Here is a 111778-nt window from a genome sequence, read left to right on the forward strand (position 1 = left end):
GGACACACGCTGTCGCCGCTGGAGATCGTCGTCGTCAACACCAGTGCCGGCGCAAAATTCGGCCGAGCCGACTACGTCAATTCCGGCTGCGGCATGGGCTATGAAGCCACCATGTACCTGCTCGAGCGCGGCGTCCGCCTGACCGGCACCGACGGCTGGAGCTGGGACGCGCCGTTCGTCCATACCGCGAAGAAATATGCCGAAACGAAGGATGCCGCTCTGATCTGGGAAGGTCACAAGGCGGGGCGGCATATCGGCTATTGCCATCTCGAGAAGCTGCACAATCTCGATCGCTTGCCGTCGACCGGATTCACGGTCTCGTGCTTTCCGGTGAAGATCGAACGCGCCTCCGCGGGCTGGACCCGCGCGGTCGCCATCATCGACGATTAGGTCCGAGCTCTCACTCGCCGCCGAGGCCGCTCTCGGCGAGCTCGCGCAGCGCATCGGTATCCAGCACGACGATGGCGCCGTGTTCGAGACGAACCCAGTTGCGACCAGCCCAGGCGCGCAATTGCTTGTTGATGCTCTCGCGCGTCATCCCCACCATCTCGCTGATCTCCTGCTGCGTGATGGCGAGCGTGCCGCTGCCGGAGTCGAGCTTGCGCTCCTCGGTGAGACCGAGCAGCGCGCTGGCGAGCCGGCCCGGCAGGTTCTGGAGGATCACCTGCTCGACCTGCTGGCTGGTCCAGCGCAGGCGCGCACAGAGCAGCTCGATGAACTTCATCGCCAGCGCCGGCTGGCTCTTCACGAACGGCAGGAAGTCCCGGCGGTCGATGATGTAGAGTTCGCAATTGGTGTTGGCCGTGGCGTCGGCCGATCTGGGCGCGCCGTCGAGCACCGCGATCTCGCCAAAGATTTCTCCCGGCCCGATGAGATTGAGAATGGCATTCCGTCCGTCCGGCGACGAGGAGGAAATCTTTACCGTCCCTGTGATCACCGCGAACAGATTATTGCCGGGGTCGCCCTTGGCGGCGATGGTCGCACCGCGCTTCACGGTGGTGAGCTTGGCATAGCGGCAGAGCTGATCGAGCGCGTCCGGCTCCAGATCCGCGAAGATCGGGTGCTTGCGCAGGACCGATAGTTTGTTGCCCGCCGACTGTCGGGGGTCGCCGGTCTTGTCCTGAGGCACGCCGCGGCTCCTGAGACTGCGAGGCACTGGGGTTCCTGCGTAGTCAACGTTATCAGGCTTTTCAACCGGAAAGCAGGGCCTCGATTTTGGCCAATTGTCGCGAAAAACGCCGTGGTTGGCCGCAAGGCAGCATCTGAGCGAGGCGCCGATGCGTTTGGGTCGATGCAGAGTTGCAGGTAACGCAAGTCCCGATTGCGTTGAGGCGCTGGCGACCGCGCAGACCGACCGGGCCCCGGTGGGTGGGCGGCGTCACCACCGGGCGCGCGCTCCCGACGGAAGATCAGGCCGCGGCCAGGGCCTCGACGCGCGCGGGGTCGCGCAGGCTGACCGCGCCATGAAGGATTTCGATGGCGCCCTGGCGCTCCAGCTTGGTGAAGGTGCGGCTGACGGTTTCGATGGTCAGGCCGAGGTAATCGGCAATGTCCTGCCGGCTCATCGGAAGCGGCACCGTGTCCCGCGATCCCCCAAGTACCGACAGGCGCTGGCGCCAACCGAGCAGAAAGGTCGCGACCTTTTCGTCCGCAGAACGGCGGCCGAGCAGGACCATGTGGTCGCGCGCCTGGCTCAACTCGCGAATCGCGAGCTCGTTGATCCGCCGCAGCAGCTGCGGCCGGTCCGCGATGAAACGGCCGAAAGCTGTCTTGCCGAACTGGCACACCGTCGCCGCGCCGATCGCATCGGCCGAAAAATTGTGGCGGCCGGACAAGCTCATCCCCAGGAAATCGCCGGGCAAGGCGAAGCCGACGATCTGCCGGCGGCCGTCGGGCAACAGCTTGTACAGCCGCATGACGCCGTCGAGGACGTTGTAGAACGAGGTCGTGATGTCCTCCTCGGAGAACACGGTCTCACCCGCATCAAAATGGACACGGCGCCCCAGGTGCTCGAATTCCCCGAGCTCGGCGGCATCCAGCGACGCGCACACCGCCGCTCCACGGACGGCACAATCGCTACAGACATGTCCGTTTGGCTCAATCGGGACCACGGAAGGCTTCATCCATCGCTCCAAGCGTCCGGCTCTAGCTCGGCCCCCGGGCCGGGTTGCCACGCACCCTGCATTTTACTGCGCCAGGGCAACGCCGCTTGACTCAGGTCAATTTTGTCGGACTTCCCCGCTCTCTTCTGGACCCGGAATTCGACGGGACCGCCTTCGAGCTCAACCCGGACCAGATCCACGACTTCCTGTCCTACCTGAAGACGCTGGAATAGCGGGCGTCACACGGCCTGCACGGTCCAGCCGATCAGCTCCTCCGCGATCCGGGCAAAAGCCGCGTCAAACGCTCCCACCGCCGCAGCCGGCTCGAGCTTGTCGAGCTTCTCGCTGGTCTCGACGAGGCGCGAGGCGATCACCTTGCCATTCCTGTCGACGATTCGTGCCGACAGTGCGATCTCGACCCGTGTCCCGCCCTCCGTGGCGATCCGGAAGCGCCTGATGTCGATCAGGAGCTGGTAGTCCGCCTGCCCGAGATCGGTCGTGCGCAGCGGCGCGTGGGCAATGTCGTAGTTCTCGAAACTGTCGATCAGGCGCGCCTGCACCAGCTTTGGAATGCTGTCCGCCCAAAGGAAATCGGCAAAGCCTGGATTGTCTCCAACCGGCGCAAACAGCATGCGCTGGGTCTGGAGCATCGCGACCGCGGTCGGCTCGGGAATGGCGAGCGATGCCGACAGCGTCTTGCCGCCCGGCGCCAGGTTCTGCGGTGTGCGCAGGTCATAGGTGATCTTTTGCGCCGGCGCTCCGCCGCCGGTCATCTTCTCGAGGCCCGCCAGAATGCCGTCGATCTTGCCGGTGTTGCGCGCGAGCCCGTCGGAGAACGTTTTCAGATTGGCGATGGTGTCCTTCAGCGGGCCGGAATTGTCCTCCAGCACGGTATCGACCCGCCGTAGCGCATCGCGCGCGGCCTGCGTCATGCTCTGGCCTGCGCCGGCCTCGGCAATCAAGGTCAGCGGCTCGCCGGATTTGGGGGCGATGACGCCGCCCTCCAGCGTCACCACGGGTACGCCGGTCAAGCCCTGGAAATCGAGCCCGACCTTGGTGTCGGCGCGCACGGGCGTCGCCGCAGCAACCGAGATCGTCGCATTGACGACGCGCGAATTACCCGGCGCAAGCCCGAGTTGGGTCACCTCACCGACGCGGATGCCGTTGAACAGGACGCCGGCACCGACGAGCAGGCCCGGCACCGGTCCCTGGAATTGCACCTGGTAGTTCGTCCGCGGCCCGATACCGCCGGTGTTGTTCAGCCAATAGACGAAGCCGAACACCGCCAGGATCGCGGCCATCACGAAGGTGCCGACCAGCACGTAAGGAGCGCGGGTTTCCATGTGTCATCTCATTTCGTGTTGCAGCATCTGCGAGCGCTTGCCGTGGAAATAGGCGCGCACCCAGGGATGCTCGGATTGCAGCAATTCGCGCATCGGGCCGATCGCCACGATCTTGCCGTCGGCGAGCGCGGCGACGCGGTCGCAGACCGTGGTCAGGCTCGCCAGATCATGGGTGACCATGAACACGGTCAGCCCCAGGGTCCTTTGCAGCGTCTTGATCAGCGCGTCGAAATCGCCGGCGGCGATCGGGTCGAGGCCGGAGGTCGGCTCGTCCAGAAACAGGATCGGCGGGTCGAGCGCGAGCGCGCGCGCCAATGCGACGCGCTTGGTCATGCCGCCCGACAGCTCCGCCGGATATTTGTCCGCATCCTGCGCCCGCAGCCCGACCATCTCGAGCTTGGCGATCGCAATCTCGTCCATCAGCTCCTGCGACAGGACGAGATTTTCGCGCAGGGGAAACTGGACGTTCTGCCTCACCGTCAGCGATGAGAACAGCGCGCCCTGCTGGAACAGGATGCCCCATGTCGTGGCGGCACCTTGGGCGCGGCCGCTGATCGGCCGTCCCATGACCTCGATGGTCCCGCTTCGGCGCGGGATGAGGCCAATGATGGTGCGCATCAGCACCGACTTGCCGCCGCCCGACGCCCCGACCAGCCCAAGGATCTCTCCGCGGCGGACGTCGAGCGACAATCGGTCGAGCACGGTCTGGCGGCCGAAGCCGACCACGAGATCGCGGACGCGGATCGCGAACTCCTGCTGTGGTTCAGCCATCGTCACATTCCGATCGAGGCGAAGAAGATCGCGAACAGGCCGTCGAGCACGATCACCAGGAAGATCGACTTCACCACCGACGTCGTGGTCTGCCGTCCCAGCGACTCCGCACTCCCCTTCACGCGCAGGCCTTCGCTGCAGGCGACGATCCCGATCACGAGCGCCATGAACGGCGCCTTGAGGATGCCCACCTCGAAATGGGTGACGGAAATGGCTTCGTGCAGCCGTGCGACGTAGATCGCCGGTGCCATGTCGCCATAGAACTGCGCAACCAGCCCGCCGCCATAGAGCGCGGCGATGGAGCCGATGAAGGCGAGGATCGGCAGCGCGATGACGAGGGCGGCAACGCGCGGCAGGATCAGGACGTCGACTGGATCGAGCCCCATGGTCGAGAGCGCGTCGATCTCCTCGCGCATCTTCATCGACCCGAGCTCGGCCGTGTAGGCGCTGCCCGAACGGCCCGCGACCATGATGGCAACGATCAGCACGCCGAGCTCGCGCAGCACCAGGATGCCGACCATGTCGACGGTGTAGGATTCCGCGCCGAACCTGCGGAAATGGAAAAATCCCTGCTGGGCGATGATGGCGCCGATCAGGAAGGTGATCAGCACGACGATGGGAATCGCCTGCCATCCGATCCGGTAGAGCTGATAGACCAGAGAGGTTAGCCGCAGCGATTTCGGCCGGCGCAGCACGCCGATCACGGCCATGAACAATGCACCGAGCATTTGAAGAAAGATCGTGATGTCTTCGCGCGCACCGACCGTGGACTTGCCGAGTTCGCCGAGCCTGAGCAGGACCGGATTCAACGGGGCAGCCGGCGCCGGCGTGTCGCGATTGACCTGGCGCACCTCGTCCATCAGGCCGCTGAAATGATCGGCGACGCCGACCAATTCAGCCGATCTGCCGGACGATGCAGCCCTGCGCGACAGCTTCTCCAGGACCCAGGCGCCGAGCGTGTCGAGCGCGCTGACGCCGGACAGGTCGAGGGTCACGGCCCTGGATCGATCGACATCGGCCCCGACCGACCGGGACAATGTTTCGAGCGTCACCACATTCGCTGCGGTCCACGGCCCTTCCGGGCGCAGTTTCAGCACATCGCCGGAGGGCGTCGCCAGCAACAGCGGTTCGGAGTTCACGCTTCCACCTCATCGAGACAACTGGTCCCCATTGAGCCGCGAGTTCTAGGCCAGCATGTGGCGGCCGGATTGACCTGTCTCAAGACCACGGTTGCGCCGCACTCCCTTGACGCAAATCAAGCATGGCTGCTGCCGCGGGTCCTAGGTTCGCCGGCATTCAACGAGGGCATCAAATCCATGTTCGACAGCGACAGGATGAGCGACGAGCTGCGGGCGCTGAAGGTTGACGTCACGCGCCTTTTGAACACCGCCGGCGAGGAAATCTACGACGGCGCGAAAGATCGCGCCGAAGCACTAGCCGACCAGATCAGGGCCGCCCTCGCCGAGCTCGGCGAGACCGTCGAGGAAGAGCAGGAGCAACTTCAGGGCCTCGTCGCGGATCGGCCGATCACGTCTCTCGCCTCCGCCTTCGCGCTCGGCGTGGTGGTCGGCTTCATGCTGAGGAGGCATTAGGTGAATACCGAGAACGTCGTCAAACATCTGCGCGTGCTGTGGCGGACCGACAGGATCATTGCGGACATCAGGCTGCGCCATCTGTTGATGGGGCTTGGCCTTCGCGCCTTCGCAGCTTTGATCGCCGTGTTTGGACTCCTGATGCTGGAGCTGTCGGCCTACTTCGCACTGGTGCAGATCTGGAACGCGATCGCTGCAGCCGCGATCCTCGGCGGCATCAACTTCGCGATCGCCGCGGCGCTGTTCCTGATCGCCGGCCGCGCTCCGTCAGGGCGTGACATCGAGCTCGCCAATGAAATCCATGACGCCTCCATCGAGGCGCTCCAGATCGAGGCGCGCGCGCTCCAGGCCCAGGTGTCGGGTGCCGTGCATCATCCGCTCAGCACGATCGTGCCGGTGCTGGTGCCGCTGATCGCGATCATCGTCAAGACTCTGCGGAAGACAGCCAGGGAATCCGCCTCCTCGCCGTCTGAGGCGGGATCCTAACCCCGTTCAAAGCTTGAGTCTGACGTCGCAGATGTCAGGCTCGGTGGGGTCCGGCTTCACCTCAAAGCCGAGTTGCCGGCACATGTCGAGCATGACGATGTTCTCCTGGAGCACGTCGCCCGATATGGTCTTCAGCCCCTCCGACTTCGCGTAGTCGATGATCAGCTGCATCAAGGCCCATCCGAGGCCCCTGCCCTTGAGATCCGATCGCAACAGGATGGCGTATTCGCCGCTTTCGTAGATCGAGTCCGAATGCAGCCGGACGACGCCGACCATCTCGCCGGTCTCCTCGTCGAAGGCAATGAAGGCCATCGCGCGCGCATAATCGAGCTGGGTCAGGCGCGCGATGAATTCGTGGGTGAACTCCTTCATCGGAGCGAAGAATCGCAGGCGAAGATCGTGCGCGGTCACGTGACGCAGGAATTCGTGGATGGTCGGCTCGTCCTCAGGGCGCAAGGGACGCACGAAGATGCGCCAGTCATCCTTGAGCTTGAGGTGGCGCTCCCACTGCGACGGATAGGCCCGAACGGCGAAGTTGGCCGGGCCGGAGCCGGCGAATTTCCGCTGCGGCGGCCCGACGGCGACGCGAGCATCGACCGCCGTCACCCCGGTTTCGTCGGCGAGCAGCGGGTTGATGTCGAATTCGCGGATCTCGGGAATGTCAGCGGCCATCTGCGCCAGCTTGACCAGCACCATGGCGACGGCGTCGGGCTTCACCGCCGGCACGTCCCGGTAGGCGCGTAGCAGCCGTGACACGCGCGTGCGGTCAATCAGGTCGCGGGCGAGCTGCAGGTCGAGCGGCGGCAGCGCAAGCGCCTTGTCGTTGATGATCTCGACGGCCGTCCCGCCTCGGCCGAAGACCACGACGGTTCCGAAGGTCGGATCGTCGGCAAGGCCGAGGATCAGCTCGCGCGCCTTAGCTTTGACCACCATCGCCTGCACGATGACGCCGCCGATGCGGGCTTCGGGCCGCAGCCTCCTCGCTCGATCGAGAATGTCGGTGGCGGCCGCGCGCACGGCATCCGGCGTAGTCAGATTGAGGACAACGCCGCCGACATCGGATTTGTGGACGATGTCGCGCGACATGATCTTCAGCACGACGGTCCCGCCTTGCGCAAATATCTCGTTCGCACAGGTCACTGCCTGCTGGACGTCGGCTGCGGAATGGGTCGGTACCATCGCGATGTCGTAGGCTTCGAGTAGATGCTTGATCTCGACTGGCTCGAGCCATTGGCGGCCGTCCGCGATTGCGGCCGTGACGATCTGGCGGGCGGCTTGCGCATCGGGCACGAATGTGTCGGGCATCGCAGGGGGAACCTGGCTCAGCTCCTCCACCACTTCGCGGTGACGGACCAGATGCATGAAGCCGCGCACGGCGTCATCCTCGGTCGGATAGTTCGGCATGCCGGCGCCGGAGAGCGCCTGAATGATGTTCTGATCGGCCCCGACCCAGGCGGCCAGCACAGGCTTCGCCCATCGGCGGTGCTTCTCGCGGTATTTTCCGACGAGCTCCGTCACGGTCGCCGCGATCTCGGCAGCCGAGGCGATCGCCGTTTGCACATTGAGGACGAGGACCGCGTCGTTGTCGGGATCTGCGAGCAGCACCTCCAGCGCAGCGGCGTAGCGCGAGGCATCGGCATCGCCCACGATGTCGACGGGATTTGCACCGGACCAGGTCGGCGGCAGCGCGGCATCGAGCTTCTTGCGGGCGTCCGCCGAGATAGAAGCCGGAATGCCCCCGAGCTCGACCAACCGATCGATGGCGAGCACGCCGATGCCGCCGCCATTGGTCAGGATGGCGAGGCGCTTTCCCGTCGGCGATTCGACGCGGCCGAGCGTTTCGGCGCAATCGAACAGCTCACGCAAGTCGGAGACCCGCAGGACGCCCGCGCGGCGGAACGCGGCGTCATAGACCGCGTCGGCGCCGGCGAGCGCGCCCGTATGCGTGGCCGCGGCCTTGGCGCCCTGCGCCATGCGGCCGGACTTCACCACGACGACCGGCTTCACACGCGCGGCGGCGCGCGCCGCCGACATGAACTTGCGCGCGTCCTTGATGGCCTCGATGTAGAGCAGGATCGCGCGTGTCTTGTGATCCATCGCGAAATGGTCGAGCAGATCGGCAAGGTCGACGTCGATCTGGTCGCCGATCGAGACGATGCCGGAGAAGCCCACGCCGCGCTGCGCCGCCCAATCGACCATGCCGGCCGCGATCGCGCCCGATTGCGAGATCAGCGCGAGATTGCCCTCGCCCGGCATGTGCGCGGCGAAGCTGGCATTCAGGCTCACCCCCGGCATCATGATGCCGAGGCAGTTCGGACCGATCAGCCGCATGCCGTATTTGCGCGCCGCTGCGATTGCAGCCTCGTACAGGGATCCCGGCGCATGGCCGAGGCCGGCCGAGACGATCAACGCGCCCGCCGAGCCGCGACGTCCCGCCTGGTCGATGATGCCGGGAACCTCGCGCGCGGGCGCGGTGATGACCACGAGCTCGGGGACGAAAGGCAATTTGTCCAGGCTCTTCACCGCGGCGATGCCGCCGATCTCGGCGTGGCGCGGATTCACCAGACCAAATTGTCCCTCGAACCCGGCTTTGCCGATGTTCTCCAGAACGGCGCGTCCCACGGAGCCCGGACGGGCGCTAGCGCCGACGAGGGCAACCGAACGTGGCGACAGCAGATTCTTCAGGCGATAGGTTGACATGAAGGCAAATGCACCCGTTTGGCGCCGGTTCCGATGTTTGGCGATAAGTCTGGAAACAGCCTAGTGCGAAATCATAACCCAGCACGGTGGTTGGCCAATGACGGTCTTTGTCACACCGCCCCAGATCGTCTCGTTCAGACGCGAATGATGATAAGCGCCCATCACGATTGCATCGATGGCATGGGAATTCGCCCAACTTCCCAACACCTTGCCGGTCGAGCTGCCGCCGCATTTCGCAGTTTCGAAGGAGGCGTGAACACCGTGTTCCCTCAAATGGTCGACGAGAGCCGCTGCGGACTGCACGATCGCCTCGATCTTCTCGTCCGTCACGGTCACCACGCGGACCGATGCGGCCGCCTGAAGGACCGGTAGCGCATCGCCCACCGCACGCGCTGCACGCGCGGAGTGATCCCAAGCGATCATCACGTTCTCGAATTCCGGCCGCAGCGCGTCCACACACTGTTCCGGGCAGAGCAGCAGCGGCCGTCCGGACTCGAACAGGAACGCCTCGATGATGTGTTCCGTTCGGCTGTCGTGCGGCTTCACCGGGAGCAAGGTGAGATCGCTGAAGCGCGCGTGTTCGGCCAGGATCGACGCGATCTGGTCTGCCGGCACCTTGGCCGAGCGGCCATGGGCGCGAATGGCGGCGCGGGACGACGCGTCGGTGAACACATTCAGGAGCCGCTGCGTGTCGTTCACCTGGCACGAGCCGCTGGCCTCCGCGAAATCGGGGTCGGAGGGCTGCAGCACTTTTGGCCGCACGACAACATCTTCCTCGAGCGCAAGCGCGGTGATCCTGGCGCCGAGATCGGCGGCGACAGCCACGCATTTCTCGATCGCAGCGAGCGCCGGCCCGTGCGGCTGGCCGACAAGCGGCAGAAAGACGTCCTTGATGGCCATCGGGATTCTCCTTGGCCGCCAGAATAGGCCGGCTCTCGTCTGGACGCTTGATCCTCGTCAAGGCCGGGGATTCCGGCAGGAAGCCGGAGCGCGGTGGTTGACCGAAGTCAAGGACTGGCCGCGATCCCGTTCTAGGGATTAACCTGCTTGCAGCCCGGACCGCCCGTCCGACGCATCTGGATGTGCCAGCAGGAATGAGAGACGAGTCTGCGACCCAGGACTGGATTTTTGCGGCTCTCACCGATCCCGCCGTGCATCCCGGCGTGAGGCGAATCGATACGCATGCCGCCTCGGTGTTTCTCGACGGCGAGCGCGCACTGAAGATCAAGCGGGCCGTGCGGTTTCCGTTTCTCGACTACTCGACGCTCGCAAAGCGCAAGGCGGCCTGCGAGGAGGAGATCAGGATCAACCGGCCGCTGGCGCCGCAGATCTATCACCGCGTGGTGGCGATCGCCGAGGAGCCGGACGGGTCGGTGCAGATCGACGGCCCCGGCCGGCCGATCGAATATGCGGTCGCCATGTCGCGCTTCGACGAAAGCCAGACGCTGGATCATCTGGCCAAGGCCGGCCCGCTGGACGAGGCTCTCGCCTCGGCCGCCGCCGACGCGATCGTGGCTTCACATGCGGCAGCGACCCGCTCCGACGGCAAGGCGTGGGTTGCCTCGATCCCCGGCCTGATCGACGGGAACGACAGCGGCCTGCGGACCGGCAACCATCTCGAAGCTGATGCGATCGGGCAGCTCGGCAGGGCCTCGCACGCGATGTTCTTGCGCCTTCGGCCTTTGCTCGAGGAGCGCGGCCGCCGCGGCTTCGTGCGGCGCTGCCACGGCGATTTGCATCTTGCGAATATCGTGTCGATCGACCAACGGCCTGTGCTGTTCGACGCCATCGAGTTCGATGCGGGAATCGCAACTGTCGACGTGCTTTACGATCTCGCATTCACATTGATGGACCTGTTGCGCCACGATCAGGCACGCGCGGCCAACATCGTCCTGAACCGATATCTCGCTGCGACGCCGACGGGCAATCTCGACGCGCTCTCCGTCTTGCCGCTGTTCATGTCGATCCGGGCGGCGATCCGCGCTCAGGTGGCGCTGGCACGGCTGAAGCCGCCGCATTCCGGCGATGGCGGCATCGTCGACGACGCACGGCGCTATTTCGACCTTGCTCAGGCGCTGATCCATCCTCCCGCTCCCCGGCTGATCGCCGTCGGAGGATTGTCCGGCACCGGAAAGACGGTGTTGGCGCGCGCGCTCGCACCAAGCGTCGCGCCACAGCCGGGGGCAATCGTGCTGCGCAGCGACGTCGTCCGCAAGCAGATGTTCGGGGTCGATGACACGCAGCGGCTGCCACCATCCGCCTACACGCCGGAGTTCGCAGCCCGCGTTTACGACACGTTGGCCCGAAACGCCGGGCGGGTGCTGACGCAAGGCCATTCGGCGATCATCGACGGCGTCTTCGCCCGAGAAGAGGAACGAGATGCAATTGCGGCGCTGGCGCGCGAGTGCAACGTGCCGTTGAACGGCCTATTCCTGGCTGCGGATCTCGCGACGCGGCAGGCGCGAATCGGAGGCCGCCGGGACGACGCATCCGACGCCACGCAAGAGGTTGCCGCGCAGCAGGAGCACTATAATATCGGCCATGTCGGTTGGGCGACCATCGATGCATCCGGGACACAAGAGCAGACGCTCAAGAGCTGTCAGGACGCAATCGCCGAGGGCAACAAGGCATCTGATTGACGCGGGCAAGGATGGCGCGACCCAGCACGACCTCGACGTCCGCTCGCGCCATGCCGTCGGCACGGCGTAGCGCCCTGCCCGGGCGCCTCAGTCCCGGCATGGCCTGCGACACGGCGTTCCGGATCATCGCCCGCCGCCACCTCGATGCCGTGCTCGCCCAGCACGACGGCACCTGCCGCGGCGATCCAGACGCCCTGCACCAGATCCGGATCGCGCTGACGCATCTGCGCACTGCCATTCGCTTCTTCTCGCCGATGGTCGACGACACGCTGCGGCCGCATGTCTGGGCCGAGCTGAAATGGCTCAACAGCCAGCTTGGCATGGTGCGGGACCTCGACGTGGCGATCGAGCGGGTCGTCGCCGAGAGCGCCGACGAGCTTACCGTAATCGCCGAGCTCCAGCATTGGGACGAGAAGCGCGCCGAGAGCCACCGCTTGCTGGCGCGCGCGCTGCAATCCGCGCGCTATCGCCGCCTGGTCGAGCAGACCTCGGCCTGGATCGAGAGCGGCCCCTGGTCGACCCGGCGCAGCAAGGAAGCCATCAGATGGCGTCGCACCTCGCTCGCCGACCATGCAACGGCGCGACTGACGGCGTGGGAAAAGACGCTGCTCAAGAAGGCCCGGAAGCTGAGCAAGCTCGACGTCGAGAAACGACACAAGTTGAGGCTTCTCAACAAGCGGATGACCTATTCGGTGGAGTCGCTCGCGGATCTGTTCGCAGACGGGGCGGCGGCAAAGCAGAAGTCCATCCTCAAGCAATTGCGCAAGGCACAAAAGTCGCTCGGCCAGTTGAACGACGATGCGCGCGGGCGAGCCCTGGCGGCCTCGTTGAATGAAATCGTCCCCGAGGCAGGGATTCGCTTCCTCGACCGCAAGCGGGAAAAGAAGCTGCTTCGAGTCGCCTCGAAAGCCTACCGAAAGCTGGACAAGGCGCGGCCGTTCCGCTCCTCAGACCTCGCGCCGAACCTGGAGTCCGAGGACTAGGTGTTATCCCTGTTGACTTGGGTCAAACTCCTCCGCAGCCCCTGATCTATGCTTCGCATATCAATATTTGCGTGAACTTGCGGAGCTTTCCCATGCGCGCCCACCAGATCATGACCCGGTCGGTCATCTCGGTTACCCCCGACACCAGCATCGTCGAGGCGGCGAACATCATGCTGAAGCGACATGTCAGCGGCCTCACGGTGGTCGACGAAACCGGCAGGCTGGTCGGCGTCGTCTCGGAGGGGGATTTCATCCGCCGCAGCGAAATCGGCACCGGACGCAAGCGGGGACGCTGGCTGAGATTCATCCTCGGTCCCGGCAAATCGGCCGGCGACTTCGTCCACGAGCACGGCCGCAGGGTCGCGGAAGTGATGACGGCGGCTGTCGTGACCATCACCGAGGATACGGCGCTTGCAGAGATCGTGGATCTCATGGAACGGAACAACGTCAAGCGGCTGCCGGTGGTGCGTGGCGACAAGGTCGTCGGGATCGTCTCCCGCGCCAATCTGCTCCAGGCCGTGGCGGGGCTCGCCCGCGAAGTTCCGGACCCGACGGCGAATGACGATCACATCCGCAGCCGCATCATCGACACCATGGAGAAGAACGATTGGTGCCCGTTCGGGCTGAACGTCATCGTCCGCGACGGCATCGTTCACCTCAGCGGCGTCATCACCGAGGAACGGACGCGGCAGGCGGCCATCGTCGCGGCTGAGAATGTCGTGGGCGTGAAGAAAGTGCACGACCATCTTTGCTGGGTCGACACAATATCGGGAGTCTATCTGAACTCACCCGAGGACGACCAGCTCGCCAAGGCGGGCTAACCAAAGCAAGCGATCGCAGCGGAGCTCAGCGAGGAATGACGGCGGTGGCCTCGATTTCGATGCGCGCCGCCTTCTCGACGAGCCGGACGACCTGGACCAGCGCCATAGCGGGATAGTGCGCGCCGAAGACGTCGCGGTAGACCTTGCCCAGCTCCTTCAGATTGGCCAGGTACTCGTCCATGTCGACGACGTACCAGGTCAGGCGCACGAGGTGTTCGGGCCGGGCACCGGCTTCAGCCAGGATCGCGGCGATGTTGGCCAGGGTCTGGCGCACCTGCGCGACGAAGCCGTCCGCGAGACGCTCTTCGGCATCCCAGCCGATCACCCCGCCCGTGACGACGATGCGCCCCTCGGCAGCCATGCCGTTGGCGTAGCCCTTCGGCACCGGCCAGCCGGACGGCTGGAGGACCTGCGCCTTGGGGCGGGTTTCGTGCTCGGCTGCCGTCGGCAGCACCGTAAGCTGCGGGCCTTTTGGCGTCGTCACGGACAATTCTCTATCCTTCTCTCATTCGGCCGCGACGCCCGAGGACGTCGCCTGCGCCAGCTGCCGCAGGGCAAAGCGTTTCAGCTTGCCGGTCTCGGTCTTCGGCAATTGCGCCACGAATTCGATCGCGCGCGGATATTTGTACGGCGCGATCTCGCGTTTGACATGCTCCTGCAGCTCGGTCACGAGCTGGGCGTCCGGCGTCACACCGGGCGCGGCAATGACATACGCCTTCACGATCATGCCGCGCGCCTCGTCCGGCGCTCCAACCACACCGCACTCGACGACCGAGGGATGCGTGAGCAGCGCCGCCTCGACGTCGGTGCCCGCGATGTTGTAGCCGGCCGACACGATCATGTCATCGGAGCGCGACTGGTACCAGAAGTAACCGTCGGCATCCATCAGGTAGGTGTCGCCGGTGACGTTCCAGCCGTTCTGGACGTATTTCCGTTGCCGCTCGTCGGCAAGATAACGGCAGCCGGTCGGACCGCGCACCGCGAGGCGGCCCATCGTGCCCGGCGGCACATCTCGGCCCTCGTCGTCGACGATCTTGGCCTCATAGCCCGGCACCGGCTTGCCGGTCGCGCCGGGACGAATCTCGTCCTCGGTGGCGCTGATGAAGATGTGCAGCAATTCCGTCGAACCAATGCCGTCCATCAGCTTGATGCCGGTGGCCTTGAACCAAGCTTCGAATGTGGGCTTCGGCAGCGTCTCACCGGCGGAGACGCATTTGCGAAGCGAGGAGATGTCGCGGCCTGCGAGCTTGCCGATCATGGCCCGGTATGCGGTCGGCGCCGTGAAGCAGACCGTGGTCCTGTACTGCTCGATCGCATTGAGAATGTCGTCCGGCGTCGTCTTTTCCAGCACCACGAAGGAGGCGCCGATATGCATCGGAAACAGCACACCACCGAAACCGAAGGTGAAGGCGAGCGGCGCCGAGCCGACGAAGCGGTCCTTCTGCTCGGCGCGCAGGATGTTGCGCGCGTAGCCGTCGCAGACCGCCAGCATGTCCCGGTGGAAATGCATGGTGCCCTTGGGATCGCCCGTCGTACCCGACGTGAAGGCGATCAGGCAGACGTCGTCGGAGGCGGTATCGACGGCCCTGAATTCCGGGCTCGCATCCGCGATCAGCGCTTCGAGCGAATCCGGCGCTCCGTTGCCCCAATAGACCACGTGCTTGATACCCGGCGCTGCGGATTTCGCCTTCTCCATCTCTTCGGAGAGCTTTCCGTCGCACAGCGCGAGCGTGATTTCGGCCTTCTGGATCGGATATGACAGCTCCTTGGCGCGCAGGAGCGGCATGGTGGCAACGACGATGCCGCCAGCCTTGATGACGGCGAGATAGGTCGCGACCATCATCGGATTGTTGGCCGAGCGCAGCAGCACGCGCCCGCCCGTCACCAGGCCCAGTTTGCCGACGAGCACGTTGGCGATGCGGTTCACGAGCGCCTGCAGCTCGCGATAGGTGTAGCTGACCACAGGACTGACGACGCAAGGCGCATCGCCGTGGCTCTGCTCGACCCAGCGATCGAGGAAGTAGCTGACGCAGTTCAATCGCGCTGGATAGATCAGCTCCGGCCGCGTGAAGATGAAATCGGGCCAGAGCTCGCGCGGCGGCAGATGTTGCCGCGCGAACGTATCGACATGGGCCGTCACGGCATTGCCGTCACACGAACCCGACACTTGAACCTTGGCGGCGTTGGCCATCGCACGCTCCTTTCAGCATGGATTGCACCCGGCAGCACGATCTGGAAAACATTTTAGGCTTAAAACAATTTGGCGCAATAGCGGATTTTGGGCATGGCGTGCTTTTTCCTGCGGCAAAAGGGATTGGCGGCCTGTCCCGCCTGCGCAGTTACGGCCGGCGGCGCGCGGCCGATTTCTGCGCCGACGCCTTGGTCTTGGCCAGGAGCCGCATCAATTCGCGGACATCCTTCGGCGTCAGGTCCGCGAAGAGATCGGCGATCCAGGTTTCGTGTTCCGCAGCCATCCTGCGAAACTCGGCGCGACCGAGTTTCGTGAGGCGGATCACCTGGACGCGGCGGTCCGTTTCCGAGGTCCGCCGGTCGAGATGACCGGATTCCACGAGACGCTCGACGAGACCGGTGACATTGCCGTTCGACACCATCATGCGCTTGGAAACATCGGACAGCGTCATGCCATCGGGCGCCTTGTCGAGCTGCGCCATCAGATCGAACCGGGGCAATGTGACGTCGAACCGCTGCCGCAGCCGGCCGCGAACCTCGCCCTCGATCAGGGTGGTACAGGTGAGGAGCCGCAGCCACAGCCGAAGCTCTTCGGCGTGGTCCTCCGGCGTTTCGACCGCCTTGGTCTCGGAATCGAGCATGTTGATGCAGTCACTCACGGCGGGCATTGGCGCCAGCACGGATTCCCCAACGTTTTGAGCTTCAAATAAATCGGAGCCGGCTGCAAGTGGAAAGCTGCAACAATCGACCGCATGTCGATTTCTTTAGGCTTCAAACAATTGGCGCGCTGCTTGCATGCGCTGCTGTCCCGCAGGATGTAACGCGTCGCGCTCGGCTTGCCGCGGCGGCCATCATCGGCATAAGCTTGGATTGGAGTACGTGGCTTGCAATGCGAGCCAATCGTCACGAGGGACAGATCATGAAGACGCAAATGACCTTGGCCGCAGCCGCCATGCTGCTCGGCACCGCGATGAGCCCTGCCCTCGCCCAGGAGAAAATCAAGCTGGGTGTGGTCGTGACCCTGTCGGGACCTGCCGCTGCGCTGGGCCAGCAGGTCCGCGACGGCTTCGCCCTCGCGGTGAAGGATCTCGGCGGCAAGATGGGCGGCCGCGACGTCGAGGTCGTGGTGGTCGATGACGAGCTCAAGCCGGACGCGGCGGTGACCAAGGTCAAGGGCTTGCTCGAGCGCGACAAGGTCGACTTCGTGGTCGGCCCGATCTTCTCCAACATCCTCCAGGCGATCCACAGGCCGATCACGGAATCGAAGACCTTCCTGATCAGCCCCAATGCCGGTCCGTCGACCTTTGCCGGCAAGGACTGCAACCCGTTCTTCTATGTGACGTCCTATCAGAACGACCAGGTGCACGAGATCCTCGGCAAGGTCGCGCAGGATCGCGGCTACAAGCGCATGTACCTGATGGTCCCGAACTATCAGGCCGGCAAGGATTCGGTGGCGGGCTTCAAGCTCGACTACAAGGGCGAGATCGTCGAGGAATCCTACATGCCGCTGAACACGCTCGACTTCCAGCCGGAGCTGTCCAAGATTTCCTCGCAGAAGCCCGATGCGCTCTTCACGTTCATGCCGGGCGGCCTCGGCGTCAATCTCGTCAAGCAATACCGGCAGGCGGGCCTTGCCGACACCATTCCGGTGCTCTCCGCTTTCACGGTGGATGAATCGACCCTGCCCGCGCAGCAGGACGCGGCGGTTGGCATGTTCGGCGGCGCGAACTGGGCGCCCAATCTCGACAACCCGCAGAACAAGAAGTTCGTCACCGCCTATGAGGCCGCCTATAACGGCGTTCCCGGCACCTATGCTTTCCAGGCCTACGACGCCGCGATGCTGATCGACAGCGCGGTCAAAGCCGTGAAAGGCAATCTCTCCAACAAGGACGCGGTCGCCGCCGCCTTGAAGAAGGCGGACTTCACCTCGCTGCGCGGCGCCTTCAAGTTCAACACCAACGGTTATCCGATCCAAGACTTCTATCTGACCAAGGTTGCCAAGCGGCCGGACGGCAAGTTCCAGACCGAGATCGTGCAGAAGGTCTTTGAGAACTACGGCGACCGCTATGCCAAGGACTGCAAGGCGGCAAACTAAGCCGAGCGTCGCGTCAAGGGAGGACTTCAATGAGCAACGAAATCACCGGCATCACGCGGGCGAACGAGGGAATCCAGGGCATTTCGTGGAACATCCTCGGCCAGACCTATGTGCCGAAAAGCAAGACGGAACACAGCTTCTCCTGGCATGCGACACTGCCGCCGGGCACGTTCGTGCCGCCGCATATTCATCCCGACCAGGATGAGTATCTCTACATGCTGGAGGGCAAGCTCGACTTCATGCTCGGCAATTCGGAGGCGCAGGCCACCGCGGGCGACCTGATCCGCCTCGGCATGGGCGTGCCGCACGGCATCTTCAACAAGTCGGAGCAGACCGCAAAAGTGCTGTTCTGGGTGTCGCCGACCAAAAAGCTGTTCGACCTGTTCTGGGGCCTTCACAACATGAAGGAGCAGAAGCCCGAGGACGTGGTGGCGATGGCCGCCGAGTTCAACATCCACTTCCTGCCGCCGCCGCCCGGCGGCTAGCAGCGCGTCTTAAGCACGCACCGCCGCAAGTCCCGGCACTGCGGCGAAGCCTGCCTTGGTGGCATAGCCGCGCACGATGGCTTCGCGCTGGGAGTAGCTCAGCACGTTGTCGACATTGTCAAACCCATCGGGCGCGAGCTGCTCGACGGCGTCGATGACGCCTTCGGGGCCGCCGCGGCGGTTGGAGCGGACGATGTCAGCCGTCATCGGCAAGCGCTTCTTTTCGTATTCAAGCAGCGCCTGGCGCGGGTGGTCGGCGCGCACCAGCGCATCGGCAAGGCAGCGCGCGTCGAGGATCGCCTGCGAGGCGCCATTGGAGCCGACCGGATACATGGGATGCGCGGCGTCGCCGAGCAGCGTGACGCGCCCGGACGACCAATAGGGCAAGGGATCGCGATCGCAGGTCGGATATTCGTAGAATTCCGGCGTCGCCGAGATCAGGCTCTTCACGTCGATATGGGGAATCGAGAAGCGCGCGACATGCGGCATCAGTTCCTCGCGGCGGCCCGGCCGCGACCAGTCTTCTTTCCGCGGCGGCGGAGCGTTACCCTCGCCGACCTTCACCAGGACTGCCCAATTGGTCAGGCGGCTCGCCGGGCCCGATCCTTCTGCGATCGGATAGATCACCACCTTGGCATTGAGACCCCCGGCCACGATCATGGATTTGCCGGTCAGGAACAGCGGCCAGTCGCGCGCACCGCGCCACAGCATCAGGCCGTTCCAGCACGGTGGCCCCTCGTTCGGGAACAGCGTGTCGCGGACGCGCGAATGGATGCCGTCGGCGCCGATCAGGATATCCCCCCGCGCGGTGTGAACGTGTGCGCCGGCGCGATCAAAGAAATAGGCGGTGACGCCGCCCTCGTCCTGCGTGAAAGCGCCGAGCCGGCAGCCGGTGTGTATCGCTGCGTGTCCGAGCCGCTCCTCGACCGCGCGATGGATGACGCCCTGAAGGCGGCCACGATGGATCGAGAATTGCGGCACGTCGTGGCCGGCGTCGATGCCGCGGGCTTCGCGCCAGACCTCCTGGCCGTGGCGATTAAGATAATAGAGTTGATCGGTGCGGATCGCGACGTCGTCGAGCTTCTGCAACAGGCCGAGTCCTGCCAGCTCGCGCATGGCATGCGGCAACGTGTTGATTCCGACGCCGAGCTCGCGAATGGTGTCGGCCTGCTCGAAGATCTCGCAATCCAGGCCGCGCGAGCGCAACATCAATGCCGTGGTGAGACCACCGATACCGCCACCGACGATAATCGCCTTCATCGCCCAAACTCCACTCGAAACACAGGCAATGCGTTAACGTCGCACGGGCGGTCACTCCGCCGCAAGCGGCTTTGTCGCCTCCGCCTTGAGCTCGGCCCGGGTCTTGGGCTTAGCCTTAATTCTCAGCTCCTCCAGGTCCTGGCGGTCGCGGACGCTGTTGCGGAAAATTTGATCCTTTCCGGGCAGATATTGCGGCGGGCAGAACGCATCGTTTGCCCCGTACCAGGCCGCCGCCTTCATGGTGAAGAAGGGATCGACCAGATGCGGGCGGCCGAGCGCGACGAGATCGGCCCGGCCGGCGGCCAGAATGGTGTTGGCCTGGTCCGCCGTCGTGATGTTGCCGACGCACATGGTGGCCACGCGCGCCTCGTTGCGGACCTGGTCCGAAAAGGGCGTCTGGAACATGCGCCCGTAGATCGGCTGCGCGTCGCGAACAGTCTGGCCGGTCGAGACGTCGACGAGATCGACGCCGGCCTCGGCAAAGGCGCGCGCGATGGCGACGGCATCGTCGCCCGTGATGCCGCCGTCGGCCCAGTCGGTGGCGGAGATGCGCACCGACATCGGCTTGTGCAACGGCCACACCGCGCGCAGCGCCTCGAAGATCTCGCGCGGGAAACGCAGACGGTTTTCCAGCGAACCGCCATAGTCGTCGGTGCGGGTGTTGGTCAGCGGCGAGATGAAGCTCGCGAGCAGATAGCCATGGGCGCAGTGCAATTCGAGCATGTCAAAGCCGCAGCGCTCGCCGCGCTCGGCCGCCGCCACGAAAGCTTCCTTCACCGCGTTCATGCCGGCACGATCGAGCTCGCGCGGCACCTGACTGTCGGGGAAATAGGGCAGCGGCGATGCCGAAAAAACCTCCCAGCCGCCCTGCTCCAGGGGACGATCCATGCCGTCCCACATCAATTTGGTCGCGCCCTTGCGGCCCGCGTGCCCCAGTTGCAGGCAGATCTTCGCAGCCGAATTGCCGTGGACGAAATCCACGATCCGACGCCAGGACGCCTCCTGCTCGTCGTTCCACAGGCCGGCGCAACCGGGCGTGATCCGGGCATCGCGGCTGACACAGGTCATCTCGGTGAAGATCAATCCGGCGCCGCCGATCGCGCGCGAGCCGTAATGCACCAGATGGAAGTCGGTCGGCACGCCCTCCTTGGCCGAATACATGCACATCGGCGACACCACCGCGCGATTGGCGAGCTCCATCTCGCGCAAGCGGAGCGGCTGGAACAGCGGCACCATCGGCCGGTCGGTGTCGACATCGAAGCCGCTGCTATGCACCTGCCGGGCGAACGACTTCTCGACCTCAGCCACGAAATCCGGCGCGCGAAGCTTCAGATTGTCATAGGTGATCGCCTTCGAGCGCGTCATCACGCCGAATGCGAACTGCACGGGATCGAAGTCCCAGAAGCGATCGACGTGCTCGAACCACACCAGCGAGACGTCGGCGGCATGCTGCGTCTTCTCGACCTCCTCGCGGCGACCGTGCTCGTAGACCTCGAGCGCGGCCTTGACGCTGGAGGCCTTCTCCATTGCGTCGGCCAGCGCGATCGCATCCTCCATCGCGAGCTTGGTGCCCGACCCGATCGAGAAATGCGCGCTCGCCTTGGCATCGCCGAGCAGGACCATGTTGTCCTTGACCCAGCGCTTGCTGCGGATCATCGGGAAGTTGCGCCACATCGAGCGGTTGGTCAGCAGCTGGTGCCCGCCGAGGAACCAGCCGAAAATCTCCGCCATCCGCGCGGCGGACTGGGCTTCGTTCAGCCCTGTCAGCCCGGCCCGCTCGAACGTCTCGGGGTCCGTCTCGAAGATCCAGGTCGAATGCCCAGCCTCGTACTGATAGGCATGGGCAATGAACGGTCCCCACTCGGTTTCCTGGAAGATGAAGGTGAAGGCGTCGAGTGGCTTGGTCGAGCCCATCCAGGCGAACTTGTTAGAGCGGATGTCGACCTCGGGCTGGAAATGATCGAGATATTTCTCGCGGAAGCGGCTGTTGATGCCGTCCGCGAGCAGGATGAGGTCGGCGTCGGCGAAGCGGGATTCATCGTCGATATCCACTTCGAAATGCAGGGCAACGCCCAGCTCTCGCGCGCGCTCCTGGAGGATCAGCAGCAGCTTCTGCCGTGAGCAGCCGCAAAAGCCGTTGCCGCCGACCCGATGCACCGTGCCGCGGAAATGCACGGCAATGTCGTCCCAATAGGCGAATTCCTGGGTGATGCGGCGGTAGCTCGGAAGATCGTGCTTCTCGAAATTGTCCAGCGTGGCATCGGAGAACACCACGCCGAAGCCGAAGGTGTCGTCGGCCCGATTGCGCTCATACACGGTGACTTCGGCGCCCGGGCGCTGCTTCTTGAGCAGGATCGCAGCGTAGAGACCTGCAGGTCCACCACCGATGATCGCGACTTTCATGGGAGCCTCGCCAATTCACCCGGCCATGAAACTATTTTAAGCCTAAAATAATTTCGCGCAAGTCCCCCGTCGCGGCTTCCCCGTAAAGAGGACCGCCCTAGTCGCCCCTGAAGACCGGCTTGACCTTGTTGGCGAAAGCCTCGAAGGCGCGCTCGAAATCCGCGGTCGTCATGCACAGCGCCTGGGCAACGGCTTCCGCCTCGATCGCCTCCTCCACCGACATCGCCCACTCCATCGCCAGCATCCGCTTGGTCATGGTGTTGGCGAAGGTCGGCCCTTCCGCGATCTGCTTCGCCAGAACCTGCGCCTGCAGCAACAACTGCTCCGGCGTAACGAGGCGGCTGAAGAAGCCCCAGCGCTCGCCCTCCTCCGCGGTCATGAACCGGCCGGTGTAGAGCAATTCGGAGGCACGTGACTGCCCGATGATCCGCGGCAGGATCGCGCAGGCGCCCATGTCGCAGCCGGCAAGGCCGACCTTGTTGAACAGGAACGCGACCTTTGTGCCACTCGCCGCGAGGCGCATATCCGACGCCATGGCGATGATCGCGCCCGCCCCGGCACAGATGCCCTCGACCGCGGCCACGATCGGCTGCGGGCAGGCCCGCATCGCCTTAACGAGGTCGCCGGTCATGCGCGTGAAGGCGGTCAGCCCCTTGGTGTCCATTTTCACGAGCGGGCCGATGATCTCGAACACGTCGCCGCCCGACGAGAAATTGCCGCCGGCACCGGTGACGACGATGGATTTGACTGCGTCATCAAACGCGCAGGCGCGGAAGAAATCGGTCAGTTCCCGGTAGCTTTCGAAGGTTAGCGGATTTTTTCTCTCGGGACGATTGAGCGTGACCGTCGCGACACCCTCGACCACGGCAAGCAGGAAATGCTGCGGCGAATAATCAGCGAGCGGCACGGTGACGGGATTGGCTGGTCTGCTCATGCGATCTCCTTGGATTCCCTGTTCGGCGCTTGTCCTGCGCACACTAGATCTCACCGCCCGCTACTGCGATTGCCTGCCCGGTGATCGCGCCGGCGCCCTCGCCGCACAGCCAAAGCACCGCATCGGCCACTTCTTGTGGCGTGATCAGACGCCCTTGCGGATTATGTTTCGCGAGCTCGGCGATCGCCTGCTCGCGGGTTCGGCCGGTCTTCTTCATGATGTTGTCGATGCTGCCGGCGACCAGGTCGGTGTCGGTGAAGCCGGGGCACACCGCATTCACGGTCACATGGCTCCCGGCCATCTCAAGGGCAAGGGAACGCACGAGGCCGACCACGGCATGCTTGGCGGCAACGTACGCGCTGACATAGGCGTAACCCTTGAGCCCGGCGGTGGACGCGACCGCGACAATGCGGCCATAGGGACGGCCCTTCATGCCCGGCAGCACGGCCTGGACGGCATGCACGACGCCCATGAAATTGACATCCATCATCCGGCTGAAGAGCGCGCTGTCCGATTTCGCGAACGGAGCGGATTCAGCGCTGCCTGCATTGACAATCAGGATGTCGATCGGCTTGCGCGCACTCGCCTCGAGGATGGCGGCCTTCAACGACGCTTCGTCGGAAACGTCGGCAACAGCTGCAAAATGCGCTGCGCCAGCGCCGACGGCCTCGGCAAGGCTGGCCGCATTCCGGCCGAGCACCGTCACGGTTGCGCCCGCGCCGACGAGCGAAGCAGCTATCGCGCGGCCGATACCGCGACCTCCACCGGTCACCAGCGCGTGCGGCGAATGCGGCAATCCGGACATGCGCTGGCTCCCTGGGGTGCTGATCGTTCCCTCGATATATTTTAACCTTCAAACTTTTGCAACGAAAGCGCGGAGCGACGTCGCGAACGCCGCACGGCGACCGGCCCGAAAATTGCTTTAAGTATAAAATTATCGCTTCCCATCGTCTGCAAGCCTGTTAGCATCAAGGGGCCAAGCAAAAGGATGTCGCGTGTCGCAGCCTTCGCCAATGATAACAAAAGACGGACGCTTCGCCTACGAAGCAGCGGGTGATCCGGACGCAACACCTCTGATTTTCCTGCATGGGATTGGCGGCGCGGCGCGTGCCTGGCGGCGCCAGCTTGCCTTCTTCGGCAAGCGCTTCCACGCAATCGCGTGGGATATGCCGGGCTATGGCGGTTCGCCGCCGCTCGCGAGCGTCAGCATCGTTACCCTGGCGGACGCGCTCCAAAAATTCATTGAGCAACTCGGCGCAAGCAGGCCTGTTCTGGTCGGCCATTCGATCGGCGGCATGATCGTTCAGAAATGGCTGGTGCAGTCGCCGCAACTGGCGCGCGCAGTGGTTCTGGCACAGACCAGTCCAGCCTTCGGCAAGGCCGACGGCGACTGGCAGAAATCCTTCATCGCGGCGCGGCTCGGGCCGCTCGATCGCGGCGAAACGATGAAGTCACTGGCACCCTCCCTGGTCAAGGAGCTCGTCGGCGACGATCCAGATCCAAAGGGGATGGAGCTCGCGCGCGACTGCATGGGCAGCGTGCCCGAGGCGAGCTATCGCGCCATGATGCTGGCTCTGATGGGGTTCGATCAGCGCAGCACGCTCAAGGATATTTCCATCCCGACGCTGCTGCTGTCCGGCTCCAAGGACAACAACGCGCCTGCGCCAATGATGGCCAAGACGGCGACCTACATCCCCGGCGCTGAATATGTCGAGCTCGCCGGCGTCGGCCATCTCGCCAATCTCGAGCGCCCTGATGCCTTCGACGAAGCGATCGGCCGTTTCCTGAACTCCGTCACGGCGAAAGCGTAAGGTGATCGTACCATGACCATGCAAGTCAGCAAGACTATCGGCACAAGCGACAAGGTTGCGCTGGATGCGCCGATCTTCGATCCCGTGGCATTCCGCCTGAGCGACGAGCAGGCCGCAATCATCGCGCGCGCCCGCGAAATCGGCCAGACCGTGTTCGCGGGCCGCGCCGCGACGTACGATCGCGAAGCGATCTTTCCGACCGAGAACTATCGCGATCTGCATCGCGTCGGCCTGCTCGGTATTGCCGTTCCCAAGAGGCACGGCGGCCTCGGCGCCGACTACCAGACCTATGCCTTGGCGGCGGCCGAGATCGGCCGCTATTGCGGCGCGACCGCGCTGACCTGGAACATGCACGTCTGCTCGACCCTGTGGTCGGGTCCCCTCGCCGATGATCTCGACATGGACGCAGACACCCGCGCCGAGCACGAGCGGCGGCGTGCGGTTCACTACAAGCGCATCGTCGAGGACGGCGCGATCTATTCGCAACCCTTCTCCGAAGGTGGTGCGGCGGCCGCGGGCGGCGTCGCTTTCGGCACCGAAGCAAGGCCGGTCGCGGGTGGCTGGATCGTCAACGGCAAGAAGATCTTTGCATCGCTTTCCGGTCATGCCGACTATTACGGCGTGCTCTGCACCGAGATCGAGGAAGGCGAGAAGGCCTCGCGCCGCAACACGCTCTATCTCGCCATCCCGGCCAAGTCCGAAGGCGTCTCGGTCGTGGGCGACTGGGATCCCCTGGGCATGCGGGGAACGGTGTCGCGAACGCTCCTGTTCAAGGACGTGTTCGTGCCGGCGGATTCCGCGCTGATGCCGCGCGGCGTCTATTTCCAGGCCGCGATGCGCTGGCCCCACATGTTCCTGACGCTGTCCCCCACCTATATGGGCCTGGCGCAAGCGGCCTATGACTTCACCGTACGTTACCTCCGCGGCGAGATGCCGGGCATGCCGCCGGTGAAGCGCAGGATGTACCCGACCAAGCAGATCGCCGTCGCGCAGATGCAGATCAAGCTCGAGCAGGTCAAGGCAATCTGGTTCCAGGCTGTGACCGAAGCCCGCGCCAATCCGAGCAAGGAACAGGTATTGCGCGCCTATGCCGCGCAATATTCGGTGATGGAGGGCGCCAACGAGCTCGCCGCGCTCGCGATCCGCACCTGCGGTGGTCAGGCCATGCTGCGGTCGTTGCCGCTGGAGCGGATCTATCGCGACAGCCGCTGCGGCTCGCTGATGCTGCCCTGGACCGCCGAGCTGTGCCTCGACCGGATCGGGCGCGAGGCGCTCTACGAGGCCGGCGAGACGGACGATTGATTGTGGATCTCTGTAGTCTGATCGATCGCAACGCGGCGTTCGCGCCAGACAAGACGGCCATTGCCTTCGAAGGCGAACGGCTGAGCTATGCGGCATTCGCCGCACGCATCGAACGGACCGCCGCCGCCTTGAAGCGGGAACTCGGCGTCGGCCGCGGCGACCGTGTCGCGATCCTGAGCCTGAACCGGCCGGACTACCTGGTTCTGCTCTACGCATGTGCGCGACTCGGGGCGATGCTCGTGCCGCTGAACTGGCGCCTGGCCGTCGCCGAGCAGCTGTTCATTCTGAGTGACGCCGGCGCCAAGGTCCTGCTGCTCGAGCAGGCATTTGCGGAAGTCCTTGCCGAGCTTGGGCAGACTGCGCCGGAGGCGTCTGTCGTCGGCCTCGACTTCACCCCACCGCGCGGCACGACATTCGAAGATATGCTGGCTCGCAGCGAGGGCAGCGGCCGCAACCCGCACACCGACCTCTCCTGCCCGCTCCTCATCGTCTACACGTCGGGAACCACGGGACGGCCGAAGGGCGCCGTGCTGCGACAGGAGGCGCTGTTCTGGAACGGTGTCATGAGCCAGCACATGCACAACATGACATCCGACGATCACGTGCTGACCGTGTTGCCGTTCTTCCATGTCGGCGGCCTCAATATCCAGACCACGCCCGCGCTGCAGCTGGGCGCAACCGTCACGATCCACGCCCGCTTCGCACCGGACACCGCGCTCGCGACGATCGAACGCGAGCGGCCGACGCTGACGGTGATGGTGCCGGCAATCATCCAGGCCGTGAGCGAGCATCCCGCCTGGGTGGCGGCCGATCTCTCCTCACTGAAAGCCGTCGCGACAGGCTCGACCATCGTACCGCCGCACCTGATCGATCGGTTCACCACGCGGGGCGTTCCCGTGCTTCAGGTCTACGGCTCGACGGAAACCTGCCCGATCGCAATCTATACGCGCCTCGGCGGCGATCTCTCGCGGGGAGGATCGACCGGGCTTGCCGGCCTGTGCTGCGAGGCAAAGATCATCGATCAGGCTGGCAACGAGATGCCGGCGGGCGCACCGGGCGAGATCGCGGTGCGCGGCGCCAACGTGTTCTTCGAATATTGGGGCAATGCCGACGCCACGCGCGATGCGCTGCACGACGGCTGGTATCGCACCGGGGATATCGGCCTGTGCGATGCGGACGGCTATTTCTGGGTGCGCGACCGCAAGAAGAATCTGATCATTTCTGGCGGGGAGAATGTCTATCCGGCGGAGGTCGAGCGCGTCCTGCTCGAACATCCCGATGTCAGCGAATGCGCCGTGATCGGCCGGCCGGACCCCCGCTGGGACGAAGTCCCCATCGCCTATGTGATCCGGCGATCCGGCGCCCGGCTCGAGGCGGACGAGCTCAGAATGCACATCCAGACCCAGCTCGCCCGTTACAAAGTTCCACGCGATATCGTCTTCGTCACCGACTTGCCGCGCACCGCGCTAGGCAAGGTGCAGCATTTCCTGCTCAAGCAGCTCGATGCGCAATCGCGCGCGCAAGGAGAGACATCTTGAAGATCGCGGTTCTGGGTGGGGGAAACGGCTCTTTCGCGGCCGCGGGCGATTTTGCGCTGTCGGGACATGAGGTCCGGCTCTGGCGCCGCGACTCGGATCAGGTCACAGCGCATCGTGCAGCAGGCTCACGCATCCTGGTCAAGGACCATAACGGCCGCCACGACGTGAAGCTTGCACTGGTTACGACCGACATCGCCGACGCCATCCGCGACGTCGAACTAATCCTCTGCCCCGCGCCCGCCTTCGCGCAGCCGGACATTGCGCGTCTGCTCGCCCCGCATCTGCGGGACGGTCAGGTCGTGTTTCTGCCGCCGGCGACATTCGGCTCGATGATCTTCGCCCAGGCGGCCCGGGATGCCGGCAACCGCGCGAAGGCAAGCTTTGCCGAGACCGGCACGTTGCCCTGGTTGACCCGCAAGCACGGACCGTTCGAGGTCGCCATCACGATCCGCGCCAAACGCCTGCCGGTCGGCGTCTTCCCGCTCGATCAGGCGCCGCATGCACTCGAAGTCATCGGACGCGCTTTCCCGGGCGTGATCGAATCGTGCGGAGATGCGCTGTCCGGGGCGCTGATGAATGCAGGACCCATCATCCATCCGCCCTTGATCGTGATGAACGCCGGTCCGATCGAGCATTTCGAGCGCTGGGACATCCACAAGGAAGGCACGCAAGCCGCGATCCGCCGGGTCACCGATGCGCTCGACGCGGAACGTATCGCGGTGCGCGAGGCATTCGATTACGGTGCGCCGCACTTTCCGCTCGCTCATCACTACGCGAAGGAAGGCGAGATCTGGATGTATGGCCGCGGCTCGCACGACCGGCTGACCGATTCCGGCGACTGGCGCGAACGGATCGTGCTGACCGAGCACCGCTACATGCGGGAGGACCTGCGGCTCGGGCTGTCGCTGCTGGTGTCCGTCGCCGGCCTGGCGGGCGTCAACACACCGCTGGCCAAGGCGTTCCTATCGATCGGCGGCGCGATCTGCGGCGAGGATTTTGCGCGAGGCGGCCGAACGCTCGAGACTCTCGGGCTCGGCAATCTCGGCAAGGCCGAACTGCAGACGCTGCTTCGCAATGGATTCTGATCGATGACCAATCGCGTCAATATCGTGTGTCTCGGGGCTGGCCGCATGGGGCGCGGCATCGCCGTCGCGTTCGCTTACGCCGGGCACAGCGTCACGATGATCGACATCAAGACGCGTTCGGCCGAGGACTTCTGCAAGCTGGAAGCGGACGCGCTTGGCGAGGTCAGCAAGACCTTCGCCAGCCTGTCGAAGCTTGGTCTACTGACCGAAGCGGACGTTGCCCCGCTCATTGCGCGCGTCTCCGTGGTGGCGGCCGGTGATAGTGGTGCAGCGCTCTCAGACGCAGGCATGGTCTTCGAGGGCGTTCCTGAGGTCGTCGAACTCAAGCGCGAGGTGCTGGCGGCGGCGTCAAAGCAAGTCGGCCCGGATACGATCATCGCGTCGACGACGTCGACGATCCTCGTCGATGACCTCTCCGGCGCGATCGTAAATCCTCGCCGCTTCCTCAACGTGCATTGGCTCAACCCGGCCTATTTGATCCCGCTGGTCGAAGTCTCGCCCGGCAAGGCCACTGACCCCACCATTGTCGACGAGGTCAAGACGCTGCTTGAAGACATCGGCAAGGTGCCCGTGGTCTGTGCGGCGACGCCCGGCTTTATCGTCCCGCGCATCCAGGCGCTGGCGATGAACGAGGCCGCTCGCATGGTCGAGGAAGGCGTCGCCAGTGCCGAGGAGATCGACAAGGCGATCCGCTACGGCTTCGGCTTCCGCTACGCCGTGCTCGGCCTGCTCGAATTCATCGATTGGGGCGGCGGCGACATCCTGTACTATGCCAGCCGCTACCTCGAGGGTGCACTCGGCAGCGACCGCTATCGGGCGCCTGAGGTGATCTCGCGCAACATGAACGAGGGACGAATCGGCCTGCGGACGGGCGCAGGCTTCCTCGACTATTCCGGCCTCGATGTCGACGCCTATCGTGTCGAGCGGCTCAAGGCCATGGTCGACTTGCTCCGCCACTTTGGCCTGGCGCGGCCGCCCGTACGCAATTAGCCGAAGACGTCCTGAAGCACGCCGTCCCGTACCACCGCGACGCCGTCGAGCTCGATTGTCGTCCCCATCATTGGCAGGTCGAAATGACCCGCCGTGTAGCGGCCCGCGAACTCGTTCGCACCGGTCGAGAACAGGAAATTGCCGGATACAGCGCGAAGCTCCGTGCCATTGGTGTCGCGCTGGTCGTACATCGAGAGCGCCTCGTACCGCGCGCCGGGATTCATGCCGAAACCGACATGCGAGACGGCATAGGCTTCGCGATCTCCCCAGGCGGCGAGAAAGCTGCGCATCATCGCGGCATCGGTGCCTTCGCCGTCCAGCTCGACGACATAATCGTCCTTGAGCGTCATCTTCACCGGCGAGGTCAGGTAGCGCTTGAAGGTCAGGTTGATATCGCCAGGCGCCATCACCAGCGTGCCGTTGATGGTTCCGCTCTTGGGAAAGCTGACGACGATGCCACCCGGCCAGTGCGCCAGCGTGCCCGGCTTGTCGGTCCAGCCCCACACACCGACCGTTGAGGCCCCGACCATGTCGACGTCGAGCGCCGTGCCGGCCTTCGAGGTGACCCGCATCCGCTTCGTCCCGCGCAGCATCTTTGCCGCGGCACGAACACGCTTCTCGAGCGCGGGATCCGGCACCATCCGCTCCAGCGCCTCCGGATGCTCGTTGGAGATCACTAGGATCCGCGCACCGGCCTTCAGGATCTCAGGCGTCTCCACCGCGTGCATGAGGCCTTCGATGGTGCAATCCACCACGAAGCCGGCCTGCTGAAGTGCGGTGACGACCGGGCCGAGCCGTTGGATCGCCTCGCTTGCGCCGGTCGAGCGAACCGGAACGATATTGCGGTTGCGCGGTGTCGGCATCACCACGTGAAACGGCCGCGCGCCCATACGCAACAAGGCCAGCTCCGCAAGATGCACATTCAAAGCACGTGACTGGGTTTCCGAGAGGATCGCCGCGGTATCGCCGGCCTTGACAGCGCATCGCTCGAAGATCTCGCAGAATGCGTCAATCCATTTTGCCTCGATGCGATCAGCCAGCATGGTCCACTCCCGGTCTTCTGAATTCTTGTTTGTTACGCTTCCGGGAAGCCCCGGAGCAGGTACGATCGCACGACCCCCAAGAGGCCGTTCAGGATCAAGCCAAGCAGCGATATCGTGATCAGCGGGACGAACATGTCCACGGCCTGAAAGGTTCGGGCCGCCGTCACGAGCGCATGACCCAGTCCGTCCGTCGACGTGATCATCTCGGCCAGAAACACCACGATACAGGAAATGACAAGGCCGATGCGGCAACCGGTCAGGATCGACGGCATCGCTGCCGGCAGCACCACCTTGAAAAGGATTTCGCGGCGCGGCGTCCCTGCCGCCATGGCCGACCAGATCAGCTTCTGCTCGACGGTCGACGCACCGTAATAGGTGGACAACAGAATGGGGAACAGAGCATCGGCCGCCACCAAAGTGACCTTCGACCCGTGGCCGAACCCGAGCAGCAGCAGCAATGCCGGGTAGAGCGCGACCTTGGGCAAAGGCGCCAATACGCGCACGATCGGCCGAACCACCGCGTTGATCGCCGGACTGGCGGCGGCGGCGATACCGAGACTGACGCCCAGCACGACCGCAATCGCGAACCCTGCAAACAGCCGGATCAGGGTCGCCGCAAGCTCCTGCTGAAACGTCGAGGTCACGAGCTGCTGGAGCAGGCGGCCGAAGACGAAGCCCGGCGGCGGCAGCAGCACCGCCGGCGCGAAGCCGAAAGACACCAGGCCTTGCCACAGCGCGATCACCAGCAGGATCGGGGCGATGCCAAGAACGACGTTCGGGGAGACAAGGCGCGACATCATGAGAAGCTCAGCGGCATGTCAAACTGAGGCTCGGACCAGCGCACCAGTCTTGCGCGGACCCGCTCGAAGATCGCATCGAGGCAAATTCCCATGGCCCCCACGATGATGATCATCGCAAAGACGGTGTCGTATTGGCCCATGTCGAGCGCATTGAACAGGATGTTTCCGGCGCCGGACTGACGGGCAATCATCTCGCTGGTGATCATCGTGATCAGCGCCAGCACCAATCCCGTACGACACCCGGTGAGGATTTCCGGCAGGGCCGCCGGCAGCACGATGCGCACCAGGCGTTGCGCCGGCGAGAGCCCCATCGCTGCGCCTGACCACAGCATCTTCTCCTCGACCGCCTTGGCGCCCTCGAAACTGTGGTAGATCACCGGCAGGCTGACACCGAGGAAGATCACGAGCGTCTTGGTGATATCGCCTACGCCCAGCCACAGCATGATGATCGGCATCAGGGCCGCCTTCGGCACCGGATAGACCACCATCAGGAGTGGATTGAAGAAGGCGGCGACCGCGGCGCTACGTCCCATCAGGAGACCAAGGGGAATCGAAACGAGCACGGCCACGCCAAACCCGATTGCCATGCGGCGGAGCGAGGCCAGAATGTTGATCAGGGATTCCTTGTCGCCAAGGATATCCGGGATCACCCGGATGGCGTCGATCGCCGTCGGAAAGCTGTCATTCTTCAGGGCGAGAGACGCGACCTGCCACACCGCCAGCAATCCGATGCAGGCGAGCACCGGGGCAGCGCGCTTGACCATGGCAGTCGACGACATCATGCGGGTGCGCCGGCTTCGTCGCTCTCATCGAACATGCGCTCGATATCGACGACGTACTTCTGGTATCGTGGATCGAGCAACAGCTCGTTGCGGCGGCGCGGCCGGGGCAGATCGATGTCGATGACCTGCCGGATGCGGCCGGGAGATTTCGACATCATCACGACTTTGTCGGAGAGGAAGACGGCTTCGTCGACCGAGTGGGTGACGAAGAGCACCGTCTTGCGATCACGTTCCCAGATGTTCAACAGATCGTTCTGCAGGCGCGTCCGGGTGTGGGCATCGAGCGCACCGAATGGTTCGTCCATCAACAGGACTTCGGGATGATAGGCGAGCGTTCGCGCCAGCGCGACACGCTGCTTCATGCCGCCCGAGAGCTCCTTTGGATAGAAATTCTCGTAACCCTTGAGGCCGACCATCTCGATCAAGGCCCGGCTCTGTGCTTCGGCCTCGGCGGCGCGAACGCCTTGCTGGCGCGGTCCGTACATCACATTGCCGAGCACGGTCTTCCAAGGAAACAGCGCAAATTCCTGGAACACCGGTCCGCGATCCGGGCCAGGCCCTGCGATCGCTTTTCCCTTCATCTTCGCCGCGCCACTGGTTGGGCTGACGAAGCCGCCGACAATGTAAAGCAATGTCGACTTGCCACAGCCGGACGGACCAAGGATGGAGACAAAAGCCCCCTCCTCGATCGTCAGCGAGATGTCCGATAGCGCCACATGATCCCTGCGCGCCGAGGTCTGAAAAACCTGCGAGACGCGGTCGATCTCGATGATCGCAGAAGCCGGTTCTCGTGGCGTCACCGGTCTCACCCATTCGTTCGATCTCGAAGGCACTACCTTCATCGCGTCGCTCACCTCACTCGCGCACGGACATCGCGCGACATATCGGCTGAATGCCCGTCATCAGCGGCACGAGCTTAGCAAGAAACTTGCCAGACCGGCTGCCGCTTTCGCGCGAATGCGGCGCCTCATTCGAACCAGGGCCATTCTGCCGGGCCTTCATGCGTCACCGCTCCACCTGGCGCCTGCCCGACCAGTCGCGCATATTTTGCGAGCGCGCCGGCGCGATGCCGCGGCGGCCGTTGCTTCCAATCCGCTCTGCGTAGCGCGAGCTCCTGCTCGTCGACCAGCAGATCCATCCGCCGGTTTGCAGCATCAATCCGGATCCTGTCGCCGTCCCGGGCAAGCGCCAGTGGACCGCCGACAAACGCCTCGGGGGACACATACCCGATGCACATGCCGCGGGTCGCGCCCGAGAACCGTCCATCCGTGATCAGGGCCACCTTCTCGCCCATGCCCTGCCCGTAGATCAGCGCGGTGACGCCGAGCATCTCGCGCATGCCCGGGCCGCCGACCGGACCTTCATTCCGGATCACGAGGACCTCGCCTGCCTTGTAGCTGCGATCACGGACGGCTTTGACGCAAGCCTCCTCGTCCTCGAAGACGCGCGCGACGCCCTCGAAGAACTGGCTCTTCAAACCCGCAACCTTGATCACCGCGCCGTCGGGGCAAAGATTACCCTTCAGCACCGCTACGCCGCCATCGGGCATGATCGGCGCCCGGGAGGTGTAAACGATCTCGCCGTCGGGCGCGTTGGCCACACCATATTCTTCCGCGAGCGTGCGGCCTGTGATGGTGATGCAGCTGCCGTCGATATGACCGCTCTGGATCAGCTCCCGGATGATTACCGCAGCGCCTCCGATATCGTAGACATCCTTCGCCGTATATTTGCCACCGGGCCGCAAATTGCCGATCAGCGGCGTTCTCGCAAAAACCTCGCCGACGTCATCGATGCTGAAAGCGATGCCGGCCTCATTGGCGATCGCCGGCAGATGCAGTGCGGCATTGGTCGAGCCGCCGGTCGCGGCCACGATCGCGGCACCATTCTCCAGGGATTTCCGCGTCACGATGTCGCGCGGCAGCGGCCCGCCGCGTTCCAGCATCTCCATGATCAGCCGGCCGGCGCGCCGCGAGATCTGCGCCCGCTCCGCATAGACACCGGGCACCATCGAGACGTTGGGGATGGTGAGGCCCATTGCCTCCGACACCATCCCCATCGTGTTCGCGGTGAACTGACCGGCGCACGCGCCGATGGTCGGCAGACAGGCCCGCTCGATCCGCTCGAGCGTGGCACCGTCGATCTCGCCCGTCATGAAGCTGCCGACGGCCTCATAGGAGTCGAGTACCGTCAGCGTCCGCCCGTCCACGCGCCCCGGAAGCGAGCTGCCGCCATAAATGAAAATGGATGGCACGTTGCAGCGAACCATGCCCATCATCACGCCGGGAAGCGTCTTGTCGCATCCGCCATATCCGATCAGCGCGTCGTAGGCGAGACCGTGCACGACTGCCTCGATCGAATCCGCGATCAGCTCGCGCGAAAAGAGAGAGAACTTCATCCCCTCATGATTCATGCTGATGCCGTCGGAAACCGACACGGTCGAGAATTCCCGCGGTGTGCCTCCGGCTTCCTCGATTCCGGTCTTGGCCGCGGCGACCTGAAAGTCGTGGGTCATGTTGCAGGGCGTCTGCTCACCCTTCATGCTCACGACGCCGACCATCGGCCTGGCGATCGCGGCATCATCGAGACCCATTGCACGCATGAAGGCACGATGCGGGGCTCGGTCGAGACCGTCCGTGGTGACCCGTGATCGCAATTTCTTCATGCGTGCATCTTCTTCATGGTGCGCCCCGGATGACCCGCGACGCCACGACCTTGTTCGAATGAACGACTGGCCGGCTATTGCAGCGGAGCGACGATCGTCGGATGCTTGAACTGCGCGGCATCCAGCTTCGGCAGCATTCCCGTTTCCGCATAGATGTCCAGCATCTTCTGAATCGCGGGGAAGTTCGGCGCCGCCCCCGGATCGCGACCGAAATCATTGTCCTTGAGCAGATAGGTCTCGAGCACAGGAACGGGCGCCTTCAGCACCTCGGACACGACTTTCAAGGTTTCTTCGCGGTTCGCCAGCGCCTTCTTCATGCCCGACGTGATGTCGCGGACATAGGCCTTCACCACCTCCGGATTCTTGTCGACGAAATCGGCACGGCAGGCTTCCAGGATGTGCACGATGTTCGGCATGGCCTGCGACAGCGAGAACAGCTTTCGGGTGCCGCCCTTCGCCTCGGCGCGCGCGGCAAACGGCTGGTTCATGTTGACCGCATCGACACGGCCTTGGCGGAGTGCGTCCTCGGAGACGGCAAAGCCGACTTCGACCAGCTTGATGTCCTTGGCCGGATCGACGCCGTTCTGCTTCAGGAGCAGGTTGAATGGCCCTTGCGTGCCGCCGCCGATCACGGAGATGCCGACCGTTTTGCCCTTGAGATCGGCAATGGTCTTGATCGGGGAGTCATCCTTCACCGCCCAATAGACCGAAAAGCCGCCGGGCTTCTCGAACACGTGCTGTGCCACGATGTAGGCCTTGAGATTGCCGCCGACCACGCCGTTGGCGAGCGACAGCGGCGCCTGCGTCGCGCAATCCAGCGCGCCGGCTGCCAGTGCCTGCGTCATCGGCGCGGTGCCCTGAAACTGGGTCCATTCGATGTTGTAGGCTTTCCCGATGTTGGGAAACTCGGCCGGGCGGCGCATCATCCAGTACTTGGACTCTTCGGCCGGAATCGTCCAGCCGACACGGATCGTCTGCTGCGCCCGTGACGGGCCTGAGCCCGCGATCACGGCCGCAACCGCTCCCAATGCCAGGACCCACCTCGAAACGGTTCGCATCGTGCCCTCTCCGCTGCTTCGGCGCCGACCGGCGCCACCCAATCCGACCGGCCCAAATGTTTCATGGTTCAAACAATCAGGCAAGCCATGCGGGCTCGGCGGTTTCACCAAGCGGCGCGCCATGTAAGGTAAGATGACGGTCGCGCGGCGTTGCGCTGCGACAGATGGAGACAACTTATGGCTGATGCGAGCAAGACAAACCCGCAAGCTGCCGAGAGGCTTGGCTATCTCGGCCTGGGGCTCATGGGGACCCCCATGTCCCGGCGGCTGCTCAAGGCCGGCCATCAGGTCACTGTCTGGAACCGCTCGCAGGTCAAGATGGCCCCGCTCGTCGAGGCCGGCGCAACTCCCGCCGCCACGCCCCGCGACGTGATGGCGAGCTCGGACATCGTGTTCATGTGCGTGACCGACGCCGCCGCCGTCGAAGAGGTGATCTTCGGCCGCGACGGCCTTTCATCAACTCCCGGCGCCGGCAAGCTTGTCGTCGACTTCTCGTCAATCCATCCTGACGCCGCGCGCGACCTTGCAACGCGACTGAAAGAGGCGAACGGTACGGGTTGGATAGATGCGCCTGTGTCGGGAGGCACGAAGGGCGCGGAGGAAGGCACACTCGCAATCATGGCGGGCGGAGAAACGGCCGACGTCGAGAGGGTGCGGCCCTATGTGCTGTCGATGGCGCGTAGATTCACCCACATGGGCCCGACCGGCGCTGGCCAGACCACGAAGTTGTGCAATCAGGTGATCGTCGGATGCGCGATGGCGGTCCTCGCGGAGGCAACGCGCCTCGCCGTGAACGCCGGGATTGACGCCAACCGGTTGCCGGAAGCACTCGCCGGAGGCTTTGCGGATTCCATCCCGCTCCAGCTCTTCGTGCCGCGGATGGTCCAGGGCATTCACACACCGCCGCTCGGTCATATCGCAACGATGCTCAAGGATCTCGATACGGTCGCCGATGTCGCGCAATCGACGTCGACGCCCGTGCCGATGGCCTCGCTTGCGGGGCAACTCTTCAGGCTGGCGAAGGCAGCGCGCGGCGCGGAAGCGGACGCGCTGGAGATCTACAAACTTTCAGCGGGCGTCAAGCCGTCTGGGGCGACCTGACGCGCACGCTACGGCGCCTTCTTGCGCTCGTCGTCGGCGAGAAAGCGACCAAACGCCCCACGTGCGAACAGCAGCGGCTCTTTCGCACCGTAGGTATAAGCCTCGACCGCGCCGAGAAAGATCACGTGGTCGCCGCCGTAGTAGCGATTGACGGAGCGGCATTGAAAATTGGCGACGCCGTCGGCCAGCACCGGCGCACCGCCAAGGCCCGGCGTCCAATCGACGCCGGTGAATTTGTCGTCGGACGATTTTGCGAACTTGTTCGCGAGCGCCTGCTGCGAAGCGCCGAGAACGTTGACCGTGAAATGGCTGGCGTTCTGGAACACGGTCAGACTCGAGGAATAGACGACGAGGCTCCACAGAACCAGCGGAGGATTGAGCGACACCGATGCGAACGAATTGCAGGTCAGCCCGTAAGGCTTCCCGTCTGCAGCGGCGGCCGTGATGATCGTCACGCCGGTTGCGTAGGTACCGAGCGCATTGCGAAAATCGCGGGGGTCGATCGGCGAGCTGTCGCTCGCGAGTTCGTTGGCTGGATCGGGAACGGCCGGCTGCTTCGGCAGATCATTCATCGGCCGGCCTCACAGCGTGAGATTCTCGGACGGCAGGCCCAGCGCCACGCGTCCATAATTGGTCCCGGCCGCATCGAAGTTGAACGCCAGATGCGAGTTGATCGCGTGCGCATCGCGAAACTGCCGCTGCAGAACGCCCGTCGTGAACAGACCGCGGGCTCCGCTCGCGGCAAACAGCATGGAGACTGCCTCGGTGCATAGATTCACAGAAAAGGCTCCATCGCGCCGATATCTGGTTTTGGTCGCCATTCCAGGGATATGATTACGCCGCGCATCCGCCATGGCATCCAGACAGGCCGAGCGCATGATCAGGCGCGCCGCGTCGATCTTCGCCGAAGCCTCTGCAATCTTGATCTGCGTGCTTTGGAAATCGCTCAGCTTGGCGCGGTTGTAAGTGGAAATGCGATGACGTGCGACCTCCGCATAGTCGTCAAGGCAGGCCTGCGCATTCCCCAGCGCGACACCGGAGAGGACGTAAGGAAACAACGAGAAGACAGGGAGTGCATACAGCGGATTCGGATTGACCTTGCTCCCCGGCGTCGGGCCGCCGGAGAGATCACCGACAGCGACCGTCATATGGTCAGCCACGAAGACGTCCCTGACCTCCACGTCGCAAGACCCCGTTCCGCGCAGTCCAGCGACATTCCAGGTGTCTAGCACCTTGTAATCGCCTTTCGGCAGCAGAAAGATCCGATACTCAATACCGTCGGCTTCGTCGTCAGAGTAAACAACGCTCGCCAGCATGTTCCATTCGCAGGAGGCAACACCCGAGGAGAACGGCCAGCTGCCATGGAGCCGGTACCCGCCATCGACCCTCGTGGCCCGACCGGCGGGAAAGATGAACGAGGATGCGATCAACGCGTCGGCATCCCGATCCCAGACCAGATCCTGCGCCTTCTGCTCGAACATGCCGAGCATCCAATGATGGCTCGCCAGGTTTGCAAGATTCCAGGCCACCGACGCGTCCGCCTGCCCGAGCAGATCCGCGCAATCGATCAAGGAGACGTAGTCGAGCTCTGCGCCGCCAATCCGTCGCGGCTGGAGCATGCGGAACAGGCCGGCATCGTGGAGGTCCCTTTCGGTCTCCGGCGGAAGGTGCCGCAGCTCCTCCGTCCGCGCCGCCCGCTCCCGCAATCGGGGTAGGAGCGCCCGTGCCTTTGCCATCATGGTCGCATAGGCGGGCTCACCGGCTTGCAGCCCGGCGGGCTCGCTGATGCTTGGCTCTCGACCAGGCGCCATTCGTGTCCCTCGCTTTGGCACATTTATGCGGCCGGGCTCACGCCAAATCAAGCCGATGCAGAACCAGGGCGGTATGGAGTCCGCGGGTCTCTTGCCTGAGAAGGACACGATGGCGCGAAGGCAGGCATCGCGGACCGGCGAACCGCAAGACGCCGTAACCCATCACCTCGGGCGCTCAGGGCTCAAGCCGGCGTCGAAACCTTGCCTGCCCCAAAGACCCCCTTCTTGGTAAGCTCCGTGATCCGATCCTGATCGAAACCGAGCACATCCCGCAGGACGATCTCGGTATGCTCGCCCAGGAGAGGGGCTGCAACAGGATCAATCGCGCCGGTCAAACCCATTGCTATTGGCGGCTCGATGTTGGGGACCCATTCCGCCGTACGATGCGGAATCCGGTTCAAGCGATGGCGCTCTCGGGCCTCGGGCGCATTGAACCCTTCCTCAACCGTTCGGAGATAGCCGACCGGGATGTTGGCCTGCTTCATCTTCGCCATCCAGTTCTCGAGCGTATCGCCGGCAAAGACTTCCGCGATGGCTGCCCGCAGCAGCTCCTTGTTCTCGGAGCGCGCCTTGCGCGTCGCGAACTGGGGGTCGTTGATCAGATCGGGCCGGTTCAGGACCTCGACGACCAGGCGGCGATAGAGCCGGTCGTTGGCGCAGGCCATGTACAGCGGCCCATCGGAGGCCTCGTAGACTCCGACGGTCGGGGATCCGCTCGGCGAATTGCCGAACCGGCCGGGATTCTCGCCGTTGATCAGATAGGCCATGCCGTAGAAACCGGTCATCCCCATCGCAACGTCGAACAGGGCGACCTCGACATGTTGCCCCCGGCCGAGCCGGTCCCGCGCCAGCAGCGCCAGCAGGATTGCGTTGCAGGCAGACATTCCCGTTGCCATATCCACGATCGGCGGACCGGTACGAACCGCCGGTCCGTCGGCAAACCCATTGAGCGACATGAAGCCGCTCTCCGCCTGTGTGATGGGGTCGAAACCAGGACGCGAAGCAAACGGTCCGGTGCGTCCGTAGGCGGAGATCGAGCAATAGACCAGCCGCGGATTGAGCGGGGCGACGGCTTCATAGTCGAGGCCGAACTTCTTCATGACCCCGCTGGAAAAGTTCTCAACGACGACATCCGCTTTGCGGATCAGGTCGAGCGCGATCTCGCGAGCCTCCGGCACGGCAAGGTCGAGCGCAATGCCGCGCTTGTTGCGGTTCAGACTGAGATAAGCGGCGCTTTCCCCCCCAATCTCGGCGTGCTCATAGGCGCGCGTGTCGTCGCCACCGTCGGGGTTTTCGATCTTGATGACGTGCGCACCGAAATCGGCAAGCGTCTGTGTGCAGGCCGGGCCGGCGACCACACGCGTAAAATCGATGACCAGCAAATCCTCGAGCGCAGCCGGGCCTCCCGTCGCACGCGGCGAACGTTCCGGCAATTGAGGCTTGGTGGGCATCGATAGCGCTCCCTTACATCGGCTTATGGCCGCCGATTTCCTTCAGGAGCAAATTTAAAGCCCGGCGCCGCCGACTTCGCAAGTGCTTCACCTGCATGGCCCGCAAACGCAAAAACGGCCCGGCAGCCATCGGGCTGCGGGGTCGGTAGATGCTCTGCGCGTGCGGAGGCCACACGCCTCTCGCGTATCACTTCTAGCTGAAGTCATGTTCCGCATCACGGGAAACGCAGCTCCTCCGCTCAGCGCAACCGTTTTCGCCAATAAAGGGTGTGCGACCAGGCCCAGGGCGCCTCGGGCTCGTAGAGCCTATAACCTGCCTCGATGAAATTGTTGGCAGATGCCGGATTGTCCGTCGTATCGGAGACGATGCTGCTCCATCCAAGACGCCGCCCTCGCGCCTCGACCGCCCGCATCAACCTGAGTTGAAGTCCCTGCCCCCGATGCCGCTGCAAGACGCCGACCCGGCAAAAATATCCGCTGTTTCGCGCATGCGTCGACGGCACGACGCCGGCGAAGGCAACCGCGTCATCGTCGAGATAGGCGAGCCACCACGCACCCAGCCCGAATTGCGGCATGGCGGCCCCATCGAGGAATGTCAGCCGGTGCAAATCGCCGAGGATCTCGGCAGTCGCGTCATCGTCCGCATCGACGGTACGAATTCTGTACATGGAGATGGCCTATTGGGGTGAACATGGGTCCGATCGTCGAGACTCACTTGCCCAGCACGACTTTGACACCGAGCCAGACCGCCCCCATCAGACCGGTCGCAATAACTGTGATCACCGCCTTGAAGGTGTAGCTCTGCGCCTGTTCCACACTCTTGCGCCAGCGCCTCAGGTGCTGGAAATCTGCCTTTAATTCACTCCCCACCCACTGCACGATCCAGATCGTGAAGGCATCCGCCGCCGCGCCCGCGCCGCCAATATCGATGAAGGCGCGGAGCGGCAGCAGCGGATCCGCCGCCACCTTTCCAATCCGCCCCTGAGCGCGCGCCTCCGACAGCAGCGAGGCGAAGTAGGCGCCCTCGAAGGCGCGGGCATAATCGCCTTCCCAGATATGGTCATACCGCTCCGGATAGAGCTTCCGATCCAGCAACCGTTCTTCCGCGAGCACCTCCGGAAACCATGGATTGTCGCGCCAATTGGCGTTCACCACCACTGCCCCGTCGGGGCGGCGCCCGCGCAAGAAATCGTCGATGGCGTCGCTCTTGCGGCGTGGATTCCAGCTCGCCCAGAGCTCGGAGTCCTTGGCGCGGATCGTCGGCCGCAGCAGCGCCAAGCTGCGTGCGCTGAGCGACTGCGCCTCGTCGATCCAGGCGATGCGAAACCCCTCCAAGGATTTGATCGAGTCCGCCGTGTGATCCTGAAGTCCGCGGAAGATGATGAGCCCGTCCCCGGGCGTCTCGATCTTGTCGCTGAACAGCTTGAAGCCGTGACCGAGGCGAAGGCTCGCGATCTTGCCTTCGATCAGTCGCTTGGAGGACTGCGCCAGCGTGCGCTGCGCCTCGCGAATGCAGACCGCGAGGGTGCCGCGCTCGGCCTGGCAGGTCTCGACCAGAAGTTCGCCGAAGAAGTGCGATTTTCCCGAGCCGCGTCCGCCATAGACCCCCTTGTAACGCGCAGGCTTGAGCAGCGGCTCGAAGATCTTGGCCGTCGGGATTTTCAGGATGGACAATGGCTACGCTCGCTCGCCCCAGGGCAGGTCACGTGCGCCTGCGCCACATTGCGGACCGGAAACGAAAAACCCGCGGCCGATTGCTCGGCGCGGGCTGAACCAACTCGTTTTCCATGATGCCATTCTGCCAGTGTTTTGCCCGACGTGTCAAGCGATCCATCGAAAATTCCGAATTTGAGATTTCCATCAGCTCAGGCCTCGGGCTCGGCGTCGGCATTGCCGGCGTCGTCCGGATGCACGATGACCCTCTCGACCCGGTGAACCAGTTCGAGCGGCTGATCCTCGCCATTCTCGACCGGCTGCGCGACCTTGCCCCAGCCGCGATCGAGAATGGCGTTGGCCGCCGAGACGCGGGCGGCTGGCGTCGCGTCGTCGCTGCGCATGATGCCGACGAGGACGCGGATGGCCGTCCTGGTGTGGCTGCGCGCCAGCGAGCGGATCTCGGTCAATGTCCGCGCCCGTGTCGTTGTCCTGGTCGCGAGCAGGCGCGCCGGCGCGCTCGCAAGCTCGCTCGCCTCCTCGCTCAAGAACAGGTCTCCCACAGCACGATTGCAACGAGACCGGCGAGCGCGAGCGATATCAGATAAGCGGTCATCGTTTCCTCCTTGGCGAAGAAAATGCGCGGCAGATCGCGGCCATCAGGCGCGATCGTTTCGGGCGCGAACCCTATCTCCGTGTCTCCGGAGACCGCAGCGGCGCGGCCAATGGCCTTAGCGCCGCGGGCCGGCACGTTCGCGCGTGCACGGCCAGCAATGGTTCGGACGGCGGCACGCCGATCGGCGCTCCCTCAACGCGTATCAAGCAAGTGCGTGGCCGCAATGCGTGGCCACCGTCCGATTCCGCAATCGAGAACGAAAAAACCCGCGGCGGATGTTGTCCGCGCGGGTGAACCAGGCTCGTCTCGATGATGTCCAAAGGCCGGTGTGTTGCCCGGCGCGTCAAAGCCCACGTTCATGAGCATGTCGACATGAAAAAGCCCGCCGCAGACTTCTCCGCGCGGGCTAACCAAACGTCTTTCGATGATGGCATTATGCCAGTGTTTTGCCCGACGTGTCAAACGAACTTACGGCGCTTGCGAAAGTTAGCCGATCAGGAGGATCGGCCCATGCCCGCCAAGACGATTTCTCGACAGACATCGCGCAACCCGAGCGAAGCCGGCCCGCGCCACCAAAAGGAGCCGCGCAGCGACAAGCCACAGGACGCGATCATCGAAGACGCCGCGACCGGGGACGGGGATCGCGATCTCGTGCATGGCGAGGGCGGCGCCATCGACCTTCCCGCCAAGCCCGGCGATTTGTCGAAAGACGATTAGGCTCGAGGGAACCACCCCGACGAGAGGCGCGTTTAATCCTTCGTTGCAGGGAAGCTTCGTGAGATGCGCCACACCGTTCTGGTTGTTGACGACGATCCCGCCGTCCTCGACGTGGTCGTGGACATGCTGGAGGAGCTCGGCTGCGAGGTGATCAGCGCGCAAGGCGGCGCGGATGCCCTCGACCGCCTCGAGCAGAACGAAGCGATCTCCATCCTCATCACCGACATCAACATGCCCGGCATGGACGGGCATGAACTGGCGGAGCTCGCCAGGCGCGTCCGTCCGGAGCTGAAGGTGCTGCAATTGTCGGGTCGCGAGCCCCGGCGCGGCGGCCTGCCGATGATCCGCAAGCCGTTCTCGTTCGAGGAGCTCGCCGACATGATGCACCGAACCACCGGCATCTGCTGAACATCGGGCGCAAAAGAAAACCCGCAGCGGGTTGTTCCCGCGCGGGCGAACCGAACTCTTTCGATGCTGCTGCTTTGCCAGTGTCTTGCCCGACGTGTCAACGCGGCAAACGAGGAACGGCAAGCCCTTCCTCCCAGCTTGATATGGTGTCTGCAAGGGGCTTGCTTCAAGTCCCCGTCCCTGCCGTAGAACCCGTGACCCGGCCAGCGACATCGAGGGGGTCACGACATGCCTGTATTGCTTCCAAGGTCCCGTTCCCGCGACGAGGCGCATCGCGCCGGCGCGCGCACCGCGGCGATGGCCGATCATGCCGTCATCATCGCCGGCGGCGGCCCGACCGGGCTGATGCTGGCCGCCGAGCTCGCGCTTGCGGATGTCGACGTCGCGATCATCGAACGGCGCCCCGATCAAGCCATCGTCGAGACGCGCGCCGGCGGCTTGCACGCCCGCACGCTCGAGATCCTCGATCAGCGCGGCGTCGCCGACCGCTTCCTGCGCGAGGGCCAGATCACCCAGCTCGCCGGCTTCGCCTGGACCAGGCTCGACATCAGCGACCTCCCCACAAGGCACCCTTATGGGCTCGCGCTGCGGCAGACCCACATCGAGCGCATCCTGGCCGATTGGGTCACCGAGCTCGCCGTGCCGATCTATCGCAACGCCGAGGTCACGGGCCTTGCCCAAGACGAGACCGGCGTCGAGATCACCCTGTCGGGCAACAAGGTGCTGCGCGCAAACTATCTCGTCGGCTGCGACGGCGGTCGCAGCCTGGTGCGCAAGGCCGCCGGCATCGACTTCGCCGGTTTCGATCCGACGCTGAGCAATCTCATGGCCGAGGTCGAGATGCGCGAGGCGCCAAAATTCGGACTGCATCACGACGCGCTCGGCTTTCACGGCATCAGCAAGACCGAGAGTGGGCGCGTGCTGGTCGTCGTGACCGAAGCGACGCTCGATCGGACCGGCGAGCCCGGCCTGCGCGATCTCGGCGAGGCCCTCAATGCAGTCTACGGCACCGATTTCGGCCTGCAAAACCCCGCCTGGATCTCCCGCTTCACCGATGCGGCACGGCAGGCCACCTCCTATCGCAAGGGCCGCGTGCTGCTCGCCGGCGATGCCGCGCATATCCATCACTCCGTCGGCGGACAGGGCCTCAATCTGGGTGTGCAGGACGCGGTCAATCTCGGCTGGAAGCTGGCGCAGGTGGTGAGCGGCATCTCGCCCGACAGCCTGCTTCAAAGCTATCATGCCGAGCGCCATCCCGTCGCCGCGCGCGTGCTGAAGACCACCATGGCGCAGATCACCCTGCTCCGCCGCGGCGATGACGGCCTCAAGGCCGCGCGCGAGGTCGTCGCCGACCTGCTCGGCATGGAGGCGCCGCGCCGGCGTTATGGCGCGATGATGAGCGGGCTCGACATCAGCTATGATCTCGGCGAAGGCCACGCACTGCTCGGCCGCCGCATGCCCGATCTCGATCTCCTGCTCGACGGACAGCCGCGACGGCTGTTCACGCTGCTGCACGGCGCGCGCGGCGTGCTGCTCAACTTCGGTCAGCGCGGCGGCGTCAAGGCGGCGCCCTGGGCCGATCGCATCGCCCTCGTCGACGCCGACTATGACGGCCCATGGCAGCTTCCGGCCATCGGCGACGTCGCCGCGCCCGCTGCCGTGCTGGTGCGGCCCGACGGCCACGTGGCCTGGGTGGGAGACGGGAGCGAGCGCGGATTGGACGAGGCGCTGACGAAGTGGCTCGGACCGGGTGCTGCGTAGTGGACGAACGTGACAGCGGCTCCAACGAAAAAGCCCGCGGCTTCCCGCGGGCTTGATCCGAACTTTTCGATGATGCCATCATGCCAGCGTTTTGCCCGACGTGTCAAACGAACGATCTCGATTACGTCGCCGGCGCAGCAACCGGCCTTCACTCCGGGCGAATGAGTGGTCGTATCCAGCGCGAGAACCATTCCTCGGCGTCTTTATGCGGATTGCCAGTGCTTTCCACTCCGAAGATCGGTGGCGGAATGAGGTAGCTCGGCTCATCCCCAAACGCGGCGATCGGTTTGCTCGCCGGCGTCGGCCGGCCGTCAGCGGTCGGCACGGTCCAACTTCCAAACCGCTCGTTGAATTCGGTGGAAGGCAAATACGGGACCGGCTCACTGCCTGATGTGAACACGCTTCCCGCGTTCGACGCGTTGACACGGGCGAGACGCCGGATGTCCTCGGGCGGGACTGATCCCGCGCTAGGCATAGGCACAGCTTCGGGTAGGCCTTCGGCAGGCGCGATGTCATTTGGCGTGCTGGTCCAGTTGCCAAAGCGATCTGCAAAAGAGCTAGCGTGCGCCTCCGGATCGAGGGAGAGGACACCGCCGGGATGCAGCCCGAACCTGGATACCGAATGGGCGTTGCTGCTACCCCCTTTGTCCATGTTAAGCCCAGTGGGCAATGTGTTGAATGCAGTCGCTCTTGTCGAGAACACTCCGCCAGGAGTGGCGGCACCAATCTTCGAATCCAGACCGCTATCCTGCGCGCTGGCAGCGCGCGAAAGCGCCAAGATGCCTCCAAGGGTAAGCAGCCAGGCGGGAATGAAAGGAGTCGCTACGCCCGCTGCGGCGGCGCCGGCCAACCAAGGCAAAGCATTCTGCGTCACCGATGAGCCGCCGGCCAAAGGATTATCGTAGAACGGCAGCGGCGTTCCGGACGCCGGGTCGGAACGGAGGACCAAAGGATCTAGCGGGGCGGCTGCCGTCGGTGGCAGCTGATCGAACTGTTGCTCATCTCGATTGGGCGCGGGAAAGGCCGGCAGTTGGCCCGCTAAACGCGGATCACTCGGTGTAAAGCCTTCTCTTGCGTTTTGGTCGGAATGAGCGGGTGGAGAAAATCCTCGCAAGCGAGTGTCGATCAGGGAGGGAACAAGTCCCGGCAGGGCGGGGACAGGGTCGACAGCAGTGAATTGCAGCGAGATCGGGTAGCGTTGCAGGCGTTTTAGAATTTCGATCCTCTCGGCCATGCTGACACCACTCGTCGGAGACAGAATTGGAAAAGCCAAGGCCGCATCTTGTCGACCGGCATTATCGAACTGATCGACTGTTTCCCGCATCCTCTGGATTTGTTCCGCATTGTCCGCGGCATATTTCCCGGCGTTCGAAAACCATTTGTGGTTCTGACCGTTTGCCTCCTCAGTCGTCACTCCCTCCGGGGTATTGGGAAGCAGATGGCCGTTCGCTACCGCGTACTTGGCAGCGGCGACAAAGGCGTTCACGTCGGAAGCTATCTCGTCCAGCGCGCGTGCATCGCCCGCACTAGCAGCCACGAACTTTGGAGACACTTTGAGCTCTTCTAGATAGTCGCAAAATCCCTTATAGTAAGTTCCGAGATGTCCCCCCGTATGCGGGCTCGAACCGAGCTCCTTTGCCGGAAGCTGCTTAGACGGCAACGTTACCAAATTTTGAACCGAATTATGATCGAACCGGCCTCTCAGGAGACGGACGACCTCATGGCCTGCAAATTTCTGCGGCAAAACGTGATGATCTTGAAGCATGCGACTGCTGCTTTCTGGCGCAAGCCGGCATCCGAGCTGCTGGTGATCGCAGCCGGCGGGTCTGATCTGAAATGCTTAGTGGATGGCCAGCAGCGAAGTCGGCTTCTTGCGTGCTCGCCAATGACGACGGCAGCGCTTCGCATTACTGCAAACAAAGCAGGGCATCCGCGCCTTGCTGGCCTCGTGCAAATGTCTCAGCAAACGAGCGATTTGGAGACGAGCCCACGGCGGGGCAAGTCAGATGTTACACCAGTCTGCTCGCGAAGAATCCACGGACGAAGGCTCCTCTAATAGCCGAATTGAGTTGTGAAGCTCATGCCTCTGAGGCCAGCAGCTTTACAGGCGTCCTTCATTCCCTGGTCACAAATAATCCACTGCTCCAAAAAGCGTGGCCGGAAAATATGAGCTGAGCCGATGGCGTCCTCTCGGAACACAAAGTTTGAGGGCGCCATGCTATCGTACCGCCTGAAATCTGTCCCATCATCCAGGACCGTGACGGTCGACTCGACCTCGTCGATGACCTCGACTCGGCGTACGAAATCGCAAAGCCAATAAACGGGCGCACCTCCCTTGAGCGACCGCGTTTCGCACCTCAAGAACGCCACACCCTCTTGATCCACGGTCTCGAGAACGTTTTTCATCCGATCGGATATGAGCCAGAAGTCGTGAAATTTCTCCCAATCGACCGGCGGCCGCCCGAGAGATTTGTCGATCAGCAGCCGTGGCGTTTCGGGCAGCGGAGGGAAGCCTCTCTTGCGTCGCGGCGCCAGGAGCACGTTGCCGACGCCCAAGGCGGCAAGATTCTCCAATTCCACTCCGGCAGCCGTGTGAAACCTGAAATCCGACGTGACAAGATAGAGCTTTGGCGCCCTTCGCTTTCGGCCTCCAACGTGGGGCGTAGCCATAGATCATCGCTCCTTTCGTATGACTCATTGTTCTCAGAACTTTGGACGTCCGTACTTCGCAACAGAATTGCCTCTTCGCTACTCAAGAGTGAGTTTTGGTTGAACGCCGCAGGCACCCGACGTGCCAAACGATCGGCTTGGGTCACGGAGGCAAATGCAAAGACTCAAACAATTCATTGGAGAGAGTCTGCGAAGTCATCAGTACAAGAAAACACCGGCAGTCCGCCAAGAATCTCGGAATTCCTGTACCGAACCGCGATACGCTCGGTCGCACTTGCGCCGATCGTGTCGCCGTCCTTCACCACGTTGCCGTGCTCGATCAGATAGACGGAAAGTCCGGCCACCTTGTCGATCAGTGCCGGCAGCGTCAGCTTGGCGGTCTCGAACTCGATCTCGCGCCCAACGAAGGTGGACAACCCGACCGTGATCGCGCCGATCTTCCCGTCCGACTGGAAGGGAAGAATGTCGAGCCAGAGCGTGAAGGGATAGTCGGGAAATGGTGCAAAGGAATGCCTCGACATCTCCAGCCAAAGACCGGACGGACGCGCCACCCGGCCGGCCCACACCACGCCGCAACATTCCGGCATGGCGGCGATCAACGTGCCGATCACCGCAGTGGTGACGCGCGCAGCGACGAGCGGCCGCGCGTTCTTTCCCAGCGTCGAGACGATCAGATGACCGCGATGCCGGGCAGCCACAGCCTTGCTCTCCGGCCAGGTCGTGGCGGCGCGCCCCCACAGGCTGCTATCCTCCGGAATGGGAGCCGGCATCGACATGACGGCAACGAGTTCGTTGCCGCAGCGAATGAGCGGTGAGCCTGCCTGGACCTGTTGCTCGCCAGGACCGTCCGGCCCCGTCGTCAAATCCGGATGTCGCGCACGAAGGATTTTGGCGACAGCGGACATGTCGGGCGTGACCGGCCTGTCCAGCAAGACAAAAGCGAGAAATGAGTTACCCATTAACTGCCCCACCGAACGCTTGGCCGAGATACTCGTCTCGCCCAAAGGTTGAACCCCTTCGTTACATAGAACAAAAAGGGAACAATGTCAAACTGCTGTTTCTTGCCGCGTACGACCGATGAACGAGGCACCCGCGCGCCGAAGAACGCAAGCCTTCATGAGCGACTGTTCATCAAGTCAGATCGCGCGTCTTCTGCTACATCACCTTCCGCCCCTCCCCACCACTCCCCGCACCGACGCCAGCAGCAGCACCACGCACACCGCCAGCAGCACGATGTCCTTGAACAGAAACTCGCCGGTGAGATTCCACGCCATCGGGTCGGTGGAGAGGCTCCATGTCACCACGCCCGGCGTGGTGAAGAAGAACGAGAAGGTGACGGCGAAGGTGACGACGCCCATGAAGGCGCCGAGCGCCGAGAGCAGCGGGTTGAAGGCGCCGGCGATCAGGAGCGCGGCGATGGCGAATTCGGTGACGCCGAGCACATAGGCCTCGCCGCGCAGGCCGAACACCTGGAGCCAGGAGATGAACGGGCTGTTCGCGATGAACTGCGCGATGCCCTGCGCCGATTGCGGCGTGAACTTCTGCATGCCGAACGAGACGAACACGATCACCATGACCCAGCGCAGGATGGCGAGAGGGCGGTAGGATCCGCTGCCGGCTTCGGCGACGTTGAACTCTGTTGTCATTGGACGTGGTCTTCCCCTGTGCTCCCCGCGTCTGGCGGGTTACCGGGGATACGCCGCACGCGTCCGGCGCGTTACGACAGCGACCGTTACCTGGGGGTCACGACTTCGTGGGGCGGCCGGCAGCGCTCCCTCTCCGGCTCAAACCCGGCCTCAGCCGGGAAAGGCTCGTGGGTCTTGCGGCCCAGGAACGTGTCCGGCGCCTTCTGTCTCAGGAGCTCGCAGGACTGCGCGATGAGGTCGCGCACATAGGCGTTCTGCCGCGCGATGGCGGCGATCTCGTCGTGAATGCGGCTTACGAGACCGCGGTCGGCTGGCATGGCGATGCTCCCTTCGCTTTGCAGGCGGGAGCACGCTCGGTCTCTCAGCCACCGACGCCTACGGGCAGAGCCTCGGCCGGTGATGACATGTCAACGGCCAGAAGCCGGCTATGTTCAAAAGTGTACGCAGGACACGATTGCCCAAGATGAGTAAGTGGCTCAAGGCGCTGAACTTGCTCTCGAAAATAAGTGATCGCGGACTATCAAAAGATACAGACACGGCGCTTGCCGAGGCGTACGGTTGAGCCATCACCGCACGGCCCGTGGCATAGATCGGTGACGAGAACGCCAGATTGCGCTCCCGCCCTCACGCGAAAAAGGGAGATGCGCTATGCAGACCAGGCGTCGTTTCAAACAGTCCAAGACACTCACCGAACGTCTCGCGGACGAAGCCGCGCGCTGCCGCGAGGAAGCCCGCGCGCTGGCGCCGGGCCGCCGCCGCGAGATGCTGCTGCGCCGGGCGCGGCAGGACGAGATGGCCATGCAGATCGATGCCTGGCTGCAATCGCCCGGCCTGAGGGCGCCGACATGATGCAGCAATATCGCGCTTATCTGGTCGGCGAAAACGGCGTCTTCCGTTCCGCCGAAGCTTTCGAGGCGGTGTCCGACGCCTCCGCCCTCACCTTCGCGCAGCAGTACACGCGGCACGGCAAGGTCGAGGTCTGGCAGCTCGGCCGCAAGATCGCGGTGCTCGAGTCCGAGCAATCGCTGCCGGACACTGTCACGCGTCAATGATCGCCTGCGTGCGATCGCGTCTTGAGATTCTCGATCACGAACGAGAACGTCACCTGCATCACGGGGCCCGCCTCGTCCCGCACGTCGATCGCCATCGTCTGCCTGCCGCCGGTGGACGCTGCGGATAGCACGGCATCGCGCGCCATGTCGGCAACCGACTTGGCGGCCTCGGCCTGAACGGCGCGTGTGCTCGCCAGATCCAATCCCTCCTCGTCGAGCGCCACGCCCTTCTCGTCGCGGAGGTCGAAGTAATATCGGGGCATCTTCGCAATCCTTTACCTAAGTTAAGTTCGGCGCGGACAAAGGTTTCTTGCGGGATGCAAAAATTTGGCTTGGGATCAACGGGTTCCGGGAACGGCGCCGACGCTGCGCGGCGAGCGCCGGCTCACTGCTCGGCGAGCTTGCGCGCGATATAGGCGTCCACAGTCTCCGCGAAGGAGCGCTGCACCCCGACCGCGGCCACGTGCTGGTCGCGTGCGTCGAGCTGGAGCACGCTCAGCCCGCGCCCGCGGGCGCCGGCCGGCGTGAGGGCCAGATATTGATCGATGGCCGTCTCGGCGAGCGGGATGCCTTGCGGATCTCCCCGCGCGATCAGGAGCCGCAACAGGCTGAGGCAGTCGGCCAGACCGGGCATGTCATCCTGCCTCACTGGCGCGGGGATTTCGGCTTCGGCCGCCGCACCGGCTGGGTGTGGGTGCCGAACAGCGCCAGCAGCAAAGCGACTTCTTCCTTCGAACCGATCTGGATCATGATTGTCTCTCCTTTTCGCTTCGTTGGTCGAGGCCCGCGGCCGGGGAGTTCGAGACAATCGGGTTTCAGCATTGTTTCAGTCGTGTTTCGTGGGTGGAGCGGCCTCGCCTCCGCTTCGAAGCGCGGCATGATCGGCCGCCGGCCGCCGGGCTCCGATGCAAAAGCAAAGCCCGCGCCGGATTGCTCCGCGCGGGCCATGTTGGTCGATCACCTGCGCGATCGCTTCGCTTAGTTCGTTGTGCAGACCTTGACAGTCTTCATGCCGGCTTCGGCTTCGGTGCGCGTCTTGTACACGGTGTCGCCGCTGACGACGGTCGTCTCGGTGGTGGTCGGCTTGGCTTCGGTGATGGTGCACTTCTTGGTCTTGACGTCCTGCACCACGTAGAACGACTGCGCGAACGCGGGGGCCGCAACTGACGTCAGCACGGCGGCGGCAATGATCGCTTTGATATTCATTTTGTCTTCCTCCTCCAGCGGCCCGGTCATCCGGGCCTGTCATCTCCAAACCGGAAAAATTGCCACTTGTTCCCGGTCAAGCCTGCGAACCAATGCGCGGGTCCCGCGTTGGTGCGCGAACAGGAGGCTTCGATGCTGGATCTACGACTCGTGACGACATCTGCGGCAATGCTGGTGGCCATGATGGCCGTCGCGCTGGCCGAGCCTGTCAGGGATCAAGCTCCTCCTCCTGCTCAAAGCGCCGCCGAGGCCCGGCCCATCCGCGTTGTTCTTCCCGCCCCCTGGGAGCCCGCGACGCGGAGCCACGGCGAAACGACGCAAGCCTCGAAATAACAAGCCTCGAAGTGACAAGCCTCGAAGCGACAAGCCTCGAAGCGACAAGCCTCGCGGTGATCGGCAGCGCTGCATCAGCACGCGCGCCGATCCTGAAGCGGTCCGAATCGCCGCAGCGAACAATAGGGAAAGCTTAGCAACCATTTCGACTCTCACCTGTTGTCGCCGGCACAATCACTTGCAGGAGACAACAACATGAGACGTTCAACTCTGCTGGCCGCAACCTTGCTGCTGCTCGCCGCGGTGCCCGCCGGCGCCCAGTCGCAGCCCGCGCAAAGCGGCCCGCAAAACAACGCGGTCAACAGCTCGGACCACAACAACTCGAACAAGCCAGTGGCGGGCCGCAACAGCTTCACCGAGGGACAGGCGAAGTCGCGCATCGAGGACGCCGGCTATTCCAACGTCTCGGGCCTGCAGAAGGACAACGAGGGCGTCTGGCGTGGCAAGGCCGACAAGGCCGGCACCAAGACCAACGTCAGCGTCGACTTCCAGGGCAACGTGAACCCGGTCAAGTAAAGAGGACATCACATGACGACCACCATCTCTCGCCTGTATGACAATTATTCCGATGCCGAGCGCGCCGTGTCCCGGCTCGAGAGCGCCGGCGTGCCGCACTCCGACATCAGCCTCGTCGCCAACAATTCCGACAATTGGTACGGCTCCTCGCGCGGCAAGGTCGACCGTGACCGCGACGGCACCGACGACCGCGCCGAAGGCGCCGGCGCAGGTGCCGGCATCGGCGCCGGCCTCGGCGGCGCGGCGGGCCTTCTCGCCGGTCTCGGCATGCTCGCGATCCCCGGCCTCGGGCCGGTCGTCGCCGCAGGCTGGCTCGCCTCCACCGCCGTCGGCGCCGCAGCCGGTGCGGCCACCGGCGGCATTGTCGGCGCGCTGACCCAAGCCGGCGTCTCGAAGGAAGACGCATCGCGCTATGCCGAAGGCGTTCGCCGCGGCGGCACGCTCGTCTCCGCGCGGGTCGCGGACACGGATCGCGCACGCCTCGATGCGCTGCTGCACGAAAGATCCGTCAACCTTGGGGAGCGCAGCGCGGCCTGGCAGAAGTCCGGCTGGAACGACTTCGACGCGGCAAGCCCGCCACTGTCCCCGGAAGACGTCGGCCGCGAGCGCGAGCTCTACGGCGCGGGCACGCGCCGATAGGTCCGCCAGGCCCGACAAGACAAAGGCCCCGCGCTGCGGGGCCTTTTTTCATTCAGCGATCCACGGTGCCGGAATGGCGTCGGGAAAGAAATGTCCGTCAACTTTATTCAAATCCGGCGTATCGGATTTGGCGGAATGAAAGCTCTTCGCGCCATGCTGGGACATGTCGCCTGGCGCTCCTTGCAAGGACGCCATCGGGAAAGCTTCGGAGAGATCGTCGATGTATTACGTCGCCGCCGCCTTGCTGATGCTGTCGGGACTGTTCTATTCCGCGGGACGCCATGAGCTCGGACAATTCGGCGCAGACGTCTGCAGATATGGCAGCACGTTCTGCGACAGCCCTGTGCTCGTCTTCACCGGCGCGGCGCTGGCCGCCGCCTGGGGCATGTTCGTCAGCGTCAAGTAGACCGGCGGACCTTCGAATGGAGAACCCATGCGGGTCGCGGCCTCGTGCGCGACCCAAGCTGGGATGATCTACCTATACAGGTGTTTTGCCCGACGGGTCAAGCGCATTTTTGGCAATCCGAAATACAATTCGGATTTTACGTGGCTGCCGGCGAAACCTCCGGCCCCCGAAGAGCCTTAGGCGATGGCCTGCAAATCCTCATCGCGTGTGGCAAGGGACGCCGAAATCCAGCAGCGAACGCCCGCCGGATCGAACTCGAACCGGAAGCGCCCGGCCAGGTCGCGGCTGGCATGCTCGATGAGGCGGCTGCCGAATCCACGACGGCTCGGTGGAGCAACGAGCGGACCGCCGCTTTCGCGCCAGCTCAGATCGACCTCCTCGTCCCGCGCGTCCCAGCAAATCTCGACCCGGCCTTCGGGACGGGACAAGGCACCGTACTTCGCCGCGTTGGTGGCAAGCTCGTGCAATGCCAGCGAGAGCGCCAGCGCCTGGGTCGGCAGGACCACCAGCGACGGGCCGGTGAGCGCGAACTGGCCGACCGGGAACGGCGCAATGGCGCGCGCCACGAGATCAGCGAGGTCGGCGCCCGCCCAGGCCCGCGCGGTCAGGAGATCATGGGCGCCGGCCAGGGCAAGCAAACGCGCATTGACCGTCTTGCGCGCCGCCTCGACGTCGACTGCCCCCCGAAGCGTCTGATTGACGATCGACTGCACCGTGGCAAGCGGTTCTTGACCCGGTGATTGAGCTCGTTGGTCAGCAGGCGCTGCAGCTCTTCGCCCCGTTTGAGCTCGGAGAGATCGCGGCTCGCGCCGGCGATCGCAACCGGCTTGCGCGCGGCCCCCTCGCCTTCGAACTCCACGAGGCCCCAGGCGCTCAGCCATCGCCAGCTGCCATCGAGCTGCTTGACCCGGTACTCGACGTCGTAGCGGCCATCTCCCGCGGGATCGAGCGCCTTGGCCACGCGGGCCCACATCAGGTCCATGTCGTCGGGGTGAAATTTGGCCTCGACGCCGTCCTTGTCGTGGAGAAAGCGGGCCTCGGTCAGGCCATAGAGCCGCTGGGCGTTGTGATCATAGATGCAGATGTTGTCCGCGATGGTGTAGCGCCACGTCCCCATCCTCGAGGCGATCATCGCGAGGTCGAAGGTGCGCTGTTGCCGCTCGAGCGCAACCCGCATCTCGTGCTCGTGGGTGACGTCCAGGAAACAATTGATGCCGCCGACGATCTCGCCATCCTCGTCGCGCAGGGGAGCGACATTGATGCGCGCCACCCACCGCTCTCCATCGGGATTGGTGACGGCCACCTCCACGCCCTCGAAGCTCTTGCCGGTCAGCACGGCTTGCGCCATCGGCGTTTCCTCGGGCGGAATGAAATCGCCATCCAGCGTCTCGACCCGGAATGAACCACAGAACTTCTGCGCAGGATCGAGCGAATTCGGGGCCTTGCCCCACAGCTGGATGGCCCGATGGTTGACGCGAACGATCTGGCCGTCGACGTCGCAGGCGTAGACGCCGATCGGAAGCGCATCGAGGATGGCCTGATCCAGCGTCAGAAACGAAGCGAACAGCGCCGGTGCCGGGACGGAAAGGCGAAAGTTCAGGAGGGACATGCGCCACGGTAGCGGCAAACCGCGCGCGCGGCAACGCACCGGGCGGCGGCTTTATTTTTGAAGCGCGAGAGGAACCTTTTGTAGTCTGCTGATCGCGGGTCATCCCGCGGCGTATCCGGCCGACGAGAGTGCCAACGCCTCGCGTGGAGTCCACCTCGCGCATGCTTGCAACGGGCTGCTGCCGCCCGCCTCGCCTATTCGAATCATCAGAACTCGATCGTCGCGAACACCGGCACCGGCCCAGGAACTCTCGTTCCCAGTTTTGCATTGGCTAGAGAAACGTTCCAGGGAGGTTCTCCGTCATGCGCGACAGCGCCGTGGCTCCGACCAAATCCGCCCCGACGCTGCTGCAAAGGCTCGGCCCCGGCCTCATCACCGGGGCGGCCGACGACGATCCCTCGGGCATCGCCACCTATTCGCAAGCCGGCGCGCAATTCGGCTTCGGGCTGCTCTGGACGGTGTTTCTGACCACGCCGTGCATGATCGCGATCCAGCTCGTGAGCGCGCAGATCGGGCGGGTCACCGGCAAGGGCCTCGCCGCCAACATTATGCAGCTTGCGCCGCGCTGGGTCGTTCTCTCGCTGGTATCCATGCTGGTCGCGGCCAACACGTTCAACATCGCGGCCGACATTGCCGCGATGGCGGAAGCGCTCGCGCTCGTGATCGGCGGGCTCCATCACGAGCACGCGCTGATCTTCGCGGCCGGCTCCACCCTGCTCCAGATTTTCCTGCCCTATCGCCGCTATTCGCCGGTGCTGAAATTCCTCACGCTGGCGCTGTTTGCCTATGTCGCGACCGCCTTCACCGTGAAGATCCCGTGGAGCACGGCGCTGCTCGCCGCGGTGTGGCCCAAGCCGAATGTCAGCGCCGACTACTTCCTGATGGTGGTTGCCGTGCTCGGCACCACCATCAGCCCCTATCTGTTCTTCTGGCAGGCCTCGCAGGAGGTCGAGGAGATGAACCAGGGCCGGCGCGACAAGCCACTGCGCGACCTGCCGAGCGGCGGCCACCACGAGCTCGACCGCATCAAGGTCGACACCATTTGCGGGATGCTGCTGTCCAATGGCATCGCCTTCTTCATCATCCTGACCACCGCGTCGGTGCTCAATGCCAACGGCGTGACCAGGATCAATTCGGCGACGGAAGCCGCCGAAGCGCTGCGGCCGCTCGCGGGCGATTTCACCTTCGCGCTGTTCGCGCTCGGCATCATCGGCACGGGGCTTCTTGCGATTCCGGTGCTGGCGGGCTCGGCGGCCTACGGCGTCGCCGAGATCTTCGGCTGGCGCGCCACGCTGGAGGCGAAGCCCGAGAAGGCGGTGGGCTTCTATACGATCATCGCGGCCGCAACCATCATCGGCTTCGGCCTCGGCTTCACCGGGATCGATTCGATTCAGATGCTGGTGTGGAGCGCCGTGCTCAACGGCATCGTCGCCGTGCCGATCATGGCGATGATGATGGTGATCGTCTCGAGCCGCGCGATCATGGGCCGCTTCAAGGCCCGCTCATGGCTGATCGCGCTGGGCTGGCTCGGCACCGCGCTGATGGCACTGGCCGTCCTCGCTTTGCTCGGCTCGTCCGTGATCAGCTGACCAGAGCGCGACGAGATCAGGATCAATCGTCATCACACTTTGCCTTCTCCCGCCGCGCTACTCCACCCCTCGCGCGGCGTGCTGATCGGCCGTCAGTATCTGATCGGAAATCGCGGCCCCGCTCATCGTGAGCAGCGCCAAAATCGAGATCATCGCCAGAAATTTCATGGCAGGAGCGTCGATTCCGATTGTGGCCAAAAGACGTAGGAATCGTCATGCTGTCCCCACCGAAAACTACGGGGTTTTCGGGCGGCAGGAGGCCGGGATTGCGACCGGACCACAAGAAAAACACTGCCCCGCCGGGGGTTGAGGGAGCGCTATGACCAAATCAAAAGCAACATATCTCGAAATCCTCGCCTGCGACGCTGGCTGGCGAAATTACCATTTCGTCAAGCTGACGACCGAGGATGGCATCGTCGGCTGGAGCGAGTTCGACGAGGGCTTTGGCTCTCCCGGCGTTGGCGCCGCGATCCAGCGCCTGTCCGCCCGCGTCATCGGCCAGAGCGTCTTCCAGCACGAACGCATCCATGCCGAGTTGTTCGCAGCGACGCGGCCCGCCGCCGGCGGCGTGGTGGCGCAGGCGCTCGGCGCGATCGAGAATGCGCTGCTCGACGCCAAGGCGAAGTGTCTCGGCGTGCCCTGCTATGAACTGCTCGGCGGCAAGATCCGCGACCGCGTCAGGGTCTACTGGTCGCATTGCGCGACGTGGCGGATCAATCATCCCTCCTGGTACAAGCCGCCGATCGAGAGCCTCGACGGCGTCAAGGCGATGGGCCGCGAGGTCCGCGAGAAGAAGTTCACCGCGCTCAAGACCAACATCTTCTCCTACGACGACGGCAGGCCGACCGGCTGGCGGCCGGGCTTCGGCTCCCCCTTCGCACCCGAGATCAACGTCGATCGCAAGATCCTCCGCGACCTGCGCATGCATCTGGAGGCGATCCGCGACGGCGCCGGGCCCGATGTCGACATCCTGCTCGACTGCAATTTCAACGCCAAGACCGAAGGCTATCTGAAGATTCTGCGCACCATCGCTGACCTCGATATGTTCTGGATCGAGATCGACAGCTTCAATCCGGAAGCGCTCGGCTATATCCGCCGGCAAAGCCCGCATCCGATCTCGTCCTGCGAGACACTGCTGGGCCTGCGCGAATTCCTGCCCTATTTCCATGAGCAGGCGATGGATGTTGCGATTATCGACACGCCCTGGAACGGGGTCTGGCAATCGATGAAGATCGCCGCTGCCGCCGAGGCGTTCGAGGTCAACGTCGCGCCGCATAATTTCTACGGCCATCTCTGCTCGATGATGAACGCACATTTCTGCGCCGCTGTGCCGAACCTGCGTATCATGGAGATCGATATCGACCGTCTCGGTTGGGATCACGAGCTCTTCACGCACGAGCCGGAGATCCAGAACGGCCATCTGGTCATCCCTGATCGCCCCGGCTGGGGCACCGAACCAAATGAGGAGGCATTGCGCGCGCATCCGCCGAAGACCAGCGGCGGATTGCTCAGCTACGGCCGCAAGAGCTGACGAGGACGTGGCTCATAAAGGCCCAGGTCGGCTTTGGGACTTAAGCGGAAACGCTCTCGTTAACCAGAGTGTTTCCCGTTTTGCCCAAAGCGGACCTGCGGCTTCGCGAGCCGCGTAATCGAGTGAGCCAGCAACCGGCTAATGCCGCACTTTCAACCGCAGGCGTCGTCCTCCGCTTTCTCGTGCCACGCTTGGACATTCTCTGCTGGTTGATCGACGGACGACGTTGGCTGTCACGGAGCATCGAATCCGGCATGGTCATCCTCAACTCCGGCTCAGTAGGCCCGCTAGCGGGCTCCGTGGCCCTACGTCGCTGCTGTTGATCTAGGTCAAGCATCACCCATTCTTTGGCTTCACCCTTCCAGGATCGTCCCCTCCATCCTGCCGAAGGGCTCCTGAAGGTTGGCGGCCAAAGTGAGAGCTTTTCATGATTACGATTCCAGAACTGACGTCCCAGGCGCTCGGTGCATTCCTGATCTCGGAGACAAGCGGTCGCTTCGGCTCGTCCCACGCCAGCTTGCCGGAATTGCTCCCCTACGCAGCAAAACTGGCCCTGGAATGTATCGGTAACAGCGATGCACTCTACCACAACGTCGAGCACACCTTGTTGGTCACGCTGGTGGGGCACGACATCCTGATCGGGCGCTCGCTTCTGAGGCCAACGACCGCCAGCGACTATGCTCACTTTATCCTCGCGTGCCTGCTTCACGACATCGGTTACGTTCGGGGAATAGTTCAAGGAGACCAGGACGGAGCCTATGTTGTCGACGGTACCGGTCGAACGGTTGAGCTACCGATCGGCTCCTCCGATGCAGCGCTTGCACCATATCACGTCGACCGCTCGAAACTATTTGCCGTGGAGCGTCTTGACCCAGTCGACGAAATTGACGCCGCTCGCGTTGCCCAAGCCATCGAATACACTCGCTTTCCTTATGCCGACGCATCAGCAAACGAATTCAAGGATGATCTTGACGAAGAGGAAGGTTTGCTGCTTCGCGCCGCCGACCTGATCGGTCAGCTCGGCGATCCGAACTACATGAAGAAATCAAATGCGCTGTTCTACGAATTCGAGGAGATAGGCCTCAATAAATCGCTCGGGTACACCACGCCCGCCGACGTGGTGTACAAATATCCTCAATTCTATTGGACCAAGGTCGCACCGCACATCCAAACCGCCATCCGTTATCTGAACGTAACCTCGAGCGGAAGACAATGGATCAGCAATCTCTATGGTAATGTCCTTCGCGCTGAGCGAGAGGTCGGACTATCTGGACCGCAGCTATAGGCGTTCCAAGTCCGTGATTTCGGCTGACCCCGATCCTGTCTGCGACACTCCTGTTTGTTCACGTGCCGGCCGACGAGCTGATCAAATGAAGGCTGATGTTCGCAAGGCATGACGCCCGATCGTGGCCCTTTACCGAACAAGGCTGATGCCATTGCGACTAGCCACGGCAGGCCAAGCGCGGGTACTTGCTCGCTTCGACCTCTGCTTGGGTCCCTGAACGGACTGCGAGCGGCGGTGATCGGTGAAGCTGTCAGCCTGTCAGCGACCTCTGGGACTCCTCCAACTTGCTCAATGCCGACGTGCAGCCTGCGGGCCGAGGGCCGGCGAATACGTCGCGCAAGGTATTCGCGTCAGCCGTTGACATGGCGCTAGACGATGAAGTCCGTCGCATGTAGGTCCGCCGAATGGACGCCCTGCAGCGTTATGGTATCGCTGGCCGTCAGATGGATCACGGCATTGCCCGAGCTGTCGTCGTCGATCAGGCTCTTCAGCGCAGCCCAGTCCCCAAAACCATAATCGTACACGTCGATCAAATCGTTCTCCGTCACCGTGCTGCCGACGGCTTTGTTGCCTTGATCAAAATCGTGGATCAGATCCTGGCCCGAGCCCCTGTCAAACACGAAGACGTCGTTGTTCGGTCCGCCCCACATCTCGTCATCGCCACCCTCACCGTTCAGGATGTCCCTGCCTCCCGTGATCGAGCCCGGCGCGGCAGGAGTGTAGTGCAGGGCATCGCCCACCACGTAGTCGGCGTACGACCCGCCCGTGAGGACATCGTTGCCACCATGCGCGTTGTCGGACATGGAATAGGCATCGCCGATCATCGTGAAGGATTCGTAGTTGAGATGGCCGCTGAGATCGAGGACGGTGAGTGTGTCGTTCCCGCCGCGTGCATCACCCGCGAGTCCACCCGCATCGCCGTACAGACCCCCACCTCCGTTCTGGGCGTCGCTCCCGATCGTGAAGGTAAGGTCGTCATTGCCGCCTTGCGCGCGATCAGTCATGCCGACGGCATCGCCGTACAGGACCGCCGAACCGTCCTGATTGGTCTGGAAAGCGGCCAGCGTGTCGTTGCCGCCGTGGGCGTCTCCGGACATGGTGCCGGCATCGCCGACCAGCGTATTCAATGATCTGCCGCCGAACACGCCGATGACGGTGTCGTTGCCGCCCTGCGCGTGGTCAGACATGGCGCCCTCGGCATCGCCATAGAGCGAAAAGCCGTTGCGGAGCGAGTTCGTGCTGTCGCCGGTCACCGTGTCGTTGCCGCCCTTGGCATGGCCGGACATTGATTGCGCATCGCCATCTACGATGACGGTGTTGAGCGAGCCTTCGATGTTCACCGTGAGTGTGTCGTTGCCACCTTGGGAGCGATCAAGCAGGCTCGCAGCATCGCCCACGAGATTGGCGAACGTCATACCTTCGACGTTGATCGTGAGGGTGTCGTTGCCGCCATGCGCATTGGCCGGGAAATCAGGATCGCCGAACAAGGTTTCGAAACTGATTTCCGGGATCGTCAGCGTAATTGTATCGTTGGGCAAATGGCGCATGGAAACTCCCATTTGATTCATGAAAGCGGAAGCGGACGTGAAGACATGACTTGCGAACACGCGACTGCGCGTCAGTGATCAACGCTACTTCGGGTTGATGACGGAGATTTGCCGAGAACTGGACATGATTGCGACCGCTGCGCGGGTCTTCGGCTTCGTCATCTCGCGGGAGCAAGCGGTGGCTCCCTTCACTTCTACTTTTCGCGGTCCCACCGCCTAGTTGTTGCGCTGGGTCAATCCGTAGGGCAAGCAGCGATGGCGTATGGCTTGCCCGTGATGGCACCTGCCGACGTCTATGTGAAAGCGGGGCGCTGATGTCCTATGGTCCCAATTTAGTCGACCTGTTTCGGCGCGCAGCGACTTCGTCGACAAGACACTAAAAGGCGAGCAACCGGGAAATCTTCCGGTGGAGTCGCTGTGCAGAAGCAGACATTCCGGATTTACGAGTGCGGCGGGTTAATAAGTGCGCGCTTGCAGCTACGGCGTCACGGGATTGACGGTCGGGGACGTCTTCGGCCCCGGCCGCTCGGGCTCGACCGGCGACTTCGGTTCGGTCGGAAGTACCTTGGCGCCCGCGGCGTGCGCAGCCTCGCCTGTGGTCGCGTACATCGCCACATGAGCCGGCTGGGTCTTGGCGCGGTTCCACGGACCGTGGTCAACGATCAACATTGCTGCAATCGTCACAGCGGCAATGATGAGTGCGATCACGCCGGGGTGGCGGAGCGCCGTAGACATGGAATTCGCGAAACGATCGGTCATCAGAAGGGTCCGCAATCATCCTATCCCAGGTTAATTCAATTGCGGTCCCATGGTTCCCGCTTTCGCCGGAAGGTTTTCACAGTCTGCGTCGTTGGAGCAACGCGGTCGTGCTCCAAAGCTCAAACTAGCAAGGCTTCAATAGCAAACCTCAAATCAGCAAGTCATGCGGCGAGGGTACAATGCCGTTTTGCGGACTATGATTGCCGGGGTGCACCGCGTCTTCGTCCGGAACATGAACCTTCTCGACGAACATCCCGGGGTCAACTTCCTGACCGGGCACAACGTGCGGACCAGGAATATCTCTGGGCTCTACGACCGCGACGAGAGTGGAAGGAGCTGCCTCGTGATCGAAGCGGAATGCGGATTGATCTGCACCGCCCATCCCGAACGCCGCTTTAGCCGGCTGTGAGGCTTCCGATGCGGGTGCGCCAGACTGCGCGGCCTGCTTTGCGTGTCCACCTCCAGCGTCGCGGCCGCTTGCGGCGCTCGCTTCGGCGCTCTCGGTTGCTTCCGCCGTGTTTGCAGCGGTTGAGTGCCAGAACTTGCCATGTTCCACGGCGGCGCGGTCTGGTTCTGCCGTCTTCCCAGCCGCTGACACCTTCGCAGTGTCCGAAGCCGGACCGTGATGCTGCGCACCATTGCCAACGCCGCGGCCCGGGACGAGCTCAGCTTCAATCATTTCGGCGGTGACAGTTTTTGGAGACCCCGCCTCCCCCGCGTGCTGCGAATGACCGCTGCCGGCGCTTTCGGCGGTTGCGCTGTTCGGTTCTGCGTCCGGTGCGTTTGCAGAAGTTGAGTGTCCCGCGTTGCTGTGGTCGGCACTTCCTTTTTCTGCCGTTTTCGCCGCCCCTGGCGCACCGTCGGAAGCCGAGGAGTGATGCTCCTTGTCATGGCCGGCGCCGGCGTCCGGTGTGGACTTCGCTTCGGCCATCCCTTTAGCGGCTGCCTTCGCAGAGCCTTGCTCCAAAGCGTGCTGCGAGTGACCGCCGCCCACATCGTCGGCCTTTGAAGCGCTCGGCCCGGCGGTCTCGGCGGCTTTCGATGCTTTTGTAGAGCTCGGGTGTTGATCATGACCCGAGTTGCCGTGGTCCACGGCGGCCTGATCTGAACTCTTTTCCGCCGCCGACGCCCTCGCTGCCTCCGACGCCGGCGATTGATGCCCGGCGCCGTGGCCAACACCGTTGCCCGGTTCAGTCGAATCTGTGGCCGCCTCTTTCGATCCCGGCTTCGAAGCGTGCTCAGAGTGACCACGGCCCGCACTGTCGGCGATTGAGACGCTCAGCTCGGCAGCTTTCGATGGTTTTGTAGAGGTCGGGTGTTGATCATATCCCGAGTTGCGGTGGTCCACGGCCGCCTGATCTGACCTCTTCTCCGCCGCCGATGCTCTCGCTGCCTCCGAAGCCGGCGCCTGATGCCCGGCGCCGTGGCCAGCCGAATCTGTGGCCGCCTGTGCAGATTCTGGCTCCGAAGCGTGGTCAGAATGACCGCGACCCGTGCTGTCGGCCTTTGTGAGACCCGGTGGGACGACCTCGCTCTGCTTTGTCGAAAGAGCGATGGTGTCCGCATTGGTCGGCTGGCTCTTCGAGGTGAAGTTTTCAACCGCCGGAGCCGCCGCACCATGACCAGGCGCGATTGATGATACGGGAGCCGATACACCGGACGCCGCCACGCTCTCCTCCGTTGTATCGACCGTATCGCGCGTGAAGGTTCTGAATTCTGTCGATCGTCCCGGGCCGGTCCTGGTCTGCGCGAATTGAAAGCTCAGGCCCTCGTCGACCGACGCGCTCCAGAGTGCCGCCACGCCCAGTGAGCTCTCGCTCTCATAAATGCTGTCCGTACTCAGAACAGCCTGATCCGTTGCGATCGCCGGTGTCAGCGCTTGCTCGAGCTGCTCCAAGGTGACCGCGACAGCCGCGCCTTCGGGCTGTTGACCGAAATCCGACGCTGCAATGGAGACAATTCCTTGCAGATGGATTTCCAGCAGGCCGCGATCCCCGATATCAAGGATGCGATCGGTCGAATTCACATAGACGATCGTTTCATTGGTTGCGGAATTGTAGACCCAGGCGAGGGTGTGTGGCGGTATGGATTTGGTTGCCGCCGTCAGATGCAGAAAAGCAAGCGCTCCGAAAGCCGCAAGATTGAGCCTGTCCGGCCCGGAATCGAAATCCAGGGCAGTGTCGGAAGAGACAGACTTGGACTCGCTGGGGGAACGATAGACAACGTGTTCAACGTTGCCATCCATCAGTTGATCGCGGCTGTATCCGCCCAAACCGGAATCATGACCAACATCCAAGACGCCAACAGGGGTTGGGAGGGTTTCACCCGCGACCTCCAGGCCCGTTTGGCTCCGAACGCCTTCTTGCGCGAGGTTCTCATGTCCAGTGGTCACAAAGGCGAAGGACGGGCGAACATCGTGCGAATGGAAATCCGGGGCCGAGTTGTCTGCATGATTGGGATCGACATGCGTGATCGCGGCCAGCTTCGTGGTTGCATTCTCTCCGATGCTGGCCAAGACGCTGTCGATCGATGCTTGACCCAGCTCATGCGGCTGCGCGGCGGCCTGAGACTCGCTTAGTGCGTAGATCAACGCGCCGGCGAGAGCGGCGAAGGTGGCGTACCCTCCGTGAATCGACATCGGATCCGAAGCCAGCCGCTGGACGTGCTGTTCCCGGGCAGGATCCACTCCGATCGGAGTGTCGTTGGCTGCTCGCAGCAACAGCGCAGCATTGTTCGGCGTGCTCGATCCAACAGGACCGGCGTCTTTCCACGCTTTCGAGCCCATGAATTGCTCGGCCGCGCGAAGTGCTTCCATAGCCGCCGCCGGGTTCGCGGCCTGGCTCGCCCTGGCGAAAAGGTCGCTCTCGATAAGAGGAAGCGTCTCGCCGGATTGCGAGACCACGAGGTGCTGGAGAATAGCTTTTTTCCAAATCTCATATCCGGCGTGTTCGCCTGCGTGGCCGGAGCCATCGTCATTCGGAAACATATCGTTCGCTTCCGACGCCTTGAGTTCGTCGGCAATTGCGAAGGCCAGAAAGGCCAGCGCGAGCGCGCCGAAGCCAGAGGTGCGTTGCAACAATGAGATGGTGGCAAGCACGGTCCGGTTGGAGATCTCGAGCTTCTGAAAAATATTGTAGAGGTGGACTTTGACTGTCCCTTGGGAAACGTTGAGCTTGCGCGCGATCTCCTTGTTCGACATTCCTTCCGACACGAGCCCTGCAATTTGACGTTCCCGTTGCGTCAACAGCTCCAGCATCTTTTCAATTTTGCCGTCCTCGGCTTCATTGCCGTTCGGTGAGAGATCGCACGGCTCCAGCGACACACCGCTCGTCGTGATCAACCTCAGCGATTGCAGCATGGTGGCGGGAGCGGCATATTTCGATATTGCGGTGCAAGCACCAGCAGCAATCGCCGCGGCGAGATCGCCGTCGACGTCAGACTCGGTAAAAAACACCAGGCTCGTGGAAAGCTTCTCGGCTTTCGCGATCGCGAGGATTTCAGATGCCGTCAGATCCGGCAGGCTGTCGGCCACAAGCGCGAGGTCGGGTGCCAACGTCCGGATGGCGTCGAGGCAGCTTGTCCCATCGCTGGAAGACGCGACAAGTTCGAAATCCTGCTGCGTTCCGAGTACCGACTTCAGTCCGTGCAGGACGATCGGTTGACTGTCGACGATCACGAGCCGGATGCGATTGAATATCTCCTGCTTCGCAGACACGTCTAACATGGACTTTGCCTCGTCCCGGTCGTCTATGTCCTTCGCCATATGGGCGTGGCCGGGTGAGGGTATTAAAATACAAATAATCGAATCAAGAAAGAGACTTAGCGGGTCCAACGCGGCCGAGACCAGACTTGGATGGAATGTAAGTGACGACCGTATCCTTTGACCCCATGGCCGCCGCGATCGACTGGCTAGATGCCTATCGTGCGGGCGATATCGAAGCGATCCTGGAACTCTATGCCGAAGATGCCGTGGTGCACTGCGGCTGTTCCGGCGCCACCATTACGGGCCGTAAGGCACTTCGTGCCTATTGGATCGACCGCCTCCGAAAATATCCGGCGGGCACGTTGGACGATCTCAACCCGTCGCACAACGACGGAACCATGATCTCGTACATCACCGATACCGGTGTCATGCGTGCGCTTATCGCATTTGACGCGGCCGGCAGGATCAAGATGCTGGACTGCAGTCCCTTGCACTAAGCCGCCGCCGCTTGCCTGCAAGGCTGACCATCCGAAATAATCATTTACCGCTTCACTCGCCCGGTGCGATGGCATTGCTCGGCGTCGGCCGGTCGGTGATCTGCTGACCGAACAGGCTGCCGATCAGTTCGACCGCGGTGCGGGCGGTCCGGCCGCGCTCGTCCAGGAACGGATTGAGCTCGACGATGTCGACGGATCCAACCATGCCGGAATCGTGCAACAGCTCCATGATCAGATGCGCCTCGCGATAGGTCGCGCCACCCGGCACAGTCGTGCCCACGCCCGGCGCCACACACGGATCGAGAAAATCGACATCGAAGCTGACATGCAAAACGCCGTTGCGTGCCTTGACGCGCTCGATGACGCGCCGGATCAGGACGGCGACGCCGAACTCGTCGATCTGGCGCATGTCGACAACCCTGATCCGCCGCGCCCGCATCAACTCCTTTTCGAGCTTGTCGATCGAACGCGCACCGAACAGGTCTAGCCTGTCCGGCGTGATCGAGGCGCGCGGATCATCGCCCAAAAGACCGTCGAGGCCGGGCTCGCCGCAGAGAAACGCCGCCGACATGCCGTGCATGTTGGCCGTGATTGTCGTCTCCGGCGTGTTGTAGTCGGCATGGGCATCGAGCCAGAGCACGAAGAGCTCGCGGCCGCGCTCCTGCCAATGCCGCGCCATCGCATTGACCGACCCCATCGACAGCGTGTGATCGCCGCCGAGGAAGATCGGCAGTGCGCCAGTTTCCGCGATCTCATGGCCCCTGCGGCTCAGCAGGCGCGTCCAGCGCTGGATTTCGCGGTAGTGATTGGCTTGGGCGGGCGGCTTGTCGGCGAGGTCCCCGACCTCGGCAGCGGAAAGATCACCGTAGTCGACCACCTCGAAATCCAGGCTCTCGAGCAGTGTCGCAAGACCCGCCGTGCGGAGCGCCGCTGGACCCATCAAGGTGCCGCGCTGGGAAGCCCCCATGTCGATAGGCGCGCCGAGCAAGGCGATGCGCCGGGTTCGATCCATCATGGCCTGATCGGTCACGGCTGCCTCCTTACGTCGGAAAGGTTGAGCCAGCCTAACAGAGATTCGCATCCGTCGTTTCACGGGGCTTCGACTTGGCCGGAACAAAATCCCGCCCGCCGAATTGCCCATTCAAGAGGCCGGCACCCGCCGTAAAACCAACGGCGCCTGTCGCGGATAGCCAAAGGTCGTCAGACCCGCTGTTCAAAACGAGCGCTCGCGCGGATAGCCAAAGGTGCCGGCCTCCATCCATCAGGCCTGGAGGTCGCGCGCTTGAGCACGGAGATACCGCAATCCAATCACAAACCCGGCGTAGCCGAGCGCGCCATCGATGCAGCGACGGATGTCTCCCGCACGATTGGTGAGGTTGCTGGAGGTCTCCATGCAGCAGTCGATCGTCTGACCTCTGCGGTCGAGGACGCGCGGAGACCGGGCCGCCCGCTCGCGACGGTCGCTGCGATCACGCGCGAAGCGCCGCTTGCCAGCCTGTTCGTAGCCTTCTTGTTCGGCGTCGCGATTGCGCGCCGCCGGTAATATCGAAAACCAGCTGATCAGGCTGCAAAACCAACTATTCAGGCGGCGCTGACGGCTTCGAGCTCGGCCGTCAGAAATTGCTTCTCGAGCGTCTCGGTCGGCATCGAACGGCCGACGAAATACCCCTGCCCTTCCTCGCATCTCATGCTCACCAGGAAGTCGGCCGTGGCGCGGTCTTCGATGGCCTCCGCCACGACCGCGCTCTGCCCCGAGCGCGGCAAGGCCGGTTGCCTTTAGTCCCTGGCGCTGCGATACGCGACATGCAGCCCATTGCGGCTGTGCTCACAAACTTGCCGAAATTTAATCCCGCAACCTGCTCACGATCGCTCGATCCGCGAGCTCCCAATGACCATGTCCAACCGAAGGTATTTTGAGACGAAGTCATGAAGCGGGTTTTTGCAATCCTGGCGTTTCTCTGCGTCCTCGGCGTCGGTCAATATTTCGTCGTCAGCCGGTTCGCGATCCGCCATGAGACTTTGACCCTGTTCGACGCGTCACGCCAACGGCCGATCTCGGTCGAGCTCGCGGTGCGGCGCGACTACGAGACCAAGGCCAATCTCGGCCTCTGGAAGCTCCCGCTCGCCATCATCAGCAACGGCAACACGGTCAAGGCTACCGAATATTCCTTCCTCGCCAACGTGCTCGCCGCACGCGGCTATCTGGTTGCCAGCATCCAGCAGGACCTGCCGAGCGATCCACCCCTGATGACCCATGTCGGCGAGCAATATGTCGGCCGCCATCCAGTCTATATCCGATGCGAGGCCAACATTCTGTTCGTGCTGGCCGAATTGAAGAAGCGGCGGGAGAACGCCGACTACGACCACATCACTCTCGTCGGCCATTCCAACGGCGGCGACGTCTCGATGTACGTCGCCCACCAGCACCCGGAGCTGGTATCGAAGGTGATCACGCTCGACAATCTGCGGGTGCCTTTCGTGCTCAGCGACAATTTGAAGATCTTGTCGTTCCGCTCGAAGGACCCGCATTTCGTGACCGATCCCGGCGTGCTGCCGACGCCGGAAGAGGCCAAGGCGCGCGGCATCGACATCGTCCATACCGGTGCTCAGCACACCGAGATGAGCGATCGCGGTCCAGACGCGGTCAAGGCGAAGATCCAGGCAACGCTCGACCGCTTCCTGCGTGACAGCGCCAGCAGCGCGCTCGCCCCGGCCGATACGAAAAGCCCGATGATCATGAATCCCGGCGACTATTGACCGAAAACCCGTTTGCGGCAGATCAAGGCAGCTCCGGACTGGCCACGGTAGAAAGGGCCTCGCCATCTCGGAGAGGCACGTGTCGTACCATACCGACAGCCTTGATACGAAGTGCCCAGGGTTGCCTACGGCACGGACGCCGGCATTCGTAAGGCACCTCTATCGTTCGATGCGCCGGCTGCTGCGGTCGATCATCGCCCGCATCGATCTGTCGCAATTTCCGCGATCGTGTTGCGGATGAGCGCGTCGCCAATCGTGAGCCCAAGAACTGCAAATCCCTGCCGCAAGACCGACAGGGATCAGCAGAAAGGATGACGGACGGCAAACGGGGTCCAACGGGATCAAGGCTTGCCCTTGCCCGGCTGCATGAGACTGCCGGTCATCTGGCGCATGTGGTCCCCGGCGCTGGTGAATTGGCTGCGCAGGAAGTCGGATTGAATTCGCATCGCTTCCTGCAGGTCTGTGGCGTGAACCAGCTTGCGTGCATGCTCGAACGCCGATTTCATGTTCTGCTCGGTGAAAGCGAGCGCCTGCTTCGAAACCTCCGTCCCCGCGCCCGGGACGGACGACATCGATTTGGTGGCGGCATCGAAAAACATGCCGAACGCCTGTTCCGCCTGGTCAATCGTCTTCTCGGCCAGGTCGCGCAGTTCGGCCGGAACTTCCAGTTTCGGTTCGATCATGGTCGCACTCCTCCCTTTTTCTGACTGAATACCACACTTGCCGGATCGCCTTCCAGCGGCCAGCCGCCAAGCAGAGGTCGCCCGGCGGCCGGATCTGGCGGAAACGAAAAAAGGCGGCAGGCCGGCGGCCTGGTTCAGGAGAGGGGGTGCTCGGAAAGGGCTTCTTCGGTGGCGAGGTCTTCGACGAGCTTGATGACCTCGAAACGCTGCCGAGGCTCGAGCTTCAGGAAGGCTCGGAGCAGGCGCAGGCTTTCGACGGTGCCGCTTGCAGGCGCGCCGAGCTTGAGGTGCAGTTCAGCCGCGAAATTGAGGTTCTTCATCTCGCACCTATGACAAGCATCGGCCTTTCCGGCGTCGAAGTCGCATGCGAGAACCGAATGCCGAAACCGAACCCACGGCGACAAATCGGATCTCGGCCGGTGGGCCAGCAGGCTGAACTTCATGCCCGAGCGGATGGACTCAACCGAGCAGGTTGCAAGTATGACAAGAAACAACCCCTTCGGCAAGCCCGTCGGCCGGCGTAGCGATGCTTCGTCCGCATCGCACCCCCGGCAATTCCGGATAACAGGAATATCGAGCGCCGTCACCCTCCTGCGTCAAGAAGCGGCATCAAAAGCCGCACACGGCCTTGATGGTCATCAATCGGCACCGTGTTTCGCCTTTGTTTCCGATGTGAATGGACATTTGCAGACACGAGCTGGCGTTAGGCCGCGCATACACGTAATTGTTGAGTGACGCCGCTTCGGTTGCATCGCCGACGACTTGAACGCCGGTCTCCGGCACGCTCCAGCGAAGCTCCTTGATCTCCCATGTTTTCCGCCCGTGAACCGATGTTCAGGAGCGAACGACAAAGCCGTTGCGGACGGCCACGCAGACCACGGCGCCATGGCTGATGGACTCACGATCTGGGCGCGTGCCACCACCAAAGGACGACGACATGATTTCTCGCTGCGATCTCATCAGGGGTGCCGCGGTCGCGCTTCTCACCCTCTCGACACAAGGCGCATCGGCGCAGGAGACCAAGATGAACCTGTTCAAGATCGTCACCATCAAGGACGAAATCGTGGTCGGATTGTCGGCGGACGAGCTTCGGGCGCTCGGCGGCAACGATGCGAGTGCGGTTGCGCATGCGCTGGCGCAAAAGGGCGATCTCACCGTGTGGCAGTACAACGTGCGTCGCGGCCCGAACGGCGAATTGCAGCAGGCGCCGAGCGCCAAGATCGGGCTTTTGGCCAACGCCTCCCTCCGTGTCGAGCCCTATACGACGCCCTACCAGATCGTCCCGCATCCGTGAGCCGCAGACGGCATGCCCGCGGCCGAAACCGCGGGCATGCCGTTGTCATTTGCGCTGCTCTGCTCGTTGCATTCCCGCTTCCGTGACGAACCCGTAGATCAGCGCCAGCCGATCCAGGCATTCGCGAAAGCGCCGCGCAAAATAGTCGTTCCAACGCTGGGTACGAACGGCGCGACGCTGTCCGATCTGATCCATGGTCAAGCCCAGCACGAGCACATCGTGCACCAGCGCAGCGCCGTCCGTGCCGAGTTCGTGTTCGACCCGGTTCAGCCGCAGCACCGCCTGGCGTTGGCTCTCGGTGACCGGCTCGCGCGTGCGTGCGCCATCGACATATTCGCGGGTCGGGTCCATCGCCTGAGGTCCACGTTCCGCTCTCTCCCAATCGCTCTGGAAGGCCCGCCCTCCGCGATATTGCGCTTCGTCGATCTGATGATGCGCGTGCAGCCGGCCGAGCGGATCGCTGCGGACCGATCGGACCGCCACGATCTTCTCGCCGGGATCGAGCGCCAGCGGATTGTCGACCTCGACCTCCGCCACATCGGCATTGAACGGCACCTCGCGGGACCGCCGATCGTGGATCCCCGTCAGTTTGTAAGATTTATTGCGTCGGGCACGTGCCACTCGGATACTCCCTGCGAAGTTGGCGACTGCAAAATCGAAAGATCGGACGGATGGCCGCCGCTTCAGCCGGCCGGGACCAGCCGCAACACGACGGGACCGACGATGCGGGCGGACGCAAGCCCCGACGGCCGCGTCAGGCGCGCATGCGGTGCGCAATAGCTGGAGCCGGGTTGACGCGGATGGCCGCAGAACGCGATCTCCTCCCCGTCCTTGTCGCCGCCATAGGGATATCGACAGTCGCCGCATGCGAGTTCGAGCAGCGGGATCAGGCGCGGCCGGACGCCGACGCAGCGCAACTTGAGCGGTGCCGCGGGCTTCATCGCCGATTTTGGTGGCAGGTTCAGGCTCGACAACGCCGGACGGTGCGGCGAAAGCGGACAGGCCTCGCCCGACAACAACGGCACGATCGGCGGGCTGGTCATCCGTGCGGATGTCGCGAGCCCCAGCCGCTTGGCGCGGCCAACCACCGCGTTGCGCGTGTAAGCGGTTCCAACCTTGCGTTAATCTCCTTTCCGATCGCCGCATAAGTCATCCCTCTGAGAAAATAGTCACGAAGCGCGTCGGAGTGCTCCGACGGCCAATGGCCCGGTTCCATGCTGCTGTCCTGTGATGCGCCTCCCGCGATCGCACGATCGGGAGGGCGGATGGCACATTCCGGTATTCCGAATCCAAAGTCAAGCAATAATTCTGATATTCATAATTGCATCAATTCCGAATTTCGGATTACAAGAGCAGGACGGTGCGCAATCGAGGGAATCGTGATGTTGGACGTTGCTATGATCGAGCGGGGCCTGGAGAAGACAGGCAAGAGCAAGGGCGGCCTGGCGGCGGCCATGGGCGTGCGGCCCGGCGCAGTCTCGGAGATCCTCGGCGGTGAACGCCTGGTGAAGGCCTCGGAGATCATTCCGATCATGGAGTATCTCGAGCTCAATCTCGCCCCGATCATGGGGCGCGTCGGCGCTGGTGCGGTGATCGAGCCGGATTATGAACAGGTTCCGCCGGAGGGGCTCGGCGACATCGCGCTGCCCTTCCCGATCATGGAAGAGACGATCGCATTCGAGATCGTGGGCGATTCGATGTTGCCAAAATACGAGAGCGGCGACGTGATCGTGGTCTACAAGGACCAACGTCATCCGCTGTCGAGCTTCTACGGCGAAGAGGCCGTGGTCCGGCTCAAGACCGGAGAGCGCTATTTGAAGACCATCGAGCGCGGGAAAAGCCCATCAGTCGTTAATCTCAACAGCTTCAACGCCAAGCCGATCGTCGGCGTGAAGCTCGACTGGGTCGGAGAGATCTGCCTCTCCATGCCGAAGGGACAGCTTGAGCGGCTGCGCGCCAAGTCGGCCCGCCCCCGCAAGAAGGGCAAGTAAAGGAGCCGGATTTCCGTTTTTTGGAAATCGGTCTTGACTTTATTCTGCTTTTCGGAAATACTCTGCCGCACCCTCGAACAGGCGTGCGGCAGGTTCGTTCCATGCAATATTTCGTCGTGATGATCGACTATGGGCGGCGCGGCCGCGAGGCGATCGTCGATCCCGAAATCACGAGGCGCGAGGTCATTTCTCGCGTCGCTTCGGGCGAATACCGGAATGTCTCGTTCATTCACGAAATCGCCGAGAATTCGGTCGAGGACGTGACCGAGGCCATCCTGACCGAGGCCGCCCTGCCCCGGATTTCGCCCGAGGACATCGACCTCCAGGCAGCCAGCCTCGATCACGCCCGCGATCTGCGCAAGCACGAGCGGACGTGACGGAAGCCGGCCACCTGCGCCACGCCGCCCGGGCGAACATCACACCATGAGCACAGTCGATCCCGTGGTCTTGCGCGCGGCGAGATCGGCATGCGCCTTTGCGGCGTCCTTCAGTGGATAGGTTTGATGCACCTCGATCTTGACTGCGCCGGACTTGACGACGTCAAACAGCTCGCCTGCCATCGCAACAAGGCTCTCGCGCTTGGCGGCATAGGTGAACAACGTCGGTCGCGTGACGTAGAGCGAGCCTTTTTGCGCCAGCAGGCCGAGATTGAGTGGCTCCACCGCGCCGGAGGACTGGCCGAACAGCGCGGCGACGCCGAGCGGCGCGAGGCAATCCAGCGATTTCAGGAACGTGTCCTTGCCGACGGAATCATAGACGACCGGCACCTTCTTGCCGCCGGTGATTTCGTCGACACGCTTCACGAAATCCTCGCGCGTGTAGATGATGACGTGGTCGCAGCCATGCGCCTTGGCGAGCTTGGCCTTCTCATCGTTGCTGACGGTGCCGATCACGGTTGCCCCGAGATGCTTGGCCCACTGGCTCAGGATCAGACCGACACCGCCGGCCGCGGCATGCAGCAGGATGGTGTCACCGGCCTTCACCCGATAGGTCTGCCGGATCAGATATTGCGTCGTCAGCCCCTTCAGCATCATCGCCGCCGCGGTCTTGTCATCGACGCCGTCTGGCAGTTTCAACAAGCGGTCGGCGGGGATCAGTCGCGCCTCGGAATAGGCGCCGAGCGGCGAGGCGCCGTAGGCGACACGATCGCCCGGCTTCAGATCGGTGACACCTTGGCCGACCTCCTCGACGACGCCGGCCGCCTCGCTGCCGAGCCCGCTGGGCAACGGCGCCGGATACAGGCCCGAGCGGTTGTAGATGTCGACGAAATTGAGGCCAACCGCGGTGTGACGGATGCGCGCCTCGCCAGGACCCGGCTTGCCGACGCTAACCTCCTCCCAGACCAGGACTTCCGGGCCGCCGGTCTTGTGAAAGCGAATGGCATGCGTCATGGGCGTTGCTCCCTTTTCGTTGTGGTGAAGCTCGGAGAACCTGATCGTTCCCGCGAAATAGGCATTTTGATCCGCCCGTTACAGTACAGACGCGTAACAAGAATGTCACAGCGAACCACAAACGCTTTCCGTTCCGCCTCTGTTCGGAAGAGTTGATGACGGGCCTGGAGCGAGCGGCAGTAGCGTTCAGGCGGGGTTTGGTTGTCGTCTGCGAAGGAGAGCCGAGATGCCAGCTTATGTTCAGCATCATCAGGATGTCGAAATCGCGCCCGTGAACTGCCCTACCTGCATGGGGTTCCTGCCGATGTATGTGCGCGAGGTCGAACCGCATTGGAGCCTTGCCAAGATCGACTTTGTCTATGAATGCGCCGATTGCGGCGCCGAGCTCAGACAAACCATCCGCAAGCCGGAGCTGCTGCGGCACTGATTGCGCGCCGGCACCGTCCAACTATTTGCGTTGAGCGGAAAAACGCCGATCGCGCGTGTCTGATGTCTCCCAAACGAGGCTTGTTCTTTGCCTGGAACGCAGGCAGAACGGGCCTCGAGCAAGACCTTTGGGAGCGCCGTTTCGTGGCTGATCAGAAGGCCTCGACCGCGATCGAGGCAGTGGAGAGCGGCCTCGCCGCGCAGGGCTACATCGCGAGCCGGCAGATCGCGACCGCCGTCTATTTGGCGCAACAGATCGAGAAGCCGATCCTGGTCGAAGGCCCCGCGGGCGTCGGCAAGACCGAGCTTGCCAAGGCGATTGCCGCCTGGCGCGGCAAGAAGATGATCCGCCTGCAATGCTACGAGGGCCTCGACGAGGCCAAGGCGCTCTACGAGTGGAAATACGCCAAGCAGCTTCTCTATACCCAGATCCTGAAGGACAAGCTTGGCGAGGTGCTCGGCGGCGCGCAGACGCTGCACGCTGCGCTCGGCCAGCTCCATGACTTTGGCGACGTGTTCTTCTCCAAGGAATTCGTCGAGCCGCGCCCCCTGCTCCAGGCGCTGGAGCAGCCGGGCGGCTGCGTGCTCCTGATCGACGAGATCGACAAGTCGGATGCGGAATTCGAATCGCTGCTGCTGGAGATCCTGTCCGACTTCCAGGTCACGATCCCCGAGCTCGGCACCGTCTCGGCGATCACGCCGCCGACGGTCATCCTCACTTCCAACAGCGAGCGCGATCTTGGCGATGCGCTGAAGCGGCGCTGCCTGCATCTGCACATCGGCTTTCCCGAGCAGCGGCTGGAGGAACGCATCGTCGAGAGCCGGGTGCCCGGCATTTCGCAGACGCTGCGCCGGCAAATGGTCGGCTTCATCCACGAGATCCGCTCGCTCGATCTGAAGAAGCTGCCATCGGTCAGCGAGACCATCGATTGGGCGCGCGTGCTGGTGCTGCTCCAGGCCACCGAGCTCGACACCGAGATCGTCAAGGACACGCTCAACGTGCTTCTGAAATACGAAGCCGACATCGAGGCCGCGTCGCCGCAGGTCACGACCTTCATTGCCAAGGCGGCACGGTCCAACGTCTTCGGTTGACACCGATGCGCGAGAATCTCCATCGCTTCTTTCGGGCAGCGCGCGGCGCCGGCGTTCACGTCTCGCCTGCCGAAAGCATCGATGCGATGCGCGCGGTCAAGCAGGTCGGCTTCTCCGACCGCGCGATCTTGCGCGACGCCCTGCTGCTGACGCTCGCCAAGTCGCAGGACGAGAAGCTCGCACTCGGCGACTGTTTCGACCTCTTTTTCAGCCAGCCGGAACCGAGGCAGGACCAGCCCGAGGCCAGCAGCGAGGAAGCTTCGCAGGACCAGGATCAGTCACCCTCGTCCGACACCGCAAGCGAAACGGGTGATGGTCAGTCCCCTACGGAATTGGGCCCTCTGGCGCAAATGCTACTGTCGCAGGATCGCAATGCGATTGCGGCCGCGATCGCCAGTGCCTCCGGTGCCGCCTCCCTCTCCGACATCCGCTACTCCACCCAGCGCGGCATCTTCTCAAGCCGCATCCTCGACGCCATGGGCCTCCAGCGCCTGCGCGACGATCTGGACGGGTTGACGGCGACCAACCCGTCGCTGGCCGAGCGTCTCCGCGCCGCGCTCGACGCCCTGCGCGAAACGGTGCGTGACACGGTCTCCCAGGGGCTTGCTCTCTACGCCCGCGAGGAAGCCGAAAACCTCCGCAACGAGATCCTGCGTAACGCGCCGCTCGCGCGCATCGAGCGCCGCCAGGTCGCCGAGATGCGCGCCCTCATCCGCCAGATCGCGCGCCGGCTGCGCGAGCGCTACTCGAAGCCACGCAAGCGCCAGCGCCGCGGTCATCTCGACGTTCGCCGCACGCTCCGCCGCAACGCGGCCTGGGGCGGCGTGCCGTTCCTCACCGCATGGAAGCGCAAGCATCGCGACCGGCCCAGGATCGTGGCGCTCTGCGACGTCTCCGGCTCGGTCGCTCAGGTCTCCGACTTCTTCCTGCTGCTGATCCACTCGCTGCACGAGGTGGTCGATGACGTCCGCTCGTTTGCCTTCTCGTCGCATCTGATCGAGGTCAGCGAGATCCTGGAGAAGAACTCGCCGGAAGAAGCGATGGCCGAGATCATGTCCAAGGTCGGGTTCGGCTCCTCCGACTATGGCTCCTCGCTGGTCGATTTCGAGAACGAGTTCATGAGCGCGCTGACGCCGCAGACCACGGTGATCGTGCTCGGTGATGCCCGCAGCAACAATCTAGACCCCCGCGCCGACATCCTGCGTCGGATTTCCGAACGCTCGAAGCGACTGGTCTGGCTCAATCCCGAAGGACGGCTCGCCTGGGGCTTTGGCGATTCCGAGATGCCGCGCTACGCGACCTTTTGCAGCGTCGTGCGCCAATGCGCCACCGCGCAGCAGCTCGAGCGCGCAATATCCGATATCGTGGCCACCTATCAGTGATCGGCGATCAGGCCCGCCCTTGAGGTCAGGCGGCCTGGGGCTCGGTGAGATTACACTCCCGAAAGTGATACGCAATCTCGTCGAGCGCGCGCTGCTCCCATTCCTGGGCTTGCGTGAGCCAGAAAACCCGCCGCTCCACATCGAGCGCGGCACGCTCGCGACACAGGAACTCCTGACTGCGAATTTCCACCAGCCTGTTCATGCACTCCACTCCCGCCTGTGAAGCCGTTCCCGCGAACCAGCCTAACAGAATCCCGAATGCTGCGTCTCGTCGTTTATGAGCATATTGCGACGCGGAATGGGGCAGCAGCACTTCCCTGCAACGCAATAGCTCGCGCCGCAACATCAAACTGCGATCATCAATACGTGATCGAACTTCGCGACGATATCGCAATCGAACGATCTTAACTCTCGTGGCGCAATGAAGTGCGGCAATTTGTGAAGAGGTGTTCTAAACAGCTCACCGAATTCCCGACTCATTGTCGTCGCACGGTGTTCATGCAGCGTCGCTAACAGAGGCGCGCGAACGGTACTATCGCTTGAGGCAACATGAGCAACGACGTCGACTTCGATCTTTCGCCGGAGCAATGGGAAGCGCTACGCACACTTCGCAATCCGGCATCGAACGGCCGCCTCTCGAAGGCCTATCTCGTCGAGAGCCTCGTCAAGCTCGGCCTTGTCGTCGTCAATGACGGCTTGCCGGAGATGACACCGACCGGACGCAAAGTGCTCGTGCGCGGCTCATGCCGGTTGCTCGATCTCGTGGCGTGACGAACCCGCCCCCTGTGCAGCGCAACGGCATGATCGCCTGAAAAATCATCTTTAGCTCTCCGCCGAAATCGGATTTGCTTTCGTCAATAATCCCGCGCGCGCAAGGATGTGGCGCGCCAACGACGAGGGAGCTGGTCATGAACGGGCTTGGTGGACTGAACAAATCGCCTGAAGGCGTCGTCATCGGGCTCGTGCAGTTGCAACTGCCGACCGTCGTGACCCGGGCCGATTTGGCAAGGCAGACCGAGCGTATCGTCTGGATGGTCGGCAAGGCGCGTCGCAATCTCTCCACCATGGATCTGGTGGTATTCCCCGAATATTCGTTGCACGGCCTCTCGATGGACACCAATCCCGAGATCATGTGCCGGCTCGACGGGCCCGAGGTGGCGGCCTTCAAGAAGGCCTGCGTCGACAACCGGATCTGGGGCTGCTTCTCCATCATGGAGTTCAACCCGCACGGCAATCCCTACAATTCCGGCCTGATCATCGACGACCACGGCGAGATCAGGCTCTACTATCGAAAGCTTCATCCCTGGATTCCGGTCGAGCCGTGGGAGCCGGGCGACATCGGCATTCCCGTCATCGAGGGCCCGCGGGGCGCGAAGATCGCGCTGATCATCTGCCATGACGGCATGTTCCCGGAGATGGCGCGGGAATGCGCCTACAAGGGCGCCGAGATCATGATCCGCACCGCCGGCTACACCGCGCCGATCCGCGACGCCTGGCGCTTCACCAATCAAGCCAACTCTTTCCAAAACCTGATGGTCACCGCCAACGTCTGCATGTGCGGCTCGGACGGCTCGTTCGATTCCATGGGCGAAGGGATGATCGTCAATTTCGATGGGACCGTGCTGGCGCACGGCACCACCGGCCGCGCCGACGAGATCATCACCGCCGAGGTGCGGCCCGATCTCGTGCGCGAAGCCCGCATCAATTGGGGCGTCGAGAACAATATCTACCAGATCTGGCATCGCGGCTATGTCGCGGTGAAGGGCGGTGCAATGGACTGCCCCTATACTTTCATGCAGGACATGGTCGCGGGCACCTATCGCCTGCCATGGGAAGACCAGATCAAGGTCACCGATGGCACCTCCTGCGGCTTCCCGGCCCCGACGCGGATGTTCGGCAACACGGCGAAGGCCGCGGAATAGCTCTTCTCTGGCCGGGACAAGCCTCGTCCGCTGTCAGTCATTCCATTGAAGGAGCGGCGCTCCATACGCCCTCCTCCAGACCGACAGAAAGCGCGGAAACCAGGAGTGCGCCACGGCGCCCTTGTAGGCCCAGGTGCGGTATTTCAGGCCCTGTTCCGAGATCAGCTCCTGATATCCGCCGTGCACCTCGGTCGCCGTGCGAATGTCCCTCAATATGCCCTGGGCGCAGGCGCGATAAGTGTCGGTCCCGGAGAATTCATCGTAGTCCAGCATGCGGTCCGCGAACTCGACGTTGAACGTCGGCCAGGACGAACGCCCCTGATAGGCGGGCGCGGCAATCTTGTGGATCATCTTGGTCCGTGGATTATCCGCCGACACCAGGAAGTGGAACGTGCTGGGGATGCGAAACCGGGGTTCGGCGATGACCAGATTCGCGGTCGCCGCAAACAGGGCCCGCTCGCTGCCATCGTTCATATCCCAGAATCCGCGATGCACGCTGACGAAATCCAGCGCGACCAAAGAGGCTGGCGTGCCGGCCGGACCATCCAGGGAATGCCTGATGTAGCCGTCCTTGCCGAACAGGCCCAGAAGGTCTTTCTTGTACTGCGCAAGGTCGCGCCCGAGCAGCCGCTTCAGCTCGTTCTCGTCGACTATTCCGAGCTGCACGCCCCACACGAAGGTCGTGTAGACGCAGGCATTGGTGACGAAACGCCTGCGCTCTGCACGCGTATCCGTTGCCGCAGAGCGCGGAGCGCGGGCATCGCACAGCAAATATCTGGTGCCGCTCTCCGCGAATGGCTCGAGCTCGCTCGCGAGCCGGAGAATCGCCCGCTTCAGATCATTGCCGTATTCGGCCAGCAGCAGGCGGCCGGCATGCGCACATTGCGACATCGCCAGATAGGACGACGTCCTCTCCTCGGCGAAGATCATCTGCTGGAGACCGGCGAGAATGCCGAGCAGCGTATCCGAGGGGCGCGAGAAATAGTTTACGCCGAGATACCGTCCGCGTCCTGCCGGGACGATGGTCGTGGTGACGACGTTGGCGCGAACCGCCTCCAGCAGCAGCCGCACGCTTTTCTCGAGCAGGCGTACGCGCCGCACCGCGTCCTGCGAGTCCATGATGGTCTCGGGATCAAGAACGTCGGGATAGAACCAGGCGAAGTCGCGCGGGTAATAGGCCGAGGCGTGCGGCGCGCCGGTGACGAGGAACGCCTCGGACACCGAGAAAGCGCTGTCCATTGAATACCGGTAGAGGTCCTCGATGGCCGACAACGAATGCTGCGACTTTCTCAGAAACCGGTCGCCGAGGAAATTCACCGCCTGAAGCGCGTTGGCGACGAAAGTCGCAGTCACGCCCTGATAGAACCGGTTTCCGCGATCTGATGGAAAAGAGATTTCGCTGTTCATATGCGTCGGTCGGTTGAGGTCTCGTGATCCCGATGATGGCAGTCACCATTCCAACGGTGCCTGATTCGTATCTCTATCCGGTGACTTGCGGACTCAGATGACATTCCCGTGGCCTGAAATTCTCGACCACCCGCAACAACACCCGCGCGCCCGCGTCGACATCGGCGAGCTCGACATGCTCGGCGGGATGATGGCTGATACCGCCGCGGCAGCGGACGAAGATCATGCCGACGTCGGCAACGTCGATCATCGCCATGCCGTCGTGCCCTGCTCCGCTCGGCAGCTCGAAAACGGAAAACCCTTGCGCATCGATCGCCTGCGCGATCTGCTCTTTCAGCCAGGGCGCGCAAGGCGCGGTGCGATTTTCGTGGGTGACGTCGATCTGAAGCACCAGCTGCCTGCGCCCGGCGATCGCCTCGATCCGGCGAACGATTTCGCCGACCGCGCGCTTGCGATGCATGTCGGTCGGCGCACGCACGTCGATGGTGAAGGACACCTCGCCCGGAATGACATTGGTCGCACCCGGCGTGGCGTGGATGTATCCGACTGTGCCGACCAGCCCGTTGGCATCGGTCCGGCAGAATTCTTCGATCGCGCCGATGCATTCGGCAGCCCCGGTGAGCGCGTCGCGGCGAAGCGCCATCGGCACCGTGCCGGCGTGCCCGGCCATGCCGGTCAGCCGCGCGGCAAGCCGTGTCGCACCAGCGATCGCGCTGACCACACCGACGGGCAGGTCCTGAGCTTCCAGCACCGGCCCCTGCTCGATGTGCAGTTCGAGATAGGCAAGCAGCTCGCGCCGCGCCCGCGCCGCCGCGCCGACATGATCGGGGTCGAGGCCGAACGTGATGAGCGCATCGCGCATCGACACGCCCTCGCGGTCGCGCGTGTTCAGAACTCCCTCGTCGAACGTGCCGGCCACCGCACGGCTGCCGAGGAGCGTCGAAGCGAAACGGACCCCCTCTTCATCAGCAAAGCCGACGACCTCGATCGCGAACGGCAAGCGCTTGCCGTGGCGGTTGAGGTCTGCGACGCAGGCGATGGCCGTGATCACGCCGAGCGGCCCGTCCCATTTGCCGGCATCGCGCACGGTGTCGTAATGCGAGCCGAGCATCAGACAGGGCGCACCCGCCTGCTCGCCCTCATAGCGGCCGCAGACGTTGCCGATCGCATCGAGATGCGCATTCATGCCGGCCTCGCGCATCCAGCCCAGGATCAGCTCCGCTGCTTCGCGCAGCTCTTTGCTGAGATAGACCCGGGTAAGCTTGCCGGCCTCTTCCGAAATCGCAGCGAGCGCGTTGATGCGGCCCAAAATCTGTTCGCCGAGCGAGCTCGTCTGAACGGCGTTACCAGCAGTCATCCCGGCGGGCCTTCCATCTCGCGGGGCCGCCAGCGGTGGCGGCTCCGATGACAATCGGTACGAGGCAGGGGTCAGCAAAAATCATGCATCCGGCGGCGCCCCGATCCACGCGTGGTTAGCATGAATGCGAGCAGCCGACCGCAGTCCCTCTTCCATCAGGCACACGCGAACTGGTTAAGGCTGCTTAACTCCATTGCATACAACAGAGAAATACTGCCTAAAAATTAATCTGGCGACTTCCTGACCAGGATTCGAGCATTCTATAAAATTAAACACTATCAATCCCTTACGTCGGAATGACCGTTCAGCGGCCTGTGGCACGAAGCTTGCGACACTTCATCCCGAGCGCCGCTAGACCGGCGGTCGCCGCGAGATCAAGGCGGGACATCCGCCAATGGGAGCAAGCAATGGATTTTGGCAGGATTTCACGACGTCATGTGTTGCAAGGCGGTGCGGCCCTGACCCTCGGCGCCGCGGCCGGGCTCCGCCCGGCCCTCGCGGCCGAGACGACCATCGGCTTCATCTATGTCGGCTCGCGCGACGACTATGGCTACAACCAGGCCCATGCGCAGGGCGCAGCGGCGCTGAAGAAGATTCCCGGCCTCAAGGTCGTCGAGGAAGAGAAAGTGCCGGAGACCGACGCGGTCGAGAAGACGATCGAGTCGATGATCAATCTCGACGGCGCCAGCCTGCTCTTCCCGACCTCGTTCGGCTACTACAATCCGCACGTAGTCAAGATGGCCAATAAGTACCCGAAGCTGCGTTTCGAGCACTGCGGCGGGCTGTGGAGCGACAAGGACCCGAAGAACGCCGGCAGCTATTTCGGCTACATCGACGAAGCTCAATACATCTCGGGCATCGTCGCCGGCTACACCTCCAAGAGCGGCAAGCTCGGCTTCGTTGCGGCCAAGCCGATCCCGCAGGTGCTGCGCAACATCAACGCCTTCACCCTCGGCGCCAGGCTTGCCAATCCCAAGGCGACGACACAGGTCATCTTCACCGGCGATTGGTCGATGCCGGTCAAGGAGGCCGAGGCCACCAACAGCCTGATCGATCAGGGCGTGGACGTGCTCACCTGCCATGTCGACGGCCCGAAGACCATGGTCGAGAATGCCGCACGCCGCGGCGCCTTCGTCTGCGGCTACCACACCAACCAGTCACCGCTCGCGCCGAAGGCGTATCTCACCGGTGCGGAGTGGAATTGGGAAGCGCTCTATCCGAAGTTTGCGAAGATGATCGCGGGCGGCGAGAGCATCCCGAATTTCTATCGCGGCGGCCTCAAGGAAGAGATCGTCAAGACCTCGCCTTACGGCGAAGCGGTTTCCGCCGAAGCACGCAAGCATGCCGATGAGGTGAAGGCCAAATTCCTCTCAGCCGAAGACTACGCCATCTTCAAGGGAGGGCTGGTCGACAACAAGGGCAAGACGGTGATCGCCGCCGGCACCGACCGGGGCCAGAAGGATCCCGAGTTGGAGAAGATGGATTACCTCGTCGAAGGCGTGCTCGGAGCGACTTCGTGACGACGGAAGCTGTGGATTCCACCAATGCGGCCGGGACCATTGCCCCGGCCGCCGATCCCGGCTTTCTCCAGCGCCACGGCGCGACAATCGAGTACATCCTCATTCCGGGCGCGGCGCTCGTGGGCGCGCTCGTGACCTTCGGCATCTTCGTCGCGATGTCCGGAAAGAATCCGCTCGATCTCTACTTCTACATGTATTACGGCGCATTCGGCACCTGGTTCTCCTGGCAGAACACGCTCACGCGCGCTGCCCCCTTGATCCTGACGGCGCTCTGCACCGCATTGCCCGCGCAGCTCGGCATGGTCATCATCGGCGGCGAGGGCGCGCTGCTGATCGGCGCGCTGTCGGCGACCAGTGCGGCGCTTGCGCTTCAGGGCATGCCCCCGCTCATCGTCCAGGTCGCCATGGTCTGCGCCGGCATGATCGGCGGCGGCCTGTGGATCATGCTGTCGGGCGGCCTGCGGCAGTATCGCGGCGTCAACGAGACGATCTCGAGCCTGCTGCTCGTCTACATTGCCCTCGCGCTCCTCAACCATCTCGTCGAAGGTGTGATGCGCGATCCCGCCAGCCTCAACAAACCGTCGACGCGCGAGATCGGCGCCGCCAACATGATCGGCACGATTCCCGGCACCGACGTGCATTGGGGCCTGGTCTTCGGGCTGATCGCCGCCATCGCCGCCTACATCCTGATCTATCACACCGTGTTCGGCTTCGCCGCGCGGGTTGCAGGCGGCAACATCCGCGCCGCGAAGATCGTCGGCCTCGGCGTCAACAAGCTGATCCTGACCATTTGCTTCCTGGCCGGCGGCGCCGCCGGCCTTGCCGGCATGATCGAGGTTGCCGCCGTGCAGGGTCGCACCAATGCCAATCTCGCGGCGGGCTACGGCTTCACCGGCATCCTCGTCGCCTTCCTCGCGCGGCACAATCCGCTCGCGATCATTCCGGTCGCGATCCTGCTCGGGGGCATCAGTGCCAGCGGCGGCCTGCTGCAACGCCGCCTGGGGTTGCCCGATGCATCCGTGCTGGTGCTTCAGGGCATCATCTTCGTCTTCGTGCTGGCCAGTGATGCTCTCTACGGCCGTATCGGTTTCCTAAAAGGCAAGTCCTGATGGCAGACGGATCGATCGGACTCTGGACCGTCCCACTCGCCGTGCTCGGCGGCGCCATTCGCGTCTCGACGCCGTTCCTGTTCGTGAGCCTGGGGGAATGCATCACCGAGCGCTCAGGCCGCATCAATCTCGGCCTCGAAGGCACGCTGGTGATGGGCGCAATGAGCGCCTACGGCATCTCCTACCTCTCGGGCTCACCGTGGCTTGGCGTGCTCGCCGCCGGCATCACCGGCGCGCTCCTGGGCGCGCTGCACGCCGGCATCTGCTCGCTGCCACGCGTCAACGACATCGCGGTCGGCATCGCCTTGATGCTGCTCGGCACCGGCCTTGCCTTCTATATCGGCAAGCCACTGATCGAACCCACCGCGCCGCGCCTGCCCGCGATCGATTTCGGCTGGTGGAGTGACGTTCCGCAAGTGCGCGCCGCACTGCGCATCAACGTCCTGTTCCTGATCGGCGTTGCGCTCGCGCCAATTCTCTACTTTGCCTTCCGCACCACGCGCTGGGGCCTCTTGATCCGCACGGCCGGCGAAAGTTCGGACGCCGCGCGCGCGATGGGCCACTCGGTGCTGCTGATCCGGCTGCGCGCGACCATGGTCGGCGGCTTCCTCGCCGGCATCGGCGGCTCGTTCCTGTCGCTGTTCTACCCTGGGAGTTGGAACGAGGGCCTCTCCTCCGGACAGGGCATCACCGCGGTCGCCCTCGTGATCTTCGCGCGCTGGGATCCCCTGCTGTGCCTGTGGGCCTCGCTCGCTTTTGGCGGCGCCGCGGCGCTGGGACCGGCACTGCAATCGGTCGGGATCACCTCCGGCTATCACCTCTTCAACGCCGCGCCCTACATCCTGACGCTGGCGATCATGATCATCACTTGCTCGCCCAAACGCACGCTGACCGGAGCCCCGGCCGAATTGTCGATCACACGCTAGAGAGCAAAATCATGCCTGAGCGCCACATCAAGTCCGAGCCCTATGCATGGCCCTACAACGGCGATCTTCGTCCCGAGAACACCGCGCTCATCATCATCGACATGCAGACTGATTTCTGCGGCGTCGGCGGCTACGTCGACAAGATGGGCTACGATCTCTCGCTGACGCGGGCACCGATCGAGCCGATCAGGAAGCTGCTCGCAGTGATGCGCAAGCAGGGCTTCCACATCATCCATACCCGCGAAGGCCATCGGCCCGACCTCTCCGATCTTCCCGCCAACAAGCGCTGGCGCTCGCGCCAGATCGGCGCCGGCATCGGCGATCCCGGGCCCTGCGGCCGCATCCTGGTGCGCGGCGAGCCCGGCTGGGACATCATCCCGGAACTGGCGCCGCTGCCGGGCGAGCCTGTTATCGACAAGCCCGGCAAGGGCTCGTTCTGCGCCACAGACCTGGAGCTGATCCTGCGCGTGCGCGGCATCGAGAATATCCTGTTGACCGGCATCACGACCGACGTCTGCGTCCACACCACGATGCGCGAGGCCAATGACCGCGGTTTCGAATGCGTGCTGCTGCACGATTGCTGCGGCGCGACCGACAAGAGCAATCACGATCACGCGCTGAAGATGATCAAGATGCAGGGTGGTGTGTTCGGCGCGGTCTCGACCTCCGACGCCGTCATCGGAGCGATCTCGTGATCATCGGCGAAACACCGCCGCCATCAGGCGCCTTCGGCGTCGACGCCATCGCCATGACGATGCGCTTCGGCGATTTCCTCGCGCTCGACAATGTCGAGCTGAAAGTGCGGCCGGGCTCGTTCCACGCGCTGCTCGGCGAGAACGGCGCCGGCAAGTCCACTCTCGTCAAATGCATCATGGGATACTACCACGCGACCGAGGGCGACATCCTCGTCGGCGGCCGCGAGCAGGCGATTGCCAATCCGAAGGACGCTCACGCGCTCGGTCTCGGCATGGTCTACCAGCATTTCACGCTGGTGCCGGCCATGACGGTCGCCGAAAACCTCGTGCTGGCGCGCGACGATGTTCCGGCGGTGGTGAATTGGCCGAGGGAGATGAAAGCGCTTGAGGCGTTCCTGGCACGGATGCCCTTCAAGGTGCCACTTGGCGCGAAGGTCTCCGACATCTCCGCCGGCGAACGCCAGAAATGCGAGATCCTCAAGCAGCTCTACCTGAAGCGACGCTTCCTGATCCTGGACGAGCCGACCTCGGTGCTGACGCCGGCAGAAGCCGACGAGGTGCTCGGCATGCTCCGCGACATGGTCGTCAGGGGCGAGCTGACCATCCTGATGATCACGCACAAGTTTCGCGAGGTGATGGCCTTCGCCGACGACGTCACCATCCTGCGCCGGGGCAAGCTCGCCGGCCGCGGCAAGGTCGCCGAGCTCACGCCGGACGCGATGGCACGCACCATGATCGGCGCCGAGGAACTGACCGTGCAGCCGCCGCGCACCGGCGAGACCGGCAAAGCCAGGCTCGAGCTGCAAAAGCTGCGCGCGCTCGACGATGCCGGTGCCATAGCCGTCCATGACGTCTCGCTCACCGTGCGCGCCGGCGAGATCGTCGGCATCGCCGGTGTCTCCGGCAACGGCCAGCGCCAGCTGGTCGAGGTGCTCGCGGGCCAGCGCGAGGCCGAAAGCGGCGATATCCATGTTGCGGGGGATCGCTATCGCGCCAGCCGCGAGGAGATGCGGCGCCACAAGATGTCGCTACTGCCCGAGGAGCCGTTGAAGAACGCCTGCGTCGGCGGCATGAGCGTCGCCGACAACATCGCCTTCCGCGAATTCGACCGCGCGCCCTTCGCCCGTGGTGGCTGGTGGCTCAACCGCGGCGCCTTCCGCGACGACGCCAGGGCGAAGATCGCGCAGTACAAGATCAAGACCCGCACGCCGGATACGCCGATCTCCGCCCTGTCGGGCGGCAACGTGCAACGCGCGGTACTCGCCCGCGAGCTTGCCGGCGACGTCGAGGTGCTGATCGCGGCCAACCCCTGCTTCGGCCTCGACTTCGCGGCGGTGGCGCAGATCCACGCCGAGATCATGGCCGCGCGCAACCGCGGCGCGGCGGTGCTGCTGGTCAGCGAGGATCTCGACGAATTGCTGGAACTGTCCGACCGGCTGGTGGTGATGTTCCACGGCGAATTCGTGTATGAAGCACGAACCAGCGCGGCCGACCTCACCGTGGTCGGCCGGCACATGGCGGGACACTGATCAGGGAGCAACGATGAGCGGGGCATCCGAGCGCGACGAACACTTCTTGCGCTTGTCCTTCGCGGTCGCCCGCCGCTCCCTCGCCCTCGGCAATCACCCGTTCGGTTGCATCGTCGTCGACGCTGACGACAGGGTGTTGATCGAGGCCGAGAACGGCTACATGCCGGATCACGACGGCACAGCGCATGCCGAGCGCCTGGCCGCCACTCAGGCCTGCCGCTCGCTTGGCCGCGAGCTGTTGGCGAAGGCAACGCTCTACTCGTCCGCCGAACCCTGCGCGATGTGCGCCGGCGCAATCTACTGGGCCGGCATAGGTCGCGTCGTCTACGGCCTCAGCGAGCACCGCCTGCGCGGCGTCACCGGCAACCATCCGGAGAACCCGACCCTCGACCTGCCCTGCCGCGAGGTCTTTGCCAGCGGACAGCGGCTGACGGAGGTCGTGGGGCCATTGCTCGAGGACGAGGCCGAAGCGCTGCACGCGGGCGTGTGGTCGAAGTAGATTGTCCGGCGACCGCTACCAGATGGGGCAAACGCGCCTGCTTGCCCTGCCCGCCATCAGCAGCCGTGGAAGCACAACGGTTCCGATTGACTCAAACCGTCACAAATTTGCAACACGCGCCGTTCGCGGGTGCGGTTGCTGCCGCTGCTCCTGATTTGCGGCGATCATTGTGCAAACCCGAAGCGACGACTCATCGGCACCACCGCACTGCCGCCGCGTTCGAGCAACGGACGACGCTTCTTCCTACCTTACGCGCGTGTCAAACTAGCCCACAATTGAGGCATCAGCGAATGTCAGATCAGACCCCTTCCGGCCTGCATTCCGGCGAGCCCCCTCTGCTTCAGACGATCGGGCTCACCAAGCGCTATGGTGATTTCCTCGCCAATGATTCCATCGATATCGAGATCCGGCCGAAGGAAATCCACGCCTTGCTCGGCGAGAACGGTGCCGGCAAGTCGACGCTGGTCAAGGCGATCTACGGATTGATCCAACCCAGCGCCGGCGAGATTCGCTGGCGGGGCGAACGCATCGTGCCGTCCGGTCCCGCGGACGCGCGCAGCCGCGGTATCGGCATGGTGTTCCAGCACTTCTCGCTGTTCGATAATCTCACCGTCGCCGAGAACGTCGCGCTCGGCCTCGACGGTAAAGAGCCCTTCAAGGACATGTCGGCGCGGCTGGCGCAGCTTTCGAAGACCTATGGCTTGCCGCTCGATCCCCAACGCGAAGTCTGGCAATTGTCGGCCGGCGAGCGCCAGCGCATCGAGATCGTCCGCATGCTGATGCAGGACCCGAAATTCCTGATCCTGGACGAGCCCACTGCGGTGCTGACGCCTCAGGAAGCCGACCAGCTCTTCATCGTGCTCGAACGGCTGAAGGCCGAAGGCCGCGCCATCCTCTACATCAGCCACAAGCTGGAGGAGGTAAAGCGACTCTGCGACACCGCGACGATCCTGCGCGGCGGCAGGAAGGTCGAGACCTGCAATCCCCGACGCGAGACCGCAGCCTCGCTCGCGCGCATGATGGTCGGCGGTGAGGTCAAGCAAGTGAGGGCTGCATCCGGCCGCACGACCACTGCGCCGCGGATGGTCGTCAACGATCTCACGCTCGCGCCCGTCGAAGCGCATGGCGTACGGCTCGAGCATGTTTCGTTCGAACTCAAGGGCGGCGAGATCCTCGGCATCGCCGGCGTCTCCGGCAACGGCCAGGATGAACTGTTCGCCGCGCTGTCCGGCGAGCGCCTGTCCAAGGACCCCGGCACGATCGTGATCGAGGGCATCGCCGCAGGACACCTCTCGATCACGCAGCGGCGCAAGCTGGGCGCGGCCTTCGTGCCCGAGGAACGGCTCGGCCACGGCACCGCACCGCGCATGAAGCTGTCGGAAAACGCACTGCTCACCGGGCATGCCGCCAGCGGCATGGTCCATCACGGCTTCATCGACACCGCGGCCACGCTGAAGACGGTCGACCGTGCGACCGAGACATTTGACGTGCGCAAGGCCAGCCGTGATCCGGAAGCAGCATCCCTCTCCGGAGGCAATCTGCAGAAATTCATCGTGGGTCGCGAGATCCTGCGCAATCCTGCGGTGCTGGTGGTGAGCCAGCCGACCTGGGGCGTTGATGCCGGCGCCGCCGCCGTGATCCGCCAGGCGCTGCTCGACCTCGCAAGCGCGGGAGCAGCGGTGCTCGTCACCAGCCAGGACCTCGACGAGCTCGCGGAGATTGCCGACCGCATCGCCGTGATGTTCCACGGCCGGCTGTCGGCTCCACTCGCAACGAGCGAAGCAAGCCGGGAAAAGCTCGGCCTTCTCATGGGCGGCAGCAGCCTCGAGCCGACGGAGGTCACCCATGCAGCTGGTGCTTGAGAAGCGCGCCGAGCGCTCCAACACGATCGCGCTGGTCTCTCCGCTGATCGCGATCGGCCTCACGATCGCAACAATGGTCATCCTGTTCGCGATCCTCGGCAAGAATCCGCTGCTCGCCTTGCATGCCTATTTCATCGCGCCCTTGACCGACGGCTATTCGCTCCAGGAGATCGCGGTCAAGGCGACACCGCTGGTGATGATCGCGATCGGGCTCTCGCTCTGCTATCTCGCCAATGCCTGGAACATCGGCGCCGAAGGACAATTCCTGATCGGCGCGGTCGCCGGAAGCTGGATCGCGGTGAGGACTCAGGGCACCGATGCCGGGGCTTGGGTGCTGCCCGCGATGCTCGTCCTCGCAGCCGCTGCGGGCGCGCTCTATGCTCTGATCCCGGCTATCTGCAAGGTGAAGTTCGGCGCCAGCGAGATATTGACCAGCCTGATGCTGGTCTATGTCGCCGATCTCCTGCTCGACTATCTCGTGCGCGGCCCCTGGCGCGATCCGCACGGTTTCAATTTCCCCACCACCGCGGAGTTCGATCCGGTGGCGACGGTGCCGCTATTGATCGAAGGCGGTCGGCTGCATCTCGGCGCGATCATCTGCCTGCTCGTGGTCGCAGCGGCGGCGATCCTGCTCGGACGCACCCTCAAGGGCTTCGAGATCCGCGTGGTCGGCGCAGCGCCACGTGCCGCGCGGTTCGGCGGCTTCAAGGCTAACCAGCTCATCATCCTGACCTTCGCGGTATCAGGCGCGCTGGCAGGCCTTGCCGGCATTATCGAAGTCGCAGGTCCCGTCGGGCATCTCCAGCCCGGCATTTCACCCGGCTACGGCTTTACCGCAATCATCGTGGCTTTCCTGGGCCGGCTGAATCCACTTGGAATATTGGTTGCAGGTCTTTTCCTCGCACTCACCTTTATCGGCGGCGAGCAGGCGCAGATCGCGATGAAGATTCCGTTGGACGTCACCAAGGTGTTTCAGGGCATTCTGCTGTTCTATGTGCTCGCCTGCGATTCCCTCATCCTCTACCGCTTCAAGCTGGTGTTCTCGAACCGACAGGTGATTGGTGGAACTGGTTGAGGCCATCATCCTCGCGGTGCTCGCCGCCTCGACGCCGCTCTTGATTGCGGCGACGGGCGAGCTTGTGACCGAGCGATCCGGCGTGCTCAATCTCGGGGTCGAGGGCATGATGATCGTCGGCGCGGCCTGCGGCTTTGCCGGCGCATGGCTGACCGGATCCACCTTCATTGGCGCGCTGTTCGGCATCGCCGCGGGCACGTTGATGTCGCTGATCTTCGCGCTGATGACGCTCGCCCTCGCAGTCAACCAGGTGGCGACAGGTCTGGCGCTGACCATCCTCGGCATCGGGCTTTCCGGCCTGATCGGCGCCGGCTTCGTCGGCGAGCGCATCACGCCAGCGGTGCACCTCGCCATTCCCGGCCTCACCGACATCCCGCTGGTCGGCCGCGTGCTGTTCGGCGAGGACGGCTTCGTCTATTTCTCCCTTGCACTCGTCGTTGCCGTCTGGTGGTTCCTGTACCGCACGCGCGCGGGATTGATCCTGCGTGCCTGCGGCGACAATGCAGTCTCCGCGCATGCACTCGGCTATCCCGTGCTGCGCATCCGCACCTTCGCCGTGATGTTCGGCGGCGCCTGCGCCGGACTTGCCGGAGCCTATCTGCCGCTCGCCTATACTCCGTTCTTCATTCCCGGCATGACCGCGGGCCGCGGCTGGATCGCGCTGGCGCTGGTGGTGTTCTCGTCCTGGCGGCCGGGCCGGCTCGTCGTGGGCGCCTATCTGTTCGGCGCGGTGACGATCCTGCAATTGCACGCCCAAGGCTGGGGCGTCGGGATTCCCTCGCAGTTCATGTCCGCGCTGCCTTATCTCGCAACCGTCATCGTGCTGGTCCTGATCTCCCGCGCGCGCACCGGCGGCTCGACCGCGCCGGCCGCGCTCGGCACCGTGTTCGTGCCTGACCGCTGAGTTTCATTTCGGCCGCGTGCGCGATGGGGCGCGCACGTTGCGGATCGTGACTTTCCCCTGATGTTTGGAGATTGACGATGAGGAAATCGCTTCTAGCACTCGCTGCCGGACTCTTGCTTGCCGGGAGCATCGGTGCAGCCTCCGCCGCCGACAAGCTGAAGGTCGGTTTCGTCTATCTGGGTCCGATCGGCGACCTCGGCTGGACCTACCAGCACGATCTCGGGCGCCAGGCGCTGGTGAAGGAGTTGGGTGACAAGATCGAGACCACCTATCTCGAGAATGTGCCAGAAGGCCCCGACGCCGAGCGCTCCATAGAGCAGCTCGTCCGTGCCGGCAACAAGCTGATCTTCACGACATCGTTCGGCTACATGGACCCCACGCTGAAGGTCGCCAAGAAATATCCGAACGTGCATTTCGAGCACGCCACCGGCTACAAGCGCAACCCGAACATGTCGACCTATTCGGCGAAATGGTATCAGGGCCGCTACATTCAAGGCCTGATCGCGGCCAGGATGTCGAAGGCCGGCGTGCTCGGCTATATCGGCTCGTTCCCGATTCCGGAGGTCGTCTCCGGCATCAACGCCACGATCCTGGCGGCGCAAACCATCAACCCGAACATCAAGGTCAAGATCATCTGGGCCAACACCTGGTTCGACCCGGGCAAGGAGGCCGACGCCGCCAAGGCGCTGATCGATCAGGGCGCCGACGTGATCATGCAGCACACGGATTCGCCGGCGGCGATGCAGATCGCCAGCGAACGCGGCAAGCTGGCCTTCGGCCAGGATTCCGAGATGATCAAGTTCGGCCCCAAGACCCAGCTGACCTCGATCCTCGACACCTGGGGTCCCTACTACATCGAGCGCGTCAAGGCCGAGCTCGCCGGCACCTGGAAGTCAGAGGACACCTGGGGCGGCCTCGACAGCCACATGTTCGCGATGGCGCCCTATACCAACATGCCCGACGACGTGAAAAAGATGGCAGAGGATGCCCAGGCCGCGATCATCGCCGGCAAGCTGCATCCGTTCAAATGCCCGATCATTGGGCAGGACGGCAAGCCGGTCGAGTGCAAGGGCGGCGATCACCTCGGCGACGGCCAGATTCTCGGCATGAATTTCTACGTGAAGGGCATCGACGACAAGCTTCCGGGCAAGTAGCACGCTTCTTGCTTTGGCATGATCACCTGCTCCTCCCGGAGGAGGTTCGGAGGGGGTGGCCAGAAGCACCCGGCACTTGTGGTCGCCCCCTCTTTCATCCCGTCTGCATGATCCGCGCCGCCGCGCTGTGGCGACGGATGAGATCTGGCACGTCGAGGCCCGGGATCGCGCCATCGATCACGGTCCATTTTCCCGCCACCATCACCCGGTCGGCCCGGTGAGCTCCGCACAGCACCAGCGCGGCCAGCGGATCGCCATGCCCGGAGAAGCGCAGCTCGTCGAGCCCAAACAGTGCGAGATCGGCGGCCTTGCCGACCGCGATCTCGCCGAGTTCCGGCCGGCCGACGCAGGCCGCCGAACCCTTGGTGGCCCAGCGCAGCGCGTCCGTGTGGCCGACCTTCGTCACGCCGTAGCGCGCGCGTTGCAGCAGGAACGCAGCACGCACCTCCTGCATCAGATTTGAACCATCGTTCGATGCCGAGCCGTCGACGCCGAGCCCGATGCCGACACCGGCCTCTTCCATCTCGCAGACCGGACAACAGCCGGACGCCAGGATCTGGTTGCTGCAGGCGCAATGGCTGATGGTCGTCTTCGCCTTTCCTAGCCGCTTCATCTCGTCCGCATTGAAGAAGATTCCATGGGCCAGCCAGGTCCGCGCATTGAGCCAGCCACATTGCTCGAGATAGTCGAGCGGGCGGCAGCCATACATCTGCTCGCAGAATTTGTTCTCGTCCTCGGTCTCGGCGAGATGAGTGTGCAGGCGTACGTCGAGCTTGCCGGCGAGATCGGCGGTGGCGCGCATCAGCGACGTCGTCACCGAAAAGGGCGAGCATGGCGCGAGCGCGATCTGCACCATCGCATCCATGCCGCGCTGATGATGCTTGGCAACCACGCGCGCGCTGTCGGCGAGGATCGTGTCCTCGTCCTGCACGACGCTGTCGGGCGGCAAGCCGCCGTCGCGCTGCGACAGGTTCATCGAGCCGCGCGTCAGCAGCACGCGCACCCCGAGCCGCTTGGCCACCGCAACTTCGATGTCGACGGCGTCCTCGAGACCTGCCGGGAAGACGTAATGGTGATCGGTCGTCGTGGTGCAACCCGAGAGCAGCAGCTCGGACATCGCCACGGTGGCGCCGAGCTCCAGCGCTTCGGGCGTCAGCTTCGCCCACACCGGATAGAGTGCCTGAAGCCAGGGAAACAGCTCGCGGTCCATTGCCGCCGGCAGCGCCCGCGTCAGCGTCTGGTAGAAGTGATGATGGGTGTTGATGAGGCCCGGCAGAACGACGTGTTGGCCCGCATCGAACACAGCGACATCCGCCGTCGCAGGCGTCCCACCGGCCGGCACGAGTTCGACGATCCGGCCGTCCTTCACCACGATTCCACGCTCCGCACCGCCTGCGAGGATGGCGAGGGGGTCCCTGATCCAGATCGGCTTTATGTCGCTCATGATCCCACTTCCCTCACATTCGCGCGACGAGCATTCAATCCGGCCAAGTGGCGATGCCGTCATGCTACGACTTTTTTCTTGCGACTTGTTTCTTGCGACTTGGCTCCGGTCTTGCAAGACTCGTCCGTACGATTCACCGGGCGGAAGCTTTGGCACAGCCATGGATTTGAATACCATCACAGCCGTCGCCCATCCGCAAACACGCGCGCAACTCCCCGTCTGGACGGCAGGTGATGCCTGGCTTGCGGGCGGCACCTGGCTGTTCTCGGAGCCGCAGGTCCATCTGAGGCGGCTGATCGATCTCGCCGATCTGAAATGGCCGGCGCTGACGATCACCGACAGCCATCTCTCAATTGCCGCCACCTGCACCATCGCAGAGCTCGACGGTCTCGCCTGCCCGCCGGACTGGCTCGCAGCGCCGCTCATCGGCCAGTGCTGCCGGGCCTTCCTTGCGTCGTTCAAGATCTGGAAGACCGCGACCGTCGGCGGCAATCTCTGCATGTCGCTGCCGGCAGGGCCGATGATCTCGCTGACGTCAGCGCTGGGCGGCGTTTGCACCATCTGGAAGGCCGATGGCAGCGAGCAGGAGATTCCGGTGGTCGACCTCGTCACCGGCAACCAGCGCAACCGCCTGAGCCCGGGCGACCTGATCCGGCAGATCGATATCCCGATTGCCGCGTTGAGGCGCCGCTCGGCCTTTCGGCAGATCTCGCTGGCGCCAGTCGGCCGCTCGGCGGCGCTGCTGATCGGCAGCCTCGATCCGGATAGCACGCTGACGCTGACGGTGACGGCATCGACGGTGCGGCCGATCCAGCTGACCTTTCGCAAAGCCCCGGACGCCAGCGCGCTACGCGACGCGATCACGCGGCAGATCACCGATGACCTGTACCACACCGACATCCACGGCAAGCCGCTCTGGCGCAAGCACATGACGCTGCGGCTCGCCGAGGAGATCCGCGGCGAACTCGCTGCCGGAGCGCCGTCATGAGCTTCGAGATCAACGGCAAGCCATTTTCGCAAGCGCCGCGCGCCGGCCAGTGTCTGCGCACGTTCCTGCGGGAGCTCGGTCATTTCGGGGTGAAGAAGGGCTGCGACGCGGGCGACTGCGGCGCCTGCACAGTGTTGCTCGACGGCGAGCCCGTGCATAGCTGCCTGATCCCGGCGTTTCGAGCCGAAGGACGCGCCGTGACCACGATCGAAGGTCTCGGCGGGGACCATGGCGCCCATCCGATGCAGCAGGCGTTCCTCGCTGCGCAAGGCTTTCAATGCGGCTTCTGCACAGCCGGCATGATCCTGACCTGCGCCTCGCTGAACCAGGCGCAGCGCACCGATCTCGGCACGGCGTTGAAGGGCAATATCTGCCGCTGCACCGGTTATCGCTCCATCGAGGACGCGCTGCTCGGCAAGTCCAACGTCGATGAGAGCGTCGCGCGCGGGGCCGCCTTCGGCCGCAGCCTGCCGGCCCCCGCAGGTCCCGACATCGTGCGAGGCAAGGCGCGCTACACATTCGACACCGAGCTCGAGGGCCTCCTGCACATCAAGCTGCTGCGCTCGCCGCACGCCCACGCCAGGATCGTCGCGATCGACAGGTCGGACGCCCTTCGCGTTCCCGGCGTGCACGCCGTGCTGACGCATGAGGATGCGCCGACGGTCCTGATCTCGACCGCGCGACACGAGAAGGACTGGATGGACCCCGAGGACACCCGCATCCTCGATGACGTCGTCCGCTTCATCGGCCAGAAGGTCGCCGCCGTCGTCGCCGAGAGCGAAGCCGCCGCCGAGGAGGCGTGCCGGCAGCTCAAGGTCGATTACGAGATCCTGCCGGCACTGATCGATCCGGAGAAGGCGATGGTGCCGGGCGCGCCGGTCATCCATCCCGACCGCACCACGGCGAACCGCGTCGCTGATGCCCAGCGCAACCTCGTCGCGGAAACGCATGGCGAGTATGGCGACGTCGCGGCCGCACTCGCGACCTCTGTCGCCACCTTCGAGGGCACCTTCCACAGTCACCGTGTGCAGCATGCCGCTTTGGAGACCCATGGCGGCCTCGCCTGGGTCGATGACGCCGGCGTCCTCAATGTCCGCACGTCGACGCAGGTGCCGTTCCTGACCCGCCGCGCACTGTCGGATATCTTCCAGCTTCCCATGGACAAGGTCCGCGTGTTCTGCGAGCGCGTCGGCGGCGGCTTCGGAGGCAAGCAGGAGATGTTCGTCGAGGACGTCCTGGCGCTCGCCGCGCTCAAGACCGGGCGACCTGTGAAACTGGAGCTGACCCGCGAGGAGCAGTTCATTGCGACCTCGACGCGGCACCCGATGCGGGTCCACATCAAGGCCGGTGCCGATGCCGACGGCAAGCTGACCGCACTGCAGCTCGACGTGCTCTCGAACACCGGCGCCTACGGCAATCACGCCGGCCCCGTGATGTTCCACTCGCTGTCGGAGTCCATCGCCGTCTACAATTGCCCGAACAAGCGGGTTGACGGTTTCGCCGTCTACACCAACACGGTGCCATCGGGCGCGTTTCGCGGCTATGGCCTGCCGCAGACGCTGATCGCGATTGAGGCCGCCATCGACGAGCTGGCGAAGCAGCTCGGTATCAGCCCCTACGAGATGCGCCGGCGCAACATCGTCAGGCCCGGCGACTCCATGCTCTCGCCACCGCCGTCCGAATTTCACGACGTCGTCTATGGCTCCTACGGGCTCGACCAGTGCCTCGACCTCGTCGAGCGCGCCATGCGGACCGAGGGTCCACAGCCGGAGCTTTCGCCGGAATGGCTGATCGGCGACGGCGTCGCTCTCACCATGATCGATTCCGCGCCCCCGGCCGGCCATCTCGCCGACGCCATGATCGCGCTCAACGACGACGGCGGCTTCGACCTCACCGTCGGCACCGCCGAGTTCGGCAACGGCACAAGCACCGTGCACCGGCAGATCGCCGCGACGGTGCTCGCGACCACCGTGGACAGGATTCGCCTGCGTCAGTCCGACACCGCTCATGGGGGCCACGACACCGGCGCCTATGGCAGCGCCGGCATGTTCGTCGCGGGCAAGGCGACACATGCGGCGGCCGTGCAGCTTGCGACCGAGCTGAAGGCGGCGGCTGCGAGCGCCTGGCTCTGCGATGCCGCGAGCTGCGCGCTTGAAGGCGAAGCCGTCGTCAGCGGCGTGCGGCGCATGTCCTTCGTCGAGCTGGCAATGCTCGCGCGCGAACGCAGCGAGCCGCTCGCAGCGCACGGCGATTCCAGCGGCACGCCGCGTTCGGTCGGCTTCAATGTGCAGGGCTTCCGCGTCGCCGTGAACAAGGGCACCGGCGAGCTCAGGATACTCAAGAGCGTCCAGGCAGCGGACGCCGGCGTTGTCGCCAATCCCATGCAATGCCGCGGGCAGGTCGAGGGCGGTGTCGCGCAGGCACTCGGCGCGGCGCTCTACGAGGAGATGGCGATCGATACGGACGGCCGCGTCATCAACGCCAAGTTCCGCGACTATCACCTGCCCTCCTTCGCCGACGTGCCGCGCACCGAAGTGTTCTTCGCCGACACGAGCGACACGGTCGGGCCGCTTGGGGCGAAGTCGATGAGCGAGAGCCCCTACAACCCCGTCGCCGCCGCGATCGGCAACGCCATCGCCGATGCCACCGGCATCCGCTTCACCGCGCCGCCGTTCAAGCCGGATCGGCTGTTTCCGGCGCTGCTCGAGAAGTTCGGTAACTAGCTGCCGCGATAGGTCGAATAGCTCCACGGCGTGACCAATAGCGGCACGTGATAGTGTCCCTCCGGCTCGCTGAACGCGAAGCGCAGCGGGATCTCGTCGAGGAATGGCGGGTCGGATAACGGTACGTTGCGCTCCGCGTAATATTTGGCGACGCTGAAGCGGAGCTCGTAGCGGCCGATCGGCAGCGGGCGACCGCCAATCAGTGGCTGGTCGGTGCGGCCGTCGGCGTTGGTCACGGCGCGCGCAATGACGCGGCTCTCGCCGAGGCTCGCGAGCTCCACCAGCTCAACCGGGATGCCAGATCCGGGCTTGCCCGCGTGATTGTCGAGCACATGCGTCGACAGCCGGCCGTGCACCATCAGCCTGTCGTCGGCAACGACGAGCTGATCGAGCCGCAGCGCGGAGATGCGGCCGATCTCCTCGATCGCGCGTCTTATCTCCGTCTTGACGATGTTGAGCAGCCGCACCTCGAAATCACGCAGGATGGAATCCCTGGTGTGACGGCGCACGCAGACGATATAGGGGAAGCCGAATTTTTCACGATACGCGTTGTTGACGCGTTCGAATGCGGCGTATTCGGCGTCCGACAGCCGGTCGAGGCCGGCGCTGTTCTGCTCGTCGGTCGATTCCGCCGTGAGGCCGGCGGCGCGCTGCGTCTTGTTGGCGAGATCGGGATGCGCCCGGATCAGCGCAAGCTGCGCCTCCGGCTCGGCGCTCTGGATCGCCGCCATCAGAGTGGCGTGCAGCTGGTTGATGCCGGCGAACGGCCGCTTCGCGGCGAGCTGCTCGGCGATCCATGGCGAGTAGTCGACGACGTTGGCGAGGGCCGCGACGAACTCGGCCTTGCCTGCAGCGTTGAGATCGGCCAGCGAGATCTGCGGCATCTCTCACCCGATCTCGAAAGCGTCGGCCGCCAGATGCGCGTGCTTGTCGTGCCAATGCTGTGCGATCTGCAATCGCGTCGGCACCCAGACGCGTTCGTGCTTACCGATATAGTCCAAGAAGCGGATCAACCCCGCAGCGCGGCCGGGGCGGCCGGCGAGGCGGCAGTGGAGACCCACCGACATCATCTTCGGCGCGCTCTCGCCTTCGGCATAGAGCACGTCGAAGGCGTCCTTCAGATAGGTGAAGAACTGCTCGCCTTCGGCAAACCCCTGCGGGTTGATGAAGCGCATGTCGTTGGCGTCCAACGTATAGGGAATGATGAGCTGCTTGCGGCCTGCGCCCCTGACCCAATAAGGCAAATCGTCGGCATAGGAATCGCAGAGATAGAGGAAGCCGCCCTCCTCCATCAGGAGACGGTTGGTGTTGATCGAGGAGCGCCCGGTGTACCAGCCGAGCGGCCGCGATCCGGTCGCCTCGAGGTGGACGCGGATTGCCTCGGCGATCTCGGCGCGCTCCTGCGCCTCGGTCATGTCCTTGTGCTCGATCCACTTCAGGCTGTGGCTGGAGATATCCCAGCCCGCCTCCTTCATCGCCGCGACGATCTCGGGATTGCGCTTCAGCGCGGTGGCGACGCCGAACACGGTGGTTGGCCAGTTGCGCGCGGTGAACATGCGCCAGAGTCGCCAGAACCCGGCGCGCGAGCCGTATTCGAACATGGATTCGATATTGGCGTGGCGCTGGCCCGGCCAGGGCTGCGCGCCGAGCACGTCGGACAGGAAGGCTTCCGAGGCGCGATCGCCGTGCAGGATGTTGTTCTCGCCGCCCTCCTCGAAATTGACGACGAACTGCACCGCGACCCGCGCATTGCCGGGCCATTGCGGATGCGGCGGGTTGCGGCCGTAGCCGCGGAGATCGCGCGGGTAGCTTGTGTCAGCCACTCAGACTTCCTCGAAGCGGATCGGCAGGGCGCCCTTCCACAGCACGCTCTTGCCGAGGGTCGCAAGGTTCTCCAGCCCCGAGGTCAGCGTGATGAAATGGTTGCCGGCGAGCTGGCCCATCTTGCTCGCGAAATGCACGCCACCATAGGCGAGCAGGATCTCGGTCTCGCTGATGCCGCCGGGATAGAGGATGATCTGGCCGGGCGCGGGATAGCTGGTGTGGTTCTCGTAGCCGACGCCGAAATCGAGATCGCCGAGCGGCATCCACACCCCTTCGCCGCTCCAGCGCACATGGATGATGTGGCTTTCGAACGGCAGCGCCTTGCGGAACGCGGCGACGGTCTTGGGGGCCAGCTGCTCCTCGAAACGGGCGTCGAAGGTGAAATCGCCGGCGCGGATAACGAGTTTGCTCATCTCATCTCTCTGGATCGGGTCGCAGGGTCGGGGGCAACGGCGCCACAGGGAAGCTTCAGGCAAAGAGCACTCCCGACAGCTTCGCGCAAGGGGCGTGCTGCATCGCGGGCGAGGTCGAGATGCCCGGCCGTGGCCTTCGGCATCGTCTTGACTTGCGCTGCCGCCGGCGAGGCGATCAGCGGCAGGACCAGTGGATATCTCGACATCGCTGTCGCCTGGAGATCCAATTGGCCCATTGAACCGGATTGCGGCCCGCAAGTCCATCGGCGCCGCGCGCGCGATTTGCCGAATATTCAGCCCGCGGCCAGGCAACTTCTGGTGTCGTCATTGCGCACTCTCGTGTCCCGGACAAGCTGCAGCGCACCGCTGAAGGAGCGCTGCGCTGCGTCCGGGGCGCGAGAGCGGAGTGTGGCGCAATACTCTCCCCACAACGTCATTGCGAGGAGCCCTTGCGACGAGGCAATCCAGAATCCCACCGGGGTGAGCCTCTGGATTGCTTCGCTGCGCTCGCAATGACGGAGCGTGAGGTTGCAGCGTCGCTCTTTCGGCTTGCATTTCCAAACCCAGACACGGTTTCGCATTCTCGCGGCGCTTTTCGCCCGAGCTTTGCTTGATGTCTCCACGCTCTCATCCAAGAGGGCGCAGGGAAGGCCGGGTGCCAGCTTGCACCCGCGGTCTGCTGCGCGAATAATGCGCAAAGGAGACCGCACAGCAGCATACAGGTGAAGCCCATCACTCGGCCTTCCCTGCGCGATGGTCGGACGGCGTATGCCGTGCTCTCCCGGGAGCCGAATTCCCTCTGGCCTCCCTCACCCCGGCGAAAGTCGCCGGCACCGCGCCGGTTGACGCGACTGCCGCATCCGCCAGGGCTTGACCGTAGCAACGACGGCCAGGACCACACGGTTTTACCGTACGCACGGCCCGCCATTTCGCCGCAGTTTTTCCAACCCTGTCGACGGAGCCGGAAACTTACAGACGAGACGAACCTGACAGCGCCGCTCGTCAACGCGATGCCCGGGACTCACGGAGAGCAATCCGCCCTGCCCTTGGCTGTTCGCGCGCGACGCTACCGCGTCCACCGCAAGCCCGACTCTGCGATCACAACGACGATGGACCGCCCCTCAAGGGCGAGCCGGGATGGGCGACACATACGCCAAAACCGAATTTCGGTAAAGTGGAATATTTTCGGGCAATGGGATTGACAGGGCGCGACACGGGGAACTTGGCATGCAGGCAATGAAAAGGCGGCGCAACGCGCCGCCCTTTCGCAGACCCCTGTGGTTCGATCCGATCTATGACGGATCCATCCAGCGACGCCGGGACCGGCCGTTCGGTACGGCCGTAATCAGTAGCCGTAGTAGGGGCTGCCGTAGTACGCAGGGCCGCCACCGTAATAGCCCGGGCCGCCGTAGTAAGGACGCGGGCCATAGCCATAATAGTAGCGGTTCTCGTAGTAGTCGCGCCGCCGCTGCTCGGCGATTACCCCGCCGATGATGCCCGCCGCAGCGCCCATGAATGCAAGACCCGCCGCGTTCGGCCCGCGCCGATAGTAGTGACGACGACGGGCGGCGCTGAAATCGGTGACGGCGGCGGAGGCCTGCCCCGCCGCGGCAGCCTTTGCGGACACCGCCGGGCTCGAACCCGAGGATGCCGCGGCCGAGGGCGACACTGAGCTTGCGAGCAGCGCCAAGCCTGCGAACGCGGCCAAGACCGTGTTGCGTCCGGCCGTGGAAATCATCGGTCCATCACTCATCTAGATCTTCCTCTGTTCTCGCTCAAAACATATGTAAGCAAACAGTATCTAACGCGCAAACCGCTGAAATGGTTTCCCGATCGCGGCGTTCTGCCACGCTTCGAACGATTGTAAACCGAACAATCGAATGCAGCTTGAACCATCCAACCTGAGCGGTTAATGAACGGCCGCGCCGTTTTTTTCCGGTCGCCGTAAGCGTTTCACGTGAACCAACGCATCAACCGACGCCGTCGGGATGGATGCCATTTTCCAGGGTTCACCACGCTCGACACGTCCTTTTCCTCGAAAGAAATCAGATGATCGCGGTTCGCAAACTGCCGGCGCGCTATGCGCCGATCGTGATGCCCTTTGTGCTGTCCATCCTCATGACGGCAGTGGTGTCAGTCATTTCCACGCTGCGAAGCTTGGGGGCAACGCCGGAATTTCTGGCGACTTGGCCCGGTGCCTGGGCGTTGTCTTGGCTCGTCGCCTTTCCGACGCTGCTGATGGTGCTACCACTGGTCCGTCGCATCGTGGCCTGCCTCGTCGCAGCGCCGCCCGGCCGATAGAAGGCGCCTAAGACAGCGCTCCCAGCACGCCGCGCGTCGCCTTGTCGATCTCCTCGACATAGCGGCGGCGGACGAAGTTCTCGGTGAGGAAGCCGACCACCTTGCGGCTGTCGGTGGAATCCACCACCGCCAGCATCTCGGCCTCGGCCTCGTCGAACACCGCCATCGCCGACTTCACGTTCATTTCCGGAATCAGCACGATGTCGATCAGGCGCGCCAGTTCGATCACCTGGATGTCGTCGGCGATGGTGTCGAGATCGCTGGAGAACAAATCGGGCAGCAGGACGAGGCCGATATATTCGTCGGCATTGTTGACGATGACGATTCCCGGCCGCGAGCCCAGCGCGAATTCGCCGCGCGCGGCGGCGATCGTCGTGGTCGACGGCACCTTGCCGACGTCGGAGCGCATCAGGCGCTCGACGGTGAGGTTGCGCAGCCAGCCGACGTCGTTGGCGCTGCGGATGGTCTCGCCGCGCAGATGCAGGCGCCAGGTCGAAAAGGAGTGGCCGAACATGAAGCGGACGCAGATCGAGGTGACGATGCAGCCGGCCAGCACCACGGCGGTGACGTCGACGTTGCGGGTCATCTCCAGCACGAGAAACGACATGGTGAGAGGACCGCCGACGATGGCGACGCCGAGGGTCGCCATGCCGGTCAGCATTGCGACCAGCGGATCGATCGCGAAGTTCGGGCTGATCAGAAGCAGCACCGCCGCGAAGAACTTGCCGATCAGGCTGCCGACGAACAGAGAGGCAAAGAACAGGCCGCCGCGGAAGCCCGAGGCGAGCGAGATCAGGCAGGCGGTCACTTTCAAGGCAATGATCAGCGCAATCAGGCCGATCGTCATGTCGTGGAAGAGGTCCAGCACCATGGCGCCGTGGCCGGCCGCCAGCACCTGCGGCGTGATGATGGCGAAACTGCCGACGATGAGACCGCCGATCACCGGACGCAGCCAGACCGGCATCCAGACGAACAGGCGCTCGAACATCGCCGAGGAGCGCATCACCGCGATACCGACCCCGCTGGTGATGAGAGCAAGCCCGATCAGGGCCAGGTACTGCTCGACGCCGACCGCGCTGACCTTCGGTATCTCCAGCGAGTACGGCGCGCCGCCGAGCCATTGCGCGGTCAAGGCGCCGGCGAGCGAGGCCGCCAGGATCGGCGCGGCGCTGCCGACCGCATAAACGCCGACGATGAGTTCGCAGGCGTAGAAGGCGCCGGTGATCGGCGCGCCGAATGCCGCCGCGATCGCGGCGGCAGCACCACAGCCGACCATCAGGCGCAGATCGTTGCGGCGAAGATTGAAGAACTTGCCGAGCAGCGAGGCGATACCCGAGCCGATCTGGGTATAGCCGGCCTCGAGGCCCACCGAGGCGCCGCAGCCGTTGGAGATCAGGGTCTGGCTCGACACCACCACGCTGTCGCGCATCGAGAGATTGCCGCCGCGCAGCGCATTCGCCTCGATCGGGTCGACCGCATTCGAGATCTTCATGCGCCGCCGCGACCATTCCATGATGCCGAGCGAGAGCCCTCCGAGCGCAGGCGCGATCAGCGCCGCCCAGGGGCTGACGCGCTCGTGAGCCGACAGGTGAACATCGATGGGAATGCCGTAGATCACGACATGCGCGATCTGGGCGATGTGAGCCATCAACGTCACGACCGCGCCCGCGAGCGTGCCGATCACGAGCGCGAGCGGGATCAGGTAGAACTCGTTGCTGCGCAGCAGGGCGCGCAGCCGAACCATGGTGCGGTTCGTCCCCCTGCGATCGACGAGATGTCTGATCCGCACGAACACCTTCGATCCGCCCTACCCTTCCGACAGGCCGTAGCCGGCCATGCGCTGGCGGACCCGTTCGATCTCGGCGCTGGAGAGCAGCGGCGGTTGTCCGATCTGGAGGCAGCCGTGATATTGCCGCGCCAGCGTCTCGACCTCGACGGCGAGCCACATCGCCTTGTCCAGCGTCTTGCCGATCGCGATCATGCCGTGATGGTCGAGCAGGCAGGCAAGCCGGCCCTCCAGCGCCTGCACCGCATGCTCGGACAGCTCCACCGTGCCGAAGGTGGCATAGGGTGCGCAGCGGATGGTGTCGCCACCGGCGGCCGCGATCATGTAGTGCACGGGCGGGATTTCCATGCCCATGATCGCCAGGATGGTGCAATAGGTCGGATGGGCGTGGACGACGGCATTGACGTCGGGCCGGGACTTCAGGATGTCGCGATGGAAGCGCCACTCGCTGGACGGCTTCTGGCTCGGGGCATGGGAGCCGTCCATCGCCATCAACACGATCTGGTCGGGGGTCAAGGCCTCATAGGGCACGCTGGTCGGCGTGACCAGAAGCCCGTCCGCATGTCGGACGCTGATATTGCCCGAGGTGCCCTGGTTGATGCCGAGCGCGTTCATGCGGCGGCAGGCGTCGATGATGGCCTGTCTCTTGGCGAGCTCGTCCGCTGTCATCGACATCTCGGTTTCTTCTCGGCTTCTTCTCAGCTTCTTGGCGATGGACGTTTGTTAGAGGGGAAGTACGTCAAAGCCATGTGGCAGCGCAAGCGAAAGCGACCGGCTCGCGCACGGTCTTATCGAGGGATCCCCCGCCCCCGAAATAGACCGCAAAATCAACGAATTACCAGATTGTCGCACCCCTACGGCAGGCTCGCCCGGACGGCCGCGATGCCGTTGATGACGAACTGCACCGAATAGGCGGCAAGCAGCATGCCGAGCACGCGCGAGAGCACGGCATTTCCGGTGCGCCCGAGGGTGCGCGCGATCAGTCCCGCCGAGACAAAGCACAGCATGCAGAGCAGGCAGACCGAGAGCACCACCGCGATGATGATCGCCAGTCTTGCGCCATAGCCGGCATCGCCCGACAGCAGCAGCGTGGTCGCAATCGCGCCGGGGCCGGCCATCATCGGAATGGCGAGCGGAAACACGGCGACGTCGGAGGCGTGCTCCGATGTGGCCTTGTCGGCTTCCCGGGCCTCGCGATGCGGACGGTCGCCGAAGATCATCTGGTAGGAGACGCCGAACAGCAGCAGCCCCCCGGCGATCTGGAAGGCGGGGACGCCGATGCCGAGCTGGCGAAGCAGCCAGTTTCCGACCAGCGCGATCACGACCAGGATCGAGGCGGCGATCAGCGGCGCCCGCAATGCGATCGTCCGCTTGACCGTGTCGGGCATGCCTCCGGTGGCGGCCAGGAAGGCCGGCGCAAGGCCGACGGGATCGACCACCAGCAGCAGGGTCACGAAGGCCGAGAGGGCGAAGTCGATCATGTCTCGGTGGGCTCCCTGGACGCAGGAACGATGGCAGGCGGACTGACTTAGCCCGGCAGAGCCGTTTTGCAAATCATCGGAGACGATCAATGAGCGACAGTGGAATCGGAATGCTGCTCGGCCAGCTCTCGGCCAACCTGCTCTGGCTCTGGTTCATCGGCGCCTTCCTGCTCGGCGCGGTCCTCGCCTATGGCGTGATGAAGGCCGGGCGCCTGCGGCACGTCGAACGCGCGCAACTCGACCGCAACACCGAGGCGCGGCAACGGCAGGAGGATCCCTACAAGCGTCCGACGTGAGCGATCACCACGAGTGCCGGCGGCAGTTAGGAACTTTCGTTCTCGAAACGGTTTTCATGGCCTGAGGATTGAGGAAGGAGACGCCTTCCCGTGTCGCCTCAAGAGGAGGACGTATGGCTAAACGAGCGAAGAAACGCGCAACCAAGAAGACCGCGGCGCGACGCCCGCGTCAGGCGCCGAAGATGCTGAGCGACCTGTTCCTGGAAACGCTGAAGGACATCTATTTCGCCGAGAACAAGATCATCAAGACCCTGCCCAAGATGGCGAAGGCTGCAAACTCGAAGGAGCTTGCGGCGGCCTTCAACAAGCATCTGCGCGAGACCCAGGGCCAGGTCAAACGGCTCGATCAGATCTTCAAGATGCTGGGCAAGCCCGCGCGCGGCAAGCCCTGCGAGGCGATCAACGGCATCACCGACGAGGGTGCCGAGATCATGAAGGATTTCAAGGGAGCCCCCGCCCTCGACGCCGGTCTGCTCGCGGCGGCGCAGGCCGTCGAGCATTACGAAATCTCCCGCTACGGCACGCTGCGCACCTGGGCCGAGGAGCTCGGCATGCAGGATGCGGCAAGACTGCTCCAGGCGACGCTGGACGAGGAAGAAGCGACGGATCACACGCTGACCGAGCTCGCGACGTCCGTGATCAATCTCGAAGCGGAAGACGAGTATCGCGCCGCGGCCTGATGCCGCGCGTGGCCTGAATTGTTGCCGACGGCGCCGCGGAACATGGCCGCGGCGCCGATGCGTTGAGCGGGAAGGCCCCGTCGGAACGAGGCAGGCATGTCCTGGACACGCGCTTCCTGGACCCGCGCTGGATTTTCGGGGGAACAACCCCATATCCTCGTTTTCCAACCGCAGCGCCTTCCCCGAGACTTGCCATGCAATCTAAAAATCCCCTCGACTGGATGCTGTCCGAAGCCCTGGACCAGCTGACCCGCGCCGAACGGCTGCGCCAGCAGTTCGGCCGCCAGGAAGCCTGTTGGGAGCCGCCGATCGACGTGCTCGAGACCGAGCACGAGCTCCTGATCCTCGTCGCGCTCCCCGGCGTCAACCCGGACAATGTCGAGACGGTGATCCATGACGGCGCGCTCGTCATCTCCGGCCAGCGCACCCTGCCGCCGGAGCTTCGCAGCGCCCGCATCCACCGGCTCGAGCTGCCGCAGGGCCGCTTCGAGCGGCGCATCGCATTGCCCCTTGGCCGCTACGCCATCAGCCGCTTCGTGATGGACGGCTGCGTCGCGCTGCGCCTCGCCAAATCCTGAGGTCGATCATGGCCACCGCACAGATGAATACCCCGCAAAACAATTCCCAGAACGGCTCCGACGTGAAGATCCCCGACGACGCGCTGATCGTCATCCCCGTGCGCGAGATGGTGCTGTTCCCCGGCGCCATCGCGCCGATCGCGATCGGCCGGGCCAAGTCCATCGCCGCGGCGCAGCAGGCGCTGCGCGAGCAGCGGCCGGTCGGCATCGTCCTGCAGCGCAGCCCGGAGATCGAGGAGCCGGGGCCGGACGACCTCTACCGGGTCGCCACCATCGCCAATATCGTGCGCTACATCACCGCGCCTGATGGCACCCATCACATCGTTTGCCAGGGCGTGCAGCGCGCGCGCATCCTCGATTTCCTGCCGGGGACGCCGTTCCCGGCCGCGCGCATCCAGCAGATCCCCGAGCCGACCACGACCTCGCCCGAGATCGAGGCCCGCGCGCTGAACCTGCAGCGCCAGGCCATCGAGGCGATCGAGCTGTTGCCGCAGGCACCGCCCGAGCTGGTGGCAATGTTCCAGAACACCAGCGCGCCGGGCGCGCTGGCGGATCTGGCGACCTCGTTCATGGACATCAAGCCGCAGGACAAGCAGGAGGTGCTGGAGACCATCGACCTCGCCTTGCGCGTCGAGAAGGTGTCGAAGCACCTGGCAGAACGGCTGGAGGTGCTGCGCATCTCCAATGAGATCGGCCAGAAGACCAAGGCCTCTTTCGACGAGCGGCAGCGCGAGGCGATCCTGCGTGAGCAGATGGCGACGATTCAACGCCAGCTCGGCGAAGGCGACGGCAAGGCGGCCGAGGTCGCCGAGCTGACCGCTGCGATCGCCAAGGCCGACATGCCGCCGGAGGCGGACGCGCACGCCAGGAAGGAGCTGCGGCGCTACGAACGCATGCCGGAAGCCGCCGGCGAAGCCGGCATGGTCCGCACCTATCTGGACTGGCTGATCGAGCTGCCCTGGGCGCTGCCCGCGGAGAAGCCGATCGACATCAAGGAGGCGCGCGGCATCCTCGATGCCGATCATTTCGGCCTGGAGAAGATCAAGAGCCGGATCATCGAATATCTGGCGGTGCGCAAGCTGGCCCCGCAGGGCAAGGCGCCGATCCTGTGCTTCGTCGGCCCGCCCGGCGTCGGCAAGACCTCGCTCGGCCAATCCATCGCGCGCGCGATGGATCGCCCCTTCGTGCGCGTCAGCCTGGGCGGCGTGCATGACGAGGCCGAGATCCGCGGCCACCGGCGCACCTATATCGGCGCCCTGCCCGGCAACATCATCCAGGGCATCAAGAAGGCCGGCGCGCGGAACTGCGTGATGATGCTGGACGAGATCGACAAGATGGGCCGCGGCGTGCAGGGCGACCCTTCCGCTGCAATGCTGGAGGTGCTCGACCCCGAGCAGAACGGGACTTTCCGGGACAATTACCTGGGCGTGCCCTTCGACCTGTCGCGCGTGGTGTTCATTGCGACCGCCAACATGCTGGACCAGATTCCGGGCCCGCTGCTGGATCGCATGGAGCTGATCAGTCTCGCCGGCTACACCGAGGACGAGAAGCTGGAGATCGCGCGGCGCTATCTGGTGCGACGGCAGCTCGAGGCCAACGGCCTCGCGGCCGAGCAGGCCGAGATCGAGCCGGAGGCGCTGAAGCTGATCGTCAAGGGCTACACCCGCGAAGCCGGCGTCCGCAACCTCGAGCGTGAGATCGGCAAGGTGTTCCGCCATGCCGCGGTGCAGATCGCCGAAGGCACGGCCGCGAAGGTCGTGGTGCAGGCGAAGGACATCGCCACCGTGCTCGGCCAGCCGCGCTTCGAAGGCGAGATCGCGCAGCGCACCAGCATTCCTGGCGTGGCCACTGGCCTTGCCTGGACGCCTGTCGGCGGCGACATCCTGTTCATCGAGGCCTCGCGCGTGCCCGGCCGGGGCGGAATGATCCTGACCGGTCAGCTCGGCGAGGTCATGCGCGAAAGCGTGCAGGCGGCGCTGACGCTGGTGAAGGGCCGGGCCACGCAGCTCGGCATCGATCCCGCGGTGTTCGAGAAGAGCGACATCCACGTTCACGTCCCCGCGGGCGCCACCCCGAAGGACGGACCGAGCGCGGGCGTTGCGATGTTCACGGCGCTGACGTCACTGCTCACCAATCGCACGGTGCGCAGCGACACCGCGATGACCGGCGAGATCTCGCTGCGCGGGCTGGTGCTGCCGGTCGGCGGGATCAAGGAGAAGGTGGTGGCCGCGGCCGCTGCCGGCTTGAAGCGGGTGATGCTGCCGGCGCGCAACAAGCGGGACTACGACGACATCCCGCAGAGCGCGCGGGACAACCTCGAATTCATCTGGCTGGAGCGCGTCGACGAGGCCATCGCCGCCGCGCTCGAACCTGCCGAGGCCAACGTCGAGGCAGCGGAGTAATGCGATGAACAAACTGCTGGAAAGAACGAAGCGATCGCGGAAGACGCAGCGGCTGCGCCAGCTGCTCGATCGTGCCGTCGACCGGGTGCGCGATGCGCTGGCGGGACCCGAGCCGCGGCTTCAGCCGATCCCGGTCCGGGTGAAGCGCCGCAAGGGTTGAGCCCTCCGTCTCAGGCCCTCGCGGCTGCCCCAAACAAAAGGCCCCCTCCATGCGAGGGGGCCTTTGCGTTGTTAGCCCACGGCGTCCTTGGCCGCCTTGACCGGGCGGGCGCGGACGATCTTGCGGGCCGGCTTGGCCTTGAACATCATCTCTTCACCCGTGAACGGGTTGGTGCCCTTGCGCGCCTTGGTCGCGGGCTTCTTGATGACCACGAACTTGGCGAAGCCCGGCACCAGGAACAGGCCGTTCTTCTTGAGCTCCTTGTGACCGACGTCGGTCAGCGTCTCCATGACGTTCTTGACGTCGCGCTTGGAAAGCTCGGTGGCGGTCGCAATCTTTTCGATCAACTGCGATTTGGAAAGTTGGGTTGGCATCGTGTCTCCTCTGATTCGTTGCCGGTTGCATATTAGACCAACCGGCGAAGGCCTATAGCCTTCTGCACAGTTTTGTCGCGGTTTTACGGGCTTTTTTGGCCCTCTAAGGCAAAAAACCCTGCATTTTAGCTGCTTCCGGAGCGGAAGGAGCCTCAGGCAGCGGTTTTTGCCTTGTTTCAAAGGCCCGCAAGCCACCTTGCTAAAGCTGATTCGATGCTTTCGACAAGCGACGACCGGCCCCTTTGCCGGAGGCCGGTCGTGATTCACCCTGAAAAATAAGGGCTAGATCGCCGTGTTGCGGCGTCTCAGCTGCTCTCTCACCCTGTTCTTACGGGGCGCGCGAGGAGCTTCGCTCGCGCTAGATGCGCTCGATGATGACCGCCGGCGCCATGCCGCCGGCCGCGCACATGGTGACGAGACCGCGCTTGAGATCGCGCCGCTCGAGCTCGTCGAGCACGGTGCCGATCAGGATCGAGCCGGTGGCGCCGATGGGATGGCCGAGCGCGATCGAGCCGCCATTGACGTTGACCTTGGCGCGATCGAGGCTGAGGTCGCGGATATATTTTTCCGCAACCACCGCAAAGGCCTCGTTGATTTCGAAGAGATCGATGTCGTCGACGGTCAGCCCCGCCTTTGCCAGCACCTTGCGCGTGGCCGGCACCGGCGCGTTCAGCATCAGGGTCGGCGAGTCCCCCATATTCGCCATCGCCACCACGCGGGCGCGGGCTTTGAGGCCATGCGCCTTGGCGTAAGACGGCGACGCCAGCAGGATCGCGGCGGCACCGTCGACGACGCCGGAGGAGTTGCCGGCGTGGTGCACGAAGTCGATCTCGAGGTCCGGATATTTTTGCAGGATCAGGCCGCGATAGGTCGTGCCCTTGTCGTCAAGCGCATAGTCCGCGATCGCCGGGAATGCCGGCTTCAGGCTGCTCAGCCCCTCCATCGTGGTCTGCGGGCGCGGATATTCTTCAT

114 protein-coding genes and 1 pseudogene (2 of these 115 running past the window's edge) are annotated in these 111778 nt (G+C 64.0%); 55 read left to right on the forward strand and 60 right to left on the reverse strand.

Annotation, left to right across the window (positions count from 1 at the left end):
- On the forward strand, positions 1–390 hold the 3' portion of the coding sequence (locus HAP40_RS26920) for a cyclase family protein (protein ID WP_166814898.1). Its footprint begins 387 nt before the window's first position; the window shows 390 of its 777 coding nt (coding positions 388–777); its start codon lies off the left edge, out of view; it ends in the stop codon at positions 388–390.
- Positions 391–400: 10 nt separating this feature from the next.
- Here the strand turns inward: HAP40_RS26920 and HAP40_RS26925 are convergent, their stop codons facing one another.
- Together HAP40_RS26925 and HAP40_RS26930 are read right to left on the reverse strand one after the other, a co-directional pair.
- The gene (locus tag HAP40_RS26925; protein ID WP_166814897.1) at positions 401–1129 is read right to left on the reverse strand and encodes a Crp/Fnr family transcriptional regulator; all 729 of its coding nucleotides are present in this window, start codon (positions 1127–1129) and stop codon (positions 401–403) included.
- Between the two features lie 280 nt (positions 1130–1409).
- The gene (locus tag HAP40_RS26930) at positions 1410–2123 is read right to left on the reverse strand and encodes a helix-turn-helix domain-containing protein (protein WP_166819350.1); all 714 of its coding nucleotides are present in this window, start codon (positions 2121–2123) and stop codon (positions 1410–1412) included.
- Positions 2124–2209: 86 nt separating this feature from the next.
- Between HAP40_RS26930 and HAP40_RS26935 the strand changes: the two genes are divergently transcribed.
- The gene (locus HAP40_RS26935; protein ID WP_256380464.1) at positions 2210–2335 is read left to right on the forward strand and encodes a hypothetical protein; all 126 of its coding nucleotides are present in this window, start codon (positions 2210–2212) and stop codon (positions 2333–2335) included.
- 6 nt (positions 2336–2341) lie between these two features.
- On the opposite strand, the gene HAP40_RS26940 is transcribed toward HAP40_RS26935, so the two are convergent.
- From HAP40_RS26940 to HAP40_RS26950, 3 genes are read right to left on the reverse strand one after another with little or no spacing between them, the layout of a single operon-like run.
- On the reverse strand, positions 2342–3445 hold the full coding sequence (locus HAP40_RS26940; protein WP_166814896.1) for an ABC-type transport auxiliary lipoprotein family protein: 1104 nt from the start codon (positions 3443–3445) through the stop codon (positions 2342–2344).
- 3 nt (positions 3446–3448) lie between these two features.
- A complete protein-coding gene (locus HAP40_RS26945) occupies positions 3449–4216 on the reverse strand; it encodes an ABC transporter ATP-binding protein (RefSeq protein WP_166814895.1) in 768 nt (255 codons plus the stop codon).
- A 2-nt stretch (positions 4217–4218) separates the two neighbouring features.
- Positions 4219–5355: an ABC transporter permease gene (locus HAP40_RS26950; RefSeq protein WP_166814894.1), complete on the reverse strand. Its 1137-nt coding sequence runs from the start codon at positions 5353–5355 to the stop codon at positions 4219–4221.
- A gap of 57 nt (positions 5356–5412) precedes the next feature.
- Here HAP40_RS26950 and HAP40_RS26955 point away from each other — a divergent pair, with 57 nt between their 5' ends.
- Entirely contained in the window at positions 5413–5808 is a 396-nt protein-coding gene (locus HAP40_RS26955) for a DUF883 family protein (protein ID WP_246741310.1), read from the forward strand.
- A complete protein-coding gene (locus HAP40_RS26960; protein ID WP_166814893.1) occupies positions 5809–6294 on the forward strand; it encodes a phage holin family protein in 486 nt (161 codons plus the stop codon).
- A gap of 6 nt (positions 6295–6300) precedes the next feature.
- Here HAP40_RS26960 and HAP40_RS26965 read toward each other — a convergent pair whose 3' ends face one another.
- Positions 6301–8994: a bifunctional acetate--CoA ligase family protein/GNAT family N-acetyltransferase gene (locus HAP40_RS26965; RefSeq protein WP_166814892.1), complete on the reverse strand. Its 2694-nt coding sequence runs from the start codon at positions 8992–8994 to the stop codon at positions 6301–6303.
- A 60-nt stretch (positions 8995–9054) separates the two neighbouring features.
- Positions 9055–9894, reverse strand: a complete 840-nt coding sequence (locus HAP40_RS26970; protein WP_166814891.1) for a universal stress protein — start codon at positions 9892–9894, stop codon at positions 9055–9057.
- 194 nt (positions 9895–10088) lie between these two features.
- On the opposite strand from HAP40_RS26970, the gene HAP40_RS26975 reads away from it, so the two are divergent.
- The 3 genes from HAP40_RS26975 (at position 10089) to HAP40_RS26985 (ending at position 13437) form a co-directional block, all read left to right on the forward strand.
- A complete protein-coding gene (locus HAP40_RS26975; protein WP_166814890.1) occupies positions 10089–11633 on the forward strand; it encodes an AAA family ATPase in 1545 nt (514 codons plus the stop codon).
- Between the two features lie 11 nt (positions 11634–11644).
- A complete protein-coding gene (locus HAP40_RS26980) occupies positions 11645–12616 on the forward strand; it encodes a CHAD domain-containing protein (protein WP_166814889.1) in 972 nt (323 codons plus the stop codon).
- A 92-nt stretch (positions 12617–12708) separates the two neighbouring features.
- Complete coding sequence (locus HAP40_RS26985; RefSeq protein WP_166814888.1) at positions 12709–13437, forward strand: CBS domain-containing protein; 729 nt, start codon at positions 12709–12711, stop codon at positions 13435–13437.
- 25 nt (positions 13438–13462) lie between these two features.
- On the opposite strand, the gene HAP40_RS26990 is transcribed toward HAP40_RS26985, so the two are convergent.
- The 3 genes from HAP40_RS26990 to HAP40_RS27000 all read right to left on the reverse strand — a co-directional run bounded on the left by HAP40_RS26990 (position 13463) and on the right by HAP40_RS27000 (position 16295).
- Complete coding sequence (locus HAP40_RS26990; RefSeq protein ID WP_414645409.1) at positions 13463–13921, reverse strand: RidA family protein; 459 nt, start codon at positions 13919–13921, stop codon at positions 13463–13465.
- A 21-nt stretch (positions 13922–13942) separates the two neighbouring features.
- Positions 13943–15628, reverse strand: a complete 1686-nt coding sequence (locus tag HAP40_RS26995; RefSeq protein WP_166814887.1) for a benzoate-CoA ligase family protein — start codon at positions 15626–15628, stop codon at positions 13943–13945.
- Positions 15629–15776: 148 nt separating this feature from the next.
- Positions 15777–16295 (reverse strand): MarR family winged helix-turn-helix transcriptional regulator, encoded by a 519-nt coding sequence (locus HAP40_RS27000; RefSeq protein ID WP_008568331.1) that lies wholly within the window; start codon positions 16293–16295, stop codon positions 15777–15779.
- Positions 16296–16546: 251 nt separating this feature from the next.
- Between HAP40_RS27000 and HAP40_RS27005 the strand changes: the two genes are divergently transcribed.
- Complete coding sequence (locus HAP40_RS27005) at positions 16547–17722, forward strand: ABC transporter substrate-binding protein (RefSeq protein ID WP_166814886.1); 1176 nt, start codon at positions 16547–16549, stop codon at positions 17720–17722.
- A 29-nt stretch (positions 17723–17751) separates the two neighbouring features.
- Positions 17752–18207 (forward strand): cupin domain-containing protein, encoded by a 456-nt coding sequence (locus HAP40_RS27010; RefSeq protein WP_166814885.1) that lies wholly within the window; start codon positions 17752–17754, stop codon positions 18205–18207.
- 9 nt (positions 18208–18216) lie between these two features.
- On the opposite strand, the gene HAP40_RS27015 is transcribed toward HAP40_RS27010, so the two are convergent.
- The 4 genes from HAP40_RS27015 to HAP40_RS27030 all read right to left on the reverse strand — a co-directional run bounded on the left by HAP40_RS27015 (position 18217) and on the right by HAP40_RS27030 (position 23609).
- On the reverse strand, positions 18217–19467 hold the full coding sequence (locus tag HAP40_RS27015; RefSeq protein ID WP_334270713.1) for a flavin-dependent oxidoreductase: 1251 nt from the start codon (positions 19465–19467) through the stop codon (positions 18217–18219).
- A gap of 51 nt (positions 19468–19518) precedes the next feature.
- Positions 19519–21870, reverse strand: a complete 2352-nt coding sequence (locus HAP40_RS27020) for a bifunctional salicylyl-CoA 5-hydroxylase/oxidoreductase (protein ID WP_166814884.1) — start codon at positions 21868–21870, stop codon at positions 19519–19521.
- Positions 21871–21967: 97 nt separating this feature from the next.
- Positions 21968–22804 carry an enoyl-CoA hydratase family protein gene (locus HAP40_RS27025; RefSeq protein ID WP_166814883.1) on the reverse strand — a complete coding sequence of 279 codons (837 nt, stop codon included), beginning with the start codon at positions 22802–22804 and terminating at the stop codon, positions 21968–21970.
- 43 nt (positions 22805–22847) lie between these two features.
- The gene (locus HAP40_RS27030) at positions 22848–23609 is read right to left on the reverse strand and encodes an SDR family NAD(P)-dependent oxidoreductase (protein ID WP_166814882.1); all 762 of its coding nucleotides are present in this window, start codon (positions 23607–23609) and stop codon (positions 22848–22850) included.
- A gap of 208 nt (positions 23610–23817) precedes the next feature.
- Between HAP40_RS27030 and HAP40_RS27035 the strand changes: the two genes are divergently transcribed.
- From HAP40_RS27035 to HAP40_RS27055, 5 genes are read left to right on the forward strand one after another with little or no spacing between them, the layout of a single operon-like run.
- Positions 23818–24615, forward strand: coding sequence for an alpha/beta fold hydrolase (locus HAP40_RS27035; protein WP_246741309.1), 798 nt, complete (start codon positions 23818–23820; stop codon positions 24613–24615).
- Between the two features lie 12 nt (positions 24616–24627).
- Entirely contained in the window at positions 24628–25917 is a 1290-nt protein-coding gene (locus HAP40_RS27040) for an acyl-CoA dehydrogenase family protein (RefSeq protein ID WP_166814880.1), read from the forward strand.
- Positions 25918–25919: 2 nt separating this feature from the next.
- Positions 25920–27455, forward strand: a complete 1536-nt coding sequence (locus HAP40_RS27045) for a class I adenylate-forming enzyme family protein (protein WP_166814879.1) — start codon at positions 25920–25922, stop codon at positions 27453–27455.
- Positions 27452–28540 carry an NAD/NADP-dependent octopine/nopaline dehydrogenase family protein gene (locus tag HAP40_RS27050; RefSeq protein WP_166814878.1) on the forward strand — a complete coding sequence of 363 codons (1089 nt, stop codon included), beginning with the start codon at positions 27452–27454 and terminating at the stop codon, positions 28538–28540. Before HAP40_RS27045 ends, HAP40_RS27050 begins: the two co-directional genes overlap by 4 nt.
- 3 nt (positions 28541–28543) lie before the next feature.
- Positions 28544–29530 (forward strand): 3-hydroxybutyryl-CoA dehydrogenase, encoded by a 987-nt coding sequence (locus HAP40_RS27055; RefSeq protein WP_166814877.1) that lies wholly within the window; start codon positions 28544–28546, stop codon positions 29528–29530.
- Here the strand turns inward: HAP40_RS27055 and HAP40_RS27060 are convergent.
- The 6 genes from HAP40_RS27060 to HAP40_RS27085 form a co-directional block, all read right to left on the reverse strand.
- Entirely contained in the window at positions 29527–30573 is a 1047-nt protein-coding gene (locus HAP40_RS27060) for a peptidase M29 (RefSeq protein ID WP_166814876.1), read from the reverse strand. The genes HAP40_RS27055 and HAP40_RS27060 overlap by 4 nt on opposite strands.
- A gap of 32 nt (positions 30574–30605) precedes the next feature.
- Positions 30606–31373 carry an ABC transporter permease gene (locus tag HAP40_RS27065; RefSeq protein ID WP_166814875.1) on the reverse strand — a complete coding sequence of 256 codons (768 nt, stop codon included), beginning with the start codon at positions 31371–31373 and terminating at the stop codon, positions 30606–30608.
- Positions 31370–32155 carry an ABC transporter permease gene (locus tag HAP40_RS27070; RefSeq protein WP_166814874.1) on the reverse strand — a complete coding sequence of 262 codons (786 nt, stop codon included), beginning with the start codon at positions 32153–32155 and terminating at the stop codon, positions 31370–31372. The genes HAP40_RS27065 and HAP40_RS27070 overlap by 4 nt, the downstream gene beginning before the upstream one ends.
- Positions 32152–32997 (reverse strand): ABC transporter ATP-binding protein, encoded by an 846-nt coding sequence (locus HAP40_RS27075; protein ID WP_166814873.1) that lies wholly within the window; start codon positions 32995–32997, stop codon positions 32152–32154. Before HAP40_RS27075 ends, HAP40_RS27070 begins: the two co-directional genes overlap by 4 nt.
- Before the next feature lie 125 nt (positions 32998–33122).
- Positions 33123–34817: a dihydroxy-acid dehydratase gene (gene ilvD / locus HAP40_RS27080; protein ID WP_166814872.1), complete on the reverse strand. Its 1695-nt coding sequence runs from the start codon at positions 34815–34817 to the stop codon at positions 33123–33125.
- 74 nt (positions 34818–34891) lie between these two features.
- On the reverse strand, positions 34892–35875 hold the full coding sequence (locus HAP40_RS27085) for an ABC transporter substrate-binding protein (protein ID WP_166814871.1): 984 nt from the start codon (positions 35873–35875) through the stop codon (positions 34892–34894).
- 177 nt (positions 35876–36052) lie between these two features.
- Between HAP40_RS27085 and HAP40_RS27090 the strand changes: the two genes are divergently transcribed.
- Positions 36053–36976 (forward strand): NAD(P)-dependent oxidoreductase, encoded by a 924-nt coding sequence (locus HAP40_RS27090; RefSeq protein ID WP_166814870.1) that lies wholly within the window; start codon positions 36053–36055, stop codon positions 36974–36976.
- A gap of 8 nt (positions 36977–36984) precedes the next feature.
- On the opposite strand, the gene HAP40_RS27095 is transcribed toward HAP40_RS27090, so the two are convergent.
- The 7 genes and pseudogenes from HAP40_RS27095 to HAP40_RS27125 form a co-directional block, all read right to left on the reverse strand.
- The gene (locus tag HAP40_RS27095) at positions 36985–37548 is read right to left on the reverse strand and encodes a flavin reductase family protein (protein ID WP_166814869.1); all 564 of its coding nucleotides are present in this window, start codon (positions 37546–37548) and stop codon (positions 36985–36987) included.
- Between the two features lie 9 nt (positions 37549–37557).
- Entirely contained in the window at positions 37558–38787 is a 1230-nt protein-coding gene (locus HAP40_RS27100) for an acyl-CoA dehydrogenase family protein (protein ID WP_166814868.1), read from the reverse strand.
- A gap of 182 nt (positions 38788–38969) precedes the next feature.
- Complete coding sequence (locus tag HAP40_RS27105; RefSeq protein WP_166814867.1) at positions 38970–40238, reverse strand: CaiB/BaiF CoA transferase family protein; 1269 nt, start codon at positions 40236–40238, stop codon at positions 38970–38972.
- Positions 40239–40477: 239 nt separating this feature from the next.
- Complete coding sequence (locus HAP40_RS27110; RefSeq protein WP_166814866.1) at positions 40478–40906, reverse strand: GNAT family N-acetyltransferase; 429 nt, start codon at positions 40904–40906, stop codon at positions 40478–40480.
- 445 nt (positions 40907–41351) lie between these two features.
- Positions 41352–41912: pseudogene (locus HAP40_RS27115) on the reverse strand (phage terminase large subunit); the annotation flags it as partial.
- 191 nt (positions 41913–42103) lie between these two features.
- Positions 42104–42439, reverse strand: coding sequence for a hypothetical protein (locus HAP40_RS27120; RefSeq protein WP_246741308.1), 336 nt, complete (start codon positions 42437–42439; stop codon positions 42104–42106).
- The gene (locus tag HAP40_RS27125) at positions 42436–42642 is read right to left on the reverse strand and encodes a hypothetical protein (protein WP_334270714.1); all 207 of its coding nucleotides are present in this window, start codon (positions 42640–42642) and stop codon (positions 42436–42438) included. Before HAP40_RS27125 ends, HAP40_RS27120 begins: the two co-directional genes overlap by 4 nt.
- Before the next feature lie 375 nt (positions 42643–43017).
- Between HAP40_RS27125 and HAP40_RS27130 the strand changes: the two genes are divergently transcribed.
- The 3 genes from HAP40_RS27130 to HAP40_RS27140 all read left to right on the forward strand — a co-directional run bounded on the left by HAP40_RS27130 (position 43018) and on the right by HAP40_RS27140 (position 45393).
- Positions 43018–43224 carry a hypothetical protein gene (locus HAP40_RS27130; RefSeq protein ID WP_166814864.1) on the forward strand — a complete coding sequence of 69 codons (207 nt, stop codon included), beginning with the start codon at positions 43018–43020 and terminating at the stop codon, positions 43222–43224.
- A 63-nt stretch (positions 43225–43287) separates the two neighbouring features.
- Positions 43288–43632, forward strand: a complete 345-nt coding sequence (locus HAP40_RS27135) for a response regulator (protein ID WP_166814863.1) — start codon at positions 43288–43290, stop codon at positions 43630–43632.
- Positions 43633–43860: 228 nt separating this feature from the next.
- Positions 43861–45393: an FAD-dependent monooxygenase gene (locus HAP40_RS27140; protein WP_166814862.1), complete on the forward strand. Its 1533-nt coding sequence runs from the start codon at positions 43861–43863 to the stop codon at positions 45391–45393.
- A 148-nt stretch (positions 45394–45541) separates the two neighbouring features.
- Here the strand turns inward: HAP40_RS27140 and HAP40_RS27145 are convergent, their stop codons facing one another.
- From HAP40_RS27145 to HAP40_RS27165, 5 genes are all read right to left on the reverse strand, one after another.
- The gene (locus tag HAP40_RS27145; RefSeq protein WP_166814861.1) at positions 45542–47158 is read right to left on the reverse strand and encodes an AHH domain-containing protein; all 1617 of its coding nucleotides are present in this window, start codon (positions 47156–47158) and stop codon (positions 45542–45544) included.
- 287 nt (positions 47159–47445) lie between these two features.
- Positions 47446–47973, reverse strand: coding sequence for an imm11 family protein (locus HAP40_RS27150; protein WP_246741352.1), 528 nt, complete (start codon positions 47971–47973; stop codon positions 47446–47448).
- Between the two features lie 263 nt (positions 47974–48236).
- Positions 48237–48839, reverse strand: a complete 603-nt coding sequence (locus tag HAP40_RS27155) for a DUF4261 domain-containing protein (RefSeq protein WP_246741307.1) — start codon at positions 48837–48839, stop codon at positions 48237–48239.
- A gap of 384 nt (positions 48840–49223) precedes the next feature.
- Positions 49224–49709, reverse strand: coding sequence for a DUF417 family protein (locus tag HAP40_RS27160; protein ID WP_166814858.1), 486 nt, complete (start codon positions 49707–49709; stop codon positions 49224–49226).
- Positions 49710–49795: 86 nt separating this feature from the next.
- Positions 49796–50026 (reverse strand): hypothetical protein, encoded by a 231-nt coding sequence (locus HAP40_RS27165; RefSeq protein ID WP_246741306.1) that lies wholly within the window; start codon positions 50024–50026, stop codon positions 49796–49798.
- Positions 50027–50357: 331 nt separating this feature from the next.
- Here HAP40_RS27165 and HAP40_RS27170 point away from each other — a divergent pair, with 331 nt between their 5' ends.
- Positions 50358–50558, forward strand: coding sequence for a hypothetical protein (locus HAP40_RS27170; RefSeq protein ID WP_166814857.1), 201 nt, complete (start codon positions 50358–50360; stop codon positions 50556–50558).
- The gene (locus tag HAP40_RS27175) at positions 50555–50761 is read left to right on the forward strand and encodes a hypothetical protein (protein ID WP_166814856.1); all 207 of its coding nucleotides are present in this window, start codon (positions 50555–50557) and stop codon (positions 50759–50761) included. Before HAP40_RS27170 ends, HAP40_RS27175 begins: the two co-directional genes overlap by 4 nt.
- Here HAP40_RS27175 and HAP40_RS27180 read toward each other — a convergent pair.
- From HAP40_RS27180 to HAP40_RS27190, 3 genes are all read right to left on the reverse strand, one after another.
- The gene (locus HAP40_RS27180; RefSeq protein ID WP_166814855.1) at positions 50755–51024 is read right to left on the reverse strand and encodes a DUF6894 family protein; all 270 of its coding nucleotides are present in this window, start codon (positions 51022–51024) and stop codon (positions 50755–50757) included. The two genes, HAP40_RS27175 and HAP40_RS27180, sit on opposite strands and share 7 nt — an antisense overlap.
- A 122-nt stretch (positions 51025–51146) precedes the next feature.
- Positions 51147–51395 carry a hypothetical protein gene (locus HAP40_RS27185; protein WP_166814854.1) on the reverse strand — a complete coding sequence of 83 codons (249 nt, stop codon included), beginning with the start codon at positions 51393–51395 and terminating at the stop codon, positions 51147–51149.
- Positions 51396–51739: 344 nt separating this feature from the next.
- On the reverse strand, positions 51740–51967 hold the full coding sequence (locus HAP40_RS27190) for a hypothetical protein (protein WP_166814853.1): 228 nt from the start codon (positions 51965–51967) through the stop codon (positions 51740–51742).
- A 528-nt stretch (positions 51968–52495) separates the two neighbouring features.
- Here HAP40_RS27190 and HAP40_RS27195 point away from each other — a divergent pair.
- The 3 genes from HAP40_RS27195 (at position 52496) to HAP40_RS27205 (ending at position 53861) form a co-directional block, all read left to right on the forward strand.
- Positions 52496–52816: a hypothetical protein gene (locus HAP40_RS27195; protein ID WP_166814852.1), complete on the forward strand. Its 321-nt coding sequence runs from the start codon at positions 52496–52498 to the stop codon at positions 52814–52816.
- A gap of 12 nt (positions 52817–52828) precedes the next feature.
- Positions 52829–53455, forward strand: coding sequence for a hypothetical protein (locus HAP40_RS27200; protein WP_166814851.1), 627 nt, complete (start codon positions 52829–52831; stop codon positions 53453–53455).
- A 220-nt stretch (positions 53456–53675) separates the two neighbouring features.
- Complete coding sequence (locus HAP40_RS27205) at positions 53676–53861, forward strand: hypothetical protein (RefSeq protein WP_166814850.1); 186 nt, start codon at positions 53676–53678, stop codon at positions 53859–53861.
- 176 nt (positions 53862–54037) lie between these two features.
- Here the strand turns inward: HAP40_RS27205 and HAP40_RS27210 are convergent, their stop codons facing one another.
- Complete coding sequence (locus tag HAP40_RS27210; protein WP_166814849.1) at positions 54038–54574, reverse strand: sensor histidine kinase; 537 nt, start codon at positions 54572–54574, stop codon at positions 54038–54040.
- A complete protein-coding gene (locus HAP40_RS27215; protein ID WP_166814848.1) occupies positions 54466–55470 on the reverse strand; it encodes a PAS domain-containing protein in 1005 nt (334 codons plus the stop codon). Before HAP40_RS27215 ends, HAP40_RS27210 begins: the two co-directional genes overlap by 109 nt.
- Before the next feature lie 302 nt (positions 55471–55772).
- Between HAP40_RS27215 and HAP40_RS27220 the strand changes: the two genes are divergently transcribed.
- From HAP40_RS27220 to HAP40_RS27230, 3 genes are all read left to right on the forward strand, one after another.
- On the forward strand, positions 55773–57059 hold the full coding sequence (locus tag HAP40_RS27220) for an NRAMP family divalent metal transporter (RefSeq protein ID WP_166814847.1): 1287 nt from the start codon (positions 55773–55775) through the stop codon (positions 57057–57059).
- Positions 57060–57378: 319 nt separating this feature from the next.
- Positions 57379–58590, forward strand: a complete 1212-nt coding sequence (locus HAP40_RS27225) for a mandelate racemase/muconate lactonizing enzyme family protein (protein WP_166814846.1) — start codon at positions 57379–57381, stop codon at positions 58588–58590.
- A gap of 427 nt (positions 58591–59017) precedes the next feature.
- The gene (locus HAP40_RS27230; RefSeq protein ID WP_166814845.1) at positions 59018–59875 is read left to right on the forward strand and encodes an HD domain-containing protein; all 858 of its coding nucleotides are present in this window, start codon (positions 59018–59020) and stop codon (positions 59873–59875) included.
- A 368-nt stretch (positions 59876–60243) separates the two neighbouring features.
- Here HAP40_RS27230 and HAP40_RS27235 read toward each other — a convergent pair whose 3' ends face one another.
- The 3 genes from HAP40_RS27235 to HAP40_RS27245 all read right to left on the reverse strand — a co-directional run bounded on the left by HAP40_RS27235 (position 60244) and on the right by HAP40_RS27245 (position 65944).
- Positions 60244–61422, reverse strand: a complete 1179-nt coding sequence (locus tag HAP40_RS27235; protein ID WP_166814844.1) for a calcium-binding protein — start codon at positions 61420–61422, stop codon at positions 60244–60246.
- 477 nt (positions 61423–61899) lie between these two features.
- Positions 61900–62181, reverse strand: a complete 282-nt coding sequence (locus HAP40_RS27240; protein ID WP_208024882.1) for a hypothetical protein — start codon at positions 62179–62181, stop codon at positions 61900–61902.
- 148 nt (positions 62182–62329) lie between these two features.
- The gene (locus tag HAP40_RS27245) at positions 62330–65944 is read right to left on the reverse strand and encodes a response regulator transcription factor (protein ID WP_246741305.1); all 3615 of its coding nucleotides are present in this window, start codon (positions 65942–65944) and stop codon (positions 62330–62332) included.
- 101 nt (positions 65945–66045) lie between these two features.
- Here HAP40_RS27245 and HAP40_RS27250 point away from each other — a divergent pair, with 101 nt between their 5' ends.
- Positions 66046–66381, forward strand: a complete 336-nt coding sequence (locus HAP40_RS27250; RefSeq protein WP_246741304.1) for a YybH family protein — start codon at positions 66046–66048, stop codon at positions 66379–66381.
- Between the two features lie 52 nt (positions 66382–66433).
- On the opposite strand, the gene rocF is transcribed toward HAP40_RS27250, so the two are convergent.
- Positions 66434–67396 carry an arginase gene (gene rocF / locus HAP40_RS27255; protein ID WP_414645410.1) on the reverse strand — a complete coding sequence of 321 codons (963 nt, stop codon included), beginning with the start codon at positions 67394–67396 and terminating at the stop codon, positions 66434–66436.
- Between the two features lie 267 nt (positions 67397–67663).
- Here rocF and HAP40_RS27260 point away from each other — a divergent pair, with 267 nt between their 5' ends.
- The gene (locus tag HAP40_RS27260) at positions 67664–67924 is read left to right on the forward strand and encodes a hypothetical protein (RefSeq protein WP_166814841.1); all 261 of its coding nucleotides are present in this window, start codon (positions 67664–67666) and stop codon (positions 67922–67924) included.
- A 38-nt stretch (positions 67925–67962) separates the two neighbouring features.
- Here HAP40_RS27260 and HAP40_RS27265 read toward each other — a convergent pair whose 3' ends face one another.
- The gene (locus HAP40_RS27265; protein WP_166810882.1) at positions 67963–68118 is read right to left on the reverse strand and encodes a hypothetical protein; all 156 of its coding nucleotides are present in this window, start codon (positions 68116–68118) and stop codon (positions 67963–67965) included.
- A 189-nt stretch (positions 68119–68307) separates the two neighbouring features.
- Here HAP40_RS27265 and HAP40_RS37475 point away from each other — a divergent pair, with 189 nt between their 5' ends.
- The gene (locus HAP40_RS37475) at positions 68308–69138 is read left to right on the forward strand and encodes an alpha/beta hydrolase (protein ID WP_166814840.1); all 831 of its coding nucleotides are present in this window, start codon (positions 68308–68310) and stop codon (positions 69136–69138) included.
- Positions 69139–69479: 341 nt separating this feature from the next.
- On the opposite strand, the gene HAP40_RS27275 is transcribed toward HAP40_RS37475, so the two are convergent.
- Positions 69480–69821, reverse strand: coding sequence for a phasin (locus tag HAP40_RS27275; RefSeq protein WP_166814839.1), 342 nt, complete (start codon positions 69819–69821; stop codon positions 69480–69482).
- Positions 69822–69955: 134 nt separating this feature from the next.
- A complete protein-coding gene (locus HAP40_RS27280) occupies positions 69956–70141 on the reverse strand; it encodes a hypothetical protein (RefSeq protein WP_166819343.1) in 186 nt (61 codons plus the stop codon).
- A 617-nt stretch (positions 70142–70758) separates the two neighbouring features.
- Here HAP40_RS27280 and HAP40_RS27285 point away from each other — a divergent pair.
- Positions 70759–71115 carry a hypothetical protein gene (locus HAP40_RS27285; RefSeq protein ID WP_166814838.1) on the forward strand — a complete coding sequence of 119 codons (357 nt, stop codon included), beginning with the start codon at positions 70759–70761 and terminating at the stop codon, positions 71113–71115.
- 45 nt (positions 71116–71160) lie between these two features.
- Here the strand turns inward: HAP40_RS27285 and HAP40_RS27290 are convergent, their stop codons facing one another.
- Positions 71161–71736, reverse strand: a complete 576-nt coding sequence (locus HAP40_RS27290; protein ID WP_166814837.1) for a hypothetical protein — start codon at positions 71734–71736, stop codon at positions 71161–71163.
- A gap of 62 nt (positions 71737–71798) precedes the next feature.
- Positions 71799–72203: a GcrA family cell cycle regulator gene (locus tag HAP40_RS27295; protein ID WP_246741303.1), complete on the reverse strand. Its 405-nt coding sequence runs from the start codon at positions 72201–72203 to the stop codon at positions 71799–71801.
- Between the two features lie 294 nt (positions 72204–72497).
- On the opposite strand from HAP40_RS27295, the gene HAP40_RS27300 reads away from it, so the two are divergent.
- Positions 72498–73106, forward strand: coding sequence for a S24 family peptidase (locus HAP40_RS27300; protein WP_011088876.1), 609 nt, complete (start codon positions 72498–72500; stop codon positions 73104–73106).
- A 101-nt stretch (positions 73107–73207) separates the two neighbouring features.
- On the forward strand, positions 73208–73483 hold the full coding sequence (locus HAP40_RS27305) for a hypothetical protein (protein WP_166819342.1): 276 nt from the start codon (positions 73208–73210) through the stop codon (positions 73481–73483).
- Positions 73484–73522: 39 nt separating this feature from the next.
- Here the strand turns inward: HAP40_RS27305 and HAP40_RS27310 are convergent, their stop codons facing one another.
- Entirely contained in the window at positions 73523–74497 is a 975-nt protein-coding gene (locus HAP40_RS27310) for a quinone oxidoreductase family protein (protein WP_166814836.1), read from the reverse strand.
- A 226-nt stretch (positions 74498–74723) separates the two neighbouring features.
- Between HAP40_RS27310 and HAP40_RS27315 the strand changes: the two genes are divergently transcribed.
- The 3 genes from HAP40_RS27315 to HAP40_RS27325 all read left to right on the forward strand — a co-directional run bounded on the left by HAP40_RS27315 (position 74724) and on the right by HAP40_RS27325 (position 77397).
- The gene (locus HAP40_RS27315; RefSeq protein WP_036007702.1) at positions 74724–74924 is read left to right on the forward strand and encodes a hypothetical protein; all 201 of its coding nucleotides are present in this window, start codon (positions 74724–74726) and stop codon (positions 74922–74924) included.
- A 143-nt stretch (positions 74925–75067) separates the two neighbouring features.
- Entirely contained in the window at positions 75068–76015 is a 948-nt protein-coding gene (locus HAP40_RS27320; protein ID WP_166814835.1) for an AAA family ATPase, read from the forward strand.
- A gap of 5 nt (positions 76016–76020) precedes the next feature.
- Positions 76021–77397, forward strand: coding sequence for a vWA domain-containing protein (locus HAP40_RS27325; RefSeq protein WP_166814834.1), 1377 nt, complete (start codon positions 76021–76023; stop codon positions 77395–77397).
- A gap of 25 nt (positions 77398–77422) precedes the next feature.
- On the opposite strand, the gene HAP40_RS27330 is transcribed toward HAP40_RS27325, so the two are convergent.
- Complete coding sequence (locus tag HAP40_RS27330; protein WP_166814833.1) at positions 77423–77599, reverse strand: hypothetical protein; 177 nt, start codon at positions 77597–77599, stop codon at positions 77423–77425.
- A gap of 347 nt (positions 77600–77946) precedes the next feature.
- Here HAP40_RS27330 and HAP40_RS27335 point away from each other — a divergent pair, with 347 nt between their 5' ends.
- Positions 77947–78168 (forward strand): hypothetical protein, encoded by a 222-nt coding sequence (locus tag HAP40_RS27335; RefSeq protein ID WP_166814832.1) that lies wholly within the window; start codon positions 77947–77949, stop codon positions 78166–78168.
- A 137-nt stretch (positions 78169–78305) separates the two neighbouring features.
- Positions 78306–79319: a formamidase gene (locus tag HAP40_RS27340; RefSeq protein ID WP_166814831.1), complete on the forward strand. Its 1014-nt coding sequence runs from the start codon at positions 78306–78308 to the stop codon at positions 79317–79319.
- A gap of 33 nt (positions 79320–79352) precedes the next feature.
- Here HAP40_RS27340 and HAP40_RS27345 read toward each other — a convergent pair whose 3' ends face one another.
- Both HAP40_RS27345 and HAP40_RS27350 read right to left on the reverse strand, forming a co-directional pair.
- Positions 79353–80726, reverse strand: a complete 1374-nt coding sequence (locus HAP40_RS27345) for a hypothetical protein (protein WP_166814830.1) — start codon at positions 80724–80726, stop codon at positions 79353–79355.
- Positions 80727–80799: 73 nt separating this feature from the next.
- Positions 80800–82083 carry an allantoate amidohydrolase gene (locus HAP40_RS27350; RefSeq protein WP_166814829.1) on the reverse strand — a complete coding sequence of 428 codons (1284 nt, stop codon included), beginning with the start codon at positions 82081–82083 and terminating at the stop codon, positions 80800–80802.
- A gap of 407 nt (positions 82084–82490) precedes the next feature.
- Here HAP40_RS27350 and HAP40_RS27355 point away from each other — a divergent pair, with 407 nt between their 5' ends.
- The 10 genes from HAP40_RS27355 (at position 82491) to HAP40_RS27400 (ending at position 93356) form a co-directional block, all read left to right on the forward strand.
- Positions 82491–83603, forward strand: coding sequence for a BMP family ABC transporter substrate-binding protein (locus tag HAP40_RS27355; RefSeq protein ID WP_166814828.1), 1113 nt, complete (start codon positions 82491–82493; stop codon positions 83601–83603).
- Positions 83600–84712, forward strand: a complete 1113-nt coding sequence (locus HAP40_RS27360) for an ABC transporter permease (protein ID WP_166814827.1) — start codon at positions 83600–83602, stop codon at positions 84710–84712. The genes HAP40_RS27355 and HAP40_RS27360 overlap by 4 nt, the downstream gene beginning before the upstream one ends.
- Complete coding sequence (locus tag HAP40_RS27365) at positions 84712–85638, forward strand: ABC transporter permease (protein WP_166814826.1); 927 nt, start codon at positions 84712–84714, stop codon at positions 85636–85638. The genes HAP40_RS27360 and HAP40_RS27365 overlap by 1 nt, the downstream gene beginning before the upstream one ends.
- Before the next feature lie 11 nt (positions 85639–85649).
- Entirely contained in the window at positions 85650–86333 is a 684-nt protein-coding gene (locus HAP40_RS27370; protein ID WP_166814825.1) for a cysteine hydrolase family protein, read from the forward strand.
- On the forward strand, positions 86330–87862 hold the full coding sequence (locus HAP40_RS27375; protein WP_166814824.1) for an ABC transporter ATP-binding protein: 1533 nt from the start codon (positions 86330–86332) through the stop codon (positions 87860–87862). Before HAP40_RS27370 ends, HAP40_RS27375 begins: the two co-directional genes overlap by 4 nt.
- A 13-nt stretch (positions 87863–87875) precedes the next feature.
- Positions 87876–88361, forward strand: a complete 486-nt coding sequence (locus HAP40_RS27380) for a nucleoside deaminase (protein WP_166814823.1) — start codon at positions 87876–87878, stop codon at positions 88359–88361.
- Between the two features lie 290 nt (positions 88362–88651).
- Positions 88652–90223 carry an ABC transporter ATP-binding protein gene (locus HAP40_RS27385; RefSeq protein ID WP_166814822.1) on the forward strand — a complete coding sequence of 524 codons (1572 nt, stop codon included), beginning with the start codon at positions 88652–88654 and terminating at the stop codon, positions 90221–90223.
- Positions 90207–91298, forward strand: a complete 1092-nt coding sequence (locus tag HAP40_RS27390) for an ABC transporter permease (protein ID WP_166814821.1) — start codon at positions 90207–90209, stop codon at positions 91296–91298. Before HAP40_RS27385 ends, HAP40_RS27390 begins: the two co-directional genes overlap by 17 nt.
- Complete coding sequence (locus HAP40_RS27395) at positions 91285–92202, forward strand: ABC transporter permease (protein ID WP_166819341.1); 918 nt, start codon at positions 91285–91287, stop codon at positions 92200–92202. Before HAP40_RS27390 ends, HAP40_RS27395 begins: the two co-directional genes overlap by 14 nt.
- A gap of 77 nt (positions 92203–92279) precedes the next feature.
- Positions 92280–93356 (forward strand): BMP family ABC transporter substrate-binding protein, encoded by a 1077-nt coding sequence (locus HAP40_RS27400; protein ID WP_166814820.1) that lies wholly within the window; start codon positions 92280–92282, stop codon positions 93354–93356.
- Positions 93357–93450: 94 nt separating this feature from the next.
- Here the strand turns inward: HAP40_RS27400 and HAP40_RS27405 are convergent, their stop codons facing one another.
- Positions 93451–94800: an 8-oxoguanine deaminase gene (locus HAP40_RS27405; protein ID WP_166814819.1), complete on the reverse strand. Its 1350-nt coding sequence runs from the start codon at positions 94798–94800 to the stop codon at positions 93451–93453.
- Between the two features lie 160 nt (positions 94801–94960).
- Between HAP40_RS27405 and HAP40_RS27410 the strand changes: the two genes are divergently transcribed.
- Both HAP40_RS27410 and HAP40_RS27415 read left to right on the forward strand, forming a co-directional pair.
- Positions 94961–95788 (forward strand): FAD binding domain-containing protein, encoded by an 828-nt coding sequence (locus HAP40_RS27410; protein ID WP_166814818.1) that lies wholly within the window; start codon positions 94961–94963, stop codon positions 95786–95788.
- The gene (locus HAP40_RS27415; RefSeq protein ID WP_166814817.1) at positions 95785–98511 is read left to right on the forward strand and encodes a molybdopterin-dependent oxidoreductase; all 2727 of its coding nucleotides are present in this window, start codon (positions 95785–95787) and stop codon (positions 98509–98511) included. Before HAP40_RS27410 ends, HAP40_RS27415 begins: the two co-directional genes overlap by 4 nt.
- Here the strand turns inward: HAP40_RS27415 and uraD are convergent.
- The 4 genes from uraD to HAP40_RS27435 all read right to left on the reverse strand — a co-directional run bounded on the left by uraD (position 98508) and on the right by HAP40_RS27435 (position 102501).
- Positions 98508–99395 (reverse strand): 2-oxo-4-hydroxy-4-carboxy-5-ureidoimidazoline decarboxylase, encoded by an 888-nt coding sequence (uraD, locus tag HAP40_RS27420; protein WP_166814816.1) that lies wholly within the window; start codon positions 99393–99395, stop codon positions 98508–98510. The two genes, HAP40_RS27415 and uraD, sit on opposite strands and share 4 nt — an antisense overlap.
- 3 nt (positions 99396–99398) lie before the next feature.
- The gene (gene puuE / locus HAP40_RS27425; RefSeq protein WP_166814815.1) at positions 99399–100334 is read right to left on the reverse strand and encodes an allantoinase PuuE; all 936 of its coding nucleotides are present in this window, start codon (positions 100332–100334) and stop codon (positions 99399–99401) included.
- Positions 100335–100748 carry a DUF3830 family protein gene (locus HAP40_RS27430; protein WP_014493672.1) on the reverse strand — a complete coding sequence of 138 codons (414 nt, stop codon included), beginning with the start codon at positions 100746–100748 and terminating at the stop codon, positions 100335–100337.
- A gap of 1345 nt (positions 100749–102093) precedes the next feature.
- Positions 102094–102501, reverse strand: a complete 408-nt coding sequence (locus HAP40_RS27435) for a hypothetical protein (protein ID WP_166814814.1) — start codon at positions 102499–102501, stop codon at positions 102094–102096.
- A gap of 296 nt (positions 102502–102797) precedes the next feature.
- Between HAP40_RS27435 and HAP40_RS27440 the strand changes: the two genes are divergently transcribed.
- Positions 102798–103049, forward strand: a complete 252-nt coding sequence (locus tag HAP40_RS27440; protein ID WP_166814813.1) for a DUF2798 domain-containing protein — start codon at positions 102798–102800, stop codon at positions 103047–103049.
- A 7-nt stretch (positions 103050–103056) separates the two neighbouring features.
- Here HAP40_RS27440 and HAP40_RS27445 read toward each other — a convergent pair whose 3' ends face one another.
- The 3 genes from HAP40_RS27445 to HAP40_RS27455 all read right to left on the reverse strand — a co-directional run bounded on the left by HAP40_RS27445 (position 103057) and on the right by HAP40_RS27455 (position 106316).
- Positions 103057–104844 carry a chloride channel protein gene (locus HAP40_RS27445; RefSeq protein ID WP_166814812.1) on the reverse strand — a complete coding sequence of 596 codons (1788 nt, stop codon included), beginning with the start codon at positions 104842–104844 and terminating at the stop codon, positions 103057–103059.
- 12 nt (positions 104845–104856) lie between these two features.
- Entirely contained in the window at positions 104857–105510 is a 654-nt protein-coding gene (locus HAP40_RS27450; protein ID WP_208024881.1) for an L-fuculose-phosphate aldolase, read from the reverse strand.
- A gap of 179 nt (positions 105511–105689) precedes the next feature.
- The gene (locus tag HAP40_RS27455; RefSeq protein WP_166814811.1) at positions 105690–106316 is read right to left on the reverse strand and encodes a MarC family protein; all 627 of its coding nucleotides are present in this window, start codon (positions 106314–106316) and stop codon (positions 105690–105692) included.
- Between the two features lie 89 nt (positions 106317–106405).
- Here HAP40_RS27455 and HAP40_RS27460 point away from each other — a divergent pair, with 89 nt between their 5' ends.
- From HAP40_RS27460 to HAP40_RS27480, 5 genes are all read left to right on the forward strand, one after another.
- Complete coding sequence (locus tag HAP40_RS27460; protein WP_166814810.1) at positions 106406–106612, forward strand: hypothetical protein; 207 nt, start codon at positions 106406–106408, stop codon at positions 106610–106612.
- 113 nt (positions 106613–106725) lie between these two features.
- Entirely contained in the window at positions 106726–107292 is a 567-nt protein-coding gene (locus HAP40_RS27465) for a ferritin-like domain-containing protein (protein WP_166814809.1), read from the forward strand.
- Between the two features lie 194 nt (positions 107293–107486).
- On the forward strand, positions 107487–107870 hold the full coding sequence (locus HAP40_RS27470) for an Hsp20/alpha crystallin family protein (protein ID WP_166814808.1): 384 nt from the start codon (positions 107487–107489) through the stop codon (positions 107868–107870).
- An 8-nt stretch (positions 107871–107878) separates the two neighbouring features.
- Complete coding sequence (gene lon, locus HAP40_RS27475; RefSeq protein WP_166814807.1) at positions 107879–110272, forward strand: endopeptidase La; 2394 nt, start codon at positions 107879–107881, stop codon at positions 110270–110272.
- 4 nt (positions 110273–110276) lie between these two features.
- Entirely contained in the window at positions 110277–110432 is a 156-nt protein-coding gene (locus HAP40_RS27480; RefSeq protein ID WP_166814806.1) for a hypothetical protein, read from the forward strand.
- A gap of 71 nt (positions 110433–110503) precedes the next feature.
- On the opposite strand, the gene HAP40_RS27485 is transcribed toward HAP40_RS27480, so the two are convergent.
- On the reverse strand, positions 110504–110806 hold the full coding sequence (locus tag HAP40_RS27485; protein ID WP_166814805.1) for an HU family DNA-binding protein: 303 nt from the start codon (positions 110804–110806) through the stop codon (positions 110504–110506).
- Between the two features lie 358 nt (positions 110807–111164).
- Positions 111165–111778, reverse strand: the end of a protein-coding gene (locus tag HAP40_RS27490; protein WP_166814804.1) for an acetyl-CoA C-acetyltransferase. Its footprint extends 619 nt past the window's final position; 614 of the gene's 1233 nt are visible here — the last part of the coding sequence; its start codon lies beyond the right edge, outside the window — the gene reads right to left on this strand; the stop codon is at positions 111165–111167.

It is taken from the genome of Bradyrhizobium sp. 1(2017) (assembly GCF_011602485.2).
In the GTDB taxonomy this organism is placed as follows: Bacteria; Pseudomonadota; Alphaproteobacteria; order Rhizobiales; family Xanthobacteraceae; genus Bradyrhizobium.

What these genes read in the sequence shown, in the direction of transcription:
- HAP40_RS26930 (WP_166819350.1), bottom strand. Translation starts at nt 2,123, where the DNA reads ATGAAGCCTTCCGTGGTCCCGATTGAGCCAAACGGACATGTCTGTAGC.
- HAP40_RS26940 (WP_166814896.1), bottom strand. Translation starts at nt 3,445, where the DNA reads ATGGAAACCCGCGCTCCTTACGTGCTGGTCGGCACCTTCGTGATGGCC.
- HAP40_RS26945 (WP_166814895.1), bottom strand. Translation starts at nt 4,216, where the DNA reads ATGGCTGAACCACAGCAGGAGTTCGCGATCCGCGTCCGCGATCTCGTG.
- HAP40_RS26965 (WP_166814892.1), bottom strand. Translation starts at nt 8,994, where the DNA reads ATGTCAACCTATCGCCTGAAGAATCTGCTGTCGCCACGTTCGGTTGCC.
- HAP40_RS26970 (WP_166814891.1), bottom strand. Translation starts at nt 9,894, where the DNA reads ATGGCCATCAAGGACGTCTTTCTGCCGCTTGTCGGCCAGCCGCACGGG.
- HAP40_RS26975 (WP_166814890.1), top strand. Translation starts at nt 10,089, where the DNA reads ATGAGAGACGAGTCTGCGACCCAGGACTGGATTTTTGCGGCTCTCACC.
- HAP40_RS26980 (WP_166814889.1), top strand. Translation starts at nt 11,645, where the DNA reads ATGGCGCGACCCAGCACGACCTCGACGTCCGCTCGCGCCATGCCGTCG.
- HAP40_RS26985 (WP_166814888.1), top strand. Translation starts at nt 12,709, where the DNA reads ATGCGCGCCCACCAGATCATGACCCGGTCGGTCATCTCGGTTACCCCC.
- HAP40_RS26995 (WP_166814887.1), bottom strand. Translation starts at nt 15,628, where the DNA reads ATGGCCAACGCCGCCAAGGTTCAAGTGTCGGGTTCGTGTGACGGCAAT.
- HAP40_RS27000 (WP_008568331.1), bottom strand. Translation starts at nt 16,295, where the DNA reads ATGCCCGCCGTGAGTGACTGCATCAACATGCTCGATTCCGAGACCAAG.
- HAP40_RS27005 (WP_166814886.1), top strand. Translation starts at nt 16,547, where the DNA reads ATGAAGACGCAAATGACCTTGGCCGCAGCCGCCATGCTGCTCGGCACC.
- HAP40_RS27010 (WP_166814885.1), top strand. Translation starts at nt 17,752, where the DNA reads ATGAGCAACGAAATCACCGGCATCACGCGGGCGAACGAGGGAATCCAG.
- HAP40_RS27015 (WP_334270713.1), bottom strand. Translation starts at nt 19,467, where the DNA reads ATGAAGGCGATTATCGTCGGTGGCGGTATCGGTGGTCTCACCACGGCA.
- HAP40_RS27020 (WP_166814884.1), bottom strand. Translation starts at nt 21,870, where the DNA reads ATGAAAGTCGCGATCATCGGTGGTGGACCTGCAGGTCTCTACGCTGCG.
- HAP40_RS27025 (WP_166814883.1), bottom strand. Translation starts at nt 22,804, where the DNA reads ATGAGCAGACCAGCCAATCCCGTCACCGTGCCGCTCGCTGATTATTCG.
- HAP40_RS27030 (WP_166814882.1), bottom strand. Translation starts at nt 23,609, where the DNA reads ATGTCCGGATTGCCGCATTCGCCGCACGCGCTGGTGACCGGTGGAGGT.
- HAP40_RS27035 (WP_246741309.1), top strand. Translation starts at nt 23,818, where the DNA reads ATGATAACAAAAGACGGACGCTTCGCCTACGAAGCAGCGGGTGATCCG.
- HAP40_RS27040 (WP_166814880.1), top strand. Translation starts at nt 24,628, where the DNA reads ATGACCATGCAAGTCAGCAAGACTATCGGCACAAGCGACAAGGTTGCG.
- HAP40_RS27055 (WP_166814877.1), top strand. Translation starts at nt 28,544, where the DNA reads ATGACCAATCGCGTCAATATCGTGTGTCTCGGGGCTGGCCGCATGGGG.
- HAP40_RS27060 (WP_166814876.1), bottom strand. Translation starts at nt 30,573, where the DNA reads ATGCTGGCTGATCGCATCGAGGCAAAATGGATTGACGCATTCTGCGAG.
- HAP40_RS27065 (WP_166814875.1), bottom strand. Translation starts at nt 31,373, where the DNA reads ATGATGTCGCGCCTTGTCTCCCCGAACGTCGTTCTTGGCATCGCCCCG.
- HAP40_RS27070 (WP_166814874.1), bottom strand. Translation starts at nt 32,155, where the DNA reads ATGATGTCGTCGACTGCCATGGTCAAGCGCGCTGCCCCGGTGCTCGCC.
- HAP40_RS27075 (WP_166814873.1), bottom strand. Translation starts at nt 32,997, where the DNA reads ATGAAGGTAGTGCCTTCGAGATCGAACGAATGGGTGAGACCGGTGACG.
- ilvD (WP_166814872.1), bottom strand. Translation starts at nt 34,817, where the DNA reads ATGAAGAAATTGCGATCACGGGTCACCACGGACGGTCTCGACCGAGCC.
- HAP40_RS27085 (WP_166814871.1), bottom strand. Translation starts at nt 35,875, where the DNA reads ATGCGAACCGTTTCGAGGTGGGTCCTGGCATTGGGAGCGGTTGCGGCC.
- HAP40_RS27090 (WP_166814870.1), top strand. Translation starts at nt 36,053, where the DNA reads ATGGCTGATGCGAGCAAGACAAACCCGCAAGCTGCCGAGAGGCTTGGC.
- HAP40_RS27095 (WP_166814869.1), bottom strand. Translation starts at nt 37,548, where the DNA reads ATGAATGATCTGCCGAAGCAGCCGGCCGTTCCCGATCCAGCCAACGAA.
- HAP40_RS27100 (WP_166814868.1), bottom strand. Translation starts at nt 38,787, where the DNA reads ATGGCGCCTGGTCGAGAGCCAAGCATCAGCGAGCCCGCCGGGCTGCAA.
- HAP40_RS27105 (WP_166814867.1), bottom strand. Translation starts at nt 40,238, where the DNA reads ATGCCCACCAAGCCTCAATTGCCGGAACGTTCGCCGCGTGCGACGGGA.
- HAP40_RS27110 (WP_166814866.1), bottom strand. Translation starts at nt 40,906, where the DNA reads ATGTACAGAATTCGTACCGTCGATGCGGACGATGACGCGACTGCCGAG.
- HAP40_RS27130 (WP_166814864.1), top strand. Translation starts at nt 43,018, where the DNA reads ATGCCCGCCAAGACGATTTCTCGACAGACATCGCGCAACCCGAGCGAA.
- HAP40_RS27135 (WP_166814863.1), top strand. Translation starts at nt 43,288, where the DNA reads ATGCGCCACACCGTTCTGGTTGTTGACGACGATCCCGCCGTCCTCGAC.
- HAP40_RS27140 (WP_166814862.1), top strand. Translation starts at nt 43,861, where the DNA reads ATGCCTGTATTGCTTCCAAGGTCCCGTTCCCGCGACGAGGCGCATCGC.
- HAP40_RS27145 (WP_166814861.1), bottom strand. Translation starts at nt 47,158, where the DNA reads ATGCTTCAAGATCATCACGTTTTGCCGCAGAAATTTGCAGGCCATGAG.
- HAP40_RS27155 (WP_246741307.1), bottom strand. Translation starts at nt 48,839, where the DNA reads ATGTCGATGCCGGCTCCCATTCCGGAGGATAGCAGCCTGTGGGGGCGC.
- HAP40_RS27160 (WP_166814858.1), bottom strand. Translation starts at nt 49,709, where the DNA reads ATGACAACAGAGTTCAACGTCGCCGAAGCCGGCAGCGGATCCTACCGC.
- HAP40_RS27165 (WP_246741306.1), bottom strand. Translation starts at nt 50,026, where the DNA reads ATGCCAGCCGACCGCGGTCTCGTAAGCCGCATTCACGACGAGATCGCC.
- HAP40_RS27170 (WP_166814857.1), top strand. Translation starts at nt 50,358, where the DNA reads ATGCAGACCAGGCGTCGTTTCAAACAGTCCAAGACACTCACCGAACGT.
- HAP40_RS27175 (WP_166814856.1), top strand. Translation starts at nt 50,555, where the DNA reads ATGATGCAGCAATATCGCGCTTATCTGGTCGGCGAAAACGGCGTCTTC.
- HAP40_RS27180 (WP_166814855.1), bottom strand. Translation starts at nt 51,024, where the DNA reads ATGCCCCGATATTACTTCGACCTCCGCGACGAGAAGGGCGTGGCGCTC.
- HAP40_RS27185 (WP_166814854.1), bottom strand. Translation starts at nt 51,395, where the DNA reads ATGCCCGGTCTGGCCGACTGCCTCAGCCTGTTGCGGCTCCTGATCGCG.
- HAP40_RS27190 (WP_166814853.1), bottom strand. Translation starts at nt 51,967, where the DNA reads ATGAATATCAAAGCGATCATTGCCGCCGCCGTGCTGACGTCAGTTGCG.
- HAP40_RS27195 (WP_166814852.1), top strand. Translation starts at nt 52,496, where the DNA reads ATGAGACGTTCAACTCTGCTGGCCGCAACCTTGCTGCTGCTCGCCGCG.
- HAP40_RS27200 (WP_166814851.1), top strand. Translation starts at nt 52,829, where the DNA reads ATGACGACCACCATCTCTCGCCTGTATGACAATTATTCCGATGCCGAG.
- HAP40_RS27205 (WP_166814850.1), top strand. Translation starts at nt 53,676, where the DNA reads ATGTATTACGTCGCCGCCGCCTTGCTGATGCTGTCGGGACTGTTCTAT.
- HAP40_RS27215 (WP_166814848.1), bottom strand. Translation starts at nt 55,470, where the DNA reads ATGTCCCTCCTGAACTTTCGCCTTTCCGTCCCGGCACCGGCGCTGTTC.
- HAP40_RS27220 (WP_166814847.1), top strand. Translation starts at nt 55,773, where the DNA reads ATGCGCGACAGCGCCGTGGCTCCGACCAAATCCGCCCCGACGCTGCTG.
- HAP40_RS27225 (WP_166814846.1), top strand. Translation starts at nt 57,379, where the DNA reads ATGACCAAATCAAAAGCAACATATCTCGAAATCCTCGCCTGCGACGCT.
- HAP40_RS27230 (WP_166814845.1), top strand. Translation starts at nt 59,018, where the DNA reads ATGATTACGATTCCAGAACTGACGTCCCAGGCGCTCGGTGCATTCCTG.
- HAP40_RS27235 (WP_166814844.1), bottom strand. Translation starts at nt 61,422, where the DNA reads ATGCGCCATTTGCCCAACGATACAATTACGCTGACGATCCCGGAAATC.
- HAP40_RS27240 (WP_208024882.1), bottom strand. Translation starts at nt 62,181, where the DNA reads ATGACCGATCGTTTCGCGAATTCCATGTCTACGGCGCTCCGCCACCCC.
- HAP40_RS27245 (WP_246741305.1), bottom strand. Translation starts at nt 65,944, where the DNA reads ATGGCGAAGGACATAGACGACCGGGACGAGGCAAAGTCCATGTTAGAC.
- rocF (WP_414645410.1), bottom strand. Translation starts at nt 67,396, where the DNA reads ATGATGGATCGAACCCGGCGCATCGCCTTGCTCGGCGCGCCTATCGAC.
- HAP40_RS37475 (WP_166814840.1), top strand. Translation starts at nt 68,308, where the DNA reads ATGAAGCGGGTTTTTGCAATCCTGGCGTTTCTCTGCGTCCTCGGCGTC.
- HAP40_RS27275 (WP_166814839.1), bottom strand. Translation starts at nt 69,821, where the DNA reads ATGATCGAACCGAAACTGGAAGTTCCGGCCGAACTGCGCGACCTGGCC.
- HAP40_RS27280 (WP_166819343.1), bottom strand. Translation starts at nt 70,141, where the DNA reads ATGAAGAACCTCAATTTCGCGGCTGAACTGCACCTCAAGCTCGGCGCG.
- HAP40_RS27285 (WP_166814838.1), top strand. Translation starts at nt 70,759, where the DNA reads ATGATTTCTCGCTGCGATCTCATCAGGGGTGCCGCGGTCGCGCTTCTC.
- HAP40_RS27300 (WP_011088876.1), top strand. Translation starts at nt 72,498, where the DNA reads ATGTTGGACGTTGCTATGATCGAGCGGGGCCTGGAGAAGACAGGCAAG.
- HAP40_RS27305 (WP_166819342.1), top strand. Translation starts at nt 73,208, where the DNA reads ATGCAATATTTCGTCGTGATGATCGACTATGGGCGGCGCGGCCGCGAG.
- HAP40_RS27310 (WP_166814836.1), bottom strand. Translation starts at nt 74,497, where the DNA reads ATGACGCATGCCATTCGCTTTCACAAGACCGGCGGCCCGGAAGTCCTG.
- HAP40_RS27315 (WP_036007702.1), top strand. Translation starts at nt 74,724, where the DNA reads ATGCCAGCTTATGTTCAGCATCATCAGGATGTCGAAATCGCGCCCGTG.
- HAP40_RS27325 (WP_166814834.1), top strand. Translation starts at nt 76,021, where the DNA reads ATGCGCGAGAATCTCCATCGCTTCTTTCGGGCAGCGCGCGGCGCCGGC.
- HAP40_RS27330 (WP_166814833.1), bottom strand. Translation starts at nt 77,599, where the DNA reads ATGAACAGGCTGGTGGAAATTCGCAGTCAGGAGTTCCTGTGTCGCGAG.
- HAP40_RS27335 (WP_166814832.1), top strand. Translation starts at nt 77,947, where the DNA reads ATGAGCAACGACGTCGACTTCGATCTTTCGCCGGAGCAATGGGAAGCG.
- HAP40_RS27340 (WP_166814831.1), top strand. Translation starts at nt 78,306, where the DNA reads ATGAACGGGCTTGGTGGACTGAACAAATCGCCTGAAGGCGTCGTCATC.
- HAP40_RS27345 (WP_166814830.1), bottom strand. Translation starts at nt 80,726, where the DNA reads ATGAACAGCGAAATCTCTTTTCCATCAGATCGCGGAAACCGGTTCTAT.
- HAP40_RS27350 (WP_166814829.1), bottom strand. Translation starts at nt 82,083, where the DNA reads ATGACTGCTGGTAACGCCGTTCAGACGAGCTCGCTCGGCGAACAGATT.
- HAP40_RS27355 (WP_166814828.1), top strand. Translation starts at nt 82,491, where the DNA reads ATGGATTTTGGCAGGATTTCACGACGTCATGTGTTGCAAGGCGGTGCG.
- HAP40_RS27365 (WP_166814826.1), top strand. Translation starts at nt 84,712, where the DNA reads ATGGCAGACGGATCGATCGGACTCTGGACCGTCCCACTCGCCGTGCTC.
- HAP40_RS27370 (WP_166814825.1), top strand. Translation starts at nt 85,650, where the DNA reads ATGCCTGAGCGCCACATCAAGTCCGAGCCCTATGCATGGCCCTACAAC.
- HAP40_RS27380 (WP_166814823.1), top strand. Translation starts at nt 87,876, where the DNA reads ATGAGCGGGGCATCCGAGCGCGACGAACACTTCTTGCGCTTGTCCTTC.
- HAP40_RS27385 (WP_166814822.1), top strand. Translation starts at nt 88,652, where the DNA reads ATGTCAGATCAGACCCCTTCCGGCCTGCATTCCGGCGAGCCCCCTCTG.
- HAP40_RS27390 (WP_166814821.1), top strand. Translation starts at nt 90,207, where the DNA reads ATGCAGCTGGTGCTTGAGAAGCGCGCCGAGCGCTCCAACACGATCGCG.
- HAP40_RS27400 (WP_166814820.1), top strand. Translation starts at nt 92,280, where the DNA reads ATGAGGAAATCGCTTCTAGCACTCGCTGCCGGACTCTTGCTTGCCGGG.
- HAP40_RS27405 (WP_166814819.1), bottom strand. Translation starts at nt 94,800, where the DNA reads ATGAGCGACATAAAGCCGATCTGGATCAGGGACCCCCTCGCCATCCTC.
- HAP40_RS27410 (WP_166814818.1), top strand. Translation starts at nt 94,961, where the DNA reads ATGGATTTGAATACCATCACAGCCGTCGCCCATCCGCAAACACGCGCG.
- HAP40_RS27415 (WP_166814817.1), top strand. Translation starts at nt 95,785, where the DNA reads ATGAGCTTCGAGATCAACGGCAAGCCATTTTCGCAAGCGCCGCGCGCC.
- uraD (WP_166814816.1), bottom strand. Translation starts at nt 99,395, where the DNA reads ATGCCGCAGATCTCGCTGGCCGATCTCAACGCTGCAGGCAAGGCCGAG.
- HAP40_RS27430 (WP_014493672.1), bottom strand. Translation starts at nt 100,748, where the DNA reads ATGAGCAAACTCGTTATCCGCGCCGGCGATTTCACCTTCGACGCCCGT.
- HAP40_RS27435 (WP_166814814.1), bottom strand. Translation starts at nt 102,501, where the DNA reads ATGAGTGATGGACCGATGATTTCCACGGCCGGACGCAACACGGTCTTG.
- HAP40_RS27440 (WP_166814813.1), top strand. Translation starts at nt 102,798, where the DNA reads ATGATCGCGGTTCGCAAACTGCCGGCGCGCTATGCGCCGATCGTGATG.
- HAP40_RS27450 (WP_208024881.1), bottom strand. Translation starts at nt 105,510, where the DNA reads ATGTCGATGACAGCGGACGAGCTCGCCAAGAGACAGGCCATCATCGAC.
- HAP40_RS27455 (WP_166814811.1), bottom strand. Translation starts at nt 106,316, where the DNA reads ATGATCGACTTCGCCCTCTCGGCCTTCGTGACCCTGCTGCTGGTGGTC.
- HAP40_RS27460 (WP_166814810.1), top strand. Translation starts at nt 106,406, where the DNA reads ATGAGCGACAGTGGAATCGGAATGCTGCTCGGCCAGCTCTCGGCCAAC.
- HAP40_RS27465 (WP_166814809.1), top strand. Translation starts at nt 106,726, where the DNA reads ATGGCTAAACGAGCGAAGAAACGCGCAACCAAGAAGACCGCGGCGCGA.
- HAP40_RS27470 (WP_166814808.1), top strand. Translation starts at nt 107,487, where the DNA reads ATGCAATCTAAAAATCCCCTCGACTGGATGCTGTCCGAAGCCCTGGAC.
- lon (WP_166814807.1), top strand. Translation starts at nt 107,879, where the DNA reads ATGGCCACCGCACAGATGAATACCCCGCAAAACAATTCCCAGAACGGC.
- HAP40_RS27480 (WP_166814806.1), top strand. Translation starts at nt 110,277, where the DNA reads ATGAACAAACTGCTGGAAAGAACGAAGCGATCGCGGAAGACGCAGCGG.
- HAP40_RS27485 (WP_166814805.1), bottom strand. Translation starts at nt 110,806, where the DNA reads ATGCCAACCCAACTTTCCAAATCGCAGTTGATCGAAAAGATTGCGACC.